Source organism: Rossellomorea sp. KS-H15a (assembly GCF_024195245.1).
Taxonomy (GTDB): Bacteria; Bacillota; Bacilli; order Bacillales; family Bacillaceae_B; genus Rossellomorea; species Rossellomorea vietnamensis.
In genome coordinates, this window is sequence record NZ_CP096886.1 from 1,857,672 (window position 1) to 1,973,014 (window position 115,343).

The following is a 115,343-nucleotide window of genomic DNA, read 5'->3' on the forward strand; positions in this document are numbered from 1 at the left end:
AGTTCTATTTCAGCGTGATCGGTGAGACCGAAAGCGACAGCGGTGAGAAATTACAAGCTCTGCAGGATGCCATCATGGCGAAAGTCGAAACGATGATCCGTTCGTCTGTAGGGAAGGCGTAAACCTTTTCATCATTTTAAAAACAAGAGATGTGCTCCTGCATCTCTTGTTTTTTGGATTGTGATGGGAACGTGTGTTTTCGGTCAAAGGTCGTAGAAGGGTATCCTTCTTTTTGATAATACCGGATTTATGTGAAATCTATATAATAGTAGTATAGGATCGGAGAGGACGATGAACATGAATTCTGAATCCCTTTCAAATATCGGACTTTTGAAAGAGATAGCCGAGTTGCTGAACAACGAAACAGAGCTTGATTCCATGCTTTCAGGTGCCCTGAAGAAGCTGATCAGGGGTTCAAGCTTTACAACAGGGTGGATCTTCTTCATTGAAAAAGAAGGAAGCCACGAACTTGTTTCATATGAGAGTCTGCCGGAATCACTCTCAGAGCGTCAATGTGAGCCGATGAAAAAGGGCGGGTGCTGGTGTGTGAATCGATTTCGAAAAGGTAAACTCACCAAAGCGTCCAATATTATTGAATGTCAGCGGATCGAGCAGGCCATCGAAGAGAACAGGGAAAATACAGATGATATCACCCATCATGCGACGGTCCCCCTCCAGTCCGGGGATGAGTCCTTTGGGTTATTGAATGTCGCAGCACCGAACAAGACCCACTTCACAACAGACGAACTGGCGCTTCTTGAATCGGTCGCCTTCCAAATCGGATCCGCCATCAAGCGCATCCTGCTCACGAAAAAAGAGCAGGAAGTCGCGTTGATCGGAGAAAGGAACCGACTGGCAAGAGATCTTCATGATTCGGTCAATCAATTGTTGTTCTCCCTCACGTTAACAGCAAGGGGAGGGGCAGAAATGACCGGGGATGAAGAAGTAAAGGATACGTTCAGAACGATTCAAGGGTTGGCTCAGGAAGCCTTATCGGAAATGAGGGCCCTCATCTGGCAATTGAGACCCCATGGGCTTGAGAATGGAGTCGTAGAAGCGTCCAAAGGATACGCAGAGATGCTCGGATTGACCTTGGAAACGAAAGTTGAAGGAGTCATTTCCTTAAGCTCTAAAATAGAAGAAGTGTTGTGGCGTGTCAGTCAGGAAGCACTGAATAATTGTAAAAAGCATTCCGGGGAGAAACGCATCCTCTATACATTGAAAAGTGAGTCGCAATCGATCCATCTGACGATTGAAGATAGAGGATACGGATTTCAATATGACGGAAAGCAGTCCCTGCCTTCAGTCGGGATCCAAAGTATGAAGGAACGTGTGAAAAGCATTGGTGGTACGCTGAAGATCGACAGTCAGCTTGGAAGGGGAACGGTCATATCAGTTCGATTACCGTATTAGGAGGTGCCGGGTAAATGATTAGAGTATTGATAGCAGATGATCACCACGTCGTACGTAGGGGATTGGTTTTCTTTCTGAAAACACAAAAGGACTTTGATATCGTCGGTGAAGCGAAGGATGGACAAGAGGCCGTTCAAATGGCTGGAGACTTGAAACCCGACATCATCCTGATGGATCTGATGATGCCGGTCATGGACGGCATCCAGGCGACCAGGGAAATTAAAAAGAACTATCCAGATATTCAAATTCTGATGCTGACGAGCTTTTCCGACCAGAATCACGTGATTCCCGCTATAGAAGCAGGAGCGGCAGGATATCAGTTAAAGGACATTGAACCCGATGAATTAGTGAGCGGGATCCGAAAACTTCTTTCAGGTGAAAACTCTCTTCACCCGAAAGCAACCAATCATTTACTGACAAGGATCACGAAACGAGAGCCTCCCCATAAAATTCATGAGCTCACCAAACGGGAGAAGGATGTTTTGATTGAGCTGACGAAAGGGAAGAGTAATAAAGAGATTGCTTCAAGCCTTTATATTACGGAAAAAACCGTCAAAACCCATATTTCGAACATTTTTTCCAAGCTGGAAGTGTCAGATCGGACACAGGCGGCACTTTATGCCGTGAAACATCAATTGACAAAAAATTAATCTGGAAAGGATTTTTATGACATGAACATCGTAATCATCAATGGAAGCCCGAGAAAACGCGGACGTACTGGAATAGCGTCAAGATTCATTACAAGAACATATGATTGTGATCTTATTGATTTGAGTGACGGCTCCCTTCCACTTTACACTGGAGAACAGGAGCAATCGGAGGTCTCCGCCGTTCAATCACTTAAGAAAAAAGTGAAAGATGCGGACGCCGTCATTTTAGCTTCCCCGGAGTATCACAGCGGTATGAGCGGGGCACTCAAAAACGCACTCGATTTCTTAAGCAGTGAGCAATTCGCCCATAAACCTGTCGCCCTTCTTGCATGCGCAGGCGGGGGGAAAGGCGGTATCAACTGCTTGAATAATCTCCGTATCGTCGGTCGGGGAGTGTATGCAAATGTCATTCCGAAACAGCTTGTTCTTGACCCCCACTGCTTTGATTATGAAAATGATGGGCTATTGGAAGAACCTGCAAAGTTAGTGGATGACCTGATGAGGGAATTAAAGGTGTATGTAAAAGCAGCTGAACTGGTAAAAACTGAAATTTCGTCCCAATGATGAAAAATCGGCATTTTTGCCGGTTTTTTAGTGATCTTACACCTTATGGAAATAAATAAAAGCTGATCCAATCGTGCATACTAATCGGATCAGCCGTAGGTGGAATTCTCTTATTGTTACATCTCTGCAAAGGTTTCCTGAAGTGGTTGCTCGACACTATAGGTGAAGTTTGCATGTTCGATATATCGTAAAAGCGTATAGAGATTACGCTCTACAACCGTGTAATCATTTGAAAAATGATACGCATGTAAGAAATGTTCAATTCTTTTTGAAAGAAGGTCATCCTTCGTTCTCACCATTAGGATCAACAGGTTATCCCATTCTGACCGGTGAGTGTAATACAAGGCCCGATCGTAATCGACTTTGTTCACTTGGTTTCCCTCCTTCTGAAGGGGTACTCCTATTTTGCGCGAGAAACCGTATTTTTTTCTCTGTAAAAGTTGGTACTGTTGCAAATGCTCGTTTTCCTTCTATTGGGTGAATAAAAATGCCTGATTAAATCATCCTATGTAATGAAACGTAAATAGAGGTGATGAAAATGAAGAAAGCAATCGTGATGTTATCAACTGTATTTTTTCTAGTATTTTCAAGTCAGGCCCATGCCGAGCAATCGGATTATAAGAAGTTTGGACGCATTGCAACAGCAGTCATCAAAGAGGACTATCCTGGGCAGCCTGTAAAGGATTATCAGTACCAGGGACGCAAGAAAATGACGGAGAACAAAGTATCCGATGCATTTGAATTTACCGTGCAAGAAAATAATGCAGAGAAAAAGGTCGTTGTCATCGTGGTACACGATCTTGATAATGAAAAGGTACTCAACATCTCGGTAAAGGAATAGCGGGAACAGATGAAGTCTTCTTTGATTAAGGAGGCTTTTTTTGTTATAGGCGGAGCTGGCAGTTTCCCCGTAAAACCTGCACGTGCATACCCATATGACGATAAACTAAAGTATTACCTGCAAATTCACCGGCAATTTGCTAAAATGAAATCATACATAAATCGTTTTGATTCTGAAAGGGGATCTTTGTTCCGATGTGATGCTGTTCTTTTCTTACCTATATATAAACTGAATAGAGGGAGGAAGAGATATGCACTCCAATGCATTTAGAAATCTGTGGTTCGGCCAGGCATTGGCCAATATGGGGGATATCTTCTATATCGTAGGGTTGATCTCCCTTGTTTACGACTTGACCGGTTCTGCTGTTTACATGACGGCTGTTCCTTTAGTGATCACCTTTTCACGATTTATCAGCAGCATGGCAGCGCCTTTGTTGTTGAATCGTACACAGATGAAGAGCTTGATCGCGTATTCGCAAATGGGGAAGACATTTTTTTTATGCGTGTTCCTCATGATGATGGTACTGGGTACTCAGAATGTGTGGATTTATCTCAGTTGTGCGAGTATCATTTCTTTTCTGGATGGTTGGGCACTTCCAGCGAGAAATGCATATGTGCCATTTCTTGTTAAGAGAGAGGAACTTATGGGGGCGAATGGCTTCCTCTCAACCGTCGATCAGACGATTCAATTCTCAAGCTGGGCTTTGGGCGGTATTCTTTTAGCGGTCCTGAATGCCACGAATCTTTTCATTGTGGTGATTCTCTTGTTTCTGGCCTCAACCTTTTTTATGCTGAAGCTGCCGGTCATTCCAAGTAGCACCCTGGAAGTTCGCAAGGTTTGGTGGCAGGAGCTTGGGGAGGGATGGTCTCAGGTTAAAAGCCGGAAAGGGCTGGTCCACGTTTTTTGGATATACGGGCTGGAGTCGATCTCAGGGACCGTCTGGATTGCCGCCGTCCTGTATTTGTATGTCGATCTCTCGCTTCAGCGGGGGGAAGAATGGTGGGGATTCATCAATTCAAGCTTCTTTGTGGGATTGGTCCTTGCCTCCTATCTCATATTTAAGCTGCATGGCATCTTTTCAAAACACCGGCATAAGTGGCTCCCCTTCTGCATGATCGTCACTTCAAGTGTCACCCTTGTATTTGCCTGGAATAAAATGGCCGTGATGGCGCTTATCTTATCGTTTGTTTTCGGGTTATTTGATCAAATAAAGAATGTAGTGCTTCAGACGTATTTACAGGAGAGTGCGCCACCGGAAGAGCTCGGGAAGATTTATGCTGCACAAGGGGCGTTAACCACGCTCTTATTCGGCTTATCGTCAGTGGGGGTCGGACTTCTCCTTGAGGTCATGAGTGTTTCGATGGTTTTCACCTGGTCTGCACTCCTGTTGCTCACTACGCTCATCCCGGTTAAACGATTGCAAAAGAATCTGGATACGTAAGGTTGATAAGAAGGCTGTTCCCTGGGGTTAGGGGAACAGCTTTTTTGGGGGGTGACTCACCTTATACTTGTCGCCCCAGTGCGAGCCCCTTCCGATTTTCTAATTGTCCAGCTCCGCCGGGTAGTCCCTCGAGGTCATAAGCTAAATCGACCAAAAAGGCAAAGAGCGCCTTTCTGGCCAATTCATCTTATGCTTGTCGGGCCTGCCCAACCCGGCTCCGCTTTTCTATTGTCTAGCTCCAGGGGCTTGGGGATCGAGGTCATAAGAAGAGTCATCCAAAAAGGCAAAAAGCGCCTTTCCGGATGACTCTTCTTATGCTTGTCGCCCCAGTGCGAGCCCCTTCCGCTTTTCTTTTCATCAAATCCCCTTTCTCTTCATACATTTAGATAAGAGAATAAAGAGGGGGATGAAGATGAATTTAGAGGAGCAGAAGAATTTGCAGAATGCGATAGGGAAAATTACTGAGATAGCAGCCGGGTTTGGTCTGGATTTTTATCCGATGCGTTATGAGATTTGTCCTGCTGACATTATATATACTTTTGGGGCTTATGGGATGCCGACACGGTTTTCGCACTGGAGTTTCGGGAAGCAATTCCATAAGATGAAGCTGCAGTATGATTTGGGGTTGAGTAAGATATATGAGCTTGTGATCAACTCGGATCCTTGTTATGCGTTCTTGCTGGATTCCAATTCCCTCATACAGAATAAATTGATTGTGGCTCACGTTCTGGCCCACTGTGATTTCTTTAAGAACAATGTCCGTTTTCAGAATACGAAGCGGGATATGGTGGAAAGTATGTCGGCTACGGCTGAACGTGTGCGCAGGTATGAGATCGAACATGGGAAGCAGGAAGTCGAGAATTTCCTTGATGCGGTCCTTGCAGTGGATGAACATATCGATCCTTCCCTCATGCGGCCGAAACTGTCATGGACGATGGATGATGTGGAGTGGGAAGAAGAAGAAGTGAGTCATGCAACGCCTTATGATGATTTATGGTCATTGGATGAAAAGCCAAAGAGCAGGGAAAAGAAGAAGGTGAAGAAGAAGTTTCCGCCGCAGCCGGAGAAGGACATCCTCCTGTTCATCGAGCAGTACAGCAGGGAATTATCGGACTGGCAGCGGGATATATTGACGATGATGAGGGAAGAAATGCTGTATTTCTGGCCTCAGCTTGAAACGAAGATCATGAATGAAGGGTGGGCCTCGTATTGGCATCAGCGGATCATTCGTGAAATGGATCTGACAAGCGGTGAATCGATCGAGTTTGCCAAGCTGAATGCTGGTGTCGTACAGCCGTCCCGCACACAGATCAATCCATATTATCTCGGTCTGAAGATTTTCGAAGATATTGAGGATCGGTTCGACAACCCGACAGAAGAGATGAAAAAGCGGGGGGTAAAGCCGAATTCCGGTCGTGAAAAAATGTTTGAAGTGCGTGAGATCGAATCGGATATTTCCTTCTTGCGAAACTATTTAACGAAGGATCTGGTGACGAGAGAGGATATGTATCTGTTCCAAAAGCAGGGGAAGGATTATAAAATTGTCGATAAAGAATGGACCCATGTACGGGATCAGCTCGTGGGCATGAGGGTGAATGGCGGTTTCCCTTACATCACCGTGAATGACGGGGACTACATGAAGAGCGGGGAGCTGTATCTTAAGCACTGGTTTGAGGATGTCGAGCTTGATATTAAATATTTGGAAAAGGTTTTACCTTATTTGCACCGGCTCTGGGGAAGACCGGTCCACATCGAGACCCATGTGGAGAACCGGGATATGCTATTTACGTATGACGGAAGGAGCGTCCAACGGAAATATCTATAATAAATCACGAGTCGCATCACGGAGAAGAATCCTGATGCGGCTCTTTTTTTGTTCTAAACATGATGGACGGGTTTATACATTGTAGAGTAGGCACTTATTGCTTATTGAATGAGGAGGAGATAGGATGGCGGATGTTGAAGTCTTTATAGGTGATTTGACTGACCGGACATTCCAATATGAGGGGGGAGACTGGAATCATAATTATCCGAAGCGGATCAGTCCGTTTTTTCCTAAAGGGTATGACCTGTTTTTTGCCCTGTTGGATGGCATTTACTATAAAAGATTCGAAGGCAGGCAAACAGATTGGGGAAGCCATACATGCCTGATGTACCCCGATGAAATGCTGTCGGTGCTGGAAGACTACTATAAGAGAGAGGGGGATAATGAGGAGGTGCAGCAATTGTTTCAATTCATCAAGAAGCTTGATCATGGACGGCAATATGGCTTAGTGGCATGCGAAATGTCATGACGTGAAAAGGACAAACTGCGATTCTGGGGGTTTGTCCTTTCTTGATTCACCCCCAGTACGAGCCCCTTCCGCTTTTCTAAATTACATACTAATATTGCTTCGATTCGGAAACCGCGTATGGAGTCTTTCGGTAAAGTATAGAAATGATTTTTGGAAGATGGGACTTTGGATGAACGTATAAATAAACGTAAAAACGAAGACGGGACCGGAGAGGAGTAGACCGATCAGTAAGACGGTGCACTCGCATAGGATCCGGACTCTGCTGATGGAAAGATTGGTCAGGTCTGAAATGGTGAGCATAAATCCATCTCTTGGACCGGTTCCAAGATGGGCAGCCGAATACAACCCGCCTCCGACCCCCATGAACAGAATGGCAGACAGGAGAATCAAGGTGTCCATAACGGGGCCCGTTTGTGGAGGAAGCAAATCATAAAATAGAAAAAGATCAACAAGCATGCCGACCATCACTCCATTCAGGATGGTTCCGATTTGAATGTATTTTCCTTTCAAGATAAGCGTGCCTGCTATGAGAGTGGCACCGACAATGATATTCCACGTTCCGATGGTCAGCCCGAACTTGTCGAACAGGGCGATATTTAATACATCCCATGGGTGGATGCCTAAGTATTGGACTTTAATGGACATGCTGATTCCATAGCTGAAAATAAGTAAACCGATTACAAAATAGCTGATTTGCCAATAAATTTTCATCGTTTCTCCTTTTATCCTACCGTCATCTCTACTCTAACATTATTTTACAATGAAACGCTTTATGATGAAATGGTCCTTTTTTCATTCTGTTTATAAGGAGGGATGAGTCAATCTGACAAATTGTGGTTTGTTCTTGTTTATACAGGTTTCTTCAAGGGGTATGGACTAGTATCACAAGAAAAGGGGGAATAAGATGCAAACCGTGAAGTATGCTTGGAAAACGCTATGGGAGTGGCATGCTGATGTATTGGACACGTTCAGGTTTTTTACATCGGGAAGTACTCCAGCTGGGGTAAATGGAGGGGTGCAGACGGATCGTTCTCCGGAACCGACTGCAAATCCCGGGAAAAAAATCGGATTTATGTTAGGGCCGGTTTTATTCTTTCTTATCATCCTGTTCTTTTCTCCTGAAGGATTGTCCAAAGAAGCAGTGGGGGTTCTTGCGGGAACCGTCTGGATCGCGATTTGGTGGATTACGGAAGCGATTCCAATTCCGGCTACATCCCTTCTGCCGATCATCCTGTTTCCCGTTACCGGGGCACTGCAGTCAGGGGATGTCACATCTGCTTATGGAGATGGGACCATCTTTTTGTTTATGGGCGGGTTCATCATCGCGATTGCCATGGAAAAATGGAATTTACATAAACGAATCGCCATGAACATCATCCTGCTGATTGGGACGAGTACAGAACGGATTGTCCTTGGGTTCATGCTTGCTACGGGGTTTCTGTCCATGTGGATTTCGAACACGGCAACGGCTATGATGATGCTGCCGATCGGAACCGCGGTGATTTACCAGGTGAATGAAAGCTTAAAGAAGGAGGGAGCGAATAGAACAGGGCACTTCAGTAAAGTCATCATGCTGGGGATTGCCTATAGTGCATCGATCGGAGGATTAGGGACATTAATTGGAACGCCACCGAACACCATTTTCGCAGCTGTTGTGAAACAGCTCTATGGTATCGATTTCTCCTTTGCAAAGTGGATGCTGTTCGGAGTCCCTCTTGCAGCCATTCTCCTCATCCTAACATGGTGGTATCTCATTAAAGTGGCGTTTCCTTTGAAAATAAAAGAACTGCCGGGGGGAAGGGAAATCGTCGAACAGGAAAACCGTTCCCTTGGGCGCATTTCATTTGAGGAAAAGCTCGTTTTCACTGTCTTTACGGCCACTGCCCTTTGCTGGATCACTCGTTCCTTCTTATTGAACAAGTGGATTCCTTCTTTAGATGACACGATCATTGCCATGACGGGGGCACTTGTCCTCTTCCTTCTTCCAGGAAGGAAAGAGGCAAGATTGATCAACTGGGAGGATGCCAAGAAGCTGCCATGGGGTATCCTGCTTCTATTCGGGGGAGGACTCGCCATTGCCAAGGGGTTCAAGGAAACAGGCTTGGCAGAATGGATCGGAAAGCAGTTGACGGTCCTTGATGGGGTCTCTTTCATTATCATCCTTGCAGCTGTGACCACTTTTGTCATTTTTCTGACGGAAATCACTTCCAATACGGCTACAGCCACGATGATGTTTCCGATTATGGCAGCATTGGCTGCTGCTTTGGATGTTCATCCCTACAGCCTGATGGTAGCCGCCGGGCTTGCTGCATCCTGTGCTTTCATGCTGCCGGTTGCCACTCCACCGAACGCCGTTGTCTTCGGGTCTGGCTATATCAAAATGGGGGATATGGTGAAAGGGGGCGTCTGGTTGAATTTGATCAGTATCGTGTTTATCACCCTGTTGATTTATTTTGTGATGCCGCTCGTGTGGGGGGTGGACCTTGGTGCATTCCCTGGGCATTTAAAGTAAAAAAATCGGATCAGGTTTCTGATCCGATTTTTGCTGTGCAGTATTACTGGGCTGTATATCCACCATCCAACACTACAGCTTGTCCGGTTACGCCCTTTGCTTTGTCACTTGCAAGGAAGATGGTGTAGTCCGCAATTTCTTCTACTGATAGCAATCGTTTTTGTGGGACAAGGGGATAAATGACATCCTCCAATACTTTTTCAAGCTCAACACCACGGGTGGTGGAGATATCTTTCAGCTGGTTGCGGACAAGGGGAGTATCCACGTAACCGGGACACATAGCATTGACAGTAATCCCGTGTTCAGCACCTTCTAAGGCCGAGACTTTTGTCAACCCGATGACACCATGCTTCGCGCTATTATAGGCAGCTTTTCCGGCAAATCCAATCAGGCCATTGATGGAGGCCATGTTGATGATCCGACCAAACTTTTGCTTTTTCATATGTGGAAAAGCAAATTTTGTTGCAATGAATGGGGCGGTCAGCATGATTCTGATTAATAGTTCGAACTTTTCAATCGGAAAATCTTCAATGGGTGAAACATGTTGAAGCCCTGCATTATTGATCAGGACATCGATCCGTCCATAGTGTTCTACGGTCTTATCGATTCCGGCCTTCACGTCGTCTTCACTCGTTACGTCGCATTTAATGCCAAGGCATTCAAACCCTCTGCTTTTTAGTTCATCTACCGCTTCATCCAATCCTTCTTGATTGATATCGGACAGGACGACCTTTGCACCATTTTGGGCAAAATGTTCCCCGATTTCAAATCCGATCCCTCTTGCAGCACCTGTAATAAATACCACTTTGTCATTGACCATTTTGATTTCCTCCTCGAATTAGTAAATTCCCATATTGGCTAGTATGATTGAAACGATTTCCGCGATTGTCGGAATAAGCAGCCCGACAACGGCAACATCTAGATATGAATCTTTATGAGTAAGTCCCGTTACGGCAAATAGGGTCAGGAGAGCGCCATTATGAGGCAGAATCGATGCACCGGAAGAGATGGACGCAATCCGGTGGAATGCTTCTGCGCTGATTCCGCTTGTCTGTGAAAGCTCATAATATTTATCTCCCAACGCCTCCAGGGCAATTCCCATCCCTCCAGAAGCAGAACCCGTTATGGCAGCCAATGTTTGCACAGCGATTGCTTCTGAGATCACCGGGTTCCCTTTGATGCCCAGGATGAGTTTCGTTAATGTCTTGAAACCGGGTGCCGCTGTCACGACAGCCCCAAACCCGACGGCGGCACTCGTATTGATCACGGCCATCACAGAACCTTTGGCCCCTCCATTGACAGCAGGAATGAATTTCTTATAATGTTTGAAATTAATAAGTAATATTGAAAGGATTCCGACAAGAAGGGCAGTCAGGATGTTCCACTTGAAGACATTCAATGTAACGACGACGATGACAAGTGGCAGAAACGAGAGATAGAAGTTCGGAAGTTCCGATTCTTTAATCTCTTTTACATCATTCCCGCCTTTAGGTTCGGTGAAAACATCGCCCTTCGCCGTGAACTGCTTTTGACGCCATCTTAAATAAAAGTACCCGCCAACCGCCATGATTAACCCCCCGGTGATCCCGATGATGGGAGCGGCAGTAGGTGATGTCTTGAAGTAATCGATCGGTATCAGGTTCTGGATCTGTGGTGTACCGGGGATTGCTGTCATGGTAAAGGTGAAAGCACCTAATACAAAGGTTGGCGGCAGTAATTTCCGTGTAATATCCGCCTCTCTGAACATGGCGATCGCCAGTGGATAGATGGCAAACACCACCACGAATAAACTGACACCGCCATATGTCAATACCGCTGCGGCAATCAGTACTCCCAGGATGGCCCTGTCTTTCCCGATAATGTTGGTGATCTTGTATGCAACGGATTGAGCGGCCCCTACATCTTCCATCAACTTTCCGAAGATGGCCCCAAACAGGAAGACAGGAAACCATTCTTTTGCAAAGTCCACAAACCCTGTCATATACGTTTCTGTATAGGCCGGCAGCAGATCGAGACCACTCATTAACGCAACCAAACCTGCAACCAGCGGCGCGATCCAGATGATCGACCATCCTAAATACGCTAAAACCATAAGCAGGATTAATCCAACGATGATGCTAGTCATAATTCACCTCTTAACTATCTATTTCCGCTTATTTTTCCATTTAAGAAAAGATTTATTCTTTCCTGACGTCTTGAGGAACATAAAAAAACGAACGGGCTCTTAGTGAGACTCGTTCGTTTCAGACGTGTTCTTTTTCATTTTGGTGACTTCCAGATACTGAATATGGTGGCCGTCGATTTCTTTTACTTTAAAGCAGTAGCCTTGTTCTTCAATCTTATCTTCAGGCTTGACTTCATATTTTTGAGTGAGGAACCAGCCTCCGATTGTGTCGACTTCCTCTTCTTCAATCGAGATGCCAAGAAGGTCATTCACGTCTTCAATGAGCATGACGGCGTCGAAAATATAATGATCTTCTTTTATCCTCTGGACTTCAGGAATTTCATCGATATCAAATTCATCCCGGATCTCACCGACGATTTCTTCGATGATGTCCTCCACCGTAACCAGACCTGCCGTTCCTCCGTATTCATCAAGAAGGACGGCCATCGGGGAGCGTTCCTTTTGCAACTTGAGGAGCAGGGCTTTAATCGGGATGGTTTCAATGACGCGAATGACGGGCTTAATGAAGGAGGTCACGTCTTCATGCTCGCTTTTATGATTCACGAGGGTCGTTAAGAGTTCCTTCACATTCACGACCCCGAGGATATTGTCCTTATCCCCATCCACGACAGGGTATCTCGTATACCGCTCTTCCTTAATGACCGATAATACTTCATCAATGGTGGATCCAGCTGATAGAGTCACAATGTTTGTACGGGGGACCATGATTTCCTTGGCGATGCGCTCGTCGAATTCAAATATCTTATTCACATACTTGAATTCGGAAGAGTTGATTTCACCGCTCTTATAGCTATCGGAAAGAATGATTCTAAGCTCTTCTTCCGAATGGGCGATTTCATGCTCTGAGGCAGGTTTCAAACCGAACATGCCTGTAAACACACGTGCCGAACTATTCAAGGTCCAAATGAATGGATACGCAATCCGGTAGAACCAAATGAGCTGCTTGGCAAATAATAAAGTGATTTTTTCAGCTTTTTGGATGGCGAATGTCTTCGGAGCCAATTCCCCTATTACCACATGCAAAAAGGTAATGACCGAAAAAGCCAGTGCAAATGAAATGATGCTTGAAATGGACGGATTCAAATCAAACTTTTCAAATAATGGGTGAAGCAAGGTTTCAATGGTTGGTTCTCCTAACCAGCCAAGTCCAAGTGAGGTGATAGTAATCCCCAGCTGACAGGCAGAAAGGTATTCGTCGAGATGGGAAATGACCCTTTTCGCAGCAACAGCGGTTTGATTTCCTTCAGAGACCAACTGATCGATTCTCGAACCCCTTACTTTCACAATGGCAAATTCAGAAGCGACGAAGAACGCTGTCAATCCGATCAGCAGGGCGACAAGTAGTAAATTAATTAAAATATCCAAGTAGTAGAAGTCAAAAGAACGGGAAGTTGTCCCATTCTTTCGCTTCAATCACCTCCTGTATAAAATAGTCATGATTACGTAAGAATTGAGGGCCGAATGCCACTTGAAATCCTTATGAATTGAATATATCCTTTAACGTATTACATTCCTATCCATTGTCATTGAAATGCAACACGCATTGGGTTATTCTGAGATATAACGATTAACCGGAAAGATTCATGATTTCATCATAGTGAATATTTATGAACAATACAATCATTTAGGATTCAAAACACTGTATAATTGGAAAGGAGGACGATCATGGCAGACGTTTTTAATCAAGAGTTTGTTGTATCCCTTATCATTGCCTTTTCGGTTTATGTCATTTTAAGAGGAGTAGCCATTTTCTTCGGCAAAGCAGGAAAAGGGTATCTTGAAAACCTTCAATCCCAAACAGGACGGTTATACCTGCAATTAATTGGAGGCTACTATATATTATCAGGTGTATTGGGCCTGCTTATTCCCCGATTAGACTGGAAAACAGAAGACATTTACTTCGCCATCGCCATCTTCGCCATTACATCCGTTGTGTTCTGGGTAACACTTGACCTCTTCATGAAGCGAGAGCGTAAAAAGCTGCAACAAAATTAATCCTTCAGCGAAACCCCGGATTCAGTGTCCGGGGTTTTTTTATGTTCAAAGATCGGCTTCCGGAGCCGTCCTGTTCATAGGGTGGATGCCATATTTTTGCTTAATGGAAGCGGCGGTACGTATAATAGTGAATAGTATTCATGTACTTAGAAGAAAACATTTGAAAGTGAGGGATATCTTATGGGTCACGATCACAGTCATGGCCACAACCAAAATAAAAAAGCATTATTAATCAGCTTTCTTTTCATTTTTTCTTTTATGATTGTTGAAGTGGTCGGGGGAGTGGTGACAAATAGTCTCGCTCTTCTTTCAGATGCAGGGCATATGCTCAGTGATGCAGCGGCACTTGGCTTAAGTCTGGCCGCTTTCTATATAGGGGAGAAGGCGTCGGATATGGGTAAGACCTACGGATACAAACGTTTTGAAATTGTAGCTTCCTTTTTGAACGGGATCACCCTGATCCTGGTTTCCCTTTATATTTTCTGGGAAGCTTACCGTCGCTTCATCGATACTCCCGCTGTATCACCCAGCATGATGATCATCGCCATAATCGGCTTGATTGTGAACATCATTGTCGCCTGGATCCTGATGAAAGGGGACAACGAACATAATTTGAATGTCCGCAGTGCGTTCCTTCATGTACTGGGGGATATGCTCGGATCAGTCGGAGCCATCATAGCGGGTCTTCTTATTTACTTCTTTGATTGGAATCTGGCAGACCCGATTGCTTCTGTCATCGTAGCGATTCTTATTGTCATCTCCGGATGGAGGGTGACGAAGGATTCCATTCATATTCTAATGGAAGGTTCTCCGGGAGATGTTGATATGGAAAAGGTGTCGGGGAGCCTGTCACAGGTCCCGGGGGTAAGGGAAGTCCATGATCTTCATGTATGGTCCATCACTTCGGATTTTAAAGCTTTAAGTTGCCATGTCGTCGTAGGGGAAGAAGTGAATCGGGATGAAATTTTAGTACAGCTGTCATCCTTTCTTGAACAAGAGTTTGGTATTCATCACTCTACTATCCAAGTGGAAGGGGAAACCGTGCTCGAGGGACATCATCATAGTTGTACATGATCGATTGGGAATATTATGAAGAAACTCCCTCTCATGATTGCAGTAACGGGTTTTTTAAAAAAGTCAATTCAAGAAAAATGGGAAACGGATGTTTATGTCTCTCCATGATTGGGGTATATCCACAACTGGAGGGATGAACATGCTACATCAAGAAACGAAATCAGAACAGAACAAAACACCCGAATTTAAAAAAGACTTTTATATACAACAGTTATTGAGGATCGGCGTCTATAAATCGTTCGGTAAGCAGCTCTATGAACTTTCAATGGATGAATTGCAGGATGTGTACCTTGAATATTATGTTGGTGGAGATATAGCTCAATAAAAAGACGACCCTTTAAAGAAAGGATCGTCTTTTTTCATGTACTCATTAAGGAACATCATGTCCCATGGATGTCTGCAGGATTTCAAACCATTGATCATGATCCAATTGGATGGAAAGAGAGTCGATTGCATGCTGGATCCGTTCTTTTTTACCTGATCCGACAATCGGCATGATCTTGGCCGGATGGTTAAGCAGCCACGCGTATAGAACCTGGTCGATCCCCTTCGCTCCTGTTTCCTCCTGTACTTTCTTTAATGTATGTTGAAGGCGGACCGCTTTCTCATCTTCCCCCTTAAAAATCGCCCCTCCTGCCAGTGGTGACCAGGCCATGGGAGCCACACGCTTTTCCTGACAGAGATTCAACGTGCCGTCTTCAAAATTCTCCAGGTGATAGGCGGATAATTCAATCTGGTTTGTGATCAATGGAAATGGTAAATAAGATTGAAGCATATTCCACTGATGGTCTTTAAAGTTGGATACTCCGAAATGACGGACTTTCCCTTCTTCTTTTAATTGTGTGAAGGCTTCAGCTACATCTTCCCCGTTCATGAATGGATCCGGTCTGTGAATCAACAATAAATCAATGTAATCCGTCTTTAATTGTTGGAGAGAATGTTCAACCGAGGTGAGAATATGTTTTTTACTGGTGTTGTAGTGATGCGTCTTGTGCTCCGGTCGATTGTCAGAAGGCAGGACGATGCCGCATTTTGTTACGATCTCCATCTTCTCCCGCAAGGATGGTTGGAGGGCTAGCGCCTCACCGAATAAGGTTTCACACGTATAAGAACCATAAATATCGGCATGGTCAAACGTTGTGATTCCGTTTTCAATATTGTGTTGAATCAATGATAACGTATCTTCCTTGGACTGCTTCCAGTCTGATAGTCTCCATAATCCATGAATGATCCTCGAGAATGATAAGTCTTCTGTCATTTGTATTCTTTGCATAGGTGAAACCTCTTTTCGTATGGTATGTGTATATTCTTTCAAAGTCATACTACAAGTATATTACTATGTATGGAAAGGAAATAGAAATGATTGAACCTTTTCAGGATATTGTACGTCATTGGGGAATGGATCCCACTTCCTTCAAAACACTTCTTCTTCATCCTGATGTTACGGAAGTGAAGGCAGAAGGAAAGACCTTCTATTTAAAAAGAAGAGTGTATTCTTCCCCTGAAAATCGGATGGAGGAGCTCTATTTAACCGATTTTTTAATAAGTCATCACCTTAACGTTGAATCCCCTCTATTAACTTGCTCACAACTTCCCTATGTAAAAGAAGGAGAGCAAATCTATTCTCTTTATGAGGCCCTTGAAGGAACGCCATTGAAGGAATGGTCTGCCGACCCCCTGACAAATGCAGGAGCATACCTTGCAACCCTTCATCTCATCCTGAAGGACTATCGGTGTCATTATGAAACGAAGGGCTGGGAGATTGAAAGTCATGTAACAGAATGGGTGAAGGAGCTTGAAACTGAATCGATCGGCATAAGGGGGCAAGTGATCTTATCAAAGATGAAGGGGTGGGAGCATCCCTACCGGTGTTTGCCACATCAATTCGTTCATAGCGACTACAATTCGGGGAATATTTTGATGCAGGGAGGAGAAGTGTGCGGGATCATTGATTTTGAACGAATCCGGACGGCACCCAGGATTACTGACATCGGCTACTTCCTCGCAGGTATACTCAAAGCAGTCCCGAAAGAGAAAAAAGATGATTCAATGAAATGGATCCTGGCATTTATGAAAGGATATGAAAGGCATGCCCCTTTGACTGCAGGAGAGAAAAGGATCTTGCCGTCAATAGTCATTCTCTTTCTCCTGCAATATGCCTTTTTAACCTATCATCAGGGATATACAGAAGCTGGTGCTTCGTGCATGAATTTCATCGAGGAACTGTTTGCATCGGCTTATTTCCATGGAGTCTTTCAATATGAGAAGGAAAAGCTTGAATAACCTTTCATTCTATGGCAAAGTAGGGAGGAAGATAACGTTAAATTTCATATTCCACGTGTAGGGGGACCGGAGTGGCCGGTTGAGATTGTATCCTGTAGATACTGACCCTTTGAACCTGAACTGGCTGATACCAGCGTAGGAAACATTCTCTTAAACGATACATAACCTGTTTAACGATGCGTCCCGCGGCTGAAGCTTGGGGCGTTTTTTTGTTTCACCCCTGAATTTACGCCTCAACTGCCTTTGGTTTACATTCATTTTCCAGAATAAGCGAAGAATATAGGAATGAGACGTTACGACCGCAAAAGACCGAAGGAGGAATCATCATGAAAAAATGGATGTTCCTCATCTGCTCTGTACTTCTTTTATCCGCCTGTAACGGTGGGGAAGATGCAGCCGATGAGAAGAAGGACAATCTTAAAAAAGTAAATGTCGTACTCGACTGGACACCAAATACCAACCACACTGGATTGTATGTAGCGAAAGAAAAAGGCTACTTCAAGGATCAGGGACTGGATGTAGACATCATCCTGCCCGGGGAAGCGGGTGCCGATCAACTCGTTGCATCGGGGAAAGCCGATTTCGGTGTTGGATATCAGGAGGGTGTCACTCAAGCGAGGGTCCAGGATGTACCCATCGTATCCATAGCTGCCATCATTCAGCATAATACGTCGGGGTTTGCTTCCCCGAAGAGTAAGGGTATTACAGAACCAAAGGATTTTGAAGGGAAAAGCTATGGCGGCTGGGGTTCACCCGTTGAGAAAGCCGTTATGGATTCAATCATGAAGCAAGAAAACGCGGATGTAGAAAAAGTGAATTTCATCAACATGGGAGACACCGATTTCTTTACTGCCGTTAAACGGGACGTTGACTTCGCCTGGATTTATTATGGATGGACAGGAATTGAAGCTGAACTCCGCGGTGAAGAGTTGAACATGATGTATGTAAAGGATTATTCTGATAAACTGGATTACTACACGCCAGTCCTCACAACAAATGAAAAAATGATCGATTCAGATCCTGAAACGGTGAAAGCATTCATGGCAGCTGCTTCCAAAGGGTATCAATACACAATCGACAACCCGAAAGAAGCGGGAGAGGTTTTATTAGATGCAGCTCCAGATCTTGATAAAGAATTGGTCATGAAGAGTCAGGAATGGCTCGCACCCAAATATAAAGATGATGCTGACCGATGGGGAGAGCAGAAACTGGAAGTCTGGGAGAACTATGCGTCATGGATGTATGAAAATGATTTATTAGATAAGAAACTCGAAAGCAAGAAAGCATTCACGAACGAATTCTTACCAAAATAAGAGGTGAACAAAATGGGGAACGCACTTGTAAGCATACAAATCATCCCGAAGACAAAGAACGGTGAAGATGTGATTCCATATGTGGATGAAGCGATCGCAATCATCGAAAAATCGGGAGTGCGATATGAAGTCCATCCTTTGGAAACGACGATGGAGGGGAATCTGTCACAATTATTCAAGGTGATTGAACAGATGAATGAACGAATGATTGAAATAGGAAGCAAAAATGTCATTTCCCAGATCAAAGTATTGTACCAGCCGGATGGGATCGAAATGGACGACTTAACGGAGAAATATAAAGGATGAGGACTTGGATTTCAAAAGGATGGAGACCCTTCTTGGTCCTCATCCTTTTATTCATCATTTGGGAAGTGGCCATTAACCTATTTGAGGTGCCAGCCTGGCTGATGCCGTCGCCTTCAGAGATATGGGAAGAAGGAATTGCCTCGTGGTCTGAGTTCAAGGGGCATTTCTCATCAACGGCATTTCTGACGATCACAGGGTTTGCGATCGGCTGTTCAATCGGGCTCGGGACAGCGGTGGTACTGCATCTCCTCCCTAAGGTAAGGGAAGCGGTCTATCCTCTCATGATCTTATCTCAGAATATACCCATCATTGTATTGGCCCCTCTCCTTGTCATTTGGTTCGGATTCGGACTCCTGCCCAAAATCATCGTCATTACCCTGATTTGTTTCTTTCCTGTGGCTGTTTCGGCGATGGATGGATTCAGGCAGACAAATGGAGAGTACATTCTTTATATGAAAATGTCCGGTGCAACCAAAGGACAGATTTTCCGGAAAGTGGAGTGGCCCCATGCATTGCCTTCCATCTTCTCCGGTTTGAAAATTTCCGCGACCTATAGTGTGATGGGAGCGGTCATTTCGGAATGGCTAGGGGCTCAAAAAGGAATTGGCGTCTATATGACACTTGCATCCTCTTCCTTCAGGACCGACAGGGTTTTTGTCGCCATTTTCATGATCATGCTCCTAAGCCTGCTGTTCTTTGGACTCATCGTACTATTAGAAAGAGTTATGGTGAAGTGGAATCGAAAGGAGGACACATAACATGACGACGTTATCGATCCAAAATATGTCCAAATCCTTTGATGGTGAATTGATCCTCGATGATCTTTCCATTCAAGTAGGGGAAGGTGAGTTTGTTTCCATCCTTGGCCCTTCCGGAAGTGGGAAAAGTACGTTATTTCACGTGATCGGTGGATTATTCGCACCAGATTCAGGAGATATAAAGCTCGATGGACAGTCGATCAATGGCCGTAGAGGGTCCATCAGCTATATGCCACAAAGTCCGTCCCTCTTACCGTGGAGGACGGTGATCGAGAATGTGATGCTTGGTCAGGAGCTGCATGGAAAGAGGGATAAGGAAATGGCGATGGAGATGATTCAGCGCGCGGGTTTGAAGGGCTATGAGGACGCTTACCCTGAAGATCTTTCAGGAGGGATGAAACAGCGCGTTGCATTTATTCGTGCACTGGTCAGTCCCCAATCCTTTTTATGCCTGGATGAACCATTTTCTGCCCTTGATGAATTTACCCGATTGGACATGCAGAGGTGGCTCCTTTCCATATGGGAAGAAGACTTAAGTTCAGTCCTGTTTGTCACTCATAATATCGACGAAGCACTTTTCTTGTCGGACCGTATCATTGTGTTATCAACCAGACCGGCACGCGTGCAAAAGGAATTCAAGGTGCCTTTCCCGCGACCTCGTGATAAAGAAATCCTTCTAACCGAAGAGTTCCTAAAATGGAAAACGGATATTTTCGAGGAATTATCTCAGTATGTGTAAACCATCGCTTATCGATGCTCATACTCATCTGGACTTATATGAAAAGGAAGAACGTGAAAAAATCCTGAGGGAGCTCGATCTCTACTCAGTAGAGGCTCTCATTTCTGTATCCTTTCACCTCCAATCATCCAAACGAAATCTGGCATTTGCGAAAAAGGACGGCAGGGTAAAGGCAGCTGCCGGTTTTCATCCTGAACAAGAGCTTCCTTCAGAGCAGGAGGTGCAGGAACTTCTGGTGTGGATTCAGCGGCATCATCAAGAGCTTGTGGCAATAGGAGAAGTGGGGCTGCCCTATTACAAAAGGAAAGAAGATCCCTCACTGGTCCTCGCTCCTTACATAGAGCTGTTGGAACGCTTTATCATTGAATCGAATCGGCTGAATAAACCCATCATCCTTCATGGTGTTTATGAGCATGCACCCATCATCTGCGATTTATTGGAGAAGCATTCCATTTCAAAAGCTCATTTTCATTGGTTTAAGGGAGATAGTAAAACGATCGAAAGGATGATCCGTAATGGTTACCTCGTTTCTGTTACGCCTGATGTCCTGTATGAAAAGGAAATACAACAGCTGGTCAGGGACTACCCGATCGAAGGGCTGATGGTGGAAACAGACGGTCCCTGGAGGTTTGAAGGAGTCTTTCAAGAAAGAATGACTCATCCTGGCATGATGCACCGCTCCATTGAGAAAGTGGCCGAATTAAAAAGCATGTCAGAAGCAGCTGTATATAAACAATTGGTCAAAAATACAACTGAATTTTATGGTTTATAGAACAAACTTCTCCTGCGGTTAGTCAAGTGGGGGGAGTTTTCTTTTTGGGCTGTATGCTAATTAAACATCTTTTACCATCATATTTCTATCTCGATTGACAGAAAATGAAAGTAATGAATGATAGGAAAAGGTGAGAAAAATGGAATTGAATAATCACTATACGCCATATCAAGCTGGTGATGTTGTGTACGTGATCTACCGTAACCCGCATACGCAAAGTGTAGCCAATGTGCAGGAAGCAGCGGTTGTACACGATCCGGAAAACCCAAACGAATTAGCATTATTTCTTTATGAAACCTATTATCCGTTAACACATGAAGTAGCAGTCTATTCTACAGAAGCAGAAGCAGAAGAGGCTTATTCACAATCATTTGGAGACCTTTAGGAGGGAAAGAATATGGTGAAACCGTTCGTGCCTCAATTGGTCTATTTTGAACCAAATGCACTGGATTACCCATTAGGGAAGCAATTAAAGGAAAAGTTCGAAAAGATGGATGTTGAAATTCGATATACCACTTCCCACAATCAGGTGCGAAATTTGCCTGGGGATAATCATTTTCAAAAATACAGGATCGCCAAATCAACGTTAGTGGTGGGCGTGCGGAAAACGCTAAAATTCGATACCTCCAAACCGTCAGCTGAGTATGCCATCCCGTTTGCGACAGGGTGTATGGGGCACTGCCATTATTGCTATCTTCAAACCACAATGGGCAGTAAACCCTATATTCGCACCTATGTGAATGTTGATGAAATATTTGAGGCGGCAGATCGGTATATAGAGGAAAGGGCACCCGATTTCACGCGTTTTGAAGCAGCGTGTACGTCTGATATCGTCGGTGTGGATCATCTCACGCATACACTAAAGCGCGCGATTGAACATTTTGGTGAATCGGAGTATGGGAAGTTACGTTTCGTAACCAAATTTCATCATGTTGATCATTTGCTGGATGCGAAACATAATGGGAAGACAAGATTTCGTTTCAGCATCAACGCAGACTATGTCATCAAGAATTTTGAACCGGGTACCTCCCCGTTGGATAAAAGGTTGGAAGCAGCCGGTAAGGTAGCCAGGGCAGGGTATCCACTTGGCTTTATCGTAGCTCCCATCTATATACATGAAGGATGGCAGGAAGGATATAAGCAAATGTTCGAACACCTCGAAGCCCACCTTCCTGAAGAAGCAAAAAAGGATTTGACTTTCGAATTTATCCAACACCGTTTCACGAAGCCTGCTAAAAGGGTGATCGAGAAGAATTACCCGATGACGAAGCTTGAATTAAATGAAGAAGAACGTCGATACAAATGGGGGAAATACGGAATCGGTAAGTATATATACCAGAAGGATGAAGAGCAGGAAATCAAAGATCATCTGTATGCTTATATGGAGAAGCATTTTCCGAAAGCGAAGCTGGAGTATTTTACGTAAAAAAAAGGGACTGATTACATGTACGTTCTGTTGTAATCAGCCCTCTTAATGTAATTGTGGAAGTAAATGTTCCAAGTCCTTCACCCGCATAGCAATTTCGTCACAAATTTCCTGATAGTGTACCCATTCTTCAATCAATGTCGCAGAACGTTTACGTGGATTCGGTAAATTCCAATAGATGACTTTTTCTTCTATTTCAGAGGGAAGTTCCATCTTGTCATCATACTCTGTATCCTGAATCGCAACGATAACCGAGGCCTCGCCAAGTTCCTTCATCTCAATGCGCGAAAGAGGAAATGAACTGATATCGATACATAATTCTTTCATTGCTAGGACGCTGAATTCTTCACGACTACGACTGTCAGAAACCCATCCGGCACTTTTAAAAGACCAATCCGACACTTCGAGCTTCTCTGCCCAGCCCTCAGCCATCAAGCTGCGCTGTTGACTACTTGAAAGAAAATAGACGGTTTTATTCATAATCGTATGTTCCTTTCTATTTCATGCTGTTATTACTATTTACCCAATCACGTAAAAGATAATCCATGAAATGTGAAAAGAATTTTTTGGTAAGGCTTTCTTAGTAGAATGGATTCATTGAACTACCTGAAATTATGAAATACTACTACATAAAACTAGTAATTTCGATGTGAATCTCCTTCAATCTTCTTTCATTTCATAAAAAATCAGTATAATGGGGAAAGGAGAATGAAATTCTTGAACGCACAAAGCAGCCGGGGGATGACAATAGAGAAATTCATTCATTAAATGTTCTAAAAATTTTTGGTTTTATAAAAATGATAAAAGGGTAATATCTTTATACTATTTGGAAAATTATAGGGAGGTACATCTATGAAATTTAATTTGACAACCAAGATCATTACAGCCTTGATATTAGGGGCTGTAGTAGGATTGATCCTGAACATATTTGCAAAAGATTTATTCGATATATTAGACCCTTATCTGTTCACACCCCTAGGGAAGATTTTCCTCAACCTGATCAGTATGCTTGTCGTGCCGATTGTGTTTCTTTCCATCGTCCTTGGATCGGCAGGATTGGGAGACCCGAAGAAACTCGGAAGAATCGGTTTGAAGACGATTGTTTACTTTTTACTGACAACGTGTATCGCTATTGTGATCGGTTTGACACTGGCATACATCATCGACCCGGGATTGGTGGAAGGAATCGACGCCTCCCAATCAGAGGGCTTTAAAACAGAAAAGGCTCCTCCTGTCGGCGAAACACTTATGAACATCATCCCCAAAAACCCCTTAACCGCCATGACCGAAGGCAATATGCTCCAGATCATCGCGTTTGCCATCTTCATCGGATTCGGATTAACGGCACTGGGCGATAAGACAAAAGGAATTCTGAAACTTGTGGAGCAAGGAAACGATCTGATGATGTATCTCGTGACCCTTGTAATGAAATTCGCTCCATACGGAACATTTGGATTGATCGCTTCGGCAATTGGAAGTCAGGGTTCCAGTGCCCTGAAAGCAATGTGGCTTTATTTTGTAGTTGTATTAGCGGCTTTACTTGTTCATGCCATCATTACGTACGGAGGAACGATATTCTTACTCGCAAAGAAAAACCCGATTTGGTTCTTCAAGAATTTCAGTCCTGCCATGAGTGTCGGGTTCAGTACATCCAGCAGTAACGCGACCCTCCCGATTTCAATGGACGTTGCCCAGCAGCGCCTGGGTGTCTCAAAGTCGGTCAGCTCCTTCGTCCAGCCCCTGGGAGCCACGATCAACATGGATGGTACGGCCATCATGCAAGGGGTGGCCACTGTGTTCATCTCTCAGGTATACAATGTGGATTTATCCATGGAACAGCTCATTACCGTCGTTCTCACGGCTGTACTTGCCAGTATCGGTACAGCAGGGGTACCGGGAGTCGGGTTGATCCTCCTGGCCATGGTCTTAAGCAGTGTCAATCTTCCTGTCGAAGGAATCGGTTTGATCCTTGGAATAGACCGTCTGTTGGACATGGCCCGTACATCCATTAACATCTCTGGTGATGCTGCATGTGCCCTGTTTGTATCCGAGTCAGAGAAAAAACGGACCATTAAGATCCAAAGGGGCGAATCATAAACGTCCGCCCAACGTCATGTTGCAAGAAAAAAAGATGAAATCAACTCGATTTCATCTTTTTTTTGTAAAGAGGAGCGGGGCGTATTGGGTATGTATGCTCCCCATGTACATTCGACAAATTAAAGGAGACGGACTTGGTGAGAAATCCGGTATGTTATCCTGAATAGTGAATGCTGCACAGTGATCACTAAAGTCTATTTAAGGAGTTGTTTTTCTTGAAAGTACTGATGATTGTTGCCCATCCGCGGACGAATTCCCTCACATTTTCCATTACAAAGCATATTCAGAAAGGTCTGCATGACAAAGAATATAAGTCATCCATTTTAGATTTGTACAGGGAGGAATTCAATCCCCTGCTTGATGAAAAGGGTGAAGATGAGTGGGATAACCCTGCGAAAGGAAAACCCTCTTATATTGTTGAGAAGGAAAGGAAGAAATTAAAGAGATATGACGCCCTGATCTTTGTGTTCCCGATTTGGTGGTATGGTTTACCAGCCATTATGAAAGGGTATATTGATCGAGTCTTTACATATCCGGCATTCACTCAAGTTAATCCTCAGAAGGTTCTTTGGGTCGGGCTCGCAGGTGAAACGAAGGAGGAATTTATTTCTAATGGTCATGATGAATCGTTGAGACACCAACTAATACAGGGAATTTCAGAAAAGATGGGGGTCATTGACAAAGAAGTGGAGATCTTTTTCGACACAATGGACAGGGATAAAAAATTCGATTATGAAAAAACTATGAATAAAGCGTATCTGCTTGGTACGTTATTTTGATTAGGGTGAGAAAAAAGTACTGTTTTTCAATAAATTTAAATAATTTTTTGTGAATAAATATTGAGTAATAATTGATATAAGACAAAAATATCGAATATTAACGTATATTTATTCATGTATTTATCCCTGTAAGAAGCAGATGACTTTAAAAAATTCTCGTTTATGGTATGATAATTCTTGTGTCTGTAACAGCCGGGAAATTAACATTAAAAAAATAAGTGTATAAAAAATACACTTAATTGCATAAGGAGGAGGTACTTGATATGGGTGAAGAATTAACATTGGGAACCTGGTTATGGTTATTAATTCCGATGCCGACATTGATCATTTTATCAATCATTACTTTTTTTACAGAAAAAACAAAGGAGTAGATTATGGATATTAATATTCAAACGTTAACATCGATTATTATTTATTTAATTGGAATGGGTATTATTGGTTACATGGCAGCTAAGTTAACCAGCAATTTATCCGACTACGTGCTTGGAGGCAGGCGATTGACTGCCGGTGTAGCTGCCTTGAGTGCAGGTTCTTCCGACATGAGTGGTTGGTTGATGCTCGGTCTGCCGGGTGCCGTTTATGCCAGTGGTATGGGGTCAATCTGGTTAGCGATTGGTCTATCGGTAGGTGCGTACTTGAATTGGCAATTCGTTGCAAAGCCATTCCGGGTTTATACGGAAGTGGCGAATGATTCAATCACAGTACCTGATTTCTTTGAAAATCGTTTTCACGATTCAAGCAAAATTCTTCGAGTGTTCTCTGCTATCATCATCCTGATCTTCTTTACGTTCTATACTTCATCGAGTTTAGTGGGGGGAGCAATCTTACTTGAAGAATCATTCAATATGGATTACCGATTAGCTTTATGGGTTGGTGCAGGGGTCATCCTGTCTTACACATTCTTTGGTGGATTCCTTGCAGCCAGCTGGACAGACTTCATTCAAGGGATCTTGATGTTCCTTGCTTTGATCATCATTCCGATCGTAGCCATTTCCGAAATTGGCGGTTGGGATGCAACGGTAAGTGCCGTATCAAGCATCGATCCGTCTTACTTGAATGTTTACACGGGAGCGACGTTTGTTTCAGTCGTGTCGCTTCTCGCATGGGGCTTGGGTTATTTCGGACAGCCTCATATCATTGTACGTTTTATGGGTATTAAATCAACGAGAGAAATACCTAAAGCACGCTTGATTGGTATGGTATGGATGATCGTCTCCCTATTCGGAGCCATCTTCATCGGTTTCTCTGGTATTGCGTATTTCGCTGATTCACCGTTGGAAAACTCAGAAACGGTGTTCATCATGTTCTCGCAAGTATTATTTAATCCATGGGTAGCAGGTTTCTTACTTGCGGCCATTCTATCAGCGATCATGAGCACAGTGGATTCACAGCTTCTTGTTTCATCAAGTGCCCTGGCTCAGGATTTCTATAAAGCCATTTTCCGAAAAGAAGCAAGCCAAAAAGAAGAGGTATTGGTTGGTCGTATTTCGGTAGTGGTCATCGCCATCCTTGCCATTTTCCTAGGATATGACCGCGATAGTAAAGTGCTTGAGTTAGTCAGTTATGCATGGGCTGGTTTCGGTGCTGCTTTTGGACCGGTCGTGATCTTGAGCTTATTCTGGAAACGCATGACACGTAATGGTGCCCTTGCAGGTATGATCACGGGTGCAGTGACCGTCATTGTATGGAAGCAGTTGTCTGGAGGACTCTTCGATGTGTATGAGCTCCTGCCTGGATTCATCTTCGCGACCATCGCAATCTTTATTTTCAGTTTTGTTGGTAACCCTCCTGCCAAAGAAGTACAGGAAGAGTTCGAAACTGTTAAGTTGCGTCTAAAAGAATAACCAATTGATCTTAAAAAGGACCCGATACGATTGTATCGGGTCCTTTTCTTTGCATTATTTTATTTCCTCGTAGTGGGCCAATGCTCTCTTTCTGGCTGCTTTGTGATCAACGACCGGATATGGATAATCCGCTCCAAGGGTAAGGTTTGCCTTTTTCAGCACATCTTCGGGAGCGTCTGAGGGTTTGTGTATATATCGATTAGGGAGTTGACTTAGTTCAGGGACCCACATCCGTATATATGTCCCTTCTTCATCAAACTTTTCACTTTGAAGGGTCGGATTAAAGATCCGGAAGTAAGGTGCTGCATCAAATCCTGAGCCTGCCACCCACTGCCACCCCATTGAATTGTTGGCAATGTCTGCGTCAATCAGGGTATCAAGAAACCACTCTGCTCCCCTTTGCCATGGGATGAGCAGGTGCTTCGTCAGGAAGGATGCCACAATCATTCGCACCCGGTTATGCATAAAACCGGTTGCCCACAATTCTCTCATCCCTGCGTCGACAATGGGATAACCGGTTTTGCCCATTGTCCATTTCTCCCAACCTTCTTCATCACTTTGCCAATGGAATTCGGCAAACTTCTCATTTAGTGGACGTGTCGGTGACTCGGGATAATGGAGGAGGACTGAATAGGAGAATTCCCTCCATATAAGCTGCTTAATAAATGGTTCAATCGGTTTATTCTCCATATCGAGGAGGGCATGATAGATTCTCCTGACGGAAATGATCCCGAGAGTCAAATAAGGTGACAAGGTGGAATACAGTCCCTTGCCCGGGAAATCTCTCCCTTCTGAATAATCATCTAATCTTTTAGTGAGGAATGAGTTCATTCTTTTGATTGCCGCTTCTTCACCAGGGTCCCATATGCTTTCCATGATGTGATACCAGGGGATGGTCGGAAGGAGATCCAAATCGTTCAGGACCATCCCATCGTCTTGTAGCTGTGGAACCTCCACCCGTTTAAGAGCTGGAAGGGGTTTTGGGATTTCTTCTTTCCTGAGTGATCGGTAATAAGCTGAATACACCTTATATGGAGTACCGTCCTCCTTTTTGATTTTCCAGGGGGGCAGAAGGAGGGTTCCCTCGAACGTCTTGACCTTGATTCCTTGGGAGGACAGGGCCTCGGCCATCGAACGATCCCTTTGGTAAATGTCGGGGTCGTATGTCCGATTCCAGTAAACAGCCTTTGCGTTGGTGTTCTTCACCCATTTGGAAAGGATTTTTTCCACGTTCCCCTTATCCAGCCATAGTCTGCCGTTAATCGATTGAAGGGAATGTTGGTAGGCCTCGATATTCCGGTGCAGCCACCACTTCTTTGCTTCGCCTAGGTTGCTTTCCTCGTCTAGTATATATAGGGGGATCACATTCCCTTCCTGGCAAGCTGCATAGAGAGCGGGGTGATCATGCATCCGTAAGTCCTCTCTGATCAGAACGATGATGGGATCCTTCACCTTGATTCCTCCTTTAAAATGATGCTATCTTCAGCGCATGGTTACAAAAATGATTACATGCATTCTAAGTAGAAGTATAATGAATCATTGATTTGTATTCAAAATTTAATGGGTTGGATAAAAGATGTTTGATTGGGATTGAAAACAGGTATGATATAGGTGTAATATTACACTATAAACGATTAAGGTGTGAAACCATGACAAAAGAAGAAATCATATTAATCATCTCTGATAAATTAAGGCTGGTACGGACAGAGGCGGGGTATACGCAGGATAAGATGGCTACTGTCATAGGGTTATCGAAAAAAACCCTCGTGCAGATTGAAAAGGGTAGAGTGATGGCCAGTTGGACCGCAGCCGTCGCCATTTGTGCGTTATTCAAGGATAGTGAAACGTTAACGACCAGTCTTGGTGGAGAACCCCTTGAGGTCATCGAGACCATCGCCCGGGAAGGCATTGATTACAGGAAGGAAAAAACACTTGGTGGCAAGATTTGGTGGAAGGATATCAAAAAGACCGACGAATACATTCTTCAACAAAATCTGTTCAGCAAGCATTATCGAATACTCGATGCAGAGGACTACCGGATCTATAGCAGTTTCGATGAGAAAAGCAGCCATAAGCGATTGGATGAATTAACGAGTAATTAGATACATAACAAAGAGGAGGGACGGACCTTTTAAGGTCCGTCCCTCCTCTTTGTTAATGATTTTACTTTACTACAAGGACACTGGATTCACAGTCTTGTGTGATTTTTTCGCTTACACTTCCCAGTACCCATTTCTTCATGCCGGATTTGCCGCTGCTTCCAACGACAACCAGGTCGGCTTGTATTTCCTTGGCGTATTCACAAATGCGTTTCGCTTCAGAACCTGACAGGTGAATGTAGTTGGCATCCACTCCATGAGGAGAAAGTTTTTCCCTCGCATTTACTAAATACGGGTGAGTGGAAGTAGGTGTCTGTATTTCATGCCTATCTTCGTCACGGACCTTGTTGTCAGGGGAGACCGATAGATTCCCCATGTACTGGTTGTCAAAACCGGGAGACGTATCAGCGAGTGCATGAGTCGGTGTGAAGTTGTCACGAGGTTCATTCGCTGTCTTTTCGTCTGAAATATGAAGCACGGTCAGTTTAGAGTCTATAGAACTTTTCATTAATTTCGATACTTCGTCTAATGCTTTTTTACTGCCATCTGTTTCATCGTAAGCTAATAGAATATGTCTATACACGTTAATCACCTCAACATTGGGATATCTGTTGTTTACCCGTTTAAAGAATTTTTAATCTTCTTTGGCAGATTCCCGAGATGGAGTGTGGATTATTTGAAATAAAAATAAGGAGCAGAATGGGGGGAGATCCATTCTGCTCCTTCGCTTTCAATAATATAACTCAAATAATTGCAAGAATAATGTTTGGCTGATAGGGGTTCCTTTTAAAGCATGCTGATGATCCAGCCAATAACAACAATTGCGCCAATGACCATTAAGATCGTACGTACCATGAAAATCACCTCGACTTATTGTATCGTGAAGAATGTTTTTGTATCTAACCGGTTAAAGGTAAGATACCCCGTTATCGACTGGTTAAAACATTCTCCCTCTGTTCGTTTAGCCAATTTACTCCTGCAGGTGTTATTTCAGTTCCGATTCTCCCTCTTTGGATGAAAACGAATCCTAAATCCTGTAATTCGCTCAATCTTGTCCTGATCTGTTGAACGGAGAGCGGGGTCGGACTTTGTTGGAGTGAAGAATGGATCTTTTCCCTGCTTGCCCTTTCTCCATTTTCAAAGAATCCCACTAATGCAGTCAGGATGTTGATATACTCCTGGGATTTAGACATGGTGATTTCCGCCGGAGAATAGGTACCGTTAGTTTGCTCTATCTCAGTGAAATTATGATCATTTCTCGGTAATTCTTGCAGAGTCAGCCTGTTGTGCCCAGCTACGGTCATCATATATAGGAGTGTATTTTTTAGTTCCCGGATATTTCCCTTCCACGGTGCTTTCTTCATGGCTTCCAAAACGGCACGGTCGATCGTGGTGATTTTACTATGTTCCATTCCGAGGAAGTGTTCGATAAGAAGGGGGATATCTTCACTTCTTTCCCTGAGACTTGGAAGCTGTAAGGATAACACTTTTAATCGATGGTAGAGGTCTTCCCGGAACGTACCTTCAATGATTAAGGCTTGAAGATCCTTGTTTGTAGCAGCGATGATCCTCACATCCACCGGGATATTTTTGTTTCCTCCAATCCTTCTGATTTCCATTTCCTGAAGCACCCTTAGAAGTCTCGCCTGAAGCTTTAAGCTGATATCGCCTATTTCATCAAGGAACAGGGTGCCTCCATCGGCTTGTTCGAATAATCCTTTTTTGCCCCCCTTTTTAGCACCCGTAAAGGCGCCTTCCTCATAACCGAATAATTCACTTTCCAATAGGTCCTCCGGCAAGGCGCTGCAGTTAACAGCGAGGTATGGACTGTTCTTACGCGAAGAATCATTGTGCATGGCGCTGGAAAACAGCTCTTTCCCAGTCCCTGTCTCACCATAAATCAATATCGGCAGCTCGCTTTTTGCAAGTTTTTCTGCGATCAATTTAGTGTCTTTAATAAGAGGGCTGTTCCCTAATATGCTGTCGAATGTATACTTAGCGATATATCCCCTTCGCTGGAGCTCGCGTTTCCGCACTTTCTCCATTTCAATGGTCTCTTCCATATCCTTGAAAGTAGCCACAATGACACCTTCTGCCTCCAGCCGGAAGCGATACACCATGACATTCTGCTGCCGGAGTGTGAAGTATTCCAGATCTTCATCCTGCTCTGAGGTCAGGAAACGATTGAGCTCGATGTTTTTGAACACCCTGCTCAATTTCTTCCCCTTAGCGTGAGCCGCGGTAATCCCGATCATTCTTTCGAGTACTTCATTGAAGACGGTGATTTCCCCATCCTCCTGAAAGGCGAGGATTCCGTCGTTCACTCCATCGACCACTTTATTTAAAAATTTGTTTAATGTTTTGGCCCGACGGTTAATGGCACCGAGCTTCTGACTGAGCTCGATGATTTTCCTTGTATAACGGTCTGTAATATCAAAGGTCAGTCTCTCTGATAATTGAAAGTGGTGGATGATTTTCATGATCGTATTCAAATCGATCAGTCTGACACCTATATCGATTTTTTTGGGGATGGAAGAGGGGATGCTCGCCATCTCCCCTGGAGAAACGGCTATATCGATCTGTTTTGTATCCCCTCCTCCTGATGGGGAGTAGGGAATATAGTCCACGTGATCTATACCGAGACGCTTCAGGGTGGCGACGGCTTCTTGGGCCGTCTCGATGAAGTCATTGACATAAAGGATCTTCTTTCCCGGAGGTAATTCAAATATGCGGTCTATGTATTCATAATTCACCGTACGGCGTGCTTTGATGATGGTACAGGAATCGAAATCGATATATTCCTGTACTTCAGGCTCGATCAGAGAAGATGAATATACGATCAGTTCGTTTGTGAAAAAGGTTGGAATCCCTTCATCGCAGGCATAACTGGTAATATGGATCAGTTCGCCAAAAACGGACTGTAACTGTTCCTTCAGGGCTCTCTCTGTTTCCTTTGTGCCGGCTAATAGAATTAATTCACGTTTCATTTGAATCCTCCTTATGGTTAATGTAAGGTTTTTGGTTATATATATTCTAACCTATTTCAACCATTAGTGGGGTTGAAGTTTGTATTTTCAGATAATAACGGGTTGGCATGGAACTTGCATATAAGAAATTGAAGAATATTAATCTGTCAAACGGGGGGATAAGAAATGGAGAGAGAACAAAAAGCTTGGAAGGTACCGCATACGTTTATCATTGTGTTTTTCGTCGTACTTGCGGCTGCCATTTTAACCTATGTCATACCTAAGGGGCAATTTGCTACAGAAGAAATCACGTATATGCAGGATGGGGAAGAACAAACCAAAACAGTCCTGGATCCGGATTCGTTCAGTTATTTAAAAGATGAGGATGGAAACCTCATCAGGGAAGGAACAAGCCTTTTTGAACCTGGTGGTGGGATAGGTTTCCTGAATTATGTATTTGAAGGTCTTGTATCAGGGGATAAATGGGGCTCGGCCGTTGGGGTAGTGGCCTTTATCCTCATTATCGGGGGAGCCTTCGGAATCATCATGAAAACAAGGGCGATCGAAGAAGGGATCCTCAAGGTAATCGATCGGACCAAAGGGAAGGAGTCCCTTATCATACCGATCATGTTCTTCTTATTTTCATTAGGTGGGGCCGTCTTTGGAATGGGGGAAGAGGCCATCGCCTTTGCCATGATCCTCGTTCCGATCATGATTGCCATTGGATATGATGCCATCACAGGGATTATGATCACGTATGTTGCCACTCAGATCGGGTTTGCCACATCGTGGATGAATCCATTCGGGGTAGCGATCGCTCAAGGGGTTTCCGGTGTACCGGTTCTATCAGGAGCCGGCTTCAGAATTGTCATGTGGATCGTCTTTACGCTGGTCGGAATCATTTACACTTGGAGATATGCCAATGCGATCAAGAAGGATCCTAAACGAAGCCTTTCTTACAAAACGGATGAATATTTCAGGAAAGAAGGTAAAGTGGAAAACTTACATGCGAAGTTCACTTTGGGACATTCACTCGTCATCCTTACAGTAGTAGTGGGGATCGCCTGGATCATTTGGGGGGTAGTGGAACATGCCTATTATATTCCTGAGATTGCAAGCCAATTCTTTACCATTGGTTTAGTTGCAGGGATCATCGGGGTTCTGTTTAAATTAAATGGAATGAGTTGGGATGATGTAGCAAACGGCTTCATCGACGGAGCGAAAGATCTTCTGCCTGCAGCTTTGGTGGTCGGGATGGCGAAAGGGATCGTCATCATCCTTGGTGGAGACGCACCGGATGCACCCTCTGTATTGAACACGGTATTATATGGTGCAGGGCAGGTAGTCGGTGATTTCCCGGAAGCCATCTCAGCATGGTGTATGTATGTATTCCAATCTGTATTCAACTTCTTCGTGGTTTCCGGTTCCGGTCAAGCAGCGCTCACGATGCCATTGATGGCCCCGCTTTCCGATATCGCAGGCGTCACGCGCCAAGTATCGGTACTGGCTTTCCAACTGGGGGATGGATTAACGAATATCCTTGTTCCGACCTCTGCAGCCCTGATGGGAACACTCGGAGCGGCACGGGTCGATTGGGGTGTGTGGGCTAAATTCATCATTAAATTCATGCTCATTCTATTCGTACTGTCATCCATCTTTGTGATTACGGCCACACTCATTGGATTCTAATTTTTGAACGTTTGTGCCGAGTCCGCCTTTCTGGCCCGGCTTGGTCATTAACATGAAATGAAAGGAGCAAACATCATGCTGACATTAATTCAAAACGGGGAAGTTTATGCTCCATCATATCTAGGGAAAAAGGATATCCTCCTGGTAGGGGATAAAATAGGTTTCATTGAAGACAAGATTGAACTTCCCGGTCAATTTGTGGATATAAAAGTGGTGGATGCAACCGGGAAGTATGTTGTACCCGGATTCATCGACTCACATGTCCATATTATGGGCGGAGGAGGCGAAGGGAGCTTCCGTACAAGAACTCCTGAAATCCAATTGACTCAGGCCACGCTCTCAGGAATCACCACCCTTGTCGGTGTCATCGGCACAGACGGGACGACGAGGACGATGGCAAGCCTCATAGCCAAAGCGAATGGGCTGGAGGAAGAAGGGATTACCTGTTATACGCAAACCGGTTCATACCAGGTACCTTTGAAAACCCTAACCGGAAAGATTGAGGATGATATCATCCTAGTCGATAGAATCATTGGAGTGGGTGAAGTGGCGATAGCCGATCACCGCTCATCTCAGCCGACGGTAAACGAGTTAGCGAAAATTACTTCCGCCGCAAGGATTGGAGGGATGTTGTCGGGGAAAGCCGGGATTGTAAATATCCACGTCGGGGATAGTTATGATCACTTGAACCTGCTGGAAGAGATTGTCGAGACGACGGATATTCCGATCAAGCAGTTCTATCCGACTCACATCAACCGGAATGCCCATCTTTTTGAAGCAGGGATCCAATATGCACTTAAAGGCGGCTATGTAGACTTTACAACAAGTACCATCCCTCAGTTTCTGGAAGACGGGGAAGTGAAATGCAGTCAAGCGCTTAAACGCATGCTCGATGCGGGCGTACCGGTGGAACAAATCACCTATACCTCCGATGGACAAGCAAGTCTGCCGAATTTTGATAGTGATGGAGAGCTGATTGGACTGCAGATCGGTCAGGTGTCAAGCCTCTATAAAGAAGTGAGGGATGCCGTTCTGATGGAAAACATCCCATTGGAAACAGCGATCAGGGTCATTACCTCGAATCCTGCGAAAATCCTGAAACTAAAGCAAAAAGGTCGCGTGGAAGTCGAAAAGGACGCTGATCTTGTCCTTTTGGATCAGGAAACCCTTGACGTGAATACGGTTTTCGCCAGAGGGAAATTGATGGTGGAAAACGGGGAAGCAATCGTGAAAGGGACATTTGAACAGTGATGGAAAGAAAGGATAGCCCGGAGCCTTGGTGCTCCGGGCTATTTTTATTGAAATTGGATGCTCACTTAGAGCGGTACGTGTGAAATGTTCATTTTATCAGCGAAATCTGGAATATATCAGCGGAATTCCGAATATTTCAGCGAAAACATTACTTTTATCAGCGAAATACCGAATATATCAGCGAAACGAAAAATCATTCCCCTTTTTGTAGAGGCGCCTAAACCTTATCCGACCCGAGACGGAGGAAAAAACCACCAGAAGCCCCTACTGTCCTTAAGGTCATTTCCATATGATAAAGATAGTTACTTATTGATGGGGGACGGATGTTATGAAAAAAATGATTGAAATCTTTAAGAATCCAATATTTTTAAAATTATTCTTCGCTAACTTTACTTCGCATATGGGAAGTGTGATTGGCCTGACAGCGTTTATGTTTTATCTGCTGGATCGCTTTTCTGAACAGCCCATGTATGCATCGATTACGGAAATGATGTATTCACTCCCGACTCTTCTCGTGTTTTTCCTTGTAGGCGTGTTCGCTGACAGATTGGACCGCCAAAAAATTGCCTATCACTGTGATACAATCAGTGCTATTCTCACATTATTATTATTCGGTGCCATCTTCATAGGCTGGCTTCCGCTCATCTTTACGGTTCTCTTCCTAAGAAGCGGTGTCCAGAAATTTTTCTTCCCGGCAGAACAAGGAATCCTGCAGGGGGTCCTCTCAAAGGATGATTATTCTACAGCTGCCGGACTCAACCAAATGGTGATGAGCTTGTTTATGCTACTCGGAAATGCCGTTGCCATCTTTGTCTATTGGACGACAGGGATTTACGGTGCCATTGCGGTTGACTTTGTTACCTTTGTGATCTCTGCCATCCTGATTAAGAAATGTGTCATTCCGGAAGAAGTCAGGCTCCCAAATGGGAAGCATTCCTGGAAAGATTTGAACATTCAATCTGTGACTAAAGATTTTACAGAAGGAATGAAATATATTTTCAATCATAAGCTGCTCCTATCATTAATTGGAGGGTTTATCGTATTCGGCATTGTGAACGGTGGATTTGCGGTCATCCCTATCTTTATATTGAAATATAAATTGGCTCCCGATTCCTATGAAGAATATTCCATTCTATTAGGGGTAGCCTTCGGGGCAGGAGTGCTGATCGGAAGTATCTTCTCCTCCATGCTCACCCAAAAATTCAAATTTCATGTATTGATCGTGGCAGGTCTCGTGATATCGGGTACCTTTATCATCGCAGCATCGTTTGCCCCGACCACCTGGCTTTTCCTGATGATCATTTTCATTGCTGCACTGGGATTGCCACTTGTGAACATTGCAATCGGGGGATGGATGCCGAGTATCATTGACCCAAAGATGATGGGGAGGGTACAGGGATGGATCAATCCCCTTATGATGCTGTCACAATCGATCACCCTGGGAGTCATCGCCATGACATTCCCGTCTGTGATCACAGTTGAAATGCTCTACTGGCTCGTAGGAGGCTGCCTCATCATCGTAGCCGTATTCTACACCATCATCCTGCCTAAATACGTAAAGGAAGAAGAACCACATTCTGCCGTTTTAAATAGTTAAAGAAACATCCCTGCTGAATTGGGCAAGATGATTCAGTAGGGGTTTTTTATATTATAAACCTCTTCAATCGTTTGAAAATAATGTGGTTTGGAAGGAAAAAATGATTTTTCCTTTACTCATAAGTAAATATGCTTTGATAGTTGATTGGAGCGGAGGGTGCTCGACTCCTGCGGGAAACGCTGGACAGGTGAGACCCCGCAGGCGTAGCCGAGGAGGCTCACCGCCAGCCCCGCGGAAAGCGAGCACCTGTAGCGGAAATCAACCAGCACTCGCTTCTTTAACAGTAAAAATGTTTAATAAACCGCTATTATAAAAAGAATGAAAATTATTTTTAAAAAGTATAATCATTTTATGAACGTTTTTTCTTCATGTACGTCTTATCAATGAACTCACCTGCCGGGGGATAGAAAGGACAGTAAAGGATGGAAGAGAAAAAATGGATTAAGCAAGCGAAAAAAGGGAACCATGAAGCCTTTGCTCTTCTATTTAGAGAACATTACCCCTTTTTAGTGAAGTATTTGATCAAAGTAACGATGAATCGTGATCTGGCAGAAGAGCTTGCTCAGGACACAATGGCTAAATGTGTGGAGAAAATCCATCAATACAACGGGAAATCCAAATTTTCCTCCTGGCTGATCACGATTGCCACCAATCGGTATATCGATCTTCAGCGCAAAAGCAAAAGAGAAAAGGATTGGCAGAGGGAAGAAATGAATGGTAGAAAGCTCAAGTGGGAAATGGAATCTAGAAACGAAGAGTGGAATGATGCATTAGCCGCACTAGGACGACTTTCAGATGAGGCGAGGCTTCCTATCATATTGAAGCACTATTATGGATACTCATACGAAGAGATCGGTCAAATGACGGATCTGCCGCCTGGGACCGTTAAATCCAGGGTCCATCACGGAATTACAAGGATGAGAAAGGAGTTGAAAATAGATGAACAACAAACATGAACAGGATGAACTAAAGGAATTGATAGAGGAAGGCTTTCGATCCATTGATCGTGAAGTAGATCAAAGTACTCCGTCCCTTCAATGGTTTGAGCAATTGGTCGAGGATCAGCAAGAACAGTTAAAAGCAAGGTTTAAACGAGATTTGATACTCTTTCTTCTTCTTGCTTGCTGCCTACTGACCGTTTTCTCCCTTACTTTGTTTCAAATGCCGATTCTATTTCTTCTCCTTCAGGTTCTCATTTTCGCAGGAGCTTTGATATTTATTGGATTGACTTATACGAAAAAGGTGAAAAGGACATGACAAGAGAAGAACTTTATATCTTGCCGATTGTCATTCCCCTTCTTTTGGTCCAAAGCATCTATTTATTCATCGATGCACGTAGGAGTGGACATCAGTATTGGTTCTGGGGGATTTGGGGGCTGATTCAGTGCCCGATGCCCATCATTTTTTATTTGATATTCGCGAAAAAAGTTTTTAGGAGAAGCGGGGAGAGAAAATCATGATCATTGTAACGACAGATTATGTACCAGGAAAGTAAATCAAGGAACTGAAGGGATTCGTGAGGGGCAGTACGGTACAGGCTAAGCATATCGGAAAGGATATCATTGCAGGTTTAAAGACCATCATCGGCGGTGAAATCAGTGAATACAGCGAACTGATGGAGGAAGCAAGGAAGCAGGCTATTGACCGCATGAAAGCGGAAGCTTCTCAAATAGGAGCGAATGCAGTGGTGGCTGTTCGTCTCGAAACGTCCTCTGTCATGCAGAACGCTTCTGAAATCATTGCTTATGGTACGGCGGTCACTGTTGAATGATAAGACTGTAGTGAAATAGAGGAAAGATGGTTACCGAATACAGAAGAAAATCATATAGTATATAGAAAATTATCAATAAAAATAATATTGACACAATTAATGTCCTGTAGTATGGTTATTAATGGAATAAAAAACGGTAATGAATGGAGGGTTTGTGATGATGAAAGTGAATGGATCTCAAGGAGCAACAGCGGCTTTTCAAATCAATTTCATATCATCACATGACCGGTAACTCCTTAATGATTTCATATGAATCCACGAGCACAGGTTATGTTATATAATCTGTGCTTTTTTATGTCTATTCATAAAGACGGACGTCTATAAGGCACAACAGAATCACCCCCACCTGGGGAATGCGATTCTGACTGCCTGTGACGTCCGTCTTTTGTATGTTAGCGCTTAACGGTGGACCCAAGGGAATCCTTGATCACACATAGATTATCCATTTTTATGAAGGAGGAAAAGATGATGGTAATGGTTCAAATGAAGAAGATGATGTCTGCTGTGGAGACAGAAGGCGGATAGTAAAGAAAGTCAACATGGGGAGGTAGACTGGGATGTTTAGTATTTTTAAGAAATTATCATGGTTCTTTATTGAAAATTGGAAAAGGTATACGGTGGCGATCATTCTATTGACGATTGTAGGGATCCTTGATGTGATCCCTCCGAAGCTTGTGGGGAATGCCATCGATGACATTCACCTCGGTGCGATGACCTGGGATGTGGTGGGGAAGTACCTTTGGATGATTGCCGGGATTGCCATCATATCGTATGGGATGACGTATGTGTGGATGTATCAATTGTTTGGCGGGGCCTTTCTCGTTGAAAGGAAGCTGCGCAGTAAATTCATGGGTCACCTCTTAAAGATGACCCCGACGTTCTTTGAGAAGAATCGGACGGGTGATTTAATGGCAAGGGCGACGAATGATTTAAAGGCGATTTCAATCACGGCGGGTTTCGGTGTCCTGACGTTGATCGATTCGAGCGTGTTCATGTTAACGATCCTGTTTACGATGGGGTTTCTCATCAGCTGGAAACTGACGATAGCGGCCGTTTTACCTTTGCCGATCATGGCTTTGTTAATGAAGGTATATGGTGCAAGAATCCATAAACGGTTCACCGAAGCTCAGGATGCATTCGGAGACCTGAATGATAAAGTTCTTGAGTCGATTGCAGGGGTCAGGGTCATCCGGGCTTACGTACAGGAAAGGGCAGATGAAAATCGTTTCGGTGATATGACGGAAGATGTGTATAACAAAAATATCGGTGTTGCGAAGATCGACTCTTTGTTTGAACCGACCATAAAAGTCCTCGTTGGATTAAGTTACTTAATCGGATTGGGTTATGGCGCGTATCTGGTATTCCACCAGAGCATTACCTTGGGACAGCTGGTTTCCTTTAATGTGTATCTGGGAATGTTGATCTGGCCGATGTTTGCAATCGGTGAATTGATCAATGTGATGCAGCGGGGGAATGCATCCCTCGATCGGGTTCAGGAGACACTCGATTATGTCCAGGACGTACAGGATAGAGAAAATCCTAAATCGATCGATTCCCCGGAACAGATCGGATTTAAGGATGTGGACTTCAAATATCCTTCCTCACAGGTACTGAACCTATCCAACATCAATGTGAACATTCATCAAGGAGGAACCCTCGGGATAGTCGGGAAGACAGGAAGCGGTAAGACGACTTTCATCAAGCAGCTTCTCCGTGAATATCCTGCGGGAAGTGGTTCCTTATCCATCGGAGGTATCCCGATTGATGACTTGTCCATTCAGCAGGTAAGGGATTGGATCGGGTATGTCCCACAAGATCATGTTCTTTTTTCCAGAACCGTAAGGGAAAATATTCTATTCGGAAAGCATGATGCAACAGAGGAAGATTTGGAAAAGGCGATAGAATTGGCTGATTTCAAGAAGGACCTCGACATGCTGCCTGATGGGTTGACCACCCTTGTAGGGGAGAAGGGTGTGGCTCTCTCGGGTGGCCAGAAACAACGGATTTCGATTGCAAGAGCCCTCATCAAGAACCCTGAAATCCTTATCCTTGATGACTCATTATCGGCAGTAGATGCCAAGACAGAAGCAAAGATCATAGACAATATACGAACAGAACGTGAAGGAAAAACAACGATTATTACGACTCATCGTCTCTCGGCGGTTCAGCATGCTGACTGGATCATCGTTTTCGAGGATGGGAAAGTGGTAGAAGAAGGGGTCCATGAAGTGCTCCTCGGGAATGGCGGTTGGTATAAAGAACAATTTGACCGCCAACAAGTTGAAGATTCCTCACCAGAGGAGGTGGGCGCATGAAAGTCGGAAGAAAACTAACCGAATATGCCCTCATTTATAAGAAAATCATCATAGCTGCCCTCTTGATGCTCAGTGTATCAGTGGCGGCGGAACTTGCCGGTCCATTCATAGCCAAGAAACTGATTGATGATCATATTCTCGGGATTGAATCGACCTGGTATGAAACGGTTGAGGGAAAAGAAGCTGTACCTTATGAGGGTACTTGGTATAAACGTGATCAATATTTCAGTGATGGAGAAACAAAAGGGGAAGACGTCCGTATCCTTCAGGTTGGCAGAGCGTTTTATTTCGTCCCTGCCACCGTTTCCTTTGACGGGGAACGATCGGTGTCATCGGGGGAGATGACGATCACGAAAGGCGGGGAATCTGAAACTTATCCCGCCAAGAAATTAACAGGGGATGAGCTTCTCAAGTTCTATAATCCTGAAATCCCTAGGATCATCCGATTGATTGCCTTTTATTTCGGCTTGCTTGTCGTCGCGGCTTTTTTCCAATACGGCCAGCGGTTTTACCTTCAGAAGGCGGCAAACCGTGTGATACAAAAGATGCGTAATGATGTGTTTCAACACATCCAGAAGCTTCCGATCCGCTATTTCGATAATCTTCCGGCAGGGAAGGTCGTTGCACGGATCACAAACGACACCGAAGCAATCAGGGACCTGTATGTAACCGTACTATCAACGTTTTTCTCCAGTACGATTTATATTATCGGTATTTACATTGCACTCTTTATCCTTGATGCAAAATTAGCGGCCATCTGCTTGATCCTGATACCGATCCTGGTTGTGTGGACGTATCTTTACCGAATTTATGCGTCGAAATACAATCATATCATCAGATCGAAAGTGAGTGATATCAATGCCATGATCAATGAATCCATACAGGGCATGAACATCATACAGGCTTTCAGCAGGGAGAAGAAAACGAACGAAGAATTCGAAGATCTGAACGAAACCCACTTCAAATATCAAAATAAATTATTGAGCTTAAATTCAATGACCTCCCATAACCTTGTTGGGGTACTGAGAAATATCACGTTCGTGGCGTTCATTTGGTATTTCGGAGGAGCATCGATCGGAGTGGGATCCGTTGTCACGCTCGGCGTCCTTTATGCCTTTGTTGACTACATCAATCGGTTGTTCCAGCCAGTCACAGGGATCGTGAACCAACTTGCCAACCTCGAACAGGCACTTGTGGCGGGAGAACGGGTTTTCCAACTGCTTGAAGAGACGGGGACTCCTGTGGAAGATGGTAAAATGAGCAGGTATGACGGGAATGTAAGCTTTGAGCATGTATTCTTTGGATATAAAGAGAATGAATATGTATTGAAAGATATTACGTTTGAAGCGAATAAAGGGGAAACCGTTGCCTTGGTGGGACATACGGGTTCAGGAAAAAGCTCGATCATGAATCTGTTATTCCGTTTCTATGATAGCAATGAAGGGGAAATCCGGATTGATGGAAAAGACATTGTCGATATTCCCTATCAAACGATTCGGGAACATATGGGAATCGTCTTGCAGGATCCTTATTTGTTCACAGGGACGATCGCTTCGAATGTCAGTCTCGATGATCCCAGGATTTCAAGAGAGCAGGTAGAGGCGGCACTCGATGCTGTAGGAGCGGAAAAAGTGTTCAAAAATCTGGAGAATGGATATGATGAACCGGTGATCGAAAAAGGAAGCACCCTTTCATCCGGACAACGCCAACTGATATCCTTTGCACGTGCATTGGCCTTTAATCCAGCGATCCTGATTCTGGATGAAGCGACATCAAGCATCGATACAGAGACTGAGGCGATCATCCAGGAAGCGATGGAAGTCCTGAAAAAGGGCCGTACGACCTTCATCATCGCTCACAGATTATCCACGATCAAGGAAGCGGATCAAATCCTTGTATTAGATCGAGGCGAAATCGTTGAACGTGGGAATCATGATGAATTAATGAAAAGGCTTGGCCGTTATTATCAAATGTATCAGCTCCAGCAGGGATCAAAAGAGAATCTGGCAGGGTAGAAGAGAAAGGGCATCTGACGATAGTAGTCGGATGCTTTTTCTTTTAAACTTGAAAATATATTGATGTTACGGGGAATCAACCATGTATAAATACAATTTCCTGTTAAGAAAACAGGACTTTCGTGGGATTTTGTCGTTTTAAATCGAATTTATTCCCTTATCAATGTATAATTTAATTGATAAAAAAGTTTCATAAAGGGAGGATCCTATGATGGGATGGGCAATCGCCATATTATTTGGGTCAGCAGTTGTGCTGCTCATTTTATCGTTTATTAAAACGACACAAACCAACTCGAAGCTTGAGCAACAGATAGAGCATGTTTCCATTTCTGTATTGAACGAGGTTCATGAATTGGAGAAGCAGTTACGAAACATACAATTGGATGCAGAAATTACAGCCCAGCAGGCAGGAGCTGCACCTGCAGCATCCGAAGAGCGCGAATTGCTCCGTGAAATGCTTGATTTGTATAAAAGAGGCTATTCTGTTGAAAGTATTGCAGGAAAAACAAGGCTCAAGCCTAATGAAGTGGAGCATATGCTTGCGCCATTTATGGCTCAAAAGGGTGAAAGGAGCTTAGTGGCACAATGACAGTGACATCGAATTCATTGCGGAGCTTTGCTGGAGGGATCTTGATCGCCACCTCTTTGATTGGGGCTGTGTATCTTTTCGGTCCTTCTGAAGCAAGCAGTACCGGAAAAGAAGAACCTGCTGAAGTGCAAAAGCTGACAGAGGATGAAATGGTGAAGAAGCTGACTTCAAAAGGCTATGTCATACATACTGAAGACCAGTGGAACAAGCAGCTGAAAGCCATGAATGAAAATCAAGAAGAGAAAGCATCGGATAAGAAAGATGACGGCAAGGTGGTCTACAAAACGATGCTCACCGTTTCTACCGGTATGACAAGCATCGACGTAGGAAACGCTTTGGAACAAGCCAATATCATAAAAGATGGGTTGGATTTCTATAAAGAGGTAGAAAAGCGGGGGCTTGAGAACGAGCTGCGCCCAGGTACCTTTGATGTCGAAAGTGGAATGACCACGGACGAAATCATTTCGGCCATCTTCAAATAATAGGAAAGAGGCTGGGACAAAACCCTCCTCTGAAATGAAAAAGCCGGTGAGATTTTACAACAAGTAAAATTTCACCGGCTTTGATTATTTTTAAATAGAAATAAGGACCTCTTCTGATAAAATAAAGTTACCACACAAAATCTCATCGGAAAGAAGGGTCCTTATGTTTAAAGATTATACCATGAATCAAATCGTTTTGCCTTTAGATTTAGAAATGAAATTACAAGAAAATGATATTGCCTTCCATGTCCATCATTTAGTGGAAAGTATCCCTCACAAAGTGTTCGAACCATTTCTTCGAAATGATGGATGTCCAGCCTACCATCCTCGCATGATGCTTAAGATTATCTTATGTGCTTATTCACAATCGGTCTTTTCAGGGCGCAAAATCGAAGCACTCTTAAAAGACAGTATTCGTATGATGTGGCTAGCACAAGGGTATGAACCAAGTTATCGCACCATCAACCGATTCCGTGTTCAACCAGAAGTGAAAGAAGTCATTCGCGAATGTTTCGTCCAATTCCGTTGCCAATTAGTTGAAGAGAAACTAATAGATCAAGAAACGATATTTATTGATGGCACAAAGATTGAAGCGAATGCGAATAAATTCACGTTTGTATGGAAGAAATCTATCAAGAAGTATCATACAAGTTTAATTGAAAAATCAAATGAGCTATACACTGAGCTGCTTAAAAGTGAAATCATACCCGAAATTGAACGGGAAACCTCTGAACAATTGTCTGTGGAAGAACTCGCTCAATTGGTTCAAAAAGTAGACGAAGTCGTAACCGAATATGATAAACAGATTGAAGCTACCTCGGATATTCCAAAACGAAAAGCTCTAAGAAGTGAGCGTAAACATCCAAAACAAGTGCGTAAAAAACTGATTGATTTTCTCTTGCGCAAACAGAAATACCAACAAGACTTAGAGACCTTTGGAACACGTAATAGCTATTCTAAAACAGATCCCGATGCGACGTTCATGCGAATGAAAGATGATTATATGAAGAACGGGCAGTTAAAAGCTGGTTACAATGTACAAATCGCCACTGAAGGTCAATACACATTAGCCTATAGTTTATTTTCAAACCCAACAGATACCCGTACCTTAATTCCATTTCTAGATAAAATCGAGCAGGATTATTTCGAGTTGCCAAAACACATCGTCGCAGACGCGGGTTATGGCAGTGAACAAAATTATAGCGATATCCTTTCAAACAGAAAACGAGAAGCACTCATTACGTATAACTTGTATCTAAAGGAACAAAAGAAGAAATATAAACAAAACGTATTTCACCCCGACAACTGGAAGTATGAAGAAGAAACGGATACATATACATGCCCTAATCAAAAACGTCTTGAATTTCAGCATTATTCTACTCGCCATGACCGTACAGGCTTTGAACGGAAGTTCAAAATCTATGAGTGCGAAGATTGTTTTGGGTGCCCTTTTCGTTCATCATGTACCAAAGCAAAAGAAGGCAATAATCGAAAACTGATGGTGAATGAAAAATGGGAGCAGCAAAAAGAATATGTAAGATTGAAGCTTTCAGAAGAGAAAACAGGAGCCATCTATCGAAAACGCAAAATCGATGTGGAGCCAGTTTTTGGATTCTTGAAGGCTAATTTGCGTTTCACTCGATTTTCGGTACGAGGAAAATCGAAGGTAGAAAATGAAATGGGCCTCGCGTTAATGGCAGTGAATTTGAGAAAATCATTGCCAACAACTAATCTTTAGAAGGATTTACACGAGAAAATTAAAAAAAGGTGAATTTGAGCACGCTCAAATTCACCTTTTTTCTATTAGAGACTAGTTTTGTCCCAGCCTCTTTTTTATCCCATACTCAATAACAGATCCCGACCCGGCTTTTGATGAAGGACAGGTCTGACAGTTGTTTGTATATGAAATCTCCTGTGTCGTACTTGGAAATGCTGCTACCGCCTTCTGGAAGTACATCTCTTTCCGTTCGATAATTCCCGATCCGTTCTCCATCCGGCAAATAAGTGGGGCAAACGATGGTCCAGTCCATTTCGGATGCCTGAAGCATGAGAAAGGCCCTTAGGTGGTCTTCGGCCGCGGTTGTGCTTCTCCGTTTCGATTCACTCGACTGAAAACGGTAAAGACCATCCTCCGACCTCGCCTGGAGGATGCCCGCCGTCCCGCACGTAATGATCCGTTTTACCCCATAGCTTCTCATGGCTTTTAACAGGATCGGCATGCTTTTTGTGAGGACATCCTCCTTATCTGTATTCAGGCAGCTGACCACGGCCTCCGAGCCTTCGATGGTCTTCATCACATCTCCTTCGTTCAACACATCCCCGATTATTTCCGTGCCGGGAGCGTCCTGTCCGCTGCCTCTCCGTACCAATCGATTTACTTCATATTCTGATATAGCCCGTTGAAAGACGACGGAACCAACTCGGCCCGTACTGCCGAATAAAGCAATTTTCATATCGTGCCCTCCTATTTTTCTTTAAAATTAGTGTAACGTATAATCGGAAATTTTTACATGTTTGTGTATTCAAGGATACATACTAAAGACGTGAAAAAAATCTCGGGTAGGAAACTTTTATGTTGACTTATCTCTGGTAACGTTTTATGATGACATTCGTAACAAATTTAAATCCGATAAGAATAGTGGGGGTTATACAATGAAAAAGTGGAAATTATCCATCATCATGCTAATCGCTTTATCCATGGTATTAGCTGCATGTGGTCAATCTAAAGATAAAGAAGAATCAAACGGTGATTCGAAAGAGACATCCCTTTTCGATAAGGTAAAGGAAGATGGAGAATTACTTGTCGGGACGGAAGGTACATATCCTCCTTTCACATTCCATGACGAATCAGGAAAGCTGACCGGGTTTGACGTAGAAATCGCCCGTGAAGTAGCGAAGCGACTCGGTGTCGAAGCGAAATTCCAGGAAACACAATGGGATGCAATGTTTGAAGGTTTGAATTCCAAGCGTTTCGATATGATTGCAAACCAGGTGGGAATTCGTGAAGACCGTGAGAAGAAATATGATTTCTCTAAACCATATATTGAATCAAGTGCAGTAGTGGTTGTATCGAAAGACAACAAAGATGTTACTTCATTTGAGGACATCAAAGGATTGACTTCTGCTCAATCCCTGACTAGTAACTACCGCGATATCGCTGAAAAAAATGGTGCGAAAATTCAAGGGGTGGAAGGTCTGTCACAATCCATCCAATTACTTGAGCAAGGCCGAGTGGATGTAACAGTAAATGATAAAATTTCCATCCTTGATTATTTGAAGAAACAGCCGAATGCAAAGGTGAAAATTGCAGCAGAAGCTGAAGATGCCGGTCAAAGTGGTCTGATGTTCCGTAAAGGAAATGACAAGCTGGTAGAAGAAGTGAATAAAGCGTTAGAGGAAATGATGGCAGACGGTACGTACAAAGAGATCTCTGATAAGTGGTTCGGAGAAGATGTATCTCCTAAGTAGCATTTACCAGGATCCTCAAGCAATGTTTGATATTTTACAAAGCTCCCTGCTTCCGATGTTAGAGGGGGCTTTGTATTATTCTATACCTCTAACGCTCATTTCATTTGCTTTAGGGATGATCCTGGCTGTTCTGACTGCCCTTGCCCGCCTGTCAAATATTTCGATTTTACGGGGGATTGCAAGGTTTTATGTTTCTGCCATAAGAGGGACCCCTTTACTCGTTCAATTATTTATCATTTTCTATGGGTTACCTACTTTGGGAATCAAGTTCGATCCGTTCCCTTCTGCCATCATCGCTTTCTCATTAAATAAAGGTGCATATTCGTCAGAAATCGTCCGTGCCGCGATTCAATCGATCCCGAAAGGACAATGGGAAGCCGGCTATTCCATCGGCATGACATATTCTCAAGCCTTAAAGAGAATCATCCTGCCGCAGGCAACACGGGTATCCATTCCTCCGTTATCCAATTCTTTCATCAGTCTGGTGAAGGATACGTCACTTGCTTCCTTGATTCTAGTGACGGAAATGTTCAGGAAGGCACAGGAAATTGCGGCTACCAACTATGAGTTTTTACTTATGTACATGGAAGCAGCGCTGCTTTACTGGGTCATCTGCTTTATTTTATCCATTATACAAGGTCGTATAGAGAACCGACTGGATCGGTACATTGCCAAGTAATATAAAAGGAGATTGAACATGATTTCCATTAAAGGATTAACAAAACGATTTGATCAGTTAGAAGTATTAAAAGGTATGAATGTAGAAGTCGAAAAAGGACAGGTCATCGTCCTGATCGGTCCTTCTGGTTCAGGAAAGACAACGTTCCTCCGCTGCTTGAATGCCCTTGAAATCCCGAATGACGGTACTGTTTCGATAGGCGGTTCCACGGTTGATTTCAATAAAAAGGTAACCAAACAGGAGCTTATCAACCTAAGAAGAAAAACAGGGATGGTATTTCAGAACTATAATCTGTTCCCTCACATGACTGCACTCGAAAACGTCATGGAAGGACCGACCGTTGTACAGAAACGAAAAAAATCCGAGATGCGCGAAAAGGCCATCAAACTGCTTGAAAAAGTCGGTCTTGGTGATAAGATTGATTATTATCCATTCCAGCTTTCAGGTGGGCAGCAGCAGAGGGTCGGCATTGCTAGGGCCCTCGCCATCGAGCCGGAAGTGATGCTCTTCGACGAGCCCACTTCAGCGCTTGATCCCGAACTGGTTGGCGAGGTATTGAAAGTCATGAAAGACCTTGCCGAAGAGGGGATGACCATGGTCGTCGTCACCCATGAAATGAGATTTGCCCAAGAAGCGGCCGATAAGGTCATCTTCATGGATGGGGGCTATATCGTCGAAGAAGGTCCTCCACAGGAAGTGTTTGAAAATCCAAAGAATGAACGTACGAAGCAATTCCTTAACTTAATACAATAAAGTGAGAAGATGAATGGGCGTGGGCTCATTCATCTTTTTTTAGGTTTTATTCATATCGTCAGCTAAATCTAATAAACTTTTCAGAAAAAGGTTAGAGGGAACGTTTTAGTGGAAATATGGTAGTAGTTGGATCATTTACAGGGAGGAATGACAATGGAATACCGTATTGAACGTGACACGATAGGAGAAATGAAGGTACCAAAGGAAAAATATTGGGGGGCTCAGACTCAACGGAGTAAGGAAAACTTCCAGATCGGTACTGAGAAGATGCCCATTGAGGTTACATATGCCTTTGCACAGTTGAAAAAAGCGGCTGCAGTCGTCAATCATTCATTCGGAAAGCTTCCTGAAGGGAAGATGAGGGCGATTGGAAAGGCCTGTGATGAGATTTTGGAAGGGAAGTGGGATGACCATTTTCCACTGGTCGTCTGGCAGACGGGAAGCGGTACACAGTCCAATATGAATGTAAATGAAGTAGTGGCTTATCGAGCCAATGAACTTCTCGGAGAAAATGGCTCTGAGGAGAGGGTCCATCCCAACGATGATGTGAACATGTCTCAAAGTTCCAATGATACATTCCCAACGGCCATGCACGTAGCGGCGTATCAGGAAATCGAATCCAAGCTGTTTCCCGTGCTTCAGGAATTCATTGCAACATTGAAAGAGAAAGAGGATCAATTTCAGGATATTATAAAAATCGGCCGTACCCATCTTCAGGATGCTACGCCGTTGACTCTCGGGCAGGAAATCAGTGGATGGCGTTCCATGATGGAAAAATCCTATAGCATGACAAGGGAAAGTGTACAGCGTTTGGTCAATCTTGCCATCGGGGGAACGGCAGTAGGAACGGGGATCAATGCAGATCCGACTTTTGGCAGCAAGGTTGCGGCCCAATTAGAAGTACAGACAGGCATCAAGTTTGCTTCATCTGATAATAAGTTTCATGCCCTGACATCCCATGATGAAATCGTGTACGTCCACGGTGCCATTAAGGCATTGGCAGCGGATCTTATGAAAATTGCGAATGACGTCAGATGGCTTTCAAGCGGTCCCCGAAGCGGCATAGGAGAAATGACGATACCTGCCAATGAACCAGGCAGCTCCATCATGCCGGGGAAAGTGAACCCGACACAAAGTGAAGCCGTGACCATGGTCGCGACCCAAGTCTTCGGAAACGATGCAGCCATAGGTTTTGCCGCCAGTCAGGGGAACTTCGAGCTGAATGTTTTCAAACCGGTCATCATCTATAATATGATGCAATCCGTTAGGCTGCTTTCAGATGGAATAAAATCCTTCAACGATAAATGTGTAAAGGGACTAGAGGCGAATCGTGACGTCATTGAAGACTTTGTGCAAAGATCCCTCATGCTCGTTACCGCTTTAAATCCCCACATCGGTTATGAGAAGGCGGCAGAAATTGCTAAGAAGGCCCATCAAGAAGGGTCAACATTGAAAGAAGCGGCCCTCAAGTCAGGCTATTTGACAGAAGAACAGTATGATAAATGGATCGATCCGGCAGCTATGGTTCATAATAAATGATGGGAAAGCATGGACTGGAAACTATTAAGACATAATGAAACTCCCGGCCTAAAAGACCGGGAGTTTTATCCAATCATATTAAATTGGTGATTATTTTTGGTACCCGCCACCGATTTGTTGTTCAGCCATTTGAACTAGGCGTTTAGTGATTTCTCCACCTACAGAACCGTTAGCACGAGCTGTTGCATCTGGTCCTAATTGTACGCCAAATTCAGAAGCGATTTCGTACTTCATTTGGTCGATTGCTTGTTGAGCTCCTGGAGCTACTAGTTGGTTAGATGAATTGCTGCGAGATTGTTGCTGTTGCATAATCTGTCATCTCCTTAGAATGTATAAGTTTTTTTGGTTGGGTTAGCTGGGATTGCACCAGCACGCTATTCCATGAGCGACCATCTTCATATGGTGTAACCCATCGAGTGGGGTTTAGTGAAGGCTTGTTGCTGCCTTGTTACTAGGTATTATGGTTTCTCTGAAGAATTATATTCAAGGGGATGACAGGGAATTTATTCCTATTAAATCCCTGCAAGTTTTCTACATAAATCACCATGATTGTAAAAAGGATAACACTATACAAAGATTTAGATTGAAAGTATGGTGACACATCATGAAAGCTTGCGCATTATGTAACGGGATCGTTGAATACAGGGGACTTTGCAAGAAGTGTGGAGACTCGACAACGGATCAGGGTAGATATTATGATTTTTACGATGAGTATAGTGCGTATATGGATATACAGCACGTGCAATTAGCCGACGGCATTCCGAATAGCAGCTGCTCTGATACCTGCCTTCATCTTTTTACATGCATCCGGTGTGGAGATGAGGAAGGGAAAAGTATAGACCTGACGGAATTTTAATAAAGAATGGCGCACCCTAAAAACAGGGTGCGCCATTTTCTTTTCTACTTATCGGATCCTTGACTCAGATTCTGAATCAAAGAAATGAGCTTTGTTCATATCGAATGCAAGATCGATCGTTTGACCTGCAACGATATCTGTACGGGAGTCAACGCGGGCTACAAACTCTTGTCCTTCTAATTGAGAATACAGCATCGTTTCAGCACCCGTTAATTCAGATACTTCAATCTTCGCCGTGATTTTCGCCCCTTGAGCAGTATCCAGGAAAAGAGGTTCGTCATGAATATCTTCAGGACGTACACCAAGGATGATGCTCTTTCCTACATGTCCTTGTTCGCGAAGCACTTTCATTTTTCCTTCCGGTACAGACACTTTCGTATTGCCGATGACGAATTTCCCATCTTCCAGGGATCCGTGGAAGAAGTTCATGGCAGGTGATCCGATGAATCCGCCTACGAAGACATTTTCCGGTTTATCATATACTTCTTTAGGAGAACCGACTTGTTGAATAACACCGTCTTTCATGACAACGATACGTGTGGCCATCGTCATCGCTTCTGTCTGATCATGTGTTACGTAGATCGTTGTTGTTTGTAAACGTTGGTGAAGCTTGGCAATTTCAGCACGCATCTGTACACGAAGCTTAGCATCAAGATTGGATAAAGGCTCATCCATCAAGAATACTTTCGCATCACGGACGATGGCACGGCCAAGTGCTACACGCTGACGCTGACCACCTGATAAAGCTTTAGGTTTCCGGTCGAGCAGTGCTTCAAGACCGAGGATCTTGGCCGCTTCCTGTACGCGACGGTCAATTTCCTGTTTATCGAACTTACGCAGTTTAAGACCGAATGCCATATTATCATACACACTCATATGAGGGTATAAGGCGTAGTTCTGGAACACCATAGCGATATCACGGTCTTTAGGCGCAACATCATTTACGCGCTTTCCGTCAATGGAGAAATCCCCTTTGGATATTTCTTCGAGTCCGGCGATCATACGAAGGGTAGTGGATTTCCCACATCCCGATGGTCCAACAAATACGATGAATTCTTTATCTTGAATGTGAAGGTTAAAGTCATTTACCGCCGTTACCTTACTATCATAAATCTTGTGGATATGTTCTAATTTTAATTCAGCCACTTCATTTCTCCTCCTTGTAATGCAATCGTTTTCATCTATAGATTCATTGTAGAGAAAGCGGATTCAAAACGATATGGTCAATCTGCACAAAGTTGCCTAAACATTATTGGGCAGGTTGTCAGATTGGAAGCTTAAACAGGCAAAGTAGGCAAGGATCCCACCTTGAAAGCTTTTAATATCTATATTTGTTTTTTCAATAAACTTATCAATCCGGTACTGGACGCTGTTCCGATGCATGAATAATGTTTTGGCGGTCTGACTGATATTGGATTGATTCTCTAGAAATGCCCGGATGGTGTGAATTTGTTCAGGATCTTCTGAAAAGAAGTCGGCGACCTTTTTAAAGAAATGCTCCTCCCACTCATGTGGAAAGTGGTGGAGGATGAATTCAGGCAGAACCGTCACGGCCGACTGGATGAATGCCTGCTTATGAATGGTTCCCGAAAACGAAAATAGCTCACGCTCATGGGCAAAAAAAGCAGGGGAATGTGAATCTGCATCATGAAACTGCCCAATGTAAAAAGAAGGACTGACAAAGAAATCCGATTCAATGACATGGGAAATCGACTGCAGCTGTTCCTCATCCATCATCCACTCATGCTTCCTTTCTATAAGTAGTCCCATGCGATCTGTAAGGAAAACGAGGATGGTCCCGTGTGGTAATAAATGTTGGAATGCTTCTCTCAGTTGAAGCTGTTCCCTGCCTTCCTTCAGACTGAATTGAATGATGCGGAACTCTCCATCATGCATGGAGGGGACCGGCCCGTTCTCCAATAAGTATTGGTACCACTCAGCGGAATCGGGAGAATCATTCACGCTTCCTGGTGAAGGGGTGATCTCTTGAAACAAGCAATATAATAAATCCAGTTCCGGCTGGGAGATTTCTGATTGATCGATCCCTATATATTCATCTTCCTGTTCGTTCGTAAACCAGACTTTCGTAGATTCAAGGCTTGTGGGATAATGGTGCTGAATGATGGCGCCAGGATATTTTTTACGTAAAGATGTAAACATGTGATCCCTCTTTGTTCATTATTATAGTAAAAAAGGTTATAATGACATTGTACTGAAATAGCTGGAGTAATCAAAGAGTGCATGATTGCAAAAGTACAATAATTTTAATACTATTGTACAATGAATAATTCTTATGGGGTGTCCTGAATGGAATATACGAAAGAAGTTACGAATCGAATGAAACGTCTTGAAGGTCAGGTCCGTGGTGTATTGAAAATGATGGAGGATGAGAAACATTGTAAGGATGTTGTGACTCAACTATCAGCCGTTCGAACTGCTGTTGACCGGACAATCGGCCTCATCGTGGCAAAGAATCTGGAAGCGTGCATACGCGAGTCAGAAGAAGAGGGCATAAAGGCGGAAGATGCGATCCAGGAAGCTGTCAATATGCTCGTGAAAAGTCGATAAAAGGTAAAAAGCTGCCAAAGGGAAGATTCCTGATTGGCAGCTTTTTTTGTCCATATTATCTTGGGGGCTCTTCGTAGTCTGTGATTTCGATCGCTTCTTCGATGTTGGTGGTGTTTTCCCTCATGTGGACGGAACCTCCGGACATCCCTTCGTTGATGAAACGGTCGACATCCAGGAATGCTTTTTCTTTTCCTTCGTAATTCGTATCAGGTAGGAATTGATCGTTCTTATTTTCTTTTTTCATTCTCATCAGCCTCCTTTCTTTAGTTTTAGAAAGGGGGCTGAAGTTATGCATGGAGCAGGATTAAATTCTACCGGACAAGGGTATTATGTAATTTGCATCACTCATAAACATGGAATAGCATCAGTTCATGCAACTGCTTCTTAAGGGTCTCTTCCTTGTCAGAGGGAGGATTTGGGCCGGTCCATTCAATCCTTCCGTCTTTATGGTATGTTCCTGTATATTTCGTCCCGCTGAAATAAAAGGAAAACGTCCAACCCGGGAGCTGTTTATTTTCGTACATGTTCTTAAATTGAAAATGTTGGATCATCATTGGTCACCTCCATTCCTATTGTAAACGTTTTAACCCGGGCTGTGTAGGACCGGCCGTGAAATGTATCATAAATGGAAGTCTTCTCTAATAGAATTTACTGAAGAGATAGGGGAGGGACGAAGGATGAATTCGTTTATTCGTGATTTAGAGAAGGCGATCAGTGATGAATGGACAGGTTATTATTTCTATAAAGAGCTAAAAGCACGGACCAATAACCCATTGTACGTAGAGTTTATTGAACATGCTCAAAAAGACGAAAAAGAACATTATGAAATGTTTCAATATCTTCATTATTTATTGACGGGAGAGTATTATGAGCACAAGAAAGAGAAGGTAGGGTTCACCACTTTCAAGGAAGGGGTGCTCCGCGCACTGAAGGATGAACTGGAGGGTGCGGAGTTTTACCGGGATATGCTCCTGGAGATTCCCAATCAGCAGGCATATAAACCGCTATTTATTGCCATGACAGATGAACAGGAACATGCAACCAGGTTTTCAACCATTTATAATTCCTTACGATAAGCGATAAAGAAAAAGGTTGAACCTTGTGTCATTCACGAAGATTCAACCTTCACTGTTTTGTGCACTGAGTGTCATGAACGTACGGACAAGCTGTTTTCTCCGCTTCGTCTCAATCTCTGTCTCATCGAAACACATCGGCTTTGAATTAATTTCAAACAAAACAAATCCCCCTTGTTCTTTGGGAGCGAGGTCAATGGAAAACTCCCCTACATAGCCAAACGATTTGGCCAGTTCTTCACCGCATGTTTGAACGATCCTCGAAATTTCTTTTTTTGTTTCTGCATCTGCCACTTCCTTCAGGGAAATGATTTTGCCACCGGCAGGTACATGGGTGGTGACTTCCTGACGCTGGGACATGCGTACCCCGATACCGATCAAACGGAAATCATCACCCGTGTGAAGGACTAATATGCGAAAGTCGAAACGGTGTTCGTGCACTGTTTTACAAGGGACCGCTTCCTGCATGATCCACTCATTGCCCATAAACCATTCGTTATACGTTTGATGAAGGCGGGAGATCGATACGAACCTCTCTATTTTCTTAATGCTTTTACATAGGACTCCGCCTCTGTCATCCAGTTCAATCAGGCGAATCCCTTTTCCTTGCGAAGCGAGAGCGTGTTTAACATATACTTTCTGATGAGTGGTCAAGAAGCGTGAAAGGGAGGCTTCATCGGTAACCAGCTCGGTCTGCGGCAAATATGCTTTGAGCTCATCATTTTTGGACAACAGCTCGTAGATTTCCCATTTATTAAAGAAATGGGGATTGAAGAATGGAATCCCATGCTTCTTGATAAAACGAAGAAGCTTTTCGTATGCTTGGTTTTGCTCTGCATTCCTTGATGGGACCCGGTTATAAATGACGTTTGGAACGGGGAACAGGCATCTTACCCATTTGTGTAAAACATGATTATACATGATCCCCTCTATCGAATCACCCAGAACATCCTGGGGGGAGAAGACGAAACAGATTCCTCCAGACTGCTCGACGTCCTGTTGTATCGACCGGAATAATTCAAAGTTTCCCTTATATTTGTTTTTTCCTTCTTTACTTGAAACGATGCCGACTAAGGGGATCGCGGGACGATTCCTCTTTCGGTGAGAGATGGTAAAGGTATAGCATTGATTGGAAGCTTTCGAGGATAAGAGAAAGGAATCCTTCGCAAATCCATAGGTAGTAATGGGTTCTTCCCCGTGAAAAAAGGTCTTCTTCATCCGGTCGTAAAGGATGTTCATGGTATCATTTCCTCGGGATGATCCAAGCTTTGGTGGGTGAGGAAAATACCAAATGACAAGGCGAGTTTCCTTGTTAATAAATCAAACCTTTTTAAGTCAGGATGTGAGAATATCGATCTGCCAGGCTTTGAGTTTGCTTCAAACATCCAAATGCGATGGTTGTCGTCCACACCGAAATCAAAGCCTATTTCGCCGATGAATCCTTCAAGATTCCCCTCAATGGCGTGTGACAACAATAAAGCGGCGTCCTTTAAAGCCTCCTCAATGGTTTGTCTTTCCTTTTCTTCCCTGAATAGTTCTGAAAGGACCCTCACTTCTCCACCATTGTTCGCATGTGTCGTCACACTTCCCGTCCCCGCCACTTTTCCCGCCATTGCACTGACTTGCCAGTTTCCTTCTTCGTCTTTATTTGTATGGACCCTGAAGTCGATGGGACGATTATTCTCTTTCAGTAACGAGATTCCCTGTTGGACGATGAAGGAGTCCAGGTTTCTGCTTTTGAATATTGTATTGGCCAGCTGCTCCAGTGATTTAAACTTAAGTAAGCGGTTCTTCTGATCACCGTCCCTGAAACGGCAGTAATACTCTTCTGTGGACCGGTTATGTGTGATTTTGTGTATTCCCTTTCCGAGACTCCCGTTTTTAGGCTTTAAATAAATATGGTTATAGGAGGAAAGCATTCGCTCCATTTCCTCAAATGATTGGAACGGCCTGGTTTCAGGAAGGAAGTGTTGAACAGTCAGATCATTTTCCAATCTCTCAAAAAGGTCGAGTTTATTGAAGAATCCTGGATTATACCACGGAATGCCGTATTCTCTTTCCAGTCTCTCCTTCAGTCCCTGATAGGTTTTCCGCTTTTCACTCTGCCTATTTGGAAGTCTGTCATAAATCACATTCGGGAAAGGGATTTCTTCCGTTTCCCATCCTTCTCCAAAATGAAACAATCCTTTAATGAGCCCATTCTCCCAATCAATATGCTGTTCTCCAAATACAAAGGGGATGACTCCCAGGGAAGATTGAACCGACAGTAGCTTCTTGAAGAAGTGCGAGCGTTGTCCGATGGGGCTTAATCGGAAACTTGTGAATCCCGCAGTGAATATTCCAATCAGGACCCCTGCGTGTACACATTCGTCTTTACAGTAGAGGGAAAGGGAATTCACTTTTGATGGAAGGTGCAGCTTTTCAGCTAAACGAGTACTGATCCCCATTACGTTCCGGCCATTCGGATGGCGCCTGCAGCTGGCAGGTTGTCTTCTGGTCCCGAGTATCACGGTATGTGGAAAGGTATCTTCCCCGGTTTTGAACCCGGACGGAAGGTAGAGGATGCTTTCTTCATCTTGGAAGTATTCGACCTTGTATGCATGGAGCATTAGAAATCACCTCGCCTTAAGGATGATAGAGATTGTGAGGATAGAAAGTCACAATAATCTAAAGGTGCCTGATATAATGTTGATAACTTCCCGGGATGTAATGCATCCACTACTTTATGCCCCGGCTTAGAGTTCAAATCCAGGATCCATAGGGAATGATCATCCCCGATAATGAGGTCGACCCCGATTTCAAAAAGAGGGGAAAAATGTTTTTCAAGAAGTATAGGGACTTCTTCCAAAATGGATGTAAGTTCTTCGTCGATAAAATCCCATGCATGTGAATCCTGGCTATCCTTCCACTCCTTGTAGGAAAGATAGGAAGCACCGCGGCTGATATTCGTCAGGATCCCATTCTCTACCCCTTGACGGATTGCGCGTTGAAATTCCCTCCATTCCCCGTTGTGATCTTTATTCAGGAGAATGCGCATATCGAAAGGGGCATTTCCTTTCGTCAGGTTTGGCAGCCGTTTTTGACAAATGAACGTGTGAACCTTGAGCATGTGGTCAACCCATTTTAAAAAGACATCTTCATTTGGGAATGATTGTTCTATGATTCCTTGCTTTTTGGTGGTGCGAACGACAATACTCTGTTGATTGAAAACGAGATGGTAAACGGCAAATCCATGGGCCCCGTCGACAGGTTTGATTATTATATCTTTATGTTTGAGGAGGAGATTTAATAAATGTTTTCCATCGACTACTAAGGATGTTATTGGGATATAGGGGGCGAGGGAGGTCTGTTTCAGCTTTTCATAAAGATGCCATTTGTTTGGTAATCCGTAACCAAGGAAACGGATATGCTTCTGGTTCTTTAACCATTGAACGACGGCTCTCGCCTGCCGGGACTTCATATCTTTCTGATAATACGTTCTGTCATAGATGTACTCCGGGATTTCAAAGGCATCTTTTTCCCATTCCCCCGTCATCCTGTCGAAGTGAAATCCTTCCACGGTTTCGTTCAAAGGAGATATTCCCTGTGGAGAAAACAGGTAAAGGTCGATTGGATATGAAAGGGACTGCTTAGCGATTTCGAGAAAATATTCATTTTTCACTTCAGGAGTAAGGGTCATGATGCCTAATGAGTGATTCATCGTATTATTCCTCCTTATTTGTCCAGATGGCCAAACTATATTCATAAAGTGCTTTAACTGAAGGACGAATCCAGTCGTTTTCTAAGTAGGTCCGTTTAGAAGGCTTGGAATTGATTTCGATCAGCCATGGTTTTCCCGACTGATCAATGCCGATATCGATTCCGAGTTCTGCGAAATGTCCTTCCATGCTATCGGCAAGAAGCGTTGAAGCGTGTATACATAATTCTTTCATCCCTTTCATGATAGCCAGGCTCTCCCTGGGAGAAAAGATCGTTTGCAAGACCGAAAGAGGTTTTTCGATCCGTCCGCCCTGGTCGACATTTGCCACGAATTGATCCTGTGAAGCAATTCTAGCAACCGATGAGACCAGCTCCCAGTCTTTATTCCGATTCTGATGACAGAGGAAGCGAAAATCCAAAGGCTGTCCTTCGAACGTTAGAAAGGGAATCGTTTCCTGAACCAGATAAGAACGATTGCACCATGCCTTAAGCTGTTTGTACAAAGCAGGGTAGGTGGGGAAGGTGAGGGGATTCTCAGTCGAAAATGAATTCTGCTGCATATGATATCCATCGTCTCTTTTTTGGATACGCATGATGTAGCGTCCCTTGCTCCCATTTATCCCTTTCACGAAAACATCTTGATACAGGGTAAGCATTTTCTCCAGGGAATCAATTCCCTTTACGGTTTCGGGCAGGTGTGGAGAAAGGACGGGGCTGTCTTTTAATGCATTGTATACCTCATCCTTGGACAAAAAGCCGGAATTGAAAACCTGGATGCCCCGGTCCAGAGTGCGGCCAAGAGCACTTTGAAAGGAAGGGGACCGCTCTATTTTTCGTGAGTGACATCGATTGTATAGGACATGGGGATCAGGTAGAAGACCGGTTTCCCAATCATTTCCGTTATAATAAACACCTTCCCTTTTATTCCCGGCGAAGGAGGAAAGGGGAAGCAGATAGAAAAATCCACCTTTTCGTTGAAACCATTCCTGACACTCTGTAAAATATTCCTTTAAAGAATGGGAATGGATGGTTGCGAGCGTAGGTTGATTGAGTAAGAGAGCCGCAACCGGTCCCATATGGATCATCCCGGCATCGATGGAAATCCATATATTTTCCAATATCGGGATGGCTGCGAATAATGAATCGGATGTATCCAACATAATCTGTAAAGAATCTGTTTTTGTTCCCATGCATGTCACGTCAAGAAGGGAGCTGCCGCATTTCAACGTCATATGTCGTTGAAAAGGGAAGCGGTCCATCCATTTGTCTGGGATATATAAATGATGATGGTCCTTCGTGTGTTGATGAGAAACAAATGAACATTTTATCTTCATCCGGCATTCCCCATTTGCATAACCCGTTAGATTGACTTTATAATAATTTATTGGGCTAATGTTGATATAGCATTCTATGTAAACATAGGCAAAATGTTCAAACGAGAGAAGTAGAAAAGGAAGGTGCACTCATGCTAGATGCTTTCATCCTGGTATTATTCATGGTAATCGTTGGGGCCCTTATTGGGGGAGTCACCAATTCACTTGCAATAAAAATGTTATTCAGGCCTTATCGGGCATACTATATCGGAAAATTCAAAGTCCCATTTACACCGGGACTGATCCCAAAACGCAGGGGAGAATTGGCAGAGCAACTCGGGAAGATGGTGGTGGACCACTTAATCACCCCTGAAAGCCTTCAGAAAAAAGTGATGAATGAAGACTTCCAAAAGGATGTGACCCTTTGGCTATCCGAAGAATTGCAGCCGGTCTTCACATCCGACAAAACGGTGAATGAGTGGCTGGACACCCTCCAAATCCCCGTTTCCTCCGATCGACTTAATGAATGGCTTGAGGACTGGGTCGCAGGAAAGATCAAAGATACGAAGATGTCCTATACATCTATGAAACTGGAAGAGGCACTTCCTGAGAGGTGGCAGGAAAAGGTTTCAGAAAGTATACCGAAGCTTGTCGACTTCATTGCAAATAGGGCGGAAGCGTATTTCACAAGCCCGGAAGGAAAAATGAAAGTGAAGATCATGATTGATGATTTCCTCAAAGAACGCGGCATGCTAGGAAACATGTTGGGCATGTTCCTGGGCAACACCTCGGTTGCAGATAAAGTGCAACCGGAAATCGTCAAGTTCATTAAGCATGAAGGGACACAGGAAATCCTCTTTAACCTGTTGACCCAAGAGTGGTCGAAGCTGAAACAAATGAAACTGGAAGAGTTCATCGACAGATTGCCGGAAGAGGACCTCATCCAGACTGTCCAATCGTCACTTGTCAAACTCGTCAACATCGACGGTCACCTCTCCAAACCGCTCAGGTCTTGGCTCGAACCGCACAAGCAAACCTTCTTCGACATACAGCTTCCGAAATGGGTGGATAGAGGGACGGACCTCTTATCCAGGAAGATTCCGAACCTCATGGAGAAGATGCACCTTCAGCATATCGTCCAGGAGCAGGTTGAATCCTTCTCTGTCGGCAGGCTCGAGGAACTTGTCCTCGGCATTTCGAGGCGGGAATTCAAAATGATCACGTATCTCGGTGCTTTGCTCGGCGGTGTGATCGGGATCATTCAGGGATTGATCGCCCTTTTCATATCCTGATAAGGGTCCTGCCTAGAAATCAACCCCATTGTTTGTTATAGTGAGGGAGACTGAAATTTTAGGAGGTACGTATTTTGGCTATTAACTTATACGATCAAGCGAACGAACTGGAAAGCGCATTGCGTCAGAGCGATGAATTCCTGCAACTGAAGAAAATGTATGATGAAGTAAACAATGACGAATCTGCCAACAAGATGTTTGAAAACTTCAGAAACATTCAAATGACACTTCAACAAAAACAAATGAGCGGTGAAGAAATTTCTCAGGAAGAAGTGGAGCAGGCTCAAAAAACAGCTCAACTTGTTCAGCAACATGAAAAGATTGCAAAGCTTATGGAAGCTGAGCAACGCATGAGCATGGTGATCAATGACTTAAACAAAGTCATCATGAAGCCGCTTGAAGAACTTTATGGTTCAATGCAAAAATAATCGTGTTGAAGAGGGACCGACTTCCTGATGGGAGCCGGTCTTTTTTTGTTGGGCATTCCACCCCCTTGGCATATTTGTCTCCCATCCTTCATAAAAGTAGAGAAAGGGAGTAGACAACATATAGGGGGGACACCAATGATGATCTATCGAATGCTGGCTTTGAATATTGATGGCACGATTGTAAATGAAAACGGAAAAATTGCGAAGGAAACGAAGGAAGCAATTGAGTACGTTCAAGATAAAGGGGTTCCGGTCACATTGGTTACAAGCCGGAGTTTTGCTTCTGCTAAGAAAGTAGCCAAAGCCCTGAAGCTTGAAAGCCCGATTGTTACACACAGCGGCGCCTATATCGCAGGCGAGCTTGAAAAACCGCTGTATGTGAAAAAAATTGCGGAAGATATTACGTATGAAATCTCTCAATTCCTTGAAGGCTTTTCATGCCAGGTACACTTGTCCCATGAAAAGCGATCCATCGTAGGCAAAACCAGTACCGGGGCACGTGAGATGGCAAAGGTCTCATGGCAAAGAGAATCGAAATTACTTTACAGCAAACAGTTTGTGGACCGGGTGAGTGATCACCTGTTGGAGAATCCGATGGCAGTACCGAAGATTTCGGTTGTGATGGAACACAGGGAAGACGTATGGGACGTTGTCGCTTCGTTAAAAGGAATGTATGAGGAAGTGGACGCAATTCCGACGTCAGACTATAAACTGGATATCGTTCCCAGGGGTGTTTCAAAGCTCAGGGGATTGATGTATCTATCTGAGCGTCTCGGAGTGAAGAAGCATCAAATCGTGATGGTTGGATCCGGCATCGATGACATTGATTCCATGGAATGTTCGGGTCTCGGTGTTGCCATGGGAGATGCACCACGTCAAGTGCGGGAAGCGGCGGACTGGATCACACGCAGTCAGGTTGAAAAAGGGATTCCGTACTTTGTCACTGAGTTATTCCGTAAACAACATCCCATCCCATTCCTGAAAAAAATGAACATCATAAAATCGTGACTCAAGGAACACCCCGTCATTCCAACAGGAATACGGGGTGTTCTTCTATTGGGAGGGTTCGGACCATTGACCATTCCCACCCCTTTCTGTACACTTATAACAGCTTATTAGTTATATGAAAGGTGATTAGAACGTGAATGTTTTGATAAAAGGAATCGAGGATGAGCGTTTTGAACGTCCCCTGCGATTGATAGCGAATTTATTCTTTGAAGAGTCTGCCATTCACTTCGGTGATTGTGATGAGGCCGATCTTCAAGTCCATATAGAACTTTCTTCAGATGACAAGATAGAGGCGGAAGCTGTATTAACGAACTTCAAAGGACAATCATACACTGCACGTTATGTGCACGACTGGGTACCTTATGAAAATGAGAAAGAGCGGTTCAAACAGCTGAAAACGGCTGTTTCCCATGTGTACTTAAATGTTCTTCAAGATTTGACGGGGATCAGGCAAAAATGGGGCATCTTGACGGGAATCCGTCCCACGAAGCTGATTCATAAACAGATGCAGCTTGGGATGCCCAAGGAAGAGATTCATGAGAAATTAAAAAAAGAGTACCTGATCACGGATGAAAAGATCCAGCTGATGCAAAACATCGTTGATCGTCAATTATCCGTCGTGCCTGATCTCTATGACCTTCAGCAGGAAGTGAGCATTTATATCGGCATTCCGTTTTGTCCAACCAAGTGTGCTTATTGCACATTCCCTGCCTATGCGATTCTCGGTAAACAGGGGAGGGTAGATTCCTTCCTGGCGGGACTTCATTACGAAATCCAGGAAATGGGACGTTGGATGAAAGAAAACAATATCAAGATTACGACCATCTATTATGGCGGGGGTACCCCTACGTCCATCACAGCTGAAGAAATGGATGCTCTTTATGAAGAGATGTACCGCTCCTTCCCGGATGTGGACAAGGTAAGGGAGGTAACGGTGGAGGCAGGGAGACCGGATACGATATCCGAAGATAAACTCGAAGTGCTCAATAAATGGAACATCGACCGGATTTCCATCAATCCTCAATCGTACACCCAGGAAACCTTAAAAGCGATCGGGCGACATCACACGGTGGAGGAAACAATTGACAAATTTCATTTATCCCGTGGTATGGGAATGAATAACATCAATATGGACCTCATCATTGGTCTTCCAGGGGAGGAGCTTCCGGAGCTGCAGCATTCCTTGGACGAAACAGAGAAGCTTATGCCTGAATCCTTGACGGTTCACACCCTGTCCTTTAAGCGGGCGTCCGAAATGACAAAGAATAAGGACAAGTATAAAGTGGCGGACCGTCTTGAAATTGAGAAGATGATGAATCTTGCGGAAGAGTGGACGAAGGAGCATGGTTATGAGCCTTACTACTTATACCGTCAGAAGAACATTCTCGGCAACCTGGAAAATGTGGGATACGCCCTTCCAGAGCAGGACAGCATCTATAACATCATGATCATGGAAGAAGTCCAGACCATCATTGGAATCGGCTGCGGGGCGGCAAGCAAATTCATCGATCCGAAAACCGGAAAGATCACGCACTTCGCCAATCCAAAAGAACCGAATGCCTATAACCTTGGTTTCAAAGAGTACACAGAAAAGAAAATCAAGATCTTGAATGATTTATTTTCATAAACGGAAACACGTCACTTCATCATGAGTGGCGTGTTTTTTATTAGGCTCTATTTGTAAAGCTTGTTGCTACTTAAGGTAGCGAGTGGTGGTTGATTTCCGCTGCAGGTGCTCGCTTTCCGCGGGGCGTGAGTTGAGCCTCCTCGGGCTTTGCCCTGAGGGGTCTCAAGATCCAGCTACGGTGGCTAGCCCCTCGAGGGCATAAGCTAAATGGTCCAAGAAGGCAAAAGAACGCCTTCTTAGCCCATTCATCTTATGCTTGTCGGGGCTGAGCAAGCCACCTCCGCCTTTCAGACTTTCCCGCTATTCCCGTCGGAGTCGAGCACCTTCCGCTCCAATCAACTTTCGGGGTATGGAGGTCTAGCCTACTAGGATACACATCGAGAAAACATCGTTTTGTATCGTGTGCAGTGACCAATTGCAGCTAATAGTATGATCCAAATTTATAGATTTTTTAACCTGTAAGCTCTGTCACGGTATCTCTTTTAGAAGGTGAGGGGAACGGCGTAGACTCCTGCGGAAAAACGGACGAGACAAGACCCCGCAGCGAATGCGAGGAGGCTTGGCTGTTCGTCCGCCGGAAAGCGAAGCCGTTCCCATCACCATCTATCGCCCTCACTCATAGACAGAGCTTTGGCAGTCCCTTATTTAAGAAAACATCAATCTTTGTCTAAAGAATTTTTTATTATGGCTTCCGTTTCCTTGCTCATTACAGGAATATTTCAACCCGGCTTAGAGGAGATATCATCATGAAAGGAGAATTAGTAAGATAGACATAGAAAATCAGACATTTTTTGTAAACGCTTACTATTTTGAGGGGAGAGATCGAATATGATGCAAACACCTCTGCTATTGACACAAATGATTGAACGAGCCGAAAAGTATTTTCCTAAGAAAGAAATCGTATCCCGGACAGAGTCGGGTATCAACCGCTTCACATACAAACAGTGGGGTGAGAGAACGCGGAGGCTGGCAAGCTCCCTGTCGAAACTCGGTGTTGAAGAAGGAGACAAAGTCGGTACACTCGCTTGGAATCATCATCGTCATCTGGAAGCGTACTTTGCGATTCCTTGCAGCGGAGCCGTATTACATACAATCAATATCCGCTTATCGCCACAACATATCGTTTACATCATCAATCATGCCAAGGATCAAGTATTGCTCATCGACCCGGACATCGTCCCGCTCATTGAAAAGGTGAAGGACCAGATCCCTACGGTTAAAGCCTTCATCGTCATGACCGACGGAGAGTTACCCGAGACGACCCTCGAGCCTGTGTATCATTATGAAAGTTTGTTGGAAGAGGGGGATCCATCGTTTCAATTCCGCAACGACATTGATGAAAATGCCCCTGCTGGAATGTGTTACACGTCGGCCACGACCGGAAATCCCAAAGGAGTCATCTATTCCCATCGGGGCATCGTGCTCCATGCAATGGCACTCGGGCTGGCTGATACAACAGGCGTAAGTGAAAGGGACGTTGCCCTGCCGGTGGTGCCGATGTTCCATGTGAACGCCTGGGGACTCCCATTTGCGTCGGTTTGGTTCGGTAGTAAGCAGGTTCTGCCGGGACCATATTTCACGCCTGGACTGCTTGCCGGGCTCATGCAGGATGAAAAAGTCACCATTTCCGCAGGGGTACCGACGATTTGGCTTGGATTACTCAATGAATTGGAGAAAAATGAGTATGATCTCTCAAGTCTTCGTTCCGTTCTGTGTGGGGGATCGGCAGCTCCTAAAGGGATGATCCGGTCATTTGAGGAGAAGTTCGGCATCCCGTTCATGCATGCTTATGGCATGACTGAAACCAGCCCACTCGCTGTGATTGCAGCATCGAAAAGCTATCATGACGATCTCTCTGCCGAAGAGAAGCTCGACTTGAAAGCGAAGCAGGGGATCCTCGTACCTGGATTAGATATGAAGATCGTCGGAAAAGACGGGGAAGTGGCATGGGATGGTACTGAAATGGGTGAGCTTGCCTTAAGGGGTCCCTGGATCGCTTCTGAGTATTATGAAGATGAACGTACCGAGGATGCCTTCAGGGATGGCTGGCTGTATACGGGGGATGTCGTCACCATTGATGAAGAGGGTTATATCAAGATCGTTGACCGCACGAAGGATCTGATCAAATCCGGTGGGGAATGGATTTCTTCCGTCGATCTTGAAAATGCCCTCATGGCCCATGAGCATATCTTTGAAGCTGCTGTGGTGGCAGTGCCCCATGAGGAGTGGCAGGAACGTCCGATTGCCTGTGTCGTTTTAAAGGAATCCGGGAAGAACAGTGTGACCAAAGAAGAAATCATGGAATTCCTGAAGCCTCAGTTTGCGAAATGGTGGCTGCCGGATGAGATACTGTTCCTGGATGAAATCCCGAAAACCTCTGTTGGAAAATTCTTAAAGAGGGCTCTAAGGGACCAGGTTCAGGACCAGATGAAACAAATCTAATTGAGACGGGAGATCGGCACTATGTCGATCTCTGTTTTGAATTATTATACTTTTCTAAATAATCATTCTGCGCTATGCTAATAGAAAGGGGAGGGATTTTTTTGACAGTGTCAAATCAATACGAAACAGTAAAACTACATAAAGATGGGAAAGTGGCGAGGGTTCATTTGAACCGGCCGCAGTCCCTGAACGCATTGGATGCCCGGCTTATGGAAGAATTGCTGGCTGCTTTGAAGGAAGTGAAAAGTGATCCAACGATTTCATTATTGATCCTGACAGGGGAGGGGAAGGGATTTTCCTCCGGGGGAGATATTAAGTCCATGCTTTCATTAAGTGGGGAGGAGCAGTTTTCACAGATCATGGATACGATCAGTGAACTGGTGATGACCTTATATTCCATGCCGAAAGTGGTCCTGACAGGCATTCACGGGGCTGCGGCGGGGCTTGGGTTGAGCCTGGCTCTGGCTTCTGATTATATCCTTTGTGAAGAAGATAGTAAGCTCGCCATGAACTTTATCGGCATCGCTTTGATCCCGGATGGAGGAAGTCATTTCCTTCTGCAGGAACGCCTGGGGGCGCACAAGGCAAAACGGTTGATCTGGAATGGGAAAGTATTTGAAGGACAGGAAGCCCTAATGAAAGGGCTCGTCGATGAAGCCATACCTTCAGGGAAATTGGAGGAAGGCATCGCACGCTATACCAAACAGGTATTAAGTGCGCCGACGAAAGCAATGCTGAAAACGAAAGAAGTATATGTGGAGTTGAACAAAGAAAGATTGCAGCAGGCACTTGATCTTGAGAAGGATGGTCAGTGGCTCATGCGCCAGACCTCCGATCACCAGGAAGGCATCCGCGCATTCGTGGAGAAGAGAAGACCTGAATTCAAGGGTGAATAATGGAAAACGGGAATCAGTCTTAAAGGCTGGTTCTTTTTTGTCGTTGCATAAAAAATGCATTACAGCCATTGAAGTCTGTAATGCAAGAGGTCATTCTACACATGAAACAGCAAGAGTTTCCCAAGTGGGGACGTACAGCGATGCGTATGTTCAGCATAGCCTTTTTCCTCAAGCATGGTTTCTCCCATTTTCTTCGCTTCGCTGTCAGAGGAAGCTTCGAATGATTCATCCAGGATTTTTTTGCCGTCTTTCTCGAATACCGTCAGTTTATATACTTTCATTATGTAATACCCCTTTGTACTTGAAATGATGTTCTTCTTTATTTTTTCATACTATCATTTTTTTGTGAAGTCTAAATAGTTTGATAACAAAAAAAGAATGGAAAATGAAACCTTTTATGGATAGAATCGTAGAGTACTAGAGAGATAAGTGAATGCCGGATTTTTATTAAAGGGCAACAGGAGGGGAAACAAAAGATGAGTTTGAAATTACAACAGGTGACCAAAAGGTTTGGGGATTTCACGGCGGTAGATGAGCTGTCACTTGAAATTCCCCCAAGTGAAATGTTCGGGTTCCTTGGGGCGAATGGAGCCGGAAAGACGACGACCTTCCGAATGGTGTTGGGATTGTTGGATGCAACAGAAGGCAGGATCACGTGGGACGGCAAGGGGATTGATTATTCCACCAGTCCGGAAATCGGATATCTCCCGGAAGAAAGGGGACTTTATCCGAAAATGAAGGTGAGTGATCAAATCGTCTATTTGGCACGCCTCCGGGGAATGGAAAAGAAGACGATCCTGAAAGAGTTGGATTATTGGCTGGAGCGATTCAACGTTCCTCAATATCTCAATAAAAAAGTGGAGGAACTCTCCAAAGGGAATCAGCAAAAAATTCAATTTATCGCATCGGTCATTCATAAACCGAAACTATTGATCCTTGATGAACCATTCAGCGGTCTTGATCCCGTGAATGTGGAGCTGTTGAAGGACGCCGTCAGGGAAATCAAGAAGAATGGAACGACCATCGTGTTTTCAAGTCATCGGATGGAGCATGTGGAGGAGCTCTGTGAAAGCTTGTGTATCATGCATAAAGGGCGTCCCGTGGTACATGGCGGACTGAAGGAAATCAAACGTTCCTTTGGAAAGAAGAATGTCGTGATACATGCGGATTTCGACCTTACCTACCTTAAGGACATGCAGGGAGTGACAAAGCTTAAAGAAACGACGGAAGGAGTCCTGCTCCAGGTGGAATCCGAGGCCGCTGCCCAAGGAGTATTTCATGATGTCGTCCAAAAGGGCTTCCTGCGAAAATTCGAGCTTGAGGAACCTTCACTGAACGATATATTTATAGAAAAGGTGGGAACTTCTTATGAATAATTTCTTCTTGATCCTCGGTCATTCCTATATGTCAAAATTGAAAGCCAAGTCTTTTATCATATCCACGATCATCATTGCCGCTGCCCTTGTCCTGCTGGCCAATTTCGACAGCGTCATCTCGAGTTTCACGGATGATGAAGGGAGCAAGGTAGCGGTTCAGGATCAAACGGGCAAACTATATGAGCCCCTCCTAGAGCAGCTGGAGACAATGAATAGTGAGATTCAATTAAAGCCTGCCTCGGAGTCAACAAAGGAAATCGAGAAAAAAATAGAGTCGGAAGAATATAAAGGTTTACTGGTCTTAAGTGAAAGCAGTGATGGACTGCCACAGGCCCTGTATAAATCAAACTCGTTATCGGAGTCTGCCGTGGCCGGAGAATTGCAGGCAGCCCTGCAAAATGTGAAATCCTCCCTTGCTGCGGGTAAGTTGGATCTGTCCGGCGAGGAGCTGGCCTTATTAAGTGCCCCGGTTGATTTCGAGAAGGAGGCACTCCTTGAAGGGGCCAAGTCTGAAGAAGAACTGAGTCAGGCAAGGGGAATTGTCTACGTCTTATTATTCTTTATCTATTTCTCTGTGATTGCCTATGCCAATATGACGGCGATGGAGGTCGCCACAGAGAAAAGCTCCAGGGTCATGGAAATCCTCATATCAAGTGTGTCACCGGTCAAACAAATGTTTGCCAAAATCATTGGAATCGGTCTCGTTGGTTTGACTCAATTAGCGGTTATCCTTGGTGTAGGTTATTTTACCCTGATCCGCAAGAAGGATGAACTGGTAGGGGGATTCTTTGAAGGGTTCGGATTTGAATCCCTATCACTCAGTGTCATCATTTATGCGATCATCTTCTTTCTGCTGGGATATTTCCTGTATGCAACCCTTGCAGCCCTGCTTGGATCCCTTGTGAGTAGGATTGAAGATGTCCAGCAGATGATCATGCCGATGACCTTTCTCATCATGATCGGATTCTTCATCTCCATGTTTGGCCTTGGTAGTCCTGAATCGGGCTTTGTAACCGTAACTTCATACATTCCCTTCTTCACTCCGATGGTCATGTTCCTTCGTGTCGGGATGCTGAACCTGCCGGTGTATGAGCCGGTCATCGGGATACTCGTGCTGATTGTTTCCATCGCATTGCTGGGGGTATTCGGTGCACGTGTCTATCGTGGAGGGGTGCTGCTATACGGTAAGTCCAATTCATATAAAGATATAAAGAAAGCAATCGATTTAACATCAAAGAAATAAGTGGAAGGCTGTCACCTTTAAAGTGGCAGCTTTTTTATATGAAACGGATAAAATGTGAATACATACTGAAATCTTCCCCGGTTTTGGGATATAATGAATGAATAGCAGAACGTATATTCGTAGTGTTGAAGGAGGGGACTTCATGGAGAACATACGGTTTTTTCATGTAGCAGACTTACATTTGGACAGTCCATTTACAGGGCTGAAGCATTTACCGACAGAATTATTTGAACGAATACATAATAGTACCTTTGCTTCATTCGAAAAAGTGGTGAAAGAAGCGATTGCAAGAGAAGTAGACTTTATGATTCTCAGTGGGGATTTATTTGATGAAGATGACCGAAGCATCCGTGCCCAGGCTAAACTAGTGAAACAATTTCAAATCCTACATTCACATGATATCCCTGTATACGTCGTCCACGGAAATCATGATCATCTCGGCAGCCGTAGATTAGAACTGGATATGCCGGATAATATACATATTTTTCACGAGGAAACCGAAGTGAAACAGCTTACCACCAGGAATGGTACCCTTGTTGATATCGTGGGGTTCAGCTATGGAACAAGGCATATCCGGGAAAGAAGGATCGGGGAATATCCTAAAGGAGGCGCAGGGCGTTATACGATCGGGATCCTGCATGGAAGTGAAGGGAGCATGAATTCATCTCATGAAACGTATGCCCCTTTTACGCTAAATGAATTATTGGAGAAGAATTATCATTACTGGGCACTCGGGCATATTCATCAACGCCGGATACTGCATGAAGAGCCTTATATCGTCTATTCCGGGAATATCCAGGGCAGGCACCGAAAGGAGACCGGTGCAAAAGGATGCTATGAAGTCTTACTTGATGAGTATCAGACAGAGCTGTCGTTCATTCCCACCCATGATTTGCTGTGGGAAACATGCGATGTATCCCTGCATGGTATAGGGAGGTTTGGTGAGGTGTTTCAGCGCATCCAACAGGCAGTGGAAACCATACATGAAGACAGCTTGATTGAAATCGTCCTAACGGATGAAGATTCGCTCCCAGAAGATATGATGAGAAAGATTGACAATGGCGATCTCCTGGAGGCTCTGCAATCGGATATAGAAAGCCATGGGGAATTGAAATGGATTCACTCCATACGCCGGTCTCCCGCCAGCACAGCGATAAAGGAACGGGATCCCTTTCTTCAGGATATGCTTTCAACCCTTGAAAGCCTGGAAGGGGAAGAGTGGAAGGAAGTCTTGGCAGAGCTGTATGAACATCCGTCGATCTACCGATTTCTTGCACCGTTGGAGGACGAAGGGAAGAACGATTTAATAGAAGAAACAAAGCACTTACTGAAAAGTGGGGGTGAAAGAAATTGAAGCTGATGGAACTTCATATATACGGATATGGAAAGCTTGACAACAAGCATTATACACTTAGCGACCTTCAATTATTCTATGGAGAAAATGAAGCGGGTAAATCCACGATCATGTCATTCATTCATAGCATCCTATTCGGTTTTCCGACGAAACAGCAATCTTTGTTGAGATACATTCCAAAATCATCGACCGAGTATGGTGGGAAAATCCTTTGTCACGTGGAAGATCAGGGAATGGTGAGCATTGAGCGGGTCAAAGGGAAGGCAGCGGGAGACGTAACCGTCCAATTTGAAGATGGGAGAGTGGAAGGAGAAGAAACCCTCCAACAATTGTTGGGCAAAATGGACCGGTCCACCTACCAAAACATCTACTCATTCAACCTGGAAGGCCTTCAGAACATCCAGCGACTAAAAAAAGAGGAACTTAACCGATATTTATTCACAGCGGGATCTACAGGGACGGACCTTCTTTTGAAGCTTTCCCAGGACTGGCAGAAAGAAAGGGAACAGCTGTTTAAGAAATCAGGTAGGAAACCGAAGATCAATGTAGTGCTTTCTCAACTAAAGGACCTTGAAAAACGAGTGAAGGAAGGGAAAGAGAAGAATGATCAGTACCTGCCGCTCATAGCGAGACGCAGATCCCTGGAGGCGGAAATATCGGACTTGGAGAAGAAAAAGGAGCTTCTCTCTGATAAGAGAGAACATCTTATTTCCGTAAATGAAAATTGGGATACCCTTGTCCAATTCAATGATGTGGAAAAGCGCCTCTCCCAGCTGAAAGACCTCGAATTCCCTCCAGACGGATTAGAGCGAATGAACGAGTTGAAGATCGAAGAAAGACAAACATCAGCCTATCTTGAGACCCTGAAAAGCAAACAAAAGAATCTACAGGAAAAGTTGGAATCGAACGATCTGGACCTTTCATTAAGAGAAGATATTCCGTTTATGGAGGAACTATTGTCCCGTCAATCCCCTTACTTGAAGTGGAAAGAAGAGAGCGGGGAGCGAAGCAGAGAATTAAGAATGATCCAAAGTAAAATCAGTGACACCATCCGGGAATTAGGGCTGCAGATTGAAATGGAAAATATCCCGTCATTAAATACAAGCCTGATGATGTCTGAAAACATCCAGCAGGCTTTGGATCATCAGACCAAACTCCTTCACGAACGGGAAAGCCTGGATCGGCTTAAAGAAGAGGAAATGGAAGAACTTCAAATCATTGAAAGAAAATGCGAAAACTTAGAACAACGATTAATGGAAGAGGATGAATATCAAGAGTTACAACGAAAGGTCAAGGCTCTAACCGGCAAGAATTCTACGAGGGAGCAGATGGAATGGATGAATCTGCAAGTAAAGGAGGCAGAGGAAAACTATAGCCGAAAAAAAGCTTCCTATTCGAATCAGATGCTGTTCAGTGGTGGAGCATTGCTGATTGCAATGGGATTCGGTTTATGGGGAATGTTTTCCGGCAATTGGGTCATGGCAGGTATGAGCTTGCTTGTTCTGATGGCTATCGGTGGAACCATCTTTCAATCGAGGAAGAATGTAAGGACAGAAAACGACACCCTTGAAAAGCTCAAGGAGCGAGCCAAAGACATTCAACCGGAGAAAACCGGGACCCTGGATACAGCAGAACAAAGCCTTTTGGAACAAATGGAATTTCGCAACGAATGGAAGCAGCGGGTCTTGTCGTTAGAAGAACAGGAGCTGAAGGTACAGAAGCTTCATGAGAAAAAGGAAGAGCTTGAGAAAGCGATCATCAGGGGAGAAGAAAGGATGGAAAGCCTGAAAGGGGAATTATCCTTACCTTCCGATTTTCATTGGAAGTGGCTGCGTGATGCATTTGCCAAGATGAAAGAAATCGTCTATTCATATGAAACATATAGCCATTTATCCGCTGAAGAGGCTTATTCAGAAAAGAAGGTGAAAGAATTCACTGAAGAATGCCGGGGTTGGTTTCAACGCCATGCACTCCTGTTCACGACAGTGGACGAAGCGCTGCTTCAGTTAAAAGGGATGCTGCAGGATCTGGAGAAACGGCGGCTGGTAGTCGAAAATATTGTTGCAGAGTTAGAACCTTTATCTATGGATATCGAAAAACATTCCATAGAAATTGAAAAAATCCGACATGAAATACAAGAGCTTATCCTTGTAGCTGGTTGCTCCGAGGAAATGGAATTCAGGGAGAAGGCTATGAAGGTTCAGGAACGAAGCAAACTTTGGTCTCAATACAAGGGTATGAAAACGAGATTGACCCAAAAAACCCTTGATACGTTCCTTGAGTTTAATTCGTTGGAAGAAAGCAGAAGGGAATCGACCCGGGTCTTGCAATCCATCGAAGAGTTATCAAAAGAGCTGTCCGCTCTGCAAAAAGAACTCGCCTCCCTTTCGTATGAAATTAAAACGTTAGAAGAAGGCAAGAGCCATTCCGCCATCCTTCAAGAATTCCAAAGCAAAAAAGCCGAGCTGGGGGAGCTTGCCTTTGAATGGTCTACGTATACATTGGCATGGGTTTCGTTAAGAAAAACAATGGAGCTATATCAAAAAACCAAAATGCCGAAAGTCATAGAGCTTGCAGAAGAAAACTTCAGGGAACTGACGGAAGGGCATTATCAGCGCATTTTCTTACTGGATGATGAAATGATCAAAGTGGAGAGGATGGATGGGACCATCTTTGATGCAATCGAACTCAGTCAAGGGACGAAAGAGCAGCTATTTATTTCAATCCGCTTTGCCCTCATTCAATCGATCGGTGATAAATATCCATTGCCTGTTTTGATTGATGATGGGGTAGTTAACTTTGACCTGACCAGAACAAAGGCATTTCTTTCGCTCTTAAGGAAAGTGGCAAGGGACCATCAAGTGTTATTTTTTACCTGTCACCCCCATATCAAACAATCGTTCACGGATGAAGAGATGATTGTGTTAAAGAGGAAGGAGTCGATCCAGACTTCCTGAGTACAAAAATATGATATACTGAAACTACTTTTATAGTGAACGGAGGAGAACAGATGTCAGGTATTACACATTTCAGCGTAGGTGAGACGATTGACTTGCCATTATTAATCAAGCAAATGACAAAGGGTACCACAAATACAGGAAAGCCGTTTCTCACGCTGATCCTGCAGGATAAGAGCGGAGATATGGAAGCGAAGCTCTGGGATGCTTCTGAGCAGGATGAGAAGGCCTACCAGCCTGAAACGATCGTTAGGGTCGTCGGGGACATACACAGTTACCGCGGGAAGAATCAGCTGAAGATCAAGCAGATCAGACCCGCTTCCCCGGCGGATGGCTATGCCATTTCAGATTTCCTGGAAACGGCGCCGGTGAGCATAGATGAGATGACGAGCAAGATTACACAGTATATCTTTGAAATGAGAAACCCGAATATCCAGCGCATCACAAGGCATCTGATCAAGAAATATCAAAAGCCTTTCCTTGAATATCCGGCAGCTACGAAGAATCATCACGAATTCGTATCCGGCCTTGCCTATCATGTGGTCTCGATGCTGGATCTTTCGAAAGCCATTGCCGGACTGTATCCTTCCCTGGATTCGGACCTTCTCTATGCAGGGGTGATCCTTCACGATTTAGGGAAAGTCATCGAGCTGTCGGGTCCTACCTCGACAACGTACACGATTGAAGGGAATTTGATCGGGCACATTTCAATCATGGTGAATGAAATCGGGAAAGCAGCGGATGAACTGGGAATCGAAGGCGAAGAGGTCATGATTCTTCAACATCTCGTGTTGAGTCATCACGGGAAAGCCGAGTGGGGAAGCCCTAAGCCGCCACTCATCCGGGAAGCAGAGATCCTTCACTACATCGATAATGTCGACGCAAAGATGAATATGCTTGATCGGGCCCTACAGCGGGTGAAGCCGGGTGAGTATACGGAGAGAGTATTCGCACTCGACAACCGTTCATTCTATAAACCAACCTTTCATAAATAAAAAAAAGAATCCGGTCCATGGACCGGATTCTTTTTTTATCATGTTGTCATGTTTTCTTCCCCTCCCACATATAGTGTAAATAAAAGAGGACAAACCTATAAGGAGATGAAGCAAATGACCCTGCCTATTTGGATGTACCTTGTTGTAGCTGGAATTTTCGGGAGTGCCTTTATGACGATCAAATCGGCGAAGGAAGAAAAGACGCTGGAAGATGAATGGATTGAGAAAGAAGGAGAAGTGTATATTCATCGAATGGAAGAGGAAAAAGAGAAGAAGCGTCAACTGACGTCTTGATCAAATGATAAAAAAGGACTGATGGCTTAAGGTAGCCGTCAGTCCTTTTTGGTTATTCCTTTTTTTCCGTTGCCGGAGCTTCGCCTTCAGGTGCTGGTGTTTCTCCACCCTCAGGAGCTGCAGGAGGATTCAGTACTTGATCGAATGATTTTTTCAAATCTTTATCTTTGATGTTCAGATCAGCTTTTTCGATTTCAGCTTTCATCGCTTCCTGGATTTTCTGAGGATCCACTTTGGAAAGCTTTAATTCTTTTTCGATTTCCTTTTTCATTTCGTCAAAGGATTTCTTTTCTTTTTTATCAGTCACTTCGATGATGTGATAACCATATTCTGTTTTGATAGGTTCACTTACTTTGCCTTTTTCAAGGGTATCCAGTGCCTTTGAGAATTCAGGGACAAAGTTTTGACGACCAGCGTAGTCTACCCATCCTAAGCTTCCGCCGTTTTCAGCAGAACCGGGATCTGTGGAGTACTCCTTGGCAAGATCTTCGAATTTCGCTCCATCAGCCAATTTTTGCTTCACTTCTTTGGCTGTTTTTTCATCTTCTACAAGGATGTGGCGGACTTTAATTTCAGGCTTCCATTTCTCGTAGTAGTCTTTGACTTCTTTATCTGTTACTTTCACATCGGAAATCGCAGCTTTTTCTTGAAGCAATTGTAGCTTCAGATATTGTTTGAACGACTTTTCGTCCAAATTATATTGTTGTAAGAACATATCGAATTGAGGTCCCAACTGATCTTTCGCTTCATTCAGCTTTTGATCAACTTCCTCTTTTGACACGTCATACTTGTCTTCAAGGACTTTCGTATATACCAGTTCCTGAAGGGCCTGTTCCATTTGTGGAGTGAATTTTTGCTTCATTGATTTGTAAAGTTCATCTTTTGTTACATCTCCGGCTTTTGTTGTTGCAACAACGTCACTGTTTCCTTCAGCTTCGTCACCGCTGCACCCTGCAAGTCCTACGACTCCCGCAGCCAGTGATACTGAAATGATCCATTTTTTCATGGTGACCAACTCCTACAATAAATTCGTTTGATGGCTTGTCAAAATCTACAAAACATACTATAACACACTTCTTCCATTTAAAAAAATATTTTCCAAACTAATCTTCAGAAAAATGGGCATTTTACACACCCATTTCCTAGGTACTTTCATATGATAAGAGCGAAGAGAGAAAAGGAGGTAATAAATATGAGCTGTGGATACAATTCCGGATTCGCGTTAATCGTAGTGCTGTTCATCTTATTAATCATCGTTGGTGCCGCATATATTTACTAAAAAAATTAAAATTATGACATTAGCCTAAAACATATGGCAGCTAACTTGAATAAGATAAAGTAGCGCTTCAAAGGAGGTGGAAAGTTATGGGTCACGCATACGGCGGAGGTTTCGCGTTAATCGTAGTACTGTTCATCCTGTTAATCATTGTAGGTGCAGCATGGCTATAATTTAGCCTCAGGGTTTAGGTTCACCGGATAAAGACTGTAAGAGGGGGCAATACCTTAAGAAAGGCTGGCCCCTTTTGCTTCATATTCATATGTTTATGCTTTTCATACATGAAAGGAGGAAGCGCATATGTCAGGTGCTTGCGGCGGGTACGGCGGAGGTTTCGCGTTAATCGTAGTTTTATTCATTTTGTTAATCATCATTGGTGCAGCATACGTTTGCTAATTAAATAGATAAAAAAGCAGATCCGGTTTTCCGGATCTGCTTTTTTTTACACTTCATGTTCTATGTAAATAGTATCTCTATGTAAGAAGAAACCAGCAGTATGGTGATAAGGATATTGATGGTCCTAAATACCTTAGGTTGGCGTTCTTCAGGTATTTCTTTTTGTAAACATAATGCGTTGGTCATTTTATTTATATAAAATAAGATGAAGACAGCAAATACTAAAAACATGGAGATCATCCAAACCCCTCCCCGTTATCTCCTATAGACTATACATTACCAAATTATTTCCCTAATTGGTAGCAAGAGTGTTGCCTTAATTCATGTAAATGAAGCTTTTTTCATATATATGCCCTTCCGGTATGAAGAATGGGTGAACGAAAGCAGTGAATCATCCCGAAAATATGAGAAGGATGATTTCTTCCATCGAGTGTATGCTTCAATGGCCATCCATCATCCTTACTGATAAATCAATATTTCGTATCCATCTTCATTTTCTTCGATCAATGCATTCTTTGGTGAGTCCATCAACTGTTTCGCGTAAATGAAATCAATGGCACAGATCCCTGAATGAAATGCAAGGAGCATAGTAAAGTAATGCGAATAATGTGGGAAATGGAAGCACCCGTATAATAAAATACTGTTTAGTACAAAGAATGGGGCCACAAGGGCGACCAAATAACGGTATTTTGAGATCGGCTGATCCACCCGCAATGAAAGTATCGGCAAAAAATACATTTTTCTGTTGCATTTGCATTTTATTTTTCTCACGAAAGGCAAAATGGGCACGATGTGAAAAAATTTATGCAACGGATAGATACTGATCAGTCCCACGAAGAATCCCAGGAAATGTTTGTCGTAAAAAGCACTCGGAAATAGTAAGTTGATTGGAACGTATATTAATGAGAATACCATCATCATGATGATGGATGAAAGTAAAAAGACTCGGTAGAATCCAAATTGTTTTTCCAGATTGATTGTTTTCCAGCAATGCATAAAAAAATCGCCTCCATTAGACGAATTGTGGATAATTAAGTGCTTTACATACTTTATTACGATTACCGGAAAAAATCAATACATTTTAGAGGATTTTTCTTATTTTTTGAAGGGAGTTTGGGGCGACAGGTATGTGATAGTTTTGTACAATAAGAGTATGAGATAAATAGTGGGTGATAAAGATGCACGAACTAATGAAGCGAATAGAAAAACTTGAATACCATCAGAGGCTGATGGCTGAAATGATGCCTGAAAACGGATATCCCTTTTATCGTCTGATCATTCGTAGTGGATTGTCAGAGAGGGAAGTGAAGGATTTTTTTCAAACTTGTGATAGATTGAGCATGAAACTTGAAAAACAAAAAGCGGAAGGATTCGTATACAATACTCCGCTTTTTAAAGAATTTGAAGATGAGCTTCATGCAAAGCTGAAGGTGCATGAAGTCGTGGATAGCTGCCTTATCCAGAATATTTATCCAGCTTTGATGAAACAATTACAGAAGAGCTTGTAGATCAGGCCAGTTCTTCCTCATCTTCAAATAGTTCACCGAGCTTTCCATTATCATCAGAAAAATCATTTTCAATATTGTGAAATGATTTTTCAAATATTTCCATAAAATCATTCCCATAAATATTACGTACGACGGTCATCATTTCGATCATTTCAGGGAACTTCCCATATAATTCCCGTAATGGAGACACTCCCTGGAAGATGGAATGACTTTCCGGCTGATAGTTCTTCATTAGATCGAGAAGGATATTCTCCCCTTTGGCCGTCAGTTGAATATACGTATTCCGCTTATCATTCTCCCGTTTGGAAAACTCAAGAAGTTCACGTTCCTCTAATTTCTTCGAAAAGTTAAATGCCGTTGAAACATGCATAACACCGAATTTGGCCACGTCCGAAATGGAAGCACCCTTTAAATGATACGCAATCCAGAGAATATGATGTTCATTGATATTTAAGTCGTATGGCTTGATCCATTGCTGCCAGTCCTTTTCTATGGCCTTCCACAAAGCTTTACTAAGCTGAGCCATCCTTTGACTGAAGAGCATTGCCTCTTTCAAAGTAAATTCTCTTTCCTTCATCTCATTCACCCACTTTGCTAGAAAATCTTTTTTTACTATAAGCTGTTCTTGAAATGGTTGCGTTGTAAGCAGTTCCAAAGGATTCACTACTACAACGATCATCAAAAAAGAAAGCGCTTATATTTTATTATGCCAATAAAGTAATAATTAATAAAGGCTAAATTGACAAAATTTTTCGAAGTATATAATTTCTGGTTGGTTTACCGGATTCATAATAGAAATATTAGAGTGTTTGAACCCTGTAATGACGGGACTTCAATAGGAAAACACTATTCTGAAAGAAATCGGGGTGGAAATAATTTTTATTTTTAAATAAAAGAGAATCCCCGCAAGCTCTAACCCATAATTGGGCTGAAGGGCATAACGGGGATAGGGTTATGGATTCGTTGTGTTGGCTGAGTTGATCGATTTTTCCAGCTCTTCGATGGTTCGCTGGATGGATTGGATTTCTTCTTGAAGGCGCTGGTTGTTCGGCTCGGTTGAAGCCTGCCACTGCTTGAAGGAAGCTTGAAGATCCTTGGAAAGCTGAAGGACCGTTTCCTTTCCTTCCTGTGACAGGGTGCCGATTGACTCTTTCAATTCACCGATGTGGCCTTTCATTTCCTCGATGACCACTGTCCAATCGTCTTTCTTGTCTTTGATTTGTGCACGGATTTCTTTACCTGATGAAGGGGATGTCAAAAGGGACGCGACTCCTCCGACCACTCCACCGATTAGTAATCCGTAGGCAAGAGATTTTTTATTCATTATGTTCACCTCGTTCTTCTATTTCTATAATACTATATTTCTCCAATCAGTATGTATTCTCCTTTTCCCTTTTAGAAGAGATTGAAACAAGACGGTTCATATCTTTCTCTTCAAACGCATAAAAATAAGATAAGAGGTGAGGAAGAGGGGGGAGGTTCTAACAGAATGGACGGAATAATCTTTGGTTTCTTTGCTCTCAGTACAGTGTTGTTTCTAAGTATGGTATATAACTTCATTAGTATTCAAAGACCTGGAATGTATCCTCCTAAAAATATATTAAAAAAACGTGCGACCATATTGGGTTCAGGTGGATTGATCACGTTTCTCATAGGGATACTGCTCTGGTTTGCAGTCAGTTAATAAAAAAGCCCCCCATTTTGTGACGGATCACAAGGTATGGAGGGTGTTTTTATTATTTCGTTTAGGATAGCTGTTCTGTTGTGACAGCTTCTCGAATGGTTGAACGTTTTAAGATACCGTTGATGATCGGATACACAACGAACATCGCGCCGGCGTTCACAAGTGTTGCCGGAAGGACGACTGCTGCGAATAGAGCGAAGAAAGCCCCAGGCAGTCCTACGATCACATATGCAGAAAGCAGGAATACGCTTCCTGATACGAGTGTACCGATTGCGGTTAGAACAGAAGCACCTAACAGTGAACGAGAGATTTTCTTTGTTGCCAGGAATAATCCGTAAAAGACGAATGCCGTGACCGGTTTATCGATCAGGTTTGGCAAGAATCCACCAGGGAATTGTGTTGTCAGTCCTGAAATGACTCCTGTTAATAAACCTAATAGCAAAACGTTTTTCTTGGCCGGAAACAAGATAATCCCTAAGAACATCATGGTCAGCATCATGTCCGGTTTCATCCCTAAGAATATGCTCGGGATCACTGTGTGAAGGACGGCTCCGATCCCTACTAATAATGACAGGGATACAAGTGTTTTTGTATTCATTTCTCATCTCTCCTCAACTAAACTATACTTTGTATTCTGCTTCTCCTAATGTGCACTGTTGCCATCAGCGAAAAGATAGGTACATTATAACATATTGTGAACGGGTGTCAAAGATTTAATTTTCTGAAAAAATACTCGCATCCTTCAATGATAAGGGTGCGGGCTGTCGAATTTATGATAGGTGCTGTGCGATGGAAGCTGCAATCTCTTTCAAATCGTCTTGACTGTAGTCGTCATTGTGGGTTTTCCAAACGGCTCCGAAGCCATCGCCATTTCCATAGCGTGGAATGAAATGCATGTGGAAATGAAAGACGGATTGTCCTGCTTCTTCACCTGCATTGCTTAAAAGGTTCATTCCTACAGGGCTAAACTCAGCCTTGATGCTGTTTGCGATCTTAGGTGCTACAGAGAAGAGGTGACTCGCCATGTCCGGTGTCAGCTCGTAGACGTTTTCTTTATGTACTTTAGGGATAAGAAGCGTATGACCTTTCGTCACCTGACTGATGTCAAGAAAAGCAAGGACATGTTCATCTTCGTATACTTTCATTGCCGGGATTTCCCCATCGATGATTTTACAAAAAATACAGTCACTCATATTCATTTCCACCTTTCAGTAATGGTGTATGTATTTTATCATTAATAGGACAATAAATGAAGAAGAGACAGGAACGATTTTCCTGCCTCTCTTCTTAGAAGGGGTAATACTGTAAAGGTTTATATGTCAGGCTTCATTCTCTTTGATAAACACCTCATTCGTTAGTAGCTTCGAAAAGTGTACCATTCTAGGGTAGAATGAACTTTGTTCAATGCGACCATCCCCTTATCTTTTTGCTATTTAAGCATTTAGACAATAGAAACTGTTAGCCGTCTTGGACAAACACCTCATTTGCTATAAGGATGATATGTGTAAATCGTTAGAAACATGAATGACTTTGTGCAAACTGACCATCCCCTTATCTTGTAGGCTAAAAAAGCTTAGTAAGAAAGTTGATTTAGTCAAAATGTGCTTTAACAAACACCTCATTTATCAAATTTTTGATGAAATGAATTGGGTGAGTGTGTCATTCACTAAAGAAGACGACGAATCCTTCAAGTCGCAAACAATAGTGAAATCGGTTAGCTGGTCTTTAACAACCATCCCCTTTTTCTTATTGCTGGCCCCTTCTGATAATATGTTGTGCATTCTAGGGGGAGGTTATGAATGCTAAAATGTGGAAGGTGTGTTATTCAACCCGTTGTCGTGAAAATTTCCATCTGAGAAGGAGTGAGTGCTGGTTGATTTCCGCTACAGGTGCTCGCTTTCCGCGGGGCGTGAGTTGAGCCTCCTCGGGCTTTGCCCTGCGGGGTCTCAACTTTCCCGCTATTCCCGTCGGAGTCGAGCACCTTCCGCTCCAATCAACTTTCCAAGTGAAGTGTTTAACTAAAACAATGTAATGGCGTGATTGATATGAATACACTATTCTTATCCTTTTAGTTGCAGTAATAACTCATCCTGCTAATACTTCCAAACGACCGAACATTCGAAAACTAAAGTCTGTGTATGAATAACCAAAGCCCGGTGAAACGGACTTTTTGCAATCTAAAGCACATTCAGTTACAGCAGGATCTAGCTATTGATTGGAGTGCAAGACGAAGACTCCTGCGGGAAAAGCGGAATAGGTAAGACCCCGCAGGAGCGTCAGCGACGAGGAGGCTTGCCTTCCGCCCCGAGGAAAGCGAAGTCTTGCACGGAAATCAATAGCGGTGTAGAAAGTGATCTCGACAAATTACTTGCTTGTTCGTCTTTAGAGATCTGTTGGAGAAAATGATTCATATTCAAAACATGCCTTTGCTTTAAAGTTTTGATAAAATAGAAATAATACATATAGAAGAGAAAGGACGTTGCTGCTCGTGTCGTTATTAGAAATTAAGCATCTTGTCGGCGGGTATACAAGGAAGCCGGTTTTGAAGGATATAACATTCTCCATTGACTCTAATGAAATTGTCGGGTTAATCGGATTGAATGGGGCGGGTAAGAGTACGACCATCAAGCATATCATCGGGCTGATGGAGGCGAAGCAAGGGGAGGTATCCATCAACGGCCATACGTTGAAAAAGGATGCCGATCAATATCGCAAGCAATTCTCATACATACCGGAAACACCAATTTTATATGATGAACTTACCCTGGAGGAACACCTGAAGCTTACGGCCATGGCCTATGGATTATCAGATGCGGAATATAAGGGAAGAATCGATAAATTGTTGAAAGCGTTTCGTATGGAAAAGAAGATGAGTTGGTTTCCCGCTCATTTTTCTAAAGGGATGAAACAAAAAGTGATGATCATGTGTGCCTTTCTTATTCAGCCCAGTCTGTACATCATCGACGAACCGTTTGTCGGATTGGACCCACTCGGGATCCAGTCGTTACTGGATTGGATGCAGGAAATGAAACAAAATGGAGCGGGCATCCTGATGTCTACCCATATATTAGCTACTGCCGAAAGATATTGTGACTCATTCATCATCCTTCATGAAGGGAAAATCCGGGCAAAGGGGACTTTAGAAGAGCTTCGCAGGGAGTTTACGATGCCTGAAGCCACTTTAGATGATATATACATCCAGTTGACAAAGGAAGAATCCCATGATGAATAACGTGGAGGGCATCTGGAAAAAGAGGATTGTAGAGTATAATCAGGAACTTCAAAAGTATTTGAAATACATGTTCAATGATCATTTGTTATTCGTCCTGATTTTCGCTTTGGGGGGCGCTGCATTTACGTATAATCAGTGGGTGAAGACACTCGAGCCAACATTCCCGGCTCCTCTCATCATGTCAGTCGCACTTGGTCTCTTATTGGCATGGAGTCCGGTTTACACATTTCTCCGGGAGGCGGATGCTGTATTTCTTCTACCTTTAGAAGAACGGTTATCCGGTTATTTCAGGAAATGTATCTGGATCAGCTTCATGTTCCAATCCTACATTCAACTGCTTGTCCTGGCTGCCCTAATGCCTATGTATGTAGCTGTTTCTGGAAACAGTTTCAGAAGCTTCTTTCCGTTACTTGGCTTAGTATTGGTCATGAAAATATGGAATCTCTTTGTTCGTTGGTTCATGTTAAGGTTTCAGGAGAGGGAAGCTCACCTGACGGACAGTCTTGTCCGTTTCCTATTGAACGGGACTCTTTTGTTCCTTGTGTTATCGGGAGCCGACCTTTGGATGACACTCATCGTGGCCGTCTTGATGCTCGGCTATGCCTTTTATTTTCATCAAGCAACAAAGGGTAAGAACCTTAAATGGGATTTATTGATCAATCTTGAAGAGCAGCGCATGCTGATCTTTTATCGCATCGCCAATATGTTCACGGATGTTCCAAAGCTGAAAGGGAAAGTGCACAGGAGAAAATGGCTCGACTGGCTTGTGAAGGCTCCTTTCTCTCAAGCATCAACCTATCGCTATTTGTATCTTCGCTCGCTTGTAAGGACAAGTGAATATTCAGGTCTGTATATACGCTTGACCCTGATCGGTGTGTTGCTGATCTATTCCAATCCATCTTTCATCTTCAGTATTCTGACGGCTATGGTATTTCTTTATTTGACAGCTTTTCAGATGATTCCATTATTCAAGCGCTTTGACTATAAGATCTGGGTACTTATTTATCCGGTTTCAAGGGAATTGAAGACATCATCTTTTCAGAAAATCATGAGCCAGTCGATGATGATACAGGCCCTTGTGTTTTCACTACCCCTTTTTATAAGGGGAGAGTGGCTGCCTGGATTGATCACGTTGCTTGCAGGCTTAACCTTCTCCATCTTTTTCAGTCAGTTCTACCTCGTCCAAAGGTTGAAAAAGATGGAAGAAACGCTTTTTTAATGAAACAGGCAGGATGAACATAGTATGAGTAAAGGCTGACCAAAAAGGATGGTGGTTCTAAAGTGAGCCATGAAAGAGAAGAGCTCGAGCAGTGGAAACGGAGATACACCAGGAAATCGTCCATCTTTAAGAGGGTATCCAAACAGGCCCAGACGAAAGTGAATGAGTGGATACCTGAGAAAGCGCATAAAGTCGTCACGGAAAGCATCAAGAAAATGGTGGAGGTCACCCTGAAGGGCAGCGAATGGGTGTCCCTTCAGGCGGCCTACAGACCTGAGCTACAGGAACGGGAAGTCGTGATGAAGGAACGAATGGAATTTTACCGGAAAGCTGCCACCATCGAAGGGGCAGGAACCGGTGCCGGGGGGATTTTCCTTGGTCTTGCGGATTTTCCATTGCTTCTGTCTATTAAGATGAAATTTTTGAGCGAATGCTCCCTGATTCATGGTTATGACCCCAAACAATATGAGGAGCGTCTATTTCTTCTGTATGTTTTTCAGCTTGCATTCTCAAGTGATGCTCATAAGAAGAAGGTCCTCTCCATCATTGAGAATTGGGAGGAAGAAAAAGAAAAGCTGAAGGAACTTGACTGGAAAACCTTTCAACAGGAGTATCGGGATTACATCGATTTGGTGAAGATGCTCCAGCTCATCCCTGGAGTCGGGGCGGTTGTGGGTGCCTATGCGAATTATCAGCTTTTGGATCAGCTTGGTGAGGTGGCAAAATTTGCTTATCGGATTCGCTACTTCCATGCAGTAGAATAGTACCGTATGAAGGTCGATCATCATGATCGGTCTTCTTTTTGTTGGGGTCATTGTGATGACAAACCCATCTTTTTATTTCCGCAATGACTTCATGTATAGTGATAAGGGTAGGGTAAATTGTGTTTAGTGAGGTGTGAAATAGATGAATAAACGGAAAAAAGCATGGAAGATAGTCGGGCTCATTTTATTCTCATTCTTCTTCTTTCTGGCAGGGGTCTTTCATTTTATTGAAGCCCAAGGATTTGCGAAAATGGTCCCTGCGTTTATTCCTTTAAGAGAAGAGCTTGTTTATATCACAGGAATCATTGAATTTATTCTGTCAGTCCTGCTGTTGATTCCGAAGACGCGTGAAAAAACTGGGATCATCACCGCGATTTATTTAGTTCTTGTATTTCCTGCAAATATCTACGCGGCCATTAAAGGAATTCCGGCCCCGGGACAGGAAGATGCCAATCAACTGCTGCTTTGGGTCAGATTATTGTTCCAGCCCCTCTTGATTTGGTGGGTGTTGGTGGTCAGTAAAATTGAAAAGAATCATCGCTTTTATTAAAAAAGAAGGATCGGATGTGAGCGTCCGATCCTTCTTTGCGTTATTTCGGAACGGCTTCCGAAACGGAATGTTTATTCTGGTAGTGAATGGTTGCACTTGCCAATGATTTTGCTGCAATGAGAAGCGCTTTTTCGTTAAGATCGAACTTTGGGTGGTGGTGTGGGTAGGCCGTTTCCACATTATCGGGCTTGGCTCCCGTAAAGAAGAAAGTACCCTTCACATGTTCTAAATAAAAGGCAAAATCCTCACCGCCCATCTGCATTTCGATTTCTTCCACGGTATGCACTTCATCTACAGTATCGGCACTTTGAATGAATAGTTCTGTCTCCTCAGGGTGATTGACAACGGCCGGATACCCCCGCTCATATACAAACTCATAATCACAGCGTCCGGAAAGGCAGGCCCCTTTCAGGATCTGTTCGATTTCTTCTTCAATAAAGTCCCTGACTTCTGGATTGAAGGTCCGTACCGTTCCAATCAATTTAGCTGAATCGGCTATGACATTGAACGCATTATCAGCTATAAAGGAGCCGACCGTCACCACGGCTGGATCAATCGGGTTTACTCTTCTGCTGACGATTTGTTGAAGTTCTGCAACAACTTGAGCTCCGATCACGATGGAGTCCTTCGTTTTGTGAGGCTGTGCCCCATGTCCCCCGGATCCTTTAATGACAATCTCAAAGCGGTCCGCAGCGGCCATGATCGGACCTGTTCGATGGAGGACCTTCCCAAGTGGTTCGGTTGCCCATAAATGGGTGCCAAAGATCACGTCCACATCTTCGAGGCAACCCGCTTCGATCATGGACTTAGCTCCTCCGGGTGCATATTCCTCAGCGTGCTGATGTATGAGAACGACTGTCCCTGAAAGGGTTTCTCGCATTTCATGAAGGGTTTTCCCTAATACCAGAAGTGTCGCGGTATGGCCGTCATGACCACAGGCGTGCATAACACCCGGCACGGTAGAACGATATTCCACTTCCTTTTCATCCTGTATGGGAAGGGCGTCAAAGTCCGCACGCAGAGCTACGGTCTTTCCGGGGAGAGCCCCTTCAATCCTTGCTACCACCCCATTGCCCCCGACATGTTCTTGAACGGGGACCCCGATTTCTTTGTAGTAATCCGCAATATACTTTGCCGTATTTTTTTCCTGAAAGGATAATTCCGGGTGTTGATGAAGAAATCTTCTGATATTAACCATTTCTATCCAACGATCTTCTAATTTCTGATATAATTCATTCAGCAAGTCCTCAAACCTCCTAATGTTTGGTGAATATTACGAATATTATAACACTAAATATGTACCGGGAAGAGGGGATAAGTGAAATTCAAGGAGGATTCGATGAATAAAACCTTATCCATTTCAGCTATCATTTCATTTGTACTTTTTATGACCATTGCCCATTTTGTTTATCATGACATGGAGATTTTCGGAGAGGATTATCTTCTGACAAACATGGGCGACATGAACGTTTTAGAACCATTTTCCGTGATAGGGACCGAGCTGGTAATTGGAATCGCCACAATCGCCTTGATCCTGTTCCTTTGGTGGGTTAAAAAAGATTACGCAGGAATCATAACGGTCGTGGTACTGGTTGCGGGTAGTAACGTCCTAAATAAAGTCATCAAAGGGTGGATGGAACGTGAAAGACCCCCGTTTTCCCATGGGGAAGAGGGGTTCAGCTTTCCCAGCGGTCATGCCATGGTGGGGATTGTCTTTCTCCTAGTCATCGCTTATTTCCTCAGTAAGGAAATTTCCACCATGGGAATGAAAGTCACGATCTTCACTTTGGCCGTCATCCTTTCCCTGTTGGCAGGATTCAGCCGTGTAGCGGAACAGGCTCACTATCCTACTGATGTTGCTGCCGGCTTCCTTCTGGGTTACTCGTTTTTCGTGCTGTGTATCTTCCTATATGAAAAGCGCCCTGCAAAATAAGAGGGACGGACCTTCCCTTGGAAGGTCCGTCCCTCTGTCTTTAGATTAAGAACATCGCTACAATGGTAGTTGCGACCAGTCCGATGACGACTGGAAGCAGGTTTCGCCTGGCAAGTTCGAATGGGTCGACTCCGCAGATGGCTGCTGCCGGGATGAGTGCCCATGGTACAAGGGTCCCGCCACCGACCCAGATGGCTGCAACCTGGCCCAGGGCCGTCAGGGTAGCGATACCGGAACCGATGCTTTCAGCAAATAAATTGGCGACGGAACCGGCAAGAGAAATTCCCGAGAAGCCTGATCCATCAAGTCCAGTGATGGCCCCGACCGTCGTAAGGGTAATCGCGCCCACAGCCTTGGAAAGCGGGACGGCGGCAGCAAGGGATGCGCCCAGGTCATTGACGATTCCATGGGATGTTGCCGGAAGAAAATCCCCAATGATCGTTTGAAACCCCGAGTCCCCTAAATAGAAGAAAGCGGCAATCGGTATGACCGGACCGAATACTTTAAACCCGAACTGAAACCCGTCAATCATGAAACTGGTCGTTTTCTCTAATCCTTTTCCTTTATAAGCGGCCAATGAAATCAATAAGAGGATGATGATGGAGGTTCCCCCGATCAGTGCGGTTGCATCTCCACCCTGCAGATCGAATAAAACCATTGCCGTAATATCAGCCGCAAATAATATAGGGATAAGGATCGCAATGGCCTTTTTCCAACGGGATGATAAAAGCTCATGTGAAGCATCCTGCTCTGGATCGATGGCAGCAAGGGAGCTTGAATCGACCGTAAGGATCCCTTTTTTCATATCTCGTTTAAGGAAGATGAATGCAGTGACGGTCGTGACCACTCCCATGACAATGATGAGGGGGATACTTGCAGAAATAACTTCTGAAACAGGAATACCTGCAGCGTCTGCCGTCAGCTTTGGAGCAGCCTGAATGACAAAGTCACCTGAAAGGGCGATCCCATGACCGAATAAGTTCATGGCCATGGCGATGCCGAGGGCTGGCAATCCGACACGTAAGGCAACGGGTACCAACACGGCTCCCAAAAGGGCCACTGCGGGGGATGGCCAGAAAAACCACGAAATGAACATCATGACAAGACCGATCGTCCAGTACGCAAGTGCAGGGGTGCGGATGAACTTAGTGAACGGTCGGATCATCACATCATTGATCCCTGTCGACGTCAATCCTTTACTCATGGCAACAATGATGGAAATGACGAGAATGGTAGAAAGTAATTCAGTGATGGCAAAAATGAAGCTATTAAATATACTACTGATCGACCCGCTCATCGAACCCGTAGCAATCAAAGCGATACTGAAGATTCCGAGAATACATACGATGGTCGTGTCCTTTCGGAAAATCATAAATAGGATGATCAACCCTATGAAAACTAAATAAATCCAATGAAGAGCAGTCAAGTCAATCCCCATTAGAATACCCCCTCAATGTTTCAAACCTTGGGCATTTGCCCTGATCTGTACTATAGATTATGAAAATGCAAATAAGGTGTGATACAGGATAGAAACATTTTTTCAGCCTCTGGACTGAGGGTGAATCATTCCCATGCTCGTCAAACACCCGTGGAAATCAATCTATAATAAAAGAAATAACAGGAATAGACGATGTTAATAGAGAAAGTTAATAAGTGATGTGAAGGTGGTGCCTGTATGAGATACAAAGGAAGAAAGCAATGGTTTTTCTCATTTTTGCTGATGATGATAGGATTGTGGCTATTATTACTGAATATCGGTGTCATTTCCTTGGAAATAACGCAGATATTTGTCAATATTATTCCTATTTTGTTATTACTGCTGGGTTTGAAGTGGTCAGTAGACAGCTTTTTGAAAAAAAGCTTCGGCAAATTATTGTTCGGCCTTTTCAGCTTGGCACTTGGGGTGCTGATCCTCCTTGATAAATATGATGTGTTGGTTTTCGATTACGGGAATTGGTGGAAACTATGGCCGGTCATCATTATTGCCATTGCGATTCATCGGATCGTGAGGAATAAACCGATTCAAGTGAGTATAAGCAGTGATTATCCGTTTGATAAGACAGCTGAAACAGATGATAAGGAGCAGCCACTGGGTGAAAAGATCCTCCACAAGAAACCCAAGGTAAATAGAGGGTTTATCGTCGGGGATATCCGTTTTTCAGAACCGAACTGGCCCCTGGAAAATATGAAACTTTACAATGCCATCGGAGATTACTATTTTGATTTCAGTAAAGCCTTCATTCCTGAAGGGGAAACACCTATTGATATCAGAGGCTGGATTGGCGATGTGAAAATGATCATACCGGAAAATGTCCCTGTGGAAATCACTTTGAAGGTGCAGGTGGGGGATGTGAAATTGTTTGATCAGAAATCTGCTGATATTCGTTCGGAACTGTATTATCGATCACCAGGTTATTTGGAGGCAAGTAAAAAAATAAAGCTGACGATTGATGTGAAAATCGGTTCGATCCGGATTACCAGGATATAAAGGTTGCGTGAAAGGAGGAATGAGATTGAATAAAACCTCAAATATCCGAAATTGGATCTTCAAGAGCTTTTTAATGATGGCTATCATGACCATCCTACTTTTTTTTATCGTTTTGCAAGTCTATCTGTTCCTTTCAGAGGATCCCAGTATCTCTCTTTCTCTTTCCATTTATTTAACCACTTGGTTGGCCATCATTTTATTCCTATTAAGCATTTATTTCGGTTTTCGTACAGGGTATACATTCAAAGGCAGGATCGATGATATATCCACCTTCGTCACCTTACTCCGAAGTGGAAAGTTCTCTGCCAGGGTGGACAGGTATGAGCATGATGAGCTCGGGATTTTATCGGATGAATTGAATCAGCTTGCGGTATTCATTCAAGAACAGGTGAAATCACTTCAGCGGCTGGCAGATGAGAAGTCAGAGCTTGCTGATCAGGCTCACCAGGCTGCGGTCATGGAGGAGAGGCAGAGGCTTGCCAGGGATTTGCATGACTCTGTCAGCCAGCAATTATTTGCACTGAATATGCTTTCTTCCGCGGCGCAAAAGAGCATCGGGACGGATTATAAAAAGGTTGAAATCATCGTGAAACAAATAGCCGACATTGCAGGGAAGGCACAAGGTGAGATGAGGGCCCTTCTTCTTCATCTTCGACCGATCGACTTAAGGGGCGAAAGTCTTCGTCAAGCGTTAACCATCTTGATCAGAGAATTGAAGGAAAAAACACAAATTGAGATTGATGCCACCCTGGATGGTATGGAAGACTTATCGAAAGGTACTGAAACGCATATGTTCAGGATCATCCAGGAGAGTCTTTCCAATATCCTTCGTCACTCGGAAGCAACGAAAGTAAAGATCGTGACGGAGAAAAAAGGGGGCTTTGTCACATTGTATATCAGTGATAACGGTAAGGGGTTTAATCTAAAGGAGAATAAGATGACCTCGTACGGACTTCAAACGATGAGAGAGCGGGCGGAGGAAATTGGAGGACTATTTCAGATTCGCTCCAAAGAAAAAGAGGGAACGTATATCGATCTCCGCATCCCGGTCTAATTCAAAGGGGGCAAAACAAATGGATAAGATAAAGGTAATGATTGTAGATGATCACGAAATGGTACGGCTGGGCATGAAAACTTATTTGCTGACAGAAGAGCGGATTGACTTTCTTGGAGAAGCAAAAAGTGGAAATGAAGCGGCCCGGCTTGCCAAGCTGTATATGCCCGACGTCATATTAATGGATTTATTGATGGAGGATGGGAATGGCATTGAAGCCACAAGGAAGATCCTATCCTATCATCCTCACTGTAAAATTATCATCCTTACAAGCTACTATGACGATGAAAAGGTGTTTCCTGCCATTGAGGCAGGTGCTCATAGTTACTTATTGAAGACAGCAAGTGCAGAAGAAGTAACCGCGGCGGTTTATAAGGCGGTTAAGGGTGAATCGGTCATAGCGTCCAAAGTTGCCGATAAGATGCTGAACCGATTCCGTCCCCAGGAAAGAAAGGCTCATGAAGAGTTGACGACAAGGGAAATGGATGTGTTGAAATGCTTGGGTGAGGGGCTGACGAATCAGGAAATTTCCGAAGAGTTATTTATCGGGATCAAGACCGTCAAGACCCATGTGAGTAATATTTTGAGTAAGCTTGGGGTCGCGGACCGGACCCAGGCAGCCATTTATGCCAATCGAAATGGGATCTTGCATAAAGCCGAAAGGAAAGAGTAGAGAAGGTATATGAAAGGCTGAAAGCAGAATGGGCTTAGTCAAAAGGAATGAAGTCATTCCCCTTGACTAAGCCCATTCTGCAAAAAGCGATAATGATGATTAAAAAATGACCGGCTTCGTTAATTTCAATCGTGATGATAGCAGGGAATCCGTTGAAGAAATAGAAGCAAATTCATGGTGTAGATTTGCCAGGGACAGTCCATGAACAATTTCAGCGGAATATAGGGAACCGTCAAACGAATAGGTTTCAAAGCATGCAGTGGCATCATAAGGGACCGTCACTTCATATCCCAGATCCGCGGCCATACGGACAGTAGTGGATATACCGTGATTCGTTGTGAACCCCATGACAACAAGGGATGTATATTTTTCCCGTTTTAGATATAAATCCAGATCTGTATCGATGAAAGCGCTATTAGCATGCTTAATGATGTGTTTTTCCTTTTGTACAGGACGGAAAGACTCTATAAAATCAAAACCTCTTGAACTTGAATGCAGTGGTGATTCCATATCGAAAGATGAATGTTGTACGTGTACAACAGGCCAGGCTTTTTCTCTCCAACCGTGCAAAAGCTGGTAAGCGTTCTTTTCCATACGGGGATTATTCCGCTTTCCCAGTGAAGAATCATTATATGCCTTTTGGAAATCAATCAGAATCAAACATGTTTCACTCATCGGAACTCCTCTCCTTTCATTCAGGATGTCTGTAACCAATACGATTAAGTATACTGTTAATAATTTGTAATTATGTATGTACACCTTCACTGTAATTGTAAAGATTGAAAAGAATAAAGCTGCCTGAGTTTAGGCAGCTTTTCTTCAGGATTGACCCGAAACGTAGTATTTACTTACATAGGATGCACGTGGGAAGATATCCTTTTGATTATCGATTCCTTCTTCAGTGCCCCTCTTTGCATGGGCCTTCTCGTATTGCTTGGATTCCTGCCAGCCCAGGAAGCTCCGTTCATCGTCCCAAAGGGTCATGATCACATATGTATCGTTGTCCATTGGTCTAAGGACCCGAATCGCGGTAAATCCTGGCACCTCTTCAATCAAACCGGCACGGTTTTTAAAGCGGTATTCAAAAAGCGGCCTGCCTTCGTCTGATACGGGGATGTTGTTGAAGACCACGTATCCTTTACTCTCAAGTTCACCTGATTGATCGACAATCTCATAGCTGCGGGGAGATTCAAAGAAACTTTCGCCGCTTGTTTCATGTAAAAGCAGTGCATCTTCGCCCTGCATCAAAAGCATTTTTTCACCCGCATGCTGATCCATTATTTTCTGTAAGAAATCATGTGTTCCTGTCGTCATATATAGCTTCATCCAAATCACCTCAATAAAGTAGTCACTTCTACTATACTCTTCCCTTTTCTTTCTCTCTTGTAACATGAATGATGGATATTTTTTCACCACCCCTCAAAAATCGGCAAATTTATGACATTTTCCCTTGAAAACTATACAATTCTCCCTAAAACGTCTATAGTTTAAAAGGGTTACAATCCGTACGTTCATATTTAACAAACTTTGAATTTGCTAAAGGCTCTGTCAATCAGAGTGTGGTAGATGGTGAGGGGAACCGCTTCGCTTTCCGGCGGACGAACGGCCGAGCCTCCTCAGCTGTCGCTTCCGGGGTCTCGGCACGCCCGTTTTCCGCAGGAGTCTACGCAGTTCCCCTCACCATCTTAATCGGGAAAGACTTGACAGAGCCTTATAAATGACACGACAGTCAAAAAAGTATGTCTACTAAATTATTTGGAAATGACAATAAGGAATATATTGGTTTTGTTAAATTGGTCAAAGAATTGTTTTTAGTTTGAAGTAAAAAACTATACTTAGAAAGTTGATTGAAGCGGAAGGTGCTCGACTCCTGCGGGAAATGCGTGAAAGTTGAGACCCCACAGGGCTTTAGCCCGAGGAGGCTCAACTCACGCCCCGCGGAAAGCGAGCACCTGCAGCGGAAATCAACCACTACTCGCTTCATTAACAGCAACAACGTTTGAACATACAGCTAATAGAAATGACAATTTTAGAATCTACTCAAATTAGTTTACAATAGGGTTAATGGAGTTACATAGAAAGGTGGACGAACAAAGGTATGAAACAGATGAATGATACTTTTTTACGAGCGGCAAGGGGAGAGAAAACGGATTATACTCCGGTTTGGTATATGAGACAAGCGGGTCGTTCACAGCCTGAATACAGGAAGATCAAGGAGAAATATTCTCTTTTTGAAATCACGCACCAGCCTGAACTCTGTGCATATGTAACAAGGCTGCCTGTGGAACAATATGACGTCGATGCAGCAATCCTTTACAAGGATATCATGTCTCCACTTCCTTCGATTGGAGTGGATGTCGAGATCAAATCAGGCATCGGTCCTGTGATCGATAATCCCATCCGTACGACTGCGGATGTTGAAAAGCTTGGGGAAATCAATCCTGAACAGGATGTTCCTTACGTATTGGACACAATCAAATTACTGACACAGGAACAATTATCGGTTCCATTGATCGGCTTTGCCGGTGCTCCGTTTACGATGGCGAGCTATATGATTGAAGGCGGTCCTTCTAAAAACTATAATAAAACAAAAGCGTTCATGTATGCAGAACCGCAAGCCTGGTTTGCTTTAATGGATAAATTGGCAGCGATGACAATCACCTACGGAAAAGCCCAAATCAAAGCAGGGGCGTCCGCCTTCCAAATATTCGATTCCTGGGTAGGTGCATTGAATGTACAGGATTATCGCACATTCATCAAGCCGGTCATGGAAAGAATCTTTAATGAACTGAAGGAAGAGAATGTACCATTGATCATGTTTGGTGTCGGAGCAAGCCACCTTGCAAATGAATGGCATGATCTTCCTATCGATGTAGTCGGACTTGATTGGAGATTGCCGATCAAGGAAGCAAGGGAAAGGGGCATCTCCAAAACGGTGATGGGTAACCTGGATCCTGCGATCCTGCTGGCACCATGGGACGTAATTGAAGAAAAAGCCAAAGAGATCCTGGATCAAGGGAAGGATCTGAGTCACATCTTCAACCTCGGACATGGGGTATTCCCTCAAGTCAATCCAGACACATTAAAGCGATTAGCAGCCTTTGTGCATGAATACAGTGCCAGGTAGAGAACATTCATACATCTTTATAAATGGATTCTATGAAAGAAACATGGCACAATAATGGAATGTATGAAACTGACAATGAGGTGAAATGGGATGTCAAAGAAGAAAATGGGTCTATTGGTGATGGCCTATGGTACACCATATAAAGAAGAAGATCTGGAACGTTACTATACACATATCCGCCATGGAAGAGTCCCTTCCAGTGAACTTTTGGATGATTTGCGGGGACGTTACGAGGCAATCGGGGGGATTTCCCCACTGGCTAAGATCACCCTTGATCAAGCGAAAAGCCTGGAAGAACGTTTAAATGCGGTTCAAGACAATATTGAATTTAAAATGTATCTTGGATTAAAGCATATTGAACCGTTCGTAGAAGATGCAGTCGAACAAATGCACAATGACGGCATTGAAGAAGCGGTTTCCATCGTACTCGCCCCTCATTTCTCAACGTTCAGCGTCAAATCGTACAATGGACGTGCGAAAGAAACAGCGGAAAAGCTTGGCGGTCCAACGATCACATCGATCGAAAGCTGGTATGAGGAACCTAAATTCATACAGTACTGGGTAGACCGGGTGAAGGAGACCTTTGCAAACATGAGTGATGAAGAGCGTAATAAAGCGGTGCTCATTGTTTCTGCTCACAGCCTTCCCGAACGCATTCTGCAGTCCGGAGATCCTTATCCAAAGCAATTGGAGGAAACGGCGAAGATGATCGCAGATGGAGCCGGAGTCACGGAATATGCCGTAGGATGGCAAAGTGAAGGGAACACTCCTGACCCATGGATCGGTCCTGACGTCCAGGATCTGACAAGGGATCTTCACAAGGAAAAGGGCTACACTACTTTTGTTTATACCCCGGTAGGGTTTGTGGCTGATCACCTTGAAGTACTTTATGATAATGATTATGAATGCAAAGTCGTAACAGATGATATCGGAGCTTCTTACTATCGTCCGGAAATGCCGAACGCCAAACCGGAATTCATTGATGCCATGGCAGATGTCGTGTTAAAACACCTTAAAAAATAGTTTCCCGTTTTTGGCTGTACACCGAAGGACTGAAGCGAGTGGGTTCACTCTCAAGCGCTTTAGTCCTTCTCTATTATTGGATATGAAGATATTTTGTTAAAGAAGGCGATGAACGTGTTGGAACAACAAAACAAAAAGATTGTAGTCGTAGGTGGAGGGATCACTGGTTTAACCACAGCCTACTATCTGCAACAGAAAATCAAGGAAGAACATCTCCCCATCGAAGTAAAACTGGTAGAAGCCACCCACCGATTGGGCGGGAAGGTTCAAACCCTCAAAAAAGACGGCTATATCATCGAGAAGGGTCCGGATTCTTGTTTATCCAGCAAAACGGAAATCTCCCGTTTAGCGGAAAAACTGGGTATGAAGGACAAGCTCGTCCGAAATAAGAAAGGCACGTCCTACTGTATAGCCGGTGGTGAACTCTATCCGATTCCCGGGGGATCCATCGTAGGGATTCCAACCCAAATCGCCCCTTTCATCACAACAAGTTTATTTTCACTATCAGGAAAAATGAGGGCTGCAGCGGATTTTATCCTTCCGCGTTCCCAGGAAAGAGAAGATCAGTCATTGGGGAAATTCTTCAGGAGAAGGATGGGGGATGAAGTGGTTGACCATTTGATCGAACCGCTCTTAACGGGCATATTCGCCGGGGATATCGATCAATTAAGCTTAATGTCTACATTTCCGCAACTCTATGAATTGGAACAGAAACATCGCAGTTTAATAGCCGGCATCAAGAAGAGCGGACAAGCGGGAGAATCGAACGAAGAAGGGAACTTCCTGACTTTTACAGGGGGTCTTCAATCCTTGATCGATGCCATGGAAGCAGGCTTGGAACCAAATACCGCTTACAAAAGCATGAAGGTAACCAACATAGAAAAAGAGACCAGCGGTGATTATACAGTCACGTTCACGAACGGGGATCAAATGGAGGCAGACAGCGTCATCGTCACGACTCCCCATCACGTATTGCAATCCATGTTCCCCTCCTATCCATTCTTACATTTCTTAAAGGAGATGCCAGCTACTTCAGTGGCGACGGTGGCAATGGGGTTCTCACAAGAGGCCATAAAAAAAGATATCGCCGGGACCGAGTTCCTGGTCTCCAGAAATAGCGATTACTCCCTGACTGCGGGAACGTGGACACATAAAAAATGGCCGCACACGGCTCCGGAAGGAAAGGCATTATTGCGTTGCTACCTGGGCAAGTCCGGTGACGAAACCATCGTGGATTTATCCGATGACCACATCGAGCAGATCGTGCTCGATGATTTGAGTAAGATCATGGAAATTGATGGTCCCCCTGATTTCACGATTGTCTCACGCTATAAAAATTCAATGCCTCAATACACGGTGGGGCACAGGGAACGGATTCAACGTATGTATGAGCAAGCAGAGGCTACTTTACCGGGGATATTCATTGCTGGGAGTTCATATGATGGATTGAGTATTCCCGACTGCATCGGGCAGGGGGAGAGGAACGTAGCAAAAGTGTTGGACTACTTGAACTAATTATTTGCGGAAGACTGCCGGGAAACTGGTGGTCTTTTTTTTGAGGGCATGCTGAATATTCTCTTGGCCTCACTTTCCAGATGAAAGAAAGCACCCTCGGGTTGAAGGTGCACCCTACTTCACTACCTGATATCTGGAATGCTGAAGCACCCAATTCTGTGGAAAGGCAGAACCAAGCACCCAGTAGCTCAGCCCCCTTAATCGATAGTCGTTCACCACCATTTGCTTTGCCAGCATGCTTCTTGCATCTTCAAACCAGACCTCGTGCTGCTGTCCGTTCTCATCCCAATACTTGAAGAATGGAGACTGATACTGATCATTATATTGAATGCGGACCCCGTATTTGCTTGCAAGCTCTATGGCACCCTGAGGAGAGACGGATTTCGCAAAGGTCCCATCCACCCATGGTATTTTCCAGTCACGACCATATAATGGAGCCCCCATGAGGATCTTATTGCGGGGTATGACCGTTACGGCGTAGTCCAGTACTTTTTTTACTTCATTAATGGGTGCGATCGCCCATGGTTTTCCCCCTGCCCATCCCCACTCATAAGTCATAAGGACAACAAAGTCGACAATTTCTCCGTGGGCCTTATAGTCATGGGCCTCGTATAATAGGCCTTTTTGATCTGCCTTGATTTTCGGTGCGAGTGCCGTTGAGACAGAATAGCCTTTTGGTCTTAATGCTGAGACCGTCTTCCTTAAAAAGGAATTATAATTTTCCCGGTCTTCAGGGTAAACGTATTCGAAATCTATGTTCAAGCCCTTATAACCCTTTGCCTCCATTTTTTCCTGAATGGAAGAGATTAACGTATTTTGCAGTGAATCGCTCCTTAAGATTGTGGCGACAAGGTCGGAGTTGAATTTGCCGTCTACATAATTGGTCAGGACCAATAGGGGATCGACTTGTTGGTTATCCGCAGCTGATATCAAACCGGTGTCGTTCAGTTCTGTAATCGTGCCTTCTTTTGTAATGGAATGGGTGAAAGGAGCAAGGTAAGTGAAGTAGCTTCCCAGCCCATTCACTTCGGCCACTCCTTGGCTATCCGTCCTCGTGATGTATGCATTCACCTCAATCACCGGTTTCGTATTCGGGATCCGAATCTGTTGATTGGGGTAGATAAGGGAAGGATTCGAGATGGCATTCGCATTCAAAATCTCTTGCATGGGCACTTTATAATTATAGGAGATGGTATAAAGGGTATCGCCTGTTCGAACCCTGTGAATGAAGGCGGGCATGACAATCAACTGACCGATAAATAGTGTGGAGGGGTCAGAAATTTGATTGAATGTCTGTAGTTCATTGAAATCCATTTGATACTGTTGACTGATCTTATACAACGTATCACCTGGCTGAACGATATATTCTTTTAAAGGTTCCGGGATGAGAAGACTTTGTCCGATAACGAGTATATTGGGATTCTTTAATTGATTTCCATAAGCGATCTGGTTCACCTCAACCCCGTACTTTGATGCGATCGACCAGAGTGAATCCCCGCTTTTCACTACGTAAATATTCATATGACACCTCCTGAACGGTCTTATACCTATAGCCTATTCAACAGGGCTTATTCGATATGAAAGAACTGGGATAAAGAAATTGAAAAATATCACTTGTGTAATGATCGAAGATGTGATAAATTTATCATTGTTAACAAAATGACTAAATTACAAATATAGTCAAACGGTCAAATGGAAGGAGTGAGTTCATGGCGATTGATCGAAGGAAACAGATCCTCGAGGCGGCTACCAATTCTTTTTCCTTGTTTGGGTATAAAGCCACGACGATGGATCAAGTAGCTAAAATAGCGAATGTGGGAAAAGGAACGATTTATACGTTCTTTAAGAATAAGGAAGAATTATTCGACGAGATTGTTTCATCGTTAATTAATGAAATGACCTTTGAAGCAGAAGAAGTGATTGATCCGGAAGCTACATTTTCTGAAAATGTCCACCGCGCGTTGTTTCGTCTTCTCGAATTTCGCAAAGAGCATAAGCTGACGATCAAGTTATATCAGGAAGCCCGTGAAATGGGAACGCCTGCTGTATCCGAGGTCATTGACCGCATGGAAAAAGTGGTCATAGAATTTTTGAGTCGCCGAATAGAAAAGGCCATTTCCTCAGGAGCTATTAAGCCCTGCAACCCGGAAATGACAGCATTCGTCCTATTGAAGCTATACGTTTCATTGATCTTCGATTGGGAACGTGCACATGGTCCACTTGATAAAGATGAAATAGCCAATCTGTTTGAGCTATATATCATTAAAGGGTTATCAAATTGATAGTCCTTCATTTTTAGGGAAAAATGACCAATCGAATGAAATAGTCATTTATTTTTTACCTTTAAATGACCGTTTGGGTTTATTGGTCAATAGTTCAAATCATTTGAATAACAATAGGAGGATAATATGAAGAAATCATTTATTGGTTCAGAATTCAAAGCGATTTTTCGCAACAAGAAGCTGCTCATTCCAATACTAGCCGTGCTCTTTATTCCTGTACTGTACAGCGGCATGTTCCTTTGGGCATTCTGGGATCCATACGAGCAGCTTTCAGATCTTCCTGTAGCTGTTGTGAACAGTGACCAGGGAGCAGAGTTTGACGGCAAGGAGTTGCATATTGGATCGGAGCTTGTTGATAAGCTGAAGGATAGCGATCAGTTCGATTTTCATTTTGTGGATAAAAAAGAAGGGTACAAGAATCTGGAGAAACAAGACTACTATATGCTTGTAGAAATTCCAGAGAATTTCTCTGAAAACGGTACAACATTGTTAGAGGATAATCCTCAAAAGCTTTCGCTGAAATATGTACCGAATGAGAGCTTTAACTTCTTATCTGCTCAAATCGGGGATACGGCCATGAAAGAGATCAAAGCGAGTCTTTCTAAATCCGTTTCAGAAACGTATGCCGAAACCATGTTTGATAAGATTCAGGAAATGGGAGATGGTTTCAAGACCGCCAGCGATAAAGCGGGCGAAATCAACAGTGGGGCCATTGATCTCTCTCAAGGTGCCAAGAAGCTAAAAGACAATTTAGCAGTCCTTGCTGAAAAGAACGTCGAGATGACAGACGGTGTGGCCAAAACCCGTGCAGGTGCCGAGAAACTGGCTAAAGGTTCTCAGGAACTATCTGACGGTGTCGGTATCATGACGGATAAATCACAGCAACTATATAAAGGGACACAGGATGTTCAAACCGGGTTGAATTCTCTTGCTGCCGGAATCGATAAAAGCAAGGCAGGTTTGGAACAGGTGGACGCCGGGCTTGATAGTGCTGTGGACAATACGGCTAAATTGCAGGCCGGATCTAAATACCTTGCCGATCAGATCGGTGCCTTAAAAGGCGGAGCCGACAGTGCCCAAGCCGGTGCTCAGGCAATTGGAGCAGGTGCCACTAAGCTTGAGAATGAATTGGCTCCATACATGGGTAGCCTGCCTGAAGAAAAGCAGGCTGAACTAAAGGCTGCGATCAGTCAAATCAAGCAGGGAGCATCTGGTCTTGAAACAGGTACAGGTAAATTAAGCACTGGAATTACTGGATTACAAGGCGGAGCAACTGACTTAGCAACTAATATCGGTAAATTAAATGAAGGTCAAAAGAAACTACAAGGCGGCGTAGGTCAGCTTGTAGCCGGATCAGCTCAACTGGATGAAGGTTCCAATCAACTTGTGGCAGGTCAAAACAAAGTAGTGGAAAACTACGGTTTATTAAATCGGAAACTTGGAGACGTATACCAGGGGACGGTAGGTCTTGCTTCAGGAGCGAATGAACTAAGTTCTGGCCTTAACCGGGTATATGATGGATCCAATCAGCTAGCAGACGGATCCAGGAAACTCGCCGATGGTTCAACTGAGCTCGCAAACGGTTCAACGAAACTATCTGACGGAACAACGGAATACGAATCGAAATTAAAAGATGCAGCAAAAGAAGCCAACAGTGTCAAAGCGGACGACGATACGTATGACATGATGGCAGGTCCAGTCGATGTGAAAAATGAGAAAATCAATCATGTGCCAAACTACGGAACAGGATTTGCTCCTTATTTCTTATCTCTTGGATTATTCGTAGGGGCATTATTAATCTCGATTGTGTATCCACTCCGCGAACCATCCGATCGTCCATCAAGCGGAATGAGCTGGTTCATGGGTAAATTCACAGTGCTTACGACAGTGGGGATCATCCAATCTCTGATCGCAGCAGCGATTTTACTCTTTGGATTGGGGCTTGAAGTGGAAAGTGTACCATTATTCTTACTTTCTACTATTATTACAAGTCTTACGTTCCTGGCATTGATTCAAATGCTGGTTACAATCCTTGGTGATCCTGGACGATTCGTCGCCATCATCATCTTGATTCTGCAATTAACAACGAGTGCCGGTACATTCCCACTAGAATTGATACCGACGGCACTGCAGCCAATTAGTGCACTGTTACCGATGACGTACTCGGTGTCAGCGTTTAAAGCGGTCATTTCAAGCGGAGATTTCGCCTTCATGTGGCAGAATCTATACATCCTGCTGGGGTACTTCATTGTGTTCGTTGCATTGACGGCCGTGTTCTTTGTAGGGCTATTCAAGAAACAATATACAAAATCAGTAGAAGCTTAAGGAAAAAAACGGTAGATGTCACACACATCTACCGTTTTTTCTTCATTAAATGGACAAACCCTGTGTAAACATAAACGTGTATACTATGGATGAGTGGTACATAATGGTGATACATTAAAAAATGCATAAAGGAGGATTTATTATGAAAAAAATAAGTTTGTTTATGCTCGTGGGTTTTCTCGCGTTATTATTCGCTGCATGCGGTAATTCAAATGAAGATAACGGAGCAAAAGACGACGAGAAATTAGAACCAATCGAGGCAAAATTAGACGTACCTGAAAAGGGGGAGAAGGGTCAAACTGTTTCTTTTTCCACGAAAGTCACACAAGGTGATGAGAACGTCGAGGATGCCGATGAAGTGAAATATGAGATTTGGAAAAATGATCATAAAGAAGAAAGTGAAATGATTGAAGTGAAGCACGACAAGGACGGGGTATACAAGGCAGAAAAGACGTTTGAAGAAGATGGCATGTATACCGTACAGGTTCATGTGACCGCCCGCGACATGCATACGATGCCAAAGACAGAGATTGCAATTGGTGATGTAGAAGAAGGAGAGCATGAGGAAGCGGGAGAGGATCACCATCATGGCCAGCATGAAAGTACCGTATCTATTCATCTTATGAAGCCTGACAGTATTAAAGCCGGGGAAGAATCAGAAATGATGGTCCATGTTGAAAATGAAGAAACTGCACTGGAAGATGCCAGGGTTCGTTTTGAAATTTATCAGGACGGTCAGGAGAAACATGAGTGGGTGGACCTGGATCCGGGTGAAGCCGGCAAGTATAGCGGTTCCTATACATTCCCTGAAAAAGGTTCTTATAATGTACAGGTTCACGTAACCAAAGGAGAAGAAATTCACGAACACACCATGGAAACAGTAGACGTACAATAATCATAAAAAGGATGCTCTTCATTTTGAAGAGCATCCTTTTTAGTACCCCTTGATTTTCATGCGCTTAGTATTCGTAGTCAGTCGTACATTTTTCGCAATAAATGCCGTAGCATTCATGTTGCTCCTCAATTGTATCTCCACATTGTGCACAAGACTTAGGCGGCAAATTTCGAAAGAACTCAACAATATTTTTTACCATGTTCATCACCCTCCGTAAATTTGTATTCACCCATCAATTGTTCGTGTTATATAACTGATGTGTTAATTTATTTTATTGTATTATAACAGTATGAGTTTCGTCAACAATAAATTCTAAAATGGGCGGAAAAAATGAAAAAATAGGCACAATGAAGTATAGTAGGGGGACAGACTAAAGTGAAAGGCGTTGTTCAGACATGAAGTTAACCGTTATTGGTCAATGGGGCGGATATCCGAAAGCAGGAGAAGCAAGCACCGGGTATTTACTTGAAGCTCATGGCTTCAAACTGCTTATCGACTGTGGAAGTGGTGTATTATCCCAACTTCAGCACCACATAGAAGCAACAGAGTTGGATGCGGTCCTTCTGTCCCACTATCATCCTGATCATGTGGCAGATATAGGTGTACTACAACACGCATTACTGATTCAATACTTCCTGGGGAAAAACAAAGGTACACTGCCTGTATATGCCCATAGGGAAGATCAGCAAGGATTCAGTTCCCTTACATACAAAGATTTGATGACAGCCCATGAGTATACTGAGGACTCTTCTTTATCCGTTGGTCCCTTCACGGTAACGTTTGTGAAATCCAAGCATCCCGTTCCATGTTACGGAATGAGAATCGAAGCAGATGGGAAATCCCTCTTTTATACAGCAGATTCAGCCTTCAGGGAAGAATTCATTTCATTCGGGCAGGATGCTGATGTGCTTCTGTGTGAATGTAATTTCTATGGTGATATGGATGCCTCGAATGCTGGTCATATGACTAGTCTGGATGCCGGAAAACTTGCTCAGAAAACCGGTGCACGCAACCTCATCCTCACCCATTTGCCTCATTTCGGTGACTTGGAGCAGTTGATGACAGAAGCGAAAACAATTTATAGCGGTAATGTATCATTAGCAAAAAAAGATATGGTAGTAGAAATTTAGGAGGGAAAACGATGTTATTTATTGATAATAAAGGAATCACAGATCCGCGGATCAATCTTGCTATAGAAGAATATGCACTGAAGAACTTAGATATTAATGAGAGTTATTTATTATTTTACATCAATGAACCTTCCATCATCATCGGGAAGAATCAAAATACAATTGAAGAGATCAATACAGATTACGTAGAAAAACAGGGACTTCACGTCGTACGCCGCCTTTCCGGTGGGGGAGCCGTGTATCATGACCTTGGGAACCTGAACTTCAGCTTTATCACGAAAGATGATGGGGAGAGCTTTCACAATTTCAAAAAGTTCACTGAGCCTGTTGTAACGGCTCTCCACAAACTCGGGGTGAAAGCAGAGCTGAGCGGTCGTAACGATATCATCGCAGAAGGCAGAAAGATCTCAGGCAATGCCCAGTTCTCCACTAAGGGTAGGATGTTCAGCCACGGAACGCTGCTGTTCGATTCCGAAATGGAAAACGTCGTGTCCGCTCTCCGGGTGAAAAAAGACAAGATCGAATCAAAAGGAATCAAATCAATCCGGAGCCGTGTGGCCAATATTTCAGAATTCCTGGCTGAACAAATGACGATAGAAGAGTTCCGCTCAACCCTCCTTGATTTTATCTTCGACGGAAGCGACGTAGAAGAATATGTCCTGACGGAAGAAGACTGGGAGAATATCCATAAGCTTTCAAAAGAACGCTATCAGAACTGGGATTGGAACTATGGGAAGTCACCAAAATTCAATCTCCAGCATTCCCACCGCTTCCCGGTCGGTTCCATCGATGTCCGACTCGAAGTGAATAAAGGGAAGATCGATAACTGTAAAATCTTCGGTGATTTCTTTGGGGTTGGAAATGTAGAGGACATTGAAGAAAAGCTGGCTGGTACTCGCTACGAGCGAAAGGACATTGCCGGGGCATTGGAAGGTGTTGATATCCAACACTATTTCGGTAATATCACGAAGGATGAATTCGTTGATTTGGTGTATTGATATAAATGGAAGAACCGTCCAAATTGGGCGGTTTTTTTGCATCAATATACTTGTATTAATACTATTCTTTATATAGAATATATTTTGAATACTTTTAATAGTTTGATGAATGACCATTCATTCAGTTTGTTGAAAAGGGGAGGGATACAATTGAATATTGCTACACGGTTAGACCAAATCGCTCAAGAGAAAGCAGATAAAACAGCTTATCATTTCTTAAATACTTCAAGTACATACGGGGAATTGAATGGTGCTGTATCGAAATTTGCAAGCGGCTTAGAGCAATTGGGTCTGAAAAAGGGAGATCATATCGCGCTTGTATTGGGGAATTCACCGCATTTTGTCATCGGATTATATGGTGCACTTCGTCTTGGATTAAAGGTCATCCCGATCAATCCGATCTATACTCCTGATGAGATTGGATATATTCTGAAAAATGGTGATGTGAAGGCCATTCTCACACTTGATCTACTCGTGCCATTAATCGAGAAGATGCAGCATCTGTTATCGGATGTCGAGCACTTCATCCTGTGTGAATCAGGAGATGAGCGGGCAAAGGATATTGACTTAGAAAACATTTCTCTTGCTTACCCTAAAATGAAATCGTTTACAAGTGTTTTGGGCAAAGGGGACCCCGGATTCAAAGGTGAGACGGTGGATGAGAATGAGGTGGCCATCATTCTGTACACTTCCGGAACAACAGGGAAACCAAAAGGTGCCATGCTCACTCATAAGAATATTTATTCCAATGCGACCGACGTCGGGAGCTATTTACGAATGAATGAAGATGATACCGTCATTACCGCTCTGCCAATGTTCCATGTATTCTGTTTAACAGTGGTCCTGAATGCACCACTTTTGAGAGGGGCTACCCTGTTAATCGTCCCACGCTTCAGTCCAAAGGCCATTTTTGAATTATCAAAGGCGTTTCAACCAACCGTATTCGCCGGAGTACCGACCATGTACAACTTCCTGTTTCAGTATCCAGATGGAAACCCGGAGGATCTATCATCGCTTCGTCTCTGTATTTCAGGAGGCGCTTCCCTGCCTGTGGCTCTCTTGAAAAACTTTGAAAAGAAATTCAATGTCATGATTTCTGAAGGATATGGATTATCCGAAGCGTCACCTGTGACCTGCTTCAACCCGCTGGATCGACCAAGAAAACCCGGATCGATCGGAACATCGATCATGAACCTGGAGAATAAAGTCGTCGATGAAATGGGAGAAGAAGTCCCTGTAGGACAGGTCGGTGAGTTGATTGTCAAAGGCCCGAATGTCATGAAGGGATATTACAAGATGGAAGAAGAAACCGCCGCAACGATCCGTGACGGATGGTTATATACCGGGGACCTTGCCCGCATGGACGAAGATGGCTACTTCTACATTGTGGACCGTAAAAAAGAACTGATTATCGTAGGGGGGTACAATGTTTACCCTCGTGAGGTGGAAGAAGTGCTATACAATCATCCCGGTATCGTGGAAGCAGCGGTCATCGGTGTCCCGCATCCCGAATTGGGTGAAGCCGTCAACTGCTATGTTGTAAAAAGCGATCCATCCCTGACAGAACAGGGTGTGCTGGAATATTGTAAAGAGCATCTTGCGAAATACAAGCTCCCGGCATCCATCGAGTTCCTGGATGAACTGCCGAAGAACACAACGGGAAAAATTTTAAGAAGAGCGTTAAAAGAGCAAGTCCTACAGTCCTAAAGAAAGAAGATGTTCAGTGGATCACTGAGCATCTTTTTTCTTTATTTCATAGCTTTACTGGCCTGTAATAACTTGGATTCACCTTTTTCCCACGTCTCAACCTGCTCAATTGCCTGCTCTGGAGTGAATCCCTGCCCGACTAATACACCGGATAAGATAAATTCCTGGAAGAGGTGGGTCAGATTGATGCCTTCTTCCACTTCAGATAAGGCACGGGTTACGAGTGGTTGAATATACTCAACCCACTGATCCGGAAGACTTTTCGTTTCACGGTGGTATGGATTGAAGCTTTGACTGGCCTGTTGATGCTGGAGGTAAGGGTTTTGATTATACGGATGATGCATCATATCGTACAACTCCTTTATGGGTTGATGTCACGATAGTTTATGCATTTGCCCGGGAAGTGTTCAGTCCTTTTAAAAAATGAAAGGGTTTTCTCGATTCGTGTCGAATCATACATAAGGAGGAAACACTTAAACAAAGGGGAGAACAAACATGGAATCCATTTTACTGGAACAAAAGGGCAACGTTGCAACGGTCACCATCAACAGGCCGGATGCCATGAACGCCTTTAATTACGATACACTGAACGAACTGCAGCAGGTAGTCGAAGCACTCCGCATCAATCCGGACGTCCGGATCGTCATTTTTACCGGAAGCGGGGAAAAAGCTTTCTCAGTCGGTGCTGATCTTAAGGAACGAAAGACCTTGACTGAACAACAGGTCATCCGTAATGTTTACAAGATCGGGGAGGTCTTCCAGTCTGTCGCCACCCTTCCGCAGCCGACCATCGCCGCCATGAACGGCTACGCATTCGGCGGAGGGATGGAACTTGCCCTTGCCTGCGATTTCCGGATAGCTGTAGCTGGTACGACAATGGGGCTTACCGAAACTAGCCTCGCCATCATACCGGGAGCAGGAGGGACTCAGCGTCTGCCGCGACTGGTCGGTGAATCCAAAGCCCTCGAACTTATCCTGACGGCTAAACGTTTAACTTCGGAAGAAGCATTGGAAATCGGGCTTGTTACAAAAGTAGTAGAAAAAGAGAATTTCATGGGGGAAGTCCATGGATTCGTGGAACCGATGCTGTCGAATGGACCGGTTGCCCTGCAGCAGGCAAAGTTTGCCGTCAAGAATGGGATGAACGTGGACTTGCAGACAGGTTTGCAGATTGAGAGAAAAGCATATGAAATCACAATCCCCACTGAAGATCGCGTGGAAGCTTTACTGGCATTCAGTCAGAAGCGGAAGCCTGAGTTTAAGGGGAAGTGAATAGAACATTTTGACTGATCGAGCTTTTACGTGAGTAGGAGATCTGCTGTGGAGCCAGCTTGGCTCTCGTGGCGGATCTTTTTTATGGTTGGGGCCAGGGGGAGATTCACTTTCAAAAATAGAAGAACTGCCACAGTGTTTTGAAGAGCTGGGTACAGGGAAGTTTTCTCCCATAAAGGTTTTGGAGGTTCCCATGGAGCCTCTTTCTTTACGCGGGTCTATCTTAAAACCAAAATTCATGTAAAATAAACAATCATACCAAACTGCACAGGAGTGACGCCCGTGAAAAAGAAGAAGCTTAAACTAAGTACCATCATCATTCTTTTCGTATGTGTCGTTGTCCTCATTTCCCTTGTCATAACCGATCTGCTGATTACAAGGACGATCAATGATAATATTGAAGCGAATATTGAAGAAAAAGCTAAGATTGTTTCAAGGACGGTGGCCCACTCGACGATTGTGAAGAACGGCCTTCAGAATCCAGAAAAGGAAGACAGCATACAAGAATACGCTTTGGATATCCAAGAATCAGCAGAGGTCCTGTTTGTTGTGGTGATGGACATGGAGGGCATACGGAAATCACATCCCGATCCTGATCGGATTGGCAGGCACTTTGTCGGTGGGGACGAGAAAGATGTGTTGGAAGGTAAAGAAAGCCTGTCCGTTTCTGAGGGCACGCTTGGTAAGTCTGTGAGGGCTTTTTCTCCCGTTTACAATGAGAAACACGAACAGATCGGGGCAGTGTCTGTCGGGATTTCCCTAAAAAGTGTAGAGGAAGCGCTGAATCAAAGCCACTACAATATATTATTGGGTTCGGCTCTCGGAATCATTGTGGGGATTATAGGCGCAATCTTCATTGCCCGGTACATAAAGAGAATCTTATTTGGGCTTGAACCCTTTGCGATTGCGAAGATCTTAGAGGAACGGAATACGATGCTCCAGTCGGTCCATGAAGGAGTGGTGGCTGTGAATAAGGATACCACCATTTCCCTTGTGAATAAATCAGCGCTGAAAATTTTCAATAAAGCTGGACTGAGTTCTGATCCGATAGGTATGCCCATTAAGGAATACATGCCGCACTCCCGTCTGGAACGGGTGATGGAGACGGGGAAACCCGAGCTTGACGAAGAGCAGACGATCAACGGGGTATCGATACTCGTGAACCGGGTTCCATTGATCGTCAATGATGAGGTGGTGGGTGCGATCTCTACCTTCCGTGATAAGACGGAAGTGAATCAGTTGGCGGAACAACTAACCGGTGTAAAATCATATGCAGAAGCTCTCCGGGCTCAGTCACATGAATTCATGAATAAAATGCATGTCATTCTGGGACTCGTAAAGATGAGGGATTACAGCCACTTAGGCCGGTATGTGAAAGAACTTGTTTCCTTCCGTGTCGATGAAGTGAGCAGGGTGACCTCGAAAGTGAAAGACCCTGCCCTGGCCGGTTTTATCATGGGGAAACTGAGCTACGCGAGGGAAAAGAACGTTAGGTTAACCATCGAATGTCACGATTTTCTTCCGGAACCAAGGGACCCGGCCGTTACCCATGAGCTGATCACCATCATTGGAAACCTATTGGATAATAGTATTGATGCAACGATGGGTTGTGAGGAAAAGGAAGTGTTGATGGAGGTGTTTTTTGAGGATGGTCAGCTTGAAATCGTAGTAACGGATACAGGAATAGGGATGCCGGAAGACATGGTTGAGGATATTTTCATCAAGGGGTATTCTTCTAAGGGAGAAGGACGGGGCTACGGTCTTTTCCTGGTGAAAGAGAGTATCGGTAAGCTGAATGGGACCCTGCATGTTGAATCGAAGGAAGGTTCGGGAACGACCATGATCGTTCAGGCTTCATATAAGGAGGCGATGAAAGGTGATTAATGTATTGATCGTGGAAGATGATCCAATGGTGGCACGGTTTAATCAAAGGTATCTGGAAGAGATCGATGGATTTCATTTAATCGGCATTTCGAATTCCATTGAAGATGCCATGGAGAAGATAACTGAGTTAAAGGTGGACTTGGTATTATTGGATGTTTATTTGCCCGGGAAGCAAACGGGAATGAACTTATTGGAGCAAATACGCATGGAACAGTTGGAAATGGATGTCATCCTCATCACAGCGGCATCAGAAGTAGAGAATATTCAAAGTGCCCTCAGGATGGGCGTGGTCGACTATTTAATCAAGCCCTTTGAATTCGAACGGTTTAAAAAAGCGTTGACGTCTTACCGGGAGAGTAATCAGATGCTTCAAAAGCATTCTACCATCGAACAGGGAGAACTGGATTTGCTTTTATTACGCGATGTCCAGGAAACCCGGGAGAAGCTGTCCCTTCCTAAAGGGTTGGCGAGAAGTACATTGGCGTCTATTTATCAAGAGCTTGTCAGTTTCGAAGAAGAGTCATTTTCAACAGATGATATAGCGGGGGTGACGTCCATTTCACGGGTGTCGATCAGAAAGTACCTGAGGTTCTTGAAAGAAATCGGGGTTGTGGATGAAACTTTGGTCTATGGAATCGGAAGGCCGGTATATCAGTATTCGTTGAAAAAAATGAATATCCCGAGAATCGAAAGTTATTTATAAGCAGCTTATGGCTGCTTATTTTAATTTCAAAAAACAAACAATAGTTTCATAATCTATGAAATCATAAAGCGTTTTCATAAAATGAGTATCATGTAAGCGGTTGCTAAAGTGCGATTACAGGGGTGTAAGGAAGTGAGTACTGGAAAGAGTGGTACAGTATTCAGCTCGTACTTATAAATCGACAAAGGGGATGAACAAAATGGGACAACCTGCATCAACACTTTCATATGAAAATGGGAAAACAAAAGAGGATGTGACGGATACGAAAGATCGTTCTCTTAAAATCTTTAGTATGCCGATCCTTTGGTTCCTGGTCTTCGCGGGGATTACGCTGGTTAGCATGTACACGGGGAATCTGCCGGGAGGGATGATCGGAAGCCTTCTCGTCATGATGGTCCTTGGTGAATTATTTGGATGGGCAGGAGACCGTACCCCCATCGTAAAAACATTCCTTGGAGGCGGTGCCATCATCGCGATTTTCGGCGCGGCTTATATGGTCTATGCCGGATTGCTTCCTGAAACCACGGTCACATCCATGACCGACTTTATGAAGTCAGGTGGATTCTTGAATTTTTATATTGCGGCGTTAATTACCGGAAGTATATTGGGGATGAATTCGAAGGTGTTGGTGAAGGTGGGCCTTCGCTACTTTCTCCCCATCTTCGGTGCAGTGGCCGGAGCGATCATTGTAGCCGGTATATTTGGATCTCTTGTCGGCTTTACCCTTAAAGAAGCGATCCTTGTCATTACCATGCCCATCATGGGTGGTGGAATGGGAGCCGGCGCAGTGCCGATGAGTCAGATCTATTCAGAAATGATGGGGAATGATCCGAGCTACTATATATCGATGCTTGTACCGGCACTTGCGTTGGGAAATGTATTTGCCATCATTCTCGCATCGGTTCTTGATATTATCGGGAAAAAGGTCCCTTCCCTGAGTGGAAACGGCCAGCTCATGAAAGGCTTTACCTATGAGAAAACAAAGCAGAAGTATCATATTGAGAAGATGGGAGTTGGCTTACTTGCTGCCCTGACATTCTTTACGGTTGGTACCCTGCTGGGATCCATTCTGCCTCTTCATCCTTATGCAATCATGATCATTCTGGTGGCAGTGGCGAAGATCTCAAATATCATTCCTCAAAATGTTGTAGAGGGAGCGAGTCAGTGGTATCAATTTGTAGCGGCTAACTGGACCTTCGCTTTACTATTCGGGATCGGTGTTGCGTACACGGATTTGAATACGGTCCTTGAAGCTTTGACTCTTCAATATATCCTGACCGTACTCGGAGTGGTCCTGGGGGCGATCATCGGTGCAGCGATCCTTGGGAAACTGGTCGGTTTTTATCCGATCGAAGCAGCCATCACCGCGGGACTGTGTATGGCGAATATGGGAGGAACAGGGGATGTTGCCGTGTTGTCAGCATCCAAAAGAATGGAGCTAATGCCATTCGCACAGATTTCTTCACGACTGGGTGGCGCATTGATCCTGCTGTTAGCCGGATTAATCATCCCACTCCTGTAAATATGGTACACTTAGGCTTGACTCTAGTAGTCAGGCCTATCTTTCATTTCAATAGATTGTGGTGACATAAATGGATGTAATATTGATTGTACTGCCTGCCTTACTGGTCTTTGCCGTTGGATATATGGGCCAAAAGAAACTTGGCTTTGAAATCAATTCGATTTCGAAGATGGCCATCTACTTAATGTATCCTTTCCTGGCTTTCAAGACCTTTTACGAAAATGAACTGAATACGGACTATCTTTATATTTTTCTCTTTTGCCTCGCACTTTGTGTCATATTGATTCTTTCCGTTAAAATAGTGGCTGCGTTCAGGAACTACTCAAAACCGAAAGAATCGGCCATGATCCTTTCCGGCGTTTTCATGAATTCGGGTAATTACGGTGTACCCATCATTCTGTTCGGGTTTGGTGAACTCGGTTTTCGCTATGCCGTCATCATGATGGTGATTCAATCTTTCCTTATGAATACGATCGGATTATACTACGCTATTAGCGGGAGTGACAAAGCAAGGGGAGCAAAGGAAATCTGGATAAAGATCGTCAAGATGCCGATTTTATATGGAGCGTTTATCGGGCTTGCCTTCCAGGTATTGCACCTTCACGTTCCACTATTTCTACATCAAACGATCGATTTGATCTCACAAGCCACGATCCCTACAATCATGGTGGTCCTCGGGATGCAGCTGGCCACTCTTGGCGGGAAGAAAGTGGAGAGAAGCGCATTATCCTTCATCGTGATTATGAGAATGGTCGCTTCGCCCATTCTGGCATTGGCGATCGTCTCCCTGCTGCCGATTTCATCGACACTTGGTTCAATCCTTATTATATTGGCAAGCATGCCGACTGCTGCCAATACGACGATGTTTTCACTGCAATTCAATACGGAACCTGATCTCGTATCAGCAAGTACGCTGGTCACGACCCTTTTGAGTATCGTGACGATTCCGGTCATGTTGGCACTGGTTTCATAAGGTAAAACCACTTGAGTGTTTTCACTCAGGTGGTTTTTTTATGGAAGCTCATCTTTTGACAGATTCTGAAGAATCCATTACTATTGTAAAATAAATTCCAACCAAATCAATAAGATTAAGGAGGATTTGTTATGGCTGAATATGTTCAACCAATCAATGAACAAAAAGGTCCCGAGAAAAAGAGTACCGAATTGAACTCACCACAGACGTCATTAGTGGCTGGTGGGATCATCGTATCAGCGGTTCTTGGTCTCTACCTGCTCTTTACACAGGAAATCGCCCAAACCGTGCTTCTCGTTCTCGGACTTCTGTTAGGATATACATTATTTCATGCACGATTCGGCTTCACTTCTGCCTTCCGCAGGGTGATGTCTGTCGGAAACGGCCAGGCGATGCGTGCCCATATGGTAATGCTCGCCGTTGCGGTTACTTTGTTTGCACCAATTCTTGCTACAGGGTACACCTTTTTTGGAGGGGAAGCGACAGGCTATGTGTCACCAGTCGGTGTCAGCCTGATTGTTGGTTCCTTTCTGTTCGGGATCGGGATGCAGCTGGGGGGAGGATGTGCTTCCGGAACCCTTTATGCGATTGGCGGAGGGCGTTCCGTCATGTTCATCACGCTGTTATTCTTTATTGTAGGTGCAACCGTCGGAGCGGCTCATCTTCCATTTTGGACAGAGGAGCTTCCTTCCTTTAAGCCGATCTCGCTGGCCACGTCTACAGGACTGGGTTATTTCGGCGCGTGGGTCGTGTCCATGTTATTCTTCGCATTCGTTGCATGGGTCACCCTTCGGATCGAAAAGAAGAAGAATCCTCCGCGCATGGCAGTTCTTCCGTCTGCAAAAGGGTGGAAGCGGATCTTCCGTGGATCCTGGCCACTTATTGCAGCTGCCATCGTTCTTGCGGTATTGAATGCCCTAACGCTCATGACGCGGGGAAATCCATGGGGAATTACATCGGCCTTTGCGTTATGGGGATCCAAGGTTGCCGGAATGTTCGGTGTAGATGTTGCCAGCTGGGGCTATTGGTCAGGAGCCAATGCAGAGGCCCTTCAAGCATCAATCTTTGCTGATTCTACTACCGTATTGAATTTCGGTGTCATTCTTGGAGCATTCCTGGCCTCTGCAGCCGGAGGTTTGTTCCGCTTCAATAAGATCACTGGTAAAAATGCCATGGCATCGGTCATTGGCGGACTGTTGATGGGATATGGTGCCCGCTTGGCATTTGGATGTAACATCGGCGCGTACTTCGGAGGAATTGCTTCCTTCAGCCTTCACGGTTACATCTGGG

118 protein-coding genes and 1 riboswitch (2 of these 119 cut by a window edge) are annotated in these 115,343 nt (G+C 44.0%); of the genes, 83 read left to right on the forward strand and 35 right to left on the reverse strand.

Going from position 1 to position 115,343, the window contains the following annotated elements; translation table 11 throughout:
* From M1J35_RS09575 to M1J35_RS09590, 4 genes are all read left to right on the forward strand, one after another.
* Positions 1-122, forward strand: partial view of a phospho-sugar mutase gene (locus tag M1J35_RS09575; protein ID WP_254653513.1) — the 3' portion only. It extends 1,630 nt beyond the left edge of the window; only the last 122 of its 1,752 coding nucleotides appear in the window; the start codon falls outside the window, past its left edge; its stop codon occupies positions 120-122.
* A gap of 175 nt (positions 123-297) precedes the next feature.
* Complete coding sequence (locus M1J35_RS09580) at positions 298-1,413, forward strand: GAF domain-containing sensor histidine kinase (protein ID WP_224520583.1); 1,116 nt, start codon at positions 298-300, stop codon at positions 1,411-1,413.
* A gap of 14 nt (positions 1,414-1,427) precedes the next feature.
* Complete coding sequence (locus M1J35_RS09585; RefSeq protein WP_254653514.1) at positions 1,428-2,063, forward strand: response regulator transcription factor; 636 nt, start codon at positions 1,428-1,430, stop codon at positions 2,061-2,063.
* 21 nt (positions 2,064-2,084) lie between these two features.
* The gene (locus M1J35_RS09590; protein WP_254653515.1) at positions 2,085-2,627 is read left to right on the forward strand and encodes an NADPH-dependent FMN reductase; all 543 of its coding nucleotides are present in this window, start codon (positions 2,085-2,087) and stop codon (positions 2,625-2,627) included.
* A gap of 116 nt (positions 2,628-2,743) precedes the next feature.
* On the opposite strand, the gene M1J35_RS09595 is transcribed toward M1J35_RS09590, so the two are convergent.
* Positions 2,744-2,998: a YhdB family protein gene (locus M1J35_RS09595; RefSeq protein WP_034763164.1), complete on the reverse strand. Its 255-nt coding sequence runs from the start codon at positions 2,996-2,998 to the stop codon at positions 2,744-2,746.
* A 167-nt stretch (positions 2,999-3,165) separates the two neighbouring features.
* Between M1J35_RS09595 and M1J35_RS09600 the strand changes: the two genes are divergently transcribed.
* The 4 genes from M1J35_RS09600 to M1J35_RS09615 all read left to right on the forward strand — a co-directional run bounded on the left by M1J35_RS09600 (position 3,166) and on the right by M1J35_RS09615 (position 7,203).
* Positions 3,166-3,468 (forward strand): DUF3889 domain-containing protein, encoded by a 303-nt coding sequence (locus M1J35_RS09600; RefSeq protein ID WP_034763166.1) that lies wholly within the window; start codon positions 3,166-3,168, stop codon positions 3,466-3,468.
* Positions 3,469-3,718: 250 nt separating this feature from the next.
* Positions 3,719-4,909: an MFS transporter gene (locus M1J35_RS09605; RefSeq protein ID WP_254653516.1), complete on the forward strand. Its 1,191-nt coding sequence runs from the start codon at positions 3,719-3,721 to the stop codon at positions 4,907-4,909.
* Positions 4,910-5,321: 412 nt separating this feature from the next.
* Positions 5,322-6,734, forward strand: coding sequence for a SpoVR family protein (locus M1J35_RS09610; protein ID WP_254653727.1), 1,413 nt, complete (start codon positions 5,322-5,324; stop codon positions 6,732-6,734).
* Positions 6,735-6,858: 124 nt separating this feature from the next.
* Entirely contained in the window at positions 6,859-7,203 is a 345-nt protein-coding gene (locus M1J35_RS09615) for a hypothetical protein (RefSeq protein WP_254653517.1), read from the forward strand.
* An 81-nt stretch (positions 7,204-7,284) separates the two neighbouring features.
* On the opposite strand, the gene M1J35_RS09620 is transcribed toward M1J35_RS09615, so the two are convergent.
* Complete coding sequence (locus M1J35_RS09620; protein WP_061810945.1) at positions 7,285-7,914, reverse strand: YczE/YyaS/YitT family protein; 630 nt, start codon at positions 7,912-7,914, stop codon at positions 7,285-7,287.
* Positions 7,915-8,107: 193 nt separating this feature from the next.
* Here M1J35_RS09620 and M1J35_RS09625 point away from each other — a divergent pair, with 193 nt between their 5' ends.
* Positions 8,108-9,715 carry an SLC13 family permease gene (locus M1J35_RS09625; RefSeq protein ID WP_254653518.1) on the forward strand — a complete coding sequence of 536 codons (1,608 nt, stop codon included), beginning with the start codon at positions 8,108-8,110 and terminating at the stop codon, positions 9,713-9,715.
* Between the two features lie 43 nt (positions 9,716-9,758).
* Here M1J35_RS09625 and M1J35_RS09630 read toward each other — a convergent pair whose 3' ends face one another.
* The 3 genes from M1J35_RS09630 to M1J35_RS09640 all read right to left on the reverse strand — a co-directional run bounded on the left by M1J35_RS09630 (position 9,759) and on the right by M1J35_RS09640 (position 13,265).
* On the reverse strand, positions 9,759-10,535 hold the full coding sequence (locus tag M1J35_RS09630; protein WP_254653519.1) for a 3-hydroxybutyrate dehydrogenase: 777 nt from the start codon (positions 10,533-10,535) through the stop codon (positions 9,759-9,761).
* Between the two features lie 18 nt (positions 10,536-10,553).
* The gene (locus M1J35_RS09635; protein WP_034763179.1) at positions 10,554-11,840 is read right to left on the reverse strand and encodes a GntP family permease; all 1,287 of its coding nucleotides are present in this window, start codon (positions 11,838-11,840) and stop codon (positions 10,554-10,556) included.
* Between the two features lie 99 nt (positions 11,841-11,939).
* The gene (locus M1J35_RS09640; protein ID WP_254653728.1) at positions 11,940-13,265 is read right to left on the reverse strand and encodes a hemolysin family protein; all 1,326 of its coding nucleotides are present in this window, start codon (positions 13,263-13,265) and stop codon (positions 11,940-11,942) included.
* A 300-nt stretch (positions 13,266-13,565) separates the two neighbouring features.
* On the opposite strand from M1J35_RS09640, the gene M1J35_RS09645 reads away from it, so the two are divergent.
* The 3 genes from M1J35_RS09645 to M1J35_RS09655 all read left to right on the forward strand — a co-directional run bounded on the left by M1J35_RS09645 (position 13,566) and on the right by M1J35_RS09655 (position 15,294).
* Positions 13,566-13,895 carry a hypothetical protein gene (locus M1J35_RS09645; protein WP_224520576.1) on the forward strand — a complete coding sequence of 110 codons (330 nt, stop codon included), beginning with the start codon at positions 13,566-13,568 and terminating at the stop codon, positions 13,893-13,895.
* 180 nt (positions 13,896-14,075) lie between these two features.
* Positions 14,076-14,969 carry a cation diffusion facilitator family transporter gene (locus M1J35_RS09650; protein ID WP_254653520.1) on the forward strand — a complete coding sequence of 298 codons (894 nt, stop codon included), beginning with the start codon at positions 14,076-14,078 and terminating at the stop codon, positions 14,967-14,969.
* A 139-nt stretch (positions 14,970-15,108) separates the two neighbouring features.
* Positions 15,109-15,294, forward strand: coding sequence for a Fur-regulated basic protein FbpA (locus M1J35_RS09655; protein ID WP_034763185.1), 186 nt, complete (start codon positions 15,109-15,111; stop codon positions 15,292-15,294).
* A 45-nt stretch (positions 15,295-15,339) separates the two neighbouring features.
* Here the strand turns inward: M1J35_RS09655 and M1J35_RS09660 are convergent, their stop codons facing one another.
* The gene (locus tag M1J35_RS09660) at positions 15,340-16,242 is read right to left on the reverse strand and encodes an aldo/keto reductase (protein ID WP_254653521.1); all 903 of its coding nucleotides are present in this window, start codon (positions 16,240-16,242) and stop codon (positions 15,340-15,342) included.
* Between the two features lie 86 nt (positions 16,243-16,328).
* On the opposite strand from M1J35_RS09660, the gene M1J35_RS09665 reads away from it, so the two are divergent.
* From M1J35_RS09665 to splB, 8 genes are all read left to right on the forward strand, one after another.
* The gene (locus tag M1J35_RS09665; protein WP_254653522.1) at positions 16,329-17,252 is read left to right on the forward strand and encodes a phosphotransferase enzyme family protein; all 924 of its coding nucleotides are present in this window, start codon (positions 16,329-16,331) and stop codon (positions 17,250-17,252) included.
* Between the two features lie 49 nt (positions 17,253-17,301).
* A riboswitch (TPP riboswitch) is annotated at positions 17,302-17,411 on the forward strand.
* 167 nt (positions 17,412-17,578) lie between these two features.
* Positions 17,579-18,565: an ABC transporter substrate-binding protein gene (locus tag M1J35_RS09670; protein ID WP_254653523.1), complete on the forward strand. Its 987-nt coding sequence runs from the start codon at positions 17,579-17,581 to the stop codon at positions 18,563-18,565.
* Between the two features lie 12 nt (positions 18,566-18,577).
* On the forward strand, positions 18,578-18,871 hold the full coding sequence (locus M1J35_RS09675) for a thiamine-binding protein (RefSeq protein ID WP_061810949.1): 294 nt from the start codon (positions 18,578-18,580) through the stop codon (positions 18,869-18,871).
* Positions 18,868-19,629: an ABC transporter permease gene (locus tag M1J35_RS09680; protein WP_254653524.1), complete on the forward strand. Its 762-nt coding sequence runs from the start codon at positions 18,868-18,870 to the stop codon at positions 19,627-19,629. Before M1J35_RS09675 ends, M1J35_RS09680 begins: the two co-directional genes overlap by 4 nt.
* Position 19,630: 1 nt before the next feature.
* The gene (locus M1J35_RS09685; RefSeq protein WP_254653525.1) at positions 19,631-20,368 is read left to right on the forward strand and encodes an ABC transporter ATP-binding protein; all 738 of its coding nucleotides are present in this window, start codon (positions 19,631-19,633) and stop codon (positions 20,366-20,368) included.
* Complete coding sequence (locus M1J35_RS09690; RefSeq protein ID WP_254653526.1) at positions 20,361-21,140, forward strand: TatD family hydrolase; 780 nt, start codon at positions 20,361-20,363, stop codon at positions 21,138-21,140. Before M1J35_RS09685 ends, M1J35_RS09690 begins: the two co-directional genes overlap by 8 nt.
* Positions 21,141-21,279: 139 nt before the next feature.
* Positions 21,280-21,525 carry a transcriptional regulator SplA domain-containing protein gene (locus tag M1J35_RS09695; RefSeq protein ID WP_034763200.1) on the forward strand — a complete coding sequence of 82 codons (246 nt, stop codon included), beginning with the start codon at positions 21,280-21,282 and terminating at the stop codon, positions 21,523-21,525.
* Positions 21,526-21,537: 12 nt separating this feature from the next.
* Positions 21,538-22,566 carry a spore photoproduct lyase gene (splB, locus tag M1J35_RS09700; protein WP_034763203.1) on the forward strand — a complete coding sequence of 343 codons (1,029 nt, stop codon included), beginning with the start codon at positions 21,538-21,540 and terminating at the stop codon, positions 22,564-22,566.
* A gap of 45 nt (positions 22,567-22,611) precedes the next feature.
* On the opposite strand, the gene M1J35_RS09705 is transcribed toward splB, so the two are convergent.
* On the reverse strand, positions 22,612-23,046 hold the full coding sequence (locus M1J35_RS09705) for a low molecular weight phosphatase family protein (RefSeq protein WP_224520567.1): 435 nt from the start codon (positions 23,044-23,046) through the stop codon (positions 22,612-22,614).
* A gap of 372 nt (positions 23,047-23,418) precedes the next feature.
* Here M1J35_RS09705 and M1J35_RS09710 point away from each other — a divergent pair, with 372 nt between their 5' ends.
* The 3 genes from M1J35_RS09710 to putP all read left to right on the forward strand — a co-directional run bounded on the left by M1J35_RS09710 (position 23,419) and on the right by putP (position 27,286).
* Positions 23,419-24,663 (forward strand): dicarboxylate/amino acid:cation symporter, encoded by a 1,245-nt coding sequence (locus M1J35_RS09710; RefSeq protein WP_061810955.1) that lies wholly within the window; start codon positions 23,419-23,421, stop codon positions 24,661-24,663.
* A gap of 215 nt (positions 24,664-24,878) precedes the next feature.
* The gene (locus M1J35_RS09715; RefSeq protein WP_061810956.1) at positions 24,879-25,442 is read left to right on the forward strand and encodes an NAD(P)H oxidoreductase; all 564 of its coding nucleotides are present in this window, start codon (positions 24,879-24,881) and stop codon (positions 25,440-25,442) included.
* 374 nt (positions 25,443-25,816) lie between these two features.
* Complete coding sequence (putP, locus tag M1J35_RS09720) at positions 25,817-27,286, forward strand: sodium/proline symporter PutP (protein ID WP_061810957.1); 1,470 nt, start codon at positions 25,817-25,819, stop codon at positions 27,284-27,286.
* Between the two features lie 54 nt (positions 27,287-27,340).
* Here putP and M1J35_RS09725 read toward each other — a convergent pair whose 3' ends face one another.
* Positions 27,341-28,738: a cryptochrome/photolyase family protein gene (locus tag M1J35_RS09725; protein WP_254653527.1), complete on the reverse strand. Its 1,398-nt coding sequence runs from the start codon at positions 28,736-28,738 to the stop codon at positions 27,341-27,343.
* A gap of 197 nt (positions 28,739-28,935) precedes the next feature.
* On the opposite strand from M1J35_RS09725, the gene M1J35_RS09730 reads away from it, so the two are divergent.
* Positions 28,936-29,388, forward strand: a complete 453-nt coding sequence (locus M1J35_RS09730; RefSeq protein ID WP_034763211.1) for a helix-turn-helix transcriptional regulator — start codon at positions 28,936-28,938, stop codon at positions 29,386-29,388.
* Positions 29,389-29,449: 61 nt separating this feature from the next.
* Here M1J35_RS09730 and M1J35_RS09735 read toward each other — a convergent pair whose 3' ends face one another.
* Positions 29,450-29,968: a universal stress protein gene (locus tag M1J35_RS09735; RefSeq protein ID WP_254653528.1), complete on the reverse strand. Its 519-nt coding sequence runs from the start codon at positions 29,966-29,968 to the stop codon at positions 29,450-29,452.
* Between the two features lie 343 nt (positions 29,969-30,311).
* Positions 30,312-32,372, reverse strand: coding sequence for a sigma-54 interaction domain-containing protein (locus M1J35_RS09740; RefSeq protein ID WP_254653529.1), 2,061 nt, complete (start codon positions 32,370-32,372; stop codon positions 30,312-30,314).
* A 165-nt stretch (positions 32,373-32,537) separates the two neighbouring features.
* Here M1J35_RS09740 and yfcC point away from each other — a divergent pair, with 165 nt between their 5' ends.
* The 12 genes from yfcC (at position 32,538) to M1J35_RS09800 (ending at position 45,798) form a co-directional block, all read left to right on the forward strand.
* Positions 32,538-34,040 carry a putative basic amino acid antiporter YfcC gene (yfcC, locus tag M1J35_RS09745; protein ID WP_254653530.1) on the forward strand — a complete coding sequence of 501 codons (1,503 nt, stop codon included), beginning with the start codon at positions 32,538-32,540 and terminating at the stop codon, positions 34,038-34,040.
* Between the two features lie 75 nt (positions 34,041-34,115).
* Complete coding sequence (gene iadA / locus M1J35_RS09750) at positions 34,116-35,291, forward strand: beta-aspartyl-peptidase (protein ID WP_254653531.1); 1,176 nt, start codon at positions 34,116-34,118, stop codon at positions 35,289-35,291.
* A 328-nt stretch (positions 35,292-35,619) separates the two neighbouring features.
* Positions 35,620-36,888, forward strand: coding sequence for an MFS transporter (locus M1J35_RS09755; protein ID WP_061811088.1), 1,269 nt, complete (start codon positions 35,620-35,622; stop codon positions 36,886-36,888).
* Positions 36,889-37,310: 422 nt separating this feature from the next.
* Positions 37,311-37,844, forward strand: coding sequence for an RNA polymerase sigma factor SigY (sigY, locus tag M1J35_RS09760; protein WP_254653532.1), 534 nt, complete (start codon positions 37,311-37,313; stop codon positions 37,842-37,844).
* A complete protein-coding gene (locus tag M1J35_RS09765; protein WP_254653533.1) occupies positions 37,828-38,145 on the forward strand; it encodes a YxlC family protein in 318 nt (105 codons plus the stop codon). Before sigY ends, M1J35_RS09765 begins: the two co-directional genes overlap by 17 nt.
* Complete coding sequence (locus tag M1J35_RS09770) at positions 38,142-38,348, forward strand: sigmaY antisigma factor component (RefSeq protein ID WP_224520557.1); 207 nt, start codon at positions 38,142-38,144, stop codon at positions 38,346-38,348. Before M1J35_RS09765 ends, M1J35_RS09770 begins: the two co-directional genes overlap by 4 nt.
* A 35-nt stretch (positions 38,349-38,383) precedes the next feature.
* Entirely contained in the window at positions 38,384-38,659 is a 276-nt protein-coding gene (locus M1J35_RS09775) for a YbjQ family protein (protein ID WP_254653729.1), read from the forward strand.
* Between the two features lie 557 nt (positions 38,660-39,216).
* On the forward strand, positions 39,217-40,974 hold the full coding sequence (locus M1J35_RS09780) for an ABC transporter ATP-binding protein (RefSeq protein WP_061811092.1): 1,758 nt from the start codon (positions 39,217-39,219) through the stop codon (positions 40,972-40,974).
* Positions 40,971-42,989, forward strand: a complete 2,019-nt coding sequence (locus M1J35_RS09785) for an ABC transporter ATP-binding protein (protein WP_254653534.1) — start codon at positions 40,971-40,973, stop codon at positions 42,987-42,989. Before M1J35_RS09780 ends, M1J35_RS09785 begins: the two co-directional genes overlap by 4 nt.
* Positions 42,990-43,197: 208 nt before the next feature.
* Positions 43,198-43,578, forward strand: coding sequence for a hypothetical protein (locus M1J35_RS09790; RefSeq protein WP_244886952.1), 381 nt, complete (start codon positions 43,198-43,200; stop codon positions 43,576-43,578).
* Entirely contained in the window at positions 43,575-44,060 is a 486-nt protein-coding gene (locus M1J35_RS09795) for an endolytic transglycosylase MltG (RefSeq protein ID WP_224520553.1), read from the forward strand. The genes M1J35_RS09790 and M1J35_RS09795 overlap by 4 nt, the downstream gene beginning before the upstream one ends.
* Positions 44,061-44,223: 163 nt before the next feature.
* Positions 44,224-45,798, forward strand: a complete 1,575-nt coding sequence (locus tag M1J35_RS09800; protein ID WP_371928723.1) for an IS1182 family transposase — start codon at positions 44,224-44,226, stop codon at positions 45,796-45,798.
* A gap of 106 nt (positions 45,799-45,904) precedes the next feature.
* Here the strand turns inward: M1J35_RS09800 and M1J35_RS09805 are convergent, their stop codons facing one another.
* The gene (locus M1J35_RS09805; protein WP_254653535.1) at positions 45,905-46,513 is read right to left on the reverse strand and encodes an NAD(P)-dependent oxidoreductase; all 609 of its coding nucleotides are present in this window, start codon (positions 46,511-46,513) and stop codon (positions 45,905-45,907) included.
* Between the two features lie 199 nt (positions 46,514-46,712).
* On the opposite strand from M1J35_RS09805, the gene M1J35_RS09810 reads away from it, so the two are divergent.
* The 4 genes from M1J35_RS09810 (at position 46,713) to fumC (ending at position 50,499) form a co-directional block, all read left to right on the forward strand.
* The gene (locus M1J35_RS09810) at positions 46,713-47,528 is read left to right on the forward strand and encodes an amino acid ABC transporter substrate-binding protein (protein ID WP_061811096.1); all 816 of its coding nucleotides are present in this window, start codon (positions 46,713-46,715) and stop codon (positions 47,526-47,528) included.
* The gene (locus M1J35_RS09815; protein ID WP_061811097.1) at positions 47,512-48,207 is read left to right on the forward strand and encodes an amino acid ABC transporter permease; all 696 of its coding nucleotides are present in this window, start codon (positions 47,512-47,514) and stop codon (positions 48,205-48,207) included. The genes M1J35_RS09810 and M1J35_RS09815 overlap by 17 nt, the downstream gene beginning before the upstream one ends.
* Positions 48,208-48,225: 18 nt before the next feature.
* Complete coding sequence (locus M1J35_RS09820; protein ID WP_061811098.1) at positions 48,226-48,960, forward strand: amino acid ABC transporter ATP-binding protein; 735 nt, start codon at positions 48,226-48,228, stop codon at positions 48,958-48,960.
* Between the two features lie 153 nt (positions 48,961-49,113).
* Positions 49,114-50,499: a class II fumarate hydratase gene (gene fumC / locus M1J35_RS09825; protein ID WP_061811099.1), complete on the forward strand. Its 1,386-nt coding sequence runs from the start codon at positions 49,114-49,116 to the stop codon at positions 50,497-50,499.
* A gap of 90 nt (positions 50,500-50,589) precedes the next feature.
* On the opposite strand, the gene M1J35_RS09830 is transcribed toward fumC, so the two are convergent.
* Positions 50,590-50,808 carry an alpha/beta-type small acid-soluble spore protein gene (locus M1J35_RS09830; RefSeq protein WP_034763234.1) on the reverse strand — a complete coding sequence of 73 codons (219 nt, stop codon included), beginning with the start codon at positions 50,806-50,808 and terminating at the stop codon, positions 50,590-50,592.
* A 295-nt stretch (positions 50,809-51,103) separates the two neighbouring features.
* Between M1J35_RS09830 and M1J35_RS09835 the strand changes: the two genes are divergently transcribed.
* Positions 51,104-51,355, forward strand: a complete 252-nt coding sequence (locus M1J35_RS09835; protein WP_156477355.1) for a hypothetical protein — start codon at positions 51,104-51,106, stop codon at positions 51,353-51,355.
* A 48-nt stretch (positions 51,356-51,403) separates the two neighbouring features.
* Here the strand turns inward: M1J35_RS09835 and M1J35_RS09840 are convergent, their stop codons facing one another.
* Complete coding sequence (locus tag M1J35_RS09840) at positions 51,404-52,501, reverse strand: ABC transporter ATP-binding protein (RefSeq protein ID WP_034763235.1); 1,098 nt, start codon at positions 52,499-52,501, stop codon at positions 51,404-51,406.
* Between the two features lie 96 nt (positions 52,502-52,597).
* Positions 52,598-53,515, reverse strand: a complete 918-nt coding sequence (locus M1J35_RS09845) for a PucR family transcriptional regulator (protein WP_254653536.1) — start codon at positions 53,513-53,515, stop codon at positions 52,598-52,600.
* A gap of 147 nt (positions 53,516-53,662) precedes the next feature.
* Between M1J35_RS09845 and M1J35_RS09850 the strand changes: the two genes are divergently transcribed.
* Positions 53,663-53,923, forward strand: a complete 261-nt coding sequence (locus M1J35_RS09850; protein ID WP_034763238.1) for a metal-sensitive transcriptional regulator — start codon at positions 53,663-53,665, stop codon at positions 53,921-53,923.
* Positions 53,924-53,978: 55 nt separating this feature from the next.
* Here the strand turns inward: M1J35_RS09850 and M1J35_RS09855 are convergent, their stop codons facing one another.
* On the reverse strand, positions 53,979-54,167 hold the full coding sequence (locus tag M1J35_RS09855; RefSeq protein ID WP_034763239.1) for a hypothetical protein: 189 nt from the start codon (positions 54,165-54,167) through the stop codon (positions 53,979-53,981).
* A 97-nt stretch (positions 54,168-54,264) separates the two neighbouring features.
* The gene (locus M1J35_RS09860; RefSeq protein ID WP_061811107.1) at positions 54,265-54,474 is read right to left on the reverse strand and encodes a YheE family protein; all 210 of its coding nucleotides are present in this window, start codon (positions 54,472-54,474) and stop codon (positions 54,265-54,267) included.
* A 126-nt stretch (positions 54,475-54,600) separates the two neighbouring features.
* Between M1J35_RS09860 and M1J35_RS09865 the strand changes: the two genes are divergently transcribed.
* Entirely contained in the window at positions 54,601-54,999 is a 399-nt protein-coding gene (locus tag M1J35_RS09865; protein ID WP_060670520.1) for a ferritin-like domain-containing protein, read from the forward strand.
* Between the two features lie 42 nt (positions 55,000-55,041).
* Here M1J35_RS09865 and M1J35_RS09870 read toward each other — a convergent pair whose 3' ends face one another.
* Genes M1J35_RS09870 through M1J35_RS09885 form a run of 4 tightly spaced genes read right to left on the reverse strand, consistent with a single transcriptional unit; the run spans position 55,042 to position 60,029 of the window.
* Positions 55,042-56,235, reverse strand: coding sequence for a YheC/YheD family endospore coat-associated protein (locus M1J35_RS09870; protein WP_254653537.1), 1,194 nt, complete (start codon positions 56,233-56,235; stop codon positions 55,042-55,044).
* Positions 56,232-57,605 carry a YheC/YheD family endospore coat-associated protein gene (locus M1J35_RS09875; protein ID WP_254653538.1) on the reverse strand — a complete coding sequence of 458 codons (1,374 nt, stop codon included), beginning with the start codon at positions 57,603-57,605 and terminating at the stop codon, positions 56,232-56,234. Before M1J35_RS09875 ends, M1J35_RS09870 begins: the two co-directional genes overlap by 4 nt.
* Entirely contained in the window at positions 57,605-58,696 is a 1,092-nt protein-coding gene (locus M1J35_RS09880) for a YheC/YheD family protein (protein WP_254653539.1), read from the reverse strand. Before M1J35_RS09880 ends, M1J35_RS09875 begins: the two co-directional genes overlap by 1 nt.
* A 4-nt stretch (positions 58,697-58,700) precedes the next feature.
* The gene (locus M1J35_RS09885) at positions 58,701-60,029 is read right to left on the reverse strand and encodes a YheC/YheD family endospore coat-associated protein (RefSeq protein ID WP_254653540.1); all 1,329 of its coding nucleotides are present in this window, start codon (positions 60,027-60,029) and stop codon (positions 58,701-58,703) included.
* A gap of 131 nt (positions 60,030-60,160) precedes the next feature.
* On the opposite strand from M1J35_RS09885, the gene M1J35_RS09890 reads away from it, so the two are divergent.
* The 6 genes from M1J35_RS09890 (at position 60,161) to M1J35_RS09915 (ending at position 67,701) form a co-directional block, all read left to right on the forward strand.
* Positions 60,161-61,300, forward strand: a complete 1,140-nt coding sequence (locus M1J35_RS09890) for a DUF445 domain-containing protein (protein ID WP_254653541.1) — start codon at positions 60,161-60,163, stop codon at positions 61,298-61,300.
* Positions 61,301-61,374: 74 nt separating this feature from the next.
* Positions 61,375-61,728 (forward strand): YlbF/YmcA family competence regulator, encoded by a 354-nt coding sequence (locus M1J35_RS09895; RefSeq protein WP_034763247.1) that lies wholly within the window; start codon positions 61,375-61,377, stop codon positions 61,726-61,728.
* Between the two features lie 135 nt (positions 61,729-61,863).
* Complete coding sequence (locus M1J35_RS09900; protein ID WP_347815205.1) at positions 61,864-62,736, forward strand: Cof-type HAD-IIB family hydrolase; 873 nt, start codon at positions 61,864-61,866, stop codon at positions 62,734-62,736.
* Between the two features lie 133 nt (positions 62,737-62,869).
* Positions 62,870-64,363 carry a coproporphyrinogen III oxidase gene (locus M1J35_RS09905; protein WP_061811537.1) on the forward strand — a complete coding sequence of 498 codons (1,494 nt, stop codon included), beginning with the start codon at positions 62,870-62,872 and terminating at the stop codon, positions 64,361-64,363.
* A gap of 828 nt (positions 64,364-65,191) precedes the next feature.
* Positions 65,192-66,805: a long-chain fatty acid--CoA ligase gene (locus M1J35_RS09910; RefSeq protein ID WP_254653542.1), complete on the forward strand. Its 1,614-nt coding sequence runs from the start codon at positions 65,192-65,194 to the stop codon at positions 66,803-66,805.
* A 101-nt stretch (positions 66,806-66,906) separates the two neighbouring features.
* Entirely contained in the window at positions 66,907-67,701 is a 795-nt protein-coding gene (locus M1J35_RS09915) for an enoyl-CoA hydratase (protein WP_061811354.1), read from the forward strand.
* 95 nt (positions 67,702-67,796) lie between these two features.
* Here the strand turns inward: M1J35_RS09915 and M1J35_RS09920 are convergent, their stop codons facing one another.
* On the reverse strand, positions 67,797-67,982 hold the full coding sequence (locus M1J35_RS09920) for a YhzD family protein (protein ID WP_034763288.1): 186 nt from the start codon (positions 67,980-67,982) through the stop codon (positions 67,797-67,799).
* A 195-nt stretch (positions 67,983-68,177) separates the two neighbouring features.
* Between M1J35_RS09920 and M1J35_RS09925 the strand changes: the two genes are divergently transcribed.
* The 6 genes from M1J35_RS09925 to M1J35_RS09950 all read left to right on the forward strand — a co-directional run bounded on the left by M1J35_RS09925 (position 68,178) and on the right by M1J35_RS09950 (position 75,920).
* Positions 68,178-69,077 (forward strand): ABC transporter ATP-binding protein, encoded by a 900-nt coding sequence (locus tag M1J35_RS09925; protein ID WP_079534389.1) that lies wholly within the window; start codon positions 68,178-68,180, stop codon positions 69,075-69,077.
* Positions 69,070-70,320 carry an ABC transporter permease gene (locus M1J35_RS09930; RefSeq protein WP_061811352.1) on the forward strand — a complete coding sequence of 417 codons (1,251 nt, stop codon included), beginning with the start codon at positions 69,070-69,072 and terminating at the stop codon, positions 70,318-70,320. Before M1J35_RS09925 ends, M1J35_RS09930 begins: the two co-directional genes overlap by 8 nt.
* Positions 70,321-70,462: 142 nt before the next feature.
* Positions 70,463-71,674 (forward strand): metallophosphoesterase family protein, encoded by a 1,212-nt coding sequence (locus tag M1J35_RS09935; protein WP_061811351.1) that lies wholly within the window; start codon positions 70,463-70,465, stop codon positions 71,672-71,674.
* A 5-nt stretch (positions 71,675-71,679) separates the two neighbouring features.
* Positions 71,680-74,631 (forward strand): ATP-binding protein, encoded by a 2,952-nt coding sequence (locus tag M1J35_RS09940; RefSeq protein ID WP_254653731.1) that lies wholly within the window; start codon positions 71,680-71,682, stop codon positions 74,629-74,631.
* A gap of 53 nt (positions 74,632-74,684) precedes the next feature.
* The gene (yhaM, locus tag M1J35_RS09945) at positions 74,685-75,626 is read left to right on the forward strand and encodes a 3'-5' exoribonuclease YhaM (RefSeq protein WP_034763296.1); all 942 of its coding nucleotides are present in this window, start codon (positions 74,685-74,687) and stop codon (positions 75,624-75,626) included.
* Positions 75,627-75,740: 114 nt separating this feature from the next.
* Positions 75,741-75,920 carry a sporulation YhaL family protein gene (locus tag M1J35_RS09950; RefSeq protein WP_034763298.1) on the forward strand — a complete coding sequence of 60 codons (180 nt, stop codon included), beginning with the start codon at positions 75,741-75,743 and terminating at the stop codon, positions 75,918-75,920.
* A 52-nt stretch (positions 75,921-75,972) separates the two neighbouring features.
* Here M1J35_RS09950 and M1J35_RS09955 read toward each other — a convergent pair whose 3' ends face one another.
* Positions 75,973-76,926, reverse strand: coding sequence for a peptidylprolyl isomerase (locus M1J35_RS09955; RefSeq protein WP_254653543.1), 954 nt, complete (start codon positions 76,924-76,926; stop codon positions 75,973-75,975).
* Positions 76,927-77,112: 186 nt separating this feature from the next.
* Here M1J35_RS09955 and M1J35_RS09960 point away from each other — a divergent pair, with 186 nt between their 5' ends.
* The 3 genes from M1J35_RS09960 to M1J35_RS09970 all read left to right on the forward strand — a co-directional run bounded on the left by M1J35_RS09960 (position 77,113) and on the right by M1J35_RS09970 (position 77,592).
* On the forward strand, positions 77,113-77,199 hold the full coding sequence (locus tag M1J35_RS09960) for a YjcZ family sporulation protein (protein WP_034763301.1): 87 nt from the start codon (positions 77,113-77,115) through the stop codon (positions 77,197-77,199).
* Between the two features lie 86 nt (positions 77,200-77,285).
* Entirely contained in the window at positions 77,286-77,369 is an 84-nt protein-coding gene (locus tag M1J35_RS09965) for a YjcZ family sporulation protein (RefSeq protein WP_060670486.1), read from the forward strand.
* A gap of 127 nt (positions 77,370-77,496) precedes the next feature.
* Positions 77,497-77,592 carry a YjcZ family sporulation protein gene (locus M1J35_RS09970; protein ID WP_079534381.1) on the forward strand — a complete coding sequence of 32 codons (96 nt, stop codon included), beginning with the start codon at positions 77,497-77,499 and terminating at the stop codon, positions 77,590-77,592.
* 60 nt (positions 77,593-77,652) lie between these two features.
* Here M1J35_RS09970 and M1J35_RS09975 read toward each other — a convergent pair whose 3' ends face one another.
* Positions 77,653-77,832, reverse strand: coding sequence for a hypothetical protein (locus tag M1J35_RS09975; protein ID WP_034763303.1), 180 nt, complete (start codon positions 77,830-77,832; stop codon positions 77,653-77,655).
* Positions 77,833-78,051: 219 nt separating this feature from the next.
* Positions 78,052-78,588, reverse strand: a complete 537-nt coding sequence (locus M1J35_RS09980) for a DUF3267 domain-containing protein (protein ID WP_034763304.1) — start codon at positions 78,586-78,588, stop codon at positions 78,052-78,054.
* Between the two features lie 194 nt (positions 78,589-78,782).
* Here M1J35_RS09980 and M1J35_RS09985 point away from each other — a divergent pair, with 194 nt between their 5' ends.
* Entirely contained in the window at positions 78,783-79,100 is a 318-nt protein-coding gene (locus M1J35_RS09985) for a DUF1878 family protein (protein ID WP_254653544.1), read from the forward strand.
* Between the two features lies 1 nt (position 79,101).
* Here M1J35_RS09985 and M1J35_RS09990 read toward each other — a convergent pair whose 3' ends face one another.
* Positions 79,102-79,677 (reverse strand): HTH-type transcriptional regulator Hpr, encoded by a 576-nt coding sequence (locus tag M1J35_RS09990; protein WP_034763913.1) that lies wholly within the window; start codon positions 79,675-79,677, stop codon positions 79,102-79,104.
* A gap of 375 nt (positions 79,678-80,052) precedes the next feature.
* Positions 80,053-80,424, reverse strand: coding sequence for a YtxH domain-containing protein (locus tag M1J35_RS09995; protein WP_034763307.1), 372 nt, complete (start codon positions 80,422-80,424; stop codon positions 80,053-80,055).
* Between the two features lie 165 nt (positions 80,425-80,589).
* Here M1J35_RS09995 and M1J35_RS10000 point away from each other — a divergent pair, with 165 nt between their 5' ends.
* Entirely contained in the window at positions 80,590-80,784 is a 195-nt protein-coding gene (locus M1J35_RS10000) for a membrane protein YhzF (RefSeq protein WP_034763309.1), read from the forward strand.
* Between the two features lie 61 nt (positions 80,785-80,845).
* Here M1J35_RS10000 and M1J35_RS10005 read toward each other — a convergent pair whose 3' ends face one another.
* The gene (locus M1J35_RS10005) at positions 80,846-81,382 is read right to left on the reverse strand and encodes a tryptophan transporter (protein WP_254653545.1); all 537 of its coding nucleotides are present in this window, start codon (positions 81,380-81,382) and stop codon (positions 80,846-80,848) included.
* 172 nt (positions 81,383-81,554) lie between these two features.
* Positions 81,555-81,977, reverse strand: coding sequence for an HIT family protein (locus M1J35_RS10010; protein WP_034763312.1), 423 nt, complete (start codon positions 81,975-81,977; stop codon positions 81,555-81,557).
* A 1,295-nt stretch (positions 81,978-83,272) separates the two neighbouring features.
* Between M1J35_RS10010 and M1J35_RS10015 the strand changes: the two genes are divergently transcribed.
* The 4 genes from M1J35_RS10015 to M1J35_RS10030 all read left to right on the forward strand — a co-directional run bounded on the left by M1J35_RS10015 (position 83,273) and on the right by M1J35_RS10030 (position 86,549).
* Positions 83,273-84,016 (forward strand): ABC transporter ATP-binding protein, encoded by a 744-nt coding sequence (locus M1J35_RS10015; RefSeq protein WP_061811488.1) that lies wholly within the window; start codon positions 83,273-83,275, stop codon positions 84,014-84,016.
* A complete protein-coding gene (locus tag M1J35_RS10020; RefSeq protein ID WP_254653546.1) occupies positions 84,006-85,235 on the forward strand; it encodes an ABC transporter permease in 1,230 nt (409 codons plus the stop codon). Before M1J35_RS10015 ends, M1J35_RS10020 begins: the two co-directional genes overlap by 11 nt.
* A 62-nt stretch (positions 85,236-85,297) precedes the next feature.
* Positions 85,298-85,999 (forward strand): EcsC family protein, encoded by a 702-nt coding sequence (locus M1J35_RS10025; protein ID WP_034763313.1) that lies wholly within the window; start codon positions 85,298-85,300, stop codon positions 85,997-85,999.
* 142 nt (positions 86,000-86,141) lie between these two features.
* The gene (locus M1J35_RS10030) at positions 86,142-86,549 is read left to right on the forward strand and encodes a DoxX family protein (protein WP_051758452.1); all 408 of its coding nucleotides are present in this window, start codon (positions 86,142-86,144) and stop codon (positions 86,547-86,549) included.
* Between the two features lie 40 nt (positions 86,550-86,589).
* On the opposite strand, the gene M1J35_RS10035 is transcribed toward M1J35_RS10030, so the two are convergent.
* Positions 86,590-87,792: a M20 family metallopeptidase gene (locus M1J35_RS10035; protein ID WP_279726545.1), complete on the reverse strand. Its 1,203-nt coding sequence runs from the start codon at positions 87,790-87,792 to the stop codon at positions 86,590-86,592.
* Between the two features lie 96 nt (positions 87,793-87,888).
* Here M1J35_RS10035 and M1J35_RS10040 point away from each other — a divergent pair, with 96 nt between their 5' ends.
* Complete coding sequence (locus M1J35_RS10040) at positions 87,889-88,482, forward strand: phosphatase PAP2 family protein (protein ID WP_254653547.1); 594 nt, start codon at positions 87,889-87,891, stop codon at positions 88,480-88,482.
* Positions 88,483-88,522: 40 nt separating this feature from the next.
* On the opposite strand, the gene M1J35_RS10045 is transcribed toward M1J35_RS10040, so the two are convergent.
* Positions 88,523-89,920 (reverse strand): hypothetical protein, encoded by a 1,398-nt coding sequence (locus M1J35_RS10045; protein ID WP_254653548.1) that lies wholly within the window; start codon positions 89,918-89,920, stop codon positions 88,523-88,525.
* Positions 89,921-90,157: 237 nt separating this feature from the next.
* Here M1J35_RS10045 and liaF point away from each other — a divergent pair, with 237 nt between their 5' ends.
* From liaF to M1J35_RS10060, 3 genes are read left to right on the forward strand one after another with little or no spacing between them, the layout of a single operon-like run.
* Positions 90,158-90,970, forward strand: coding sequence for a cell wall-active antibiotics response protein LiaF (liaF, locus tag M1J35_RS10050; protein ID WP_254653549.1), 813 nt, complete (start codon positions 90,158-90,160; stop codon positions 90,968-90,970).
* Positions 90,971-90,995: 25 nt separating this feature from the next.
* Positions 90,996-92,024 (forward strand): sensor histidine kinase, encoded by a 1,029-nt coding sequence (locus M1J35_RS10055; protein WP_224520529.1) that lies wholly within the window; start codon positions 90,996-90,998, stop codon positions 92,022-92,024.
* 19 nt (positions 92,025-92,043) lie between these two features.
* Positions 92,044-92,697, forward strand: coding sequence for a response regulator transcription factor (locus tag M1J35_RS10060; RefSeq protein ID WP_224520528.1), 654 nt, complete (start codon positions 92,044-92,046; stop codon positions 92,695-92,697).
* 99 nt (positions 92,698-92,796) lie between these two features.
* Here the strand turns inward: M1J35_RS10060 and M1J35_RS10065 are convergent, their stop codons facing one another.
* Entirely contained in the window at positions 92,797-93,372 is a 576-nt protein-coding gene (locus tag M1J35_RS10065) for a cysteine hydrolase family protein (protein ID WP_224520527.1), read from the reverse strand.
* Between the two features lie 144 nt (positions 93,373-93,516).
* Positions 93,517-94,023, reverse strand: coding sequence for an antibiotic biosynthesis monooxygenase family protein (locus tag M1J35_RS10070; protein WP_034763930.1), 507 nt, complete (start codon positions 94,021-94,023; stop codon positions 93,517-93,519).
* Between the two features lie 772 nt (positions 94,024-94,795).
* Between M1J35_RS10070 and hemE the strand changes: the two genes are divergently transcribed.
* From hemE to hemY, 3 genes are all read left to right on the forward strand, one after another.
* Positions 94,796-95,824 (forward strand): uroporphyrinogen decarboxylase, encoded by a 1,029-nt coding sequence (hemE, locus tag M1J35_RS10075; RefSeq protein ID WP_254653550.1) that lies wholly within the window; start codon positions 94,796-94,798, stop codon positions 95,822-95,824.
* Positions 95,825-95,914: 90 nt separating this feature from the next.
* Entirely contained in the window at positions 95,915-96,847 is a 933-nt protein-coding gene (hemH, locus tag M1J35_RS10080; RefSeq protein WP_034763325.1) for a ferrochelatase, read from the forward strand.
* A 117-nt stretch (positions 96,848-96,964) separates the two neighbouring features.
* Entirely contained in the window at positions 96,965-98,362 is a 1,398-nt protein-coding gene (hemY, locus tag M1J35_RS10085) for a protoporphyrinogen oxidase (RefSeq protein WP_254653732.1), read from the forward strand.
* Positions 98,363-98,476: 114 nt separating this feature from the next.
* Here hemY and M1J35_RS10090 read toward each other — a convergent pair whose 3' ends face one another.
* Positions 98,477-99,883, reverse strand: coding sequence for a LysM peptidoglycan-binding domain-containing protein (locus tag M1J35_RS10090; RefSeq protein WP_254653551.1), 1,407 nt, complete (start codon positions 99,881-99,883; stop codon positions 98,477-98,479).
* A gap of 188 nt (positions 99,884-100,071) precedes the next feature.
* Here M1J35_RS10090 and M1J35_RS10095 point away from each other — a divergent pair, with 188 nt between their 5' ends.
* The 3 genes from M1J35_RS10095 to M1J35_RS10105 all read left to right on the forward strand — a co-directional run bounded on the left by M1J35_RS10095 (position 100,072) and on the right by M1J35_RS10105 (position 103,864).
* Positions 100,072-100,644: a TetR/AcrR family transcriptional regulator gene (locus M1J35_RS10095; RefSeq protein ID WP_034763328.1), complete on the forward strand. Its 573-nt coding sequence runs from the start codon at positions 100,072-100,074 to the stop codon at positions 100,642-100,644.
* A gap of 126 nt (positions 100,645-100,770) precedes the next feature.
* Positions 100,771-102,969, forward strand: a complete 2,199-nt coding sequence (locus M1J35_RS10100) for a YhgE/Pip domain-containing protein (RefSeq protein WP_254653552.1) — start codon at positions 100,771-100,773, stop codon at positions 102,967-102,969.
* Positions 102,970-103,111: 142 nt separating this feature from the next.
* Positions 103,112-103,864, forward strand: coding sequence for a FixH family protein (locus M1J35_RS10105; protein ID WP_254653553.1), 753 nt, complete (start codon positions 103,112-103,114; stop codon positions 103,862-103,864).
* 64 nt (positions 103,865-103,928) lie between these two features.
* Here M1J35_RS10105 and yhfH read toward each other — a convergent pair whose 3' ends face one another.
* On the reverse strand, positions 103,929-104,063 hold the full coding sequence (gene yhfH / locus M1J35_RS10110) for a protein YhfH (protein ID WP_079533738.1): 135 nt from the start codon (positions 104,061-104,063) through the stop codon (positions 103,929-103,931).
* Between the two features lie 196 nt (positions 104,064-104,259).
* On the opposite strand from yhfH, the gene M1J35_RS10115 reads away from it, so the two are divergent.
* The 3 genes from M1J35_RS10115 to M1J35_RS10125 all read left to right on the forward strand — a co-directional run bounded on the left by M1J35_RS10115 (position 104,260) and on the right by M1J35_RS10125 (position 107,699).
* Positions 104,260-104,994 carry an MBL fold metallo-hydrolase gene (locus tag M1J35_RS10115; RefSeq protein WP_034763331.1) on the forward strand — a complete coding sequence of 245 codons (735 nt, stop codon included), beginning with the start codon at positions 104,260-104,262 and terminating at the stop codon, positions 104,992-104,994.
* Positions 104,995-105,005: 11 nt separating this feature from the next.
* A complete protein-coding gene (locus M1J35_RS10120) occupies positions 105,006-105,992 on the forward strand; it encodes a lipoate--protein ligase (protein ID WP_224520521.1) in 987 nt (328 codons plus the stop codon).
* A 150-nt stretch (positions 105,993-106,142) separates the two neighbouring features.
* A complete protein-coding gene (locus M1J35_RS10125) occupies positions 106,143-107,699 on the forward strand; it encodes a fatty acid--CoA ligase family protein (protein WP_229595767.1) in 1,557 nt (518 codons plus the stop codon).
* 41 nt (positions 107,700-107,740) lie between these two features.
* On the opposite strand, the gene M1J35_RS10130 is transcribed toward M1J35_RS10125, so the two are convergent.
* The gene (locus M1J35_RS10130; protein WP_224520519.1) at positions 107,741-108,046 is read right to left on the reverse strand and encodes a hypothetical protein; all 306 of its coding nucleotides are present in this window, start codon (positions 108,044-108,046) and stop codon (positions 107,741-107,743) included.
* Positions 108,047-108,194: 148 nt separating this feature from the next.
* On the opposite strand from M1J35_RS10130, the gene M1J35_RS10135 reads away from it, so the two are divergent.
* From M1J35_RS10135 to M1J35_RS10160, 6 genes are all read left to right on the forward strand, one after another.
* Positions 108,195-108,971, forward strand: a complete 777-nt coding sequence (locus M1J35_RS10135; protein WP_254653554.1) for an enoyl-CoA hydratase-related protein — start codon at positions 108,195-108,197, stop codon at positions 108,969-108,971.
* 282 nt (positions 108,972-109,253) lie between these two features.
* The gene (gene dcuS / locus M1J35_RS10140; RefSeq protein WP_254653555.1) at positions 109,254-110,855 is read left to right on the forward strand and encodes a DcuS/MalK family sensor histidine kinase; all 1,602 of its coding nucleotides are present in this window, start codon (positions 109,254-109,256) and stop codon (positions 110,853-110,855) included.
* Positions 110,848-111,558 (forward strand): response regulator, encoded by a 711-nt coding sequence (locus M1J35_RS10145; protein ID WP_254653556.1) that lies wholly within the window; start codon positions 110,848-110,850, stop codon positions 111,556-111,558. The genes dcuS and M1J35_RS10145 overlap by 8 nt, the downstream gene beginning before the upstream one ends.
* Positions 111,559-111,757: 199 nt before the next feature.
* Positions 111,758-113,080, forward strand: a complete 1,323-nt coding sequence (locus M1J35_RS10150; protein WP_224520515.1) for a 2-hydroxycarboxylate transporter family protein — start codon at positions 111,758-111,760, stop codon at positions 113,078-113,080.
* 70 nt (positions 113,081-113,150) lie between these two features.
* Positions 113,151-114,053 (forward strand): AEC family transporter, encoded by a 903-nt coding sequence (locus tag M1J35_RS10155; protein WP_254653557.1) that lies wholly within the window; start codon positions 113,151-113,153, stop codon positions 114,051-114,053.
* Between the two features lie 131 nt (positions 114,054-114,184).
* On the forward strand, positions 114,185-115,343 hold the 5' portion of the coding sequence (locus M1J35_RS10160) for a YeeE/YedE family protein (protein ID WP_224520513.1). It continues 92 nt past the right edge of the window; 1,159 of the gene's 1,251 nt are visible here — the first part of the coding sequence; it begins with the start codon at positions 114,185-114,187; its stop codon lies beyond the right edge, outside the window.

Bases quoted from the DNA above. Each gene is read 5' to 3' on its own strand.
- M1J35_RS09580 (WP_224520583.1), top strand. From the start codon at position 298: ATGAATTCTGAATCCCTTTCAAATATCGGACTTTTGAAAGAGATAGCC.
- M1J35_RS09585 (WP_254653514.1), top strand. From the start codon at position 1,428: ATGATTAGAGTATTGATAGCAGATGATCACCACGTCGTACGTAGGGGA.
- M1J35_RS09590 (WP_254653515.1), top strand. From the start codon at position 2,085: ATGAACATCGTAATCATCAATGGAAGCCCGAGAAAACGCGGACGTACT.
- M1J35_RS09600 (WP_034763166.1), top strand. From the start codon at position 3,166: ATGAAGAAAGCAATCGTGATGTTATCAACTGTATTTTTTCTAGTATTT.
- M1J35_RS09605 (WP_254653516.1), top strand. From the start codon at position 3,719: ATGCACTCCAATGCATTTAGAAATCTGTGGTTCGGCCAGGCATTGGCC.
- M1J35_RS09610 (WP_254653727.1), top strand. From the start codon at position 5,322: ATGAATTTAGAGGAGCAGAAGAATTTGCAGAATGCGATAGGGAAAATT.
- M1J35_RS09615 (WP_254653517.1), top strand. From the start codon at position 6,859: ATGGCGGATGTTGAAGTCTTTATAGGTGATTTGACTGACCGGACATTC.
- M1J35_RS09620 (WP_061810945.1), bottom strand. From the start codon at position 7,914: ATGAAAATTTATTGGCAAATCAGCTATTTTGTAATCGGTTTACTTATT.
- M1J35_RS09625 (WP_254653518.1), top strand. From the start codon at position 8,108: ATGCAAACCGTGAAGTATGCTTGGAAAACGCTATGGGAGTGGCATGCT.
- M1J35_RS09630 (WP_254653519.1), bottom strand. From the start codon at position 10,535: ATGGTCAATGACAAAGTGGTATTTATTACAGGTGCTGCAAGAGGGATC.
- M1J35_RS09635 (WP_034763179.1), bottom strand. From the start codon at position 11,840: ATGACTAGCATCATCGTTGGATTAATCCTGCTTATGGTTTTAGCGTAT.
- M1J35_RS09645 (WP_224520576.1), top strand. From the start codon at position 13,566: ATGGCAGACGTTTTTAATCAAGAGTTTGTTGTATCCCTTATCATTGCC.
- M1J35_RS09650 (WP_254653520.1), top strand. From the start codon at position 14,076: ATGGGTCACGATCACAGTCATGGCCACAACCAAAATAAAAAAGCATTA.
- M1J35_RS09655 (WP_034763185.1), top strand. From the start codon at position 15,109: ATGCTACATCAAGAAACGAAATCAGAACAGAACAAAACACCCGAATTT.
- M1J35_RS09660 (WP_254653521.1), bottom strand. From the start codon at position 16,242: ATGCAAAGAATACAAATGACAGAAGACTTATCATTCTCGAGGATCATT.
- M1J35_RS09665 (WP_254653522.1), top strand. From the start codon at position 16,329: ATGATTGAACCTTTTCAGGATATTGTACGTCATTGGGGAATGGATCCC.
- M1J35_RS09670 (WP_254653523.1), top strand. From the start codon at position 17,579: ATGAAAAAATGGATGTTCCTCATCTGCTCTGTACTTCTTTTATCCGCC.
- M1J35_RS09675 (WP_061810949.1), top strand. From the start codon at position 18,578: ATGGGGAACGCACTTGTAAGCATACAAATCATCCCGAAGACAAAGAAC.
- M1J35_RS09680 (WP_254653524.1), top strand. From the start codon at position 18,868: ATGAGGACTTGGATTTCAAAAGGATGGAGACCCTTCTTGGTCCTCATC.
- M1J35_RS09685 (WP_254653525.1), top strand. From the start codon at position 19,631: ATGACGACGTTATCGATCCAAAATATGTCCAAATCCTTTGATGGTGAA.
- M1J35_RS09690 (WP_254653526.1), top strand. From the start codon at position 20,361: ATGTGTAAACCATCGCTTATCGATGCTCATACTCATCTGGACTTATAT.
- M1J35_RS09695 (WP_034763200.1), top strand. From the start codon at position 21,280: ATGGAATTGAATAATCACTATACGCCATATCAAGCTGGTGATGTTGTG.
- splB (WP_034763203.1), top strand. From the start codon at position 21,538: ATGGTGAAACCGTTCGTGCCTCAATTGGTCTATTTTGAACCAAATGCA.
- M1J35_RS09705 (WP_224520567.1), bottom strand. From the start codon at position 23,046: ATGAATAAAACCGTCTATTTTCTTTCAAGTAGTCAACAGCGCAGCTTG.
- M1J35_RS09710 (WP_061810955.1), top strand. From the start codon at position 23,419: ATGAAATTTAATTTGACAACCAAGATCATTACAGCCTTGATATTAGGG.
- putP (WP_061810957.1), top strand. From the start codon at position 25,817: ATGGATATTAATATTCAAACGTTAACATCGATTATTATTTATTTAATT.
- M1J35_RS09730 (WP_034763211.1), top strand. From the start codon at position 28,936: ATGACAAAAGAAGAAATCATATTAATCATCTCTGATAAATTAAGGCTG.
- M1J35_RS09740 (WP_254653529.1), bottom strand. From the start codon at position 32,372: ATGAAACGTGAATTAATTCTATTAGCCGGCACAAAGGAAACAGAGAGA.
- yfcC (WP_254653530.1), top strand. From the start codon at position 32,538: ATGGAGAGAGAACAAAAAGCTTGGAAGGTACCGCATACGTTTATCATT.
- iadA (WP_254653531.1), top strand. From the start codon at position 34,116: ATGCTGACATTAATTCAAAACGGGGAAGTTTATGCTCCATCATATCTA.
- M1J35_RS09755 (WP_061811088.1), top strand. From the start codon at position 35,620: ATGAAAAAAATGATTGAAATCTTTAAGAATCCAATATTTTTAAAATTA.
- sigY (WP_254653532.1), top strand. From the start codon at position 37,311: ATGGAAGAGAAAAAATGGATTAAGCAAGCGAAAAAAGGGAACCATGAA.
- M1J35_RS09765 (WP_254653533.1), top strand. From the start codon at position 37,828: ATGAACAACAAACATGAACAGGATGAACTAAAGGAATTGATAGAGGAA.
- M1J35_RS09770 (WP_224520557.1), top strand. From the start codon at position 38,142: ATGACAAGAGAAGAACTTTATATCTTGCCGATTGTCATTCCCCTTCTT.
- M1J35_RS09780 (WP_061811092.1), top strand. From the start codon at position 39,217: ATGTTTAGTATTTTTAAGAAATTATCATGGTTCTTTATTGAAAATTGG.
- M1J35_RS09785 (WP_254653534.1), top strand. From the start codon at position 40,971: ATGAAAGTCGGAAGAAAACTAACCGAATATGCCCTCATTTATAAGAAA.
- M1J35_RS09790 (WP_244886952.1), top strand. From the start codon at position 43,198: ATGATGGGATGGGCAATCGCCATATTATTTGGGTCAGCAGTTGTGCTG.
- M1J35_RS09795 (WP_224520553.1), top strand. From the start codon at position 43,575: ATGACAGTGACATCGAATTCATTGCGGAGCTTTGCTGGAGGGATCTTG.
- M1J35_RS09800 (WP_371928723.1), top strand. From the start codon at position 44,224: ATGTTTAAAGATTATACCATGAATCAAATCGTTTTGCCTTTAGATTTA.
- M1J35_RS09805 (WP_254653535.1), bottom strand. From the start codon at position 46,513: ATGAAAATTGCTTTATTCGGCAGTACGGGCCGAGTTGGTTCCGTCGTC.
- M1J35_RS09810 (WP_061811096.1), top strand. From the start codon at position 46,713: ATGAAAAAGTGGAAATTATCCATCATCATGCTAATCGCTTTATCCATG.
- M1J35_RS09815 (WP_061811097.1), top strand. From the start codon at position 47,512: ATGTATCTCCTAAGTAGCATTTACCAGGATCCTCAAGCAATGTTTGAT.
- M1J35_RS09820 (WP_061811098.1), top strand. From the start codon at position 48,226: ATGATTTCCATTAAAGGATTAACAAAACGATTTGATCAGTTAGAAGTA.
- fumC (WP_061811099.1), top strand. From the start codon at position 49,114: ATGGAATACCGTATTGAACGTGACACGATAGGAGAAATGAAGGTACCA.
- M1J35_RS09830 (WP_034763234.1), bottom strand. From the start codon at position 50,808: ATGCAACAGCAACAATCTCGCAGCAATTCATCTAACCAACTAGTAGCT.
- M1J35_RS09835 (WP_156477355.1), top strand. From the start codon at position 51,104: ATGAAAGCTTGCGCATTATGTAACGGGATCGTTGAATACAGGGGACTT.
- M1J35_RS09845 (WP_254653536.1), bottom strand. From the start codon at position 53,515: ATGTTTACATCTTTACGTAAAAAATATCCTGGCGCCATCATTCAGCAC.
- M1J35_RS09850 (WP_034763238.1), top strand. From the start codon at position 53,663: ATGGAATATACGAAAGAAGTTACGAATCGAATGAAACGTCTTGAAGGT.
- M1J35_RS09855 (WP_034763239.1), bottom strand. From the start codon at position 54,167: ATGAAAAAAGAAAATAAGAACGATCAATTCCTACCTGATACGAATTAC.
- M1J35_RS09860 (WP_061811107.1), bottom strand. From the start codon at position 54,474: ATGATCCAACATTTTCAATTTAAGAACATGTACGAAAATAAACAGCTC.
- M1J35_RS09865 (WP_060670520.1), top strand. From the start codon at position 54,601: ATGAATTCGTTTATTCGTGATTTAGAGAAGGCGATCAGTGATGAATGG.
- M1J35_RS09870 (WP_254653537.1), bottom strand. From the start codon at position 56,235: ATGAACATCCTTTACGACCGGATGAAGAAGACCTTTTTTCACGGGGAA.
- M1J35_RS09875 (WP_254653538.1), bottom strand. From the start codon at position 57,605: ATGCTCCATGCATACAAGGTCGAATACTTCCAAGATGAAGAAAGCATC.
- M1J35_RS09880 (WP_254653539.1), bottom strand. From the start codon at position 58,696: ATGAATCACTCATTAGGCATCATGACCCTTACTCCTGAAGTGAAAAAT.
- M1J35_RS09885 (WP_254653540.1), bottom strand. From the start codon at position 60,029: ATGAAGATAAAATGTTCATTTGTTTCTCATCAACACACGAAGGACCAT.
- M1J35_RS09890 (WP_254653541.1), top strand. From the start codon at position 60,161: ATGCTAGATGCTTTCATCCTGGTATTATTCATGGTAATCGTTGGGGCC.
- M1J35_RS09900 (WP_347815205.1), top strand. From the start codon at position 61,864: ATGATGATCTATCGAATGCTGGCTTTGAATATTGATGGCACGATTGTA.
- M1J35_RS09910 (WP_254653542.1), top strand. From the start codon at position 65,192: ATGATGCAAACACCTCTGCTATTGACACAAATGATTGAACGAGCCGAA.
- M1J35_RS09920 (WP_034763288.1), bottom strand. From the start codon at position 67,982: ATGAAAGTATATAAACTGACGGTATTCGAGAAAGACGGCAAAAAAATC.
- M1J35_RS09925 (WP_079534389.1), top strand. From the start codon at position 68,178: ATGAGTTTGAAATTACAACAGGTGACCAAAAGGTTTGGGGATTTCACG.
- M1J35_RS09930 (WP_061811352.1), top strand. From the start codon at position 69,070: ATGAATAATTTCTTCTTGATCCTCGGTCATTCCTATATGTCAAAATTG.
- M1J35_RS09935 (WP_061811351.1), top strand. From the start codon at position 70,463: ATGGAGAACATACGGTTTTTTCATGTAGCAGACTTACATTTGGACAGT.
- M1J35_RS09940 (WP_254653731.1), top strand. From the start codon at position 71,680: ATGGAACTTCATATATACGGATATGGAAAGCTTGACAACAAGCATTAT.
- yhaM (WP_034763296.1), top strand. From the start codon at position 74,685: ATGTCAGGTATTACACATTTCAGCGTAGGTGAGACGATTGACTTGCCA.
- M1J35_RS09950 (WP_034763298.1), top strand. From the start codon at position 75,741: ATGACCCTGCCTATTTGGATGTACCTTGTTGTAGCTGGAATTTTCGGG.
- M1J35_RS09955 (WP_254653543.1), bottom strand. From the start codon at position 76,926: ATGAAAAAATGGATCATTTCAGTATCACTGGCTGCGGGAGTCGTAGGA.
- M1J35_RS09960 (WP_034763301.1), top strand. From the start codon at position 77,113: ATGAGCTGTGGATACAATTCCGGATTCGCGTTAATCGTAGTGCTGTTC.
- M1J35_RS09965 (WP_060670486.1), top strand. From the start codon at position 77,286: ATGGGTCACGCATACGGCGGAGGTTTCGCGTTAATCGTAGTACTGTTC.
- M1J35_RS09970 (WP_079534381.1), top strand. From the start codon at position 77,497: ATGTCAGGTGCTTGCGGCGGGTACGGCGGAGGTTTCGCGTTAATCGTA.
- M1J35_RS09975 (WP_034763303.1), bottom strand. From the start codon at position 77,832: ATGATCTCCATGTTTTTAGTATTTGCTGTCTTCATCTTATTTTATATA.
- M1J35_RS09980 (WP_034763304.1), bottom strand. From the start codon at position 78,588: ATGCATTGCTGGAAAACAATCAATCTGGAAAAACAATTTGGATTCTAC.
- M1J35_RS09985 (WP_254653544.1), top strand. From the start codon at position 78,783: ATGAAGCGAATAGAAAAACTTGAATACCATCAGAGGCTGATGGCTGAA.
- M1J35_RS09990 (WP_034763913.1), bottom strand. From the start codon at position 79,677: ATGAAGGAAAGAGAATTTACTTTGAAAGAGGCAATGCTCTTCAGTCAA.
- M1J35_RS09995 (WP_034763307.1), bottom strand. From the start codon at position 80,424: ATGAATAAAAAATCTCTTGCCTACGGATTACTAATCGGTGGAGTGGTC.
- M1J35_RS10000 (WP_034763309.1), top strand. From the start codon at position 80,590: ATGGACGGAATAATCTTTGGTTTCTTTGCTCTCAGTACAGTGTTGTTT.
- M1J35_RS10005 (WP_254653545.1), bottom strand. From the start codon at position 81,382: ATGAATACAAAAACACTTGTATCCCTGTCATTATTAGTAGGGATCGGA.
- M1J35_RS10010 (WP_034763312.1), bottom strand. From the start codon at position 81,977: ATGAGTGACTGTATTTTTTGTAAAATCATCGATGGGGAAATCCCGGCA.
- M1J35_RS10020 (WP_254653546.1), top strand. From the start codon at position 84,006: ATGATGAATAACGTGGAGGGCATCTGGAAAAAGAGGATTGTAGAGTAT.
- M1J35_RS10030 (WP_051758452.1), top strand. From the start codon at position 86,142: ATGAATAAACGGAAAAAAGCATGGAAGATAGTCGGGCTCATTTTATTC.
- M1J35_RS10040 (WP_254653547.1), top strand. From the start codon at position 87,889: ATGAATAAAACCTTATCCATTTCAGCTATCATTTCATTTGTACTTTTT.
- M1J35_RS10045 (WP_254653548.1), bottom strand. From the start codon at position 89,920: ATGGGGATTGACTTGACTGCTCTTCATTGGATTTATTTAGTTTTCATA.
- liaF (WP_254653549.1), top strand. From the start codon at position 90,158: ATGAGATACAAAGGAAGAAAGCAATGGTTTTTCTCATTTTTGCTGATG.
- M1J35_RS10060 (WP_224520528.1), top strand. From the start codon at position 92,044: ATGGATAAGATAAAGGTAATGATTGTAGATGATCACGAAATGGTACGG.
- M1J35_RS10065 (WP_224520527.1), bottom strand. From the start codon at position 93,372: ATGAGTGAAACATGTTTGATTCTGATTGATTTCCAAAAGGCATATAAT.
- M1J35_RS10070 (WP_034763930.1), bottom strand. From the start codon at position 94,023: ATGAAGCTATATATGACGACAGGAACACATGATTTCTTACAGAAAATA.
- hemE (WP_254653550.1), top strand. From the start codon at position 94,796: ATGAAACAGATGAATGATACTTTTTTACGAGCGGCAAGGGGAGAGAAA.
- hemH (WP_034763325.1), top strand. From the start codon at position 95,915: ATGTCAAAGAAGAAAATGGGTCTATTGGTGATGGCCTATGGTACACCA.
- M1J35_RS10090 (WP_254653551.1), bottom strand. From the start codon at position 99,883: ATGAATATTTACGTAGTGAAAAGCGGGGATTCACTCTGGTCGATCGCA.
- M1J35_RS10095 (WP_034763328.1), top strand. From the start codon at position 100,072: ATGGCGATTGATCGAAGGAAACAGATCCTCGAGGCGGCTACCAATTCT.
- M1J35_RS10100 (WP_254653552.1), top strand. From the start codon at position 100,771: ATGAAGAAATCATTTATTGGTTCAGAATTCAAAGCGATTTTTCGCAAC.
- M1J35_RS10105 (WP_254653553.1), top strand. From the start codon at position 103,112: ATGAAAAAAATAAGTTTGTTTATGCTCGTGGGTTTTCTCGCGTTATTA.
- yhfH (WP_079533738.1), bottom strand. From the start codon at position 104,063: ATGGTAAAAAATATTGTTGAGTTCTTTCGAAATTTGCCGCCTAAGTCT.
- M1J35_RS10115 (WP_034763331.1), top strand. From the start codon at position 104,260: ATGAAGTTAACCGTTATTGGTCAATGGGGCGGATATCCGAAAGCAGGA.
- M1J35_RS10120 (WP_224520521.1), top strand. From the start codon at position 105,006: ATGTTATTTATTGATAATAAAGGAATCACAGATCCGCGGATCAATCTT.
- M1J35_RS10130 (WP_224520519.1), bottom strand. From the start codon at position 108,046: ATGATGCATCATCCGTATAATCAAAACCCTTACCTCCAGCATCAACAG.
- M1J35_RS10135 (WP_254653554.1), top strand. From the start codon at position 108,195: ATGGAATCCATTTTACTGGAACAAAAGGGCAACGTTGCAACGGTCACC.
- M1J35_RS10150 (WP_224520515.1), top strand. From the start codon at position 111,758: ATGGGACAACCTGCATCAACACTTTCATATGAAAATGGGAAAACAAAA.
- M1J35_RS10155 (WP_254653557.1), top strand. From the start codon at position 113,151: ATGGATGTAATATTGATTGTACTGCCTGCCTTACTGGTCTTTGCCGTT.